General features: G+C 39.0%; 129 protein-coding genes, 1 tRNA gene, 7 pseudogenes, 1 riboswitch and 1 other annotated feature (1 of these 139 only partly in view). Of the genes and pseudogenes, 114 read left to right on the plus strand and 23 right to left on the minus strand.

Annotation, left to right across the window (positions count from 1 at the left end; genetic code table 11):
- Positions 1-105: 105 nt before the first annotated feature.
- The 11 genes and pseudogenes from HT669_RS02085 to HT669_RS02135 all read left to right on the plus strand — a co-directional run.
- A pseudogene (locus HT669_RS02085) lies at positions 106-213 on the plus strand (IS5/IS1182 family transposase); the annotation flags it as partial.
- 36 nt (positions 214-249) lie between these two features.
- Positions 250-399, plus strand: coding sequence for a 50S ribosomal protein L33 (gene rpmG, locus HT669_RS02090; protein ID WP_001809104.1), 150 nt, complete (start codon positions 250-252; stop codon positions 397-399).
- Positions 400-438: 39 nt separating this feature from the next.
- A complete protein-coding gene (secG, locus tag HT669_RS02095; protein WP_000282517.1) occupies positions 439-672 on the plus strand; it encodes a preprotein translocase subunit SecG in 234 nt (77 codons plus the stop codon).
- A gap of 261 nt (positions 673-933) precedes the next feature.
- A complete protein-coding gene (gene rnr, locus HT669_RS02100) occupies positions 934-3,288 on the plus strand; it encodes a ribonuclease R (protein ID WP_055356930.1) in 2,355 nt (784 codons plus the stop codon).
- Positions 3,251-3,718, plus strand: coding sequence for an SsrA-binding protein SmpB (gene smpB / locus HT669_RS02105; protein WP_001051744.1), 468 nt, complete (start codon positions 3,251-3,253; stop codon positions 3,716-3,718). The genes rnr and smpB overlap by 38 nt, the downstream gene beginning before the upstream one ends.
- 110 nt (positions 3,719-3,828) lie before the next feature.
- On the plus strand, positions 3,829-4,593 hold the full coding sequence (gene tehB / locus HT669_RS02110; protein WP_007285037.1) for an SAM-dependent methyltransferase TehB: 765 nt from the start codon (positions 3,829-3,831) through the stop codon (positions 4,591-4,593).
- Positions 4,594-4,665: 72 nt separating this feature from the next.
- A complete protein-coding gene (locus HT669_RS02115) occupies positions 4,666-5,619 on the plus strand; it encodes a competence protein CoiA family protein (protein ID WP_000495916.1) in 954 nt (317 codons plus the stop codon).
- 18 nt (positions 5,620-5,637) lie between these two features.
- Positions 5,638-7,440 (plus strand): oligoendopeptidase F, encoded by a 1,803-nt coding sequence (gene pepF / locus HT669_RS02120; RefSeq protein ID WP_000244148.1) that lies wholly within the window; start codon positions 5,638-5,640, stop codon positions 7,438-7,440.
- A gap of 1 nt (position 7,441) precedes the next feature.
- Positions 7,442-8,155 (plus strand): O-methyltransferase, encoded by a 714-nt coding sequence (locus HT669_RS02125; RefSeq protein ID WP_007285038.1) that lies wholly within the window; start codon positions 7,442-7,444, stop codon positions 8,153-8,155.
- A 66-nt stretch (positions 8,156-8,221) separates the two neighbouring features.
- Complete coding sequence (gene prsA, locus HT669_RS02130) at positions 8,222-9,163, plus strand: peptidylprolyl isomerase PrsA (RefSeq protein WP_000727950.1); 942 nt, start codon at positions 8,222-8,224, stop codon at positions 9,161-9,163.
- Positions 9,164-9,469: 306 nt separating this feature from the next.
- Positions 9,470-9,565: pseudogene (locus HT669_RS02135) on the plus strand (IS630 family transposase); the annotation flags it as partial.
- Positions 9,566-9,908: 343 nt separating this feature from the next.
- Here HT669_RS02135 and HT669_RS02140 read toward each other — a convergent pair.
- From HT669_RS02140 to HT669_RS02155, 4 genes are all read right to left on the minus strand, one after another.
- On the minus strand, positions 9,909-10,529 hold the full coding sequence (locus HT669_RS02140) for a histidine phosphatase family protein (protein ID WP_023932732.1): 621 nt from the start codon (positions 10,527-10,529) through the stop codon (positions 9,909-9,911).
- Positions 10,529-11,011: an aminoacyl-tRNA deacylase gene (locus tag HT669_RS02145; RefSeq protein WP_101514854.1), complete on the minus strand. Its 483-nt coding sequence runs from the start codon at positions 11,009-11,011 to the stop codon at positions 10,529-10,531. Before HT669_RS02145 ends, HT669_RS02140 begins: the two co-directional genes overlap by 1 nt.
- On the minus strand, positions 11,011-11,853 hold the full coding sequence (locus tag HT669_RS02150; RefSeq protein WP_172933614.1) for a DUF368 domain-containing protein: 843 nt from the start codon (positions 11,851-11,853) through the stop codon (positions 11,011-11,013). Before HT669_RS02150 ends, HT669_RS02145 begins: the two co-directional genes overlap by 1 nt.
- Before the next feature lie 94 nt (positions 11,854-11,947).
- Entirely contained in the window at positions 11,948-12,748 is an 801-nt protein-coding gene (locus tag HT669_RS02155; RefSeq protein ID WP_001231218.1) for a glycoside hydrolase family 25 protein, read from the minus strand.
- A gap of 144 nt (positions 12,749-12,892) precedes the next feature.
- On the opposite strand from HT669_RS02155, the gene glmU reads away from it, so the two are divergent.
- From glmU to HT669_RS02235, 16 genes and pseudogenes are all read left to right on the plus strand, one after another.
- Positions 12,893-14,272 (plus strand): bifunctional UDP-N-acetylglucosamine diphosphorylase/glucosamine-1-phosphate N-acetyltransferase GlmU, encoded by a 1,380-nt coding sequence (gene glmU / locus HT669_RS02160; protein WP_055356932.1) that lies wholly within the window; start codon positions 12,893-12,895, stop codon positions 14,270-14,272.
- Positions 14,273-14,281: 9 nt separating this feature from the next.
- Positions 14,282-14,827, plus strand: coding sequence for an NUDIX hydrolase (locus tag HT669_RS02165; protein WP_100104014.1), 546 nt, complete (start codon positions 14,282-14,284; stop codon positions 14,825-14,827).
- Positions 14,828-14,838: 11 nt separating this feature from the next.
- Positions 14,839-15,153 carry a cell wall synthase accessory phosphoprotein MacP gene (gene macP / locus HT669_RS02170; RefSeq protein WP_000517865.1) on the plus strand — a complete coding sequence of 105 codons (315 nt, stop codon included), beginning with the start codon at positions 14,839-14,841 and terminating at the stop codon, positions 15,151-15,153.
- A gap of 16 nt (positions 15,154-15,169) precedes the next feature.
- Entirely contained in the window at positions 15,170-15,862 is a 693-nt protein-coding gene (locus HT669_RS02175) for a 5'-methylthioadenosine/adenosylhomocysteine nucleosidase (RefSeq protein WP_101514853.1), read from the plus strand.
- A 76-nt stretch (positions 15,863-15,938) separates the two neighbouring features.
- The gene (gene rocS, locus HT669_RS02180; protein WP_000021242.1) at positions 15,939-16,430 is read left to right on the plus strand and encodes a chromosome segregation protein RocS; all 492 of its coding nucleotides are present in this window, start codon (positions 15,939-15,941) and stop codon (positions 16,428-16,430) included.
- A gap of 97 nt (positions 16,431-16,527) precedes the next feature.
- The gene (locus HT669_RS02185; protein WP_000440254.1) at positions 16,528-17,118 is read left to right on the plus strand and encodes a 3'-5' exonuclease; all 591 of its coding nucleotides are present in this window, start codon (positions 16,528-16,530) and stop codon (positions 17,116-17,118) included.
- An 8-nt stretch (positions 17,119-17,126) separates the two neighbouring features.
- Entirely contained in the window at positions 17,127-18,890 is a 1,764-nt protein-coding gene (locus tag HT669_RS02190; RefSeq protein WP_023941518.1) for a glycerophosphodiester phosphodiesterase, read from the plus strand.
- Between the two features lie 445 nt (positions 18,891-19,335).
- Positions 19,336-19,437 (plus strand): annotated as a pseudogene (locus HT669_RS11350) (YSIRK-type signal peptide-containing protein); the annotation flags it as partial.
- A gap of 1,893 nt (positions 19,438-21,330) precedes the next feature.
- A pseudogene (locus HT669_RS02200) lies at positions 21,331-21,528 on the plus strand (hypothetical protein); the annotation flags it as partial.
- Between the two features lie 27 nt (positions 21,529-21,555).
- Positions 21,556-21,972, plus strand: coding sequence for a transmembrane domain-containing protein (locus tag HT669_RS02205; protein ID WP_025170644.1), 417 nt, complete (start codon positions 21,556-21,558; stop codon positions 21,970-21,972).
- A 230-nt stretch (positions 21,973-22,202) separates the two neighbouring features.
- Positions 22,203-22,910 (plus strand): thiol-disulfide oxidoreductase-associated membrane protein CcdA2, encoded by a 708-nt coding sequence (gene ccdA2 / locus HT669_RS02210; RefSeq protein WP_014017248.1) that lies wholly within the window; start codon positions 22,203-22,205, stop codon positions 22,908-22,910.
- A gap of 11 nt (positions 22,911-22,921) precedes the next feature.
- Positions 22,922-23,479: a thiol-disulfide oxidoreductase-associated lipoprotein SdbB gene (gene sdbB, locus HT669_RS02215; RefSeq protein WP_000757366.1), complete on the plus strand. Its 558-nt coding sequence runs from the start codon at positions 22,922-22,924 to the stop codon at positions 23,477-23,479.
- Between the two features lie 123 nt (positions 23,480-23,602).
- Positions 23,603-24,994 carry an amino acid permease gene (locus HT669_RS02220; RefSeq protein WP_001020307.1) on the plus strand — a complete coding sequence of 464 codons (1,392 nt, stop codon included), beginning with the start codon at positions 23,603-23,605 and terminating at the stop codon, positions 24,992-24,994.
- Positions 24,995-25,136: 142 nt separating this feature from the next.
- Positions 25,137-26,054 carry a zinc-binding lipoprotein AdcAII gene (gene adcAII, locus HT669_RS02225; protein ID WP_000744536.1) on the plus strand — a complete coding sequence of 306 codons (918 nt, stop codon included), beginning with the start codon at positions 25,137-25,139 and terminating at the stop codon, positions 26,052-26,054.
- Between the two features lie 7 nt (positions 26,055-26,061).
- The gene (locus HT669_RS02230) at positions 26,062-29,154 is read left to right on the plus strand and encodes a pneumococcal-type histidine triad protein (protein WP_023938123.1); all 3,093 of its coding nucleotides are present in this window, start codon (positions 26,062-26,064) and stop codon (positions 29,152-29,154) included.
- A 316-nt stretch (positions 29,155-29,470) separates the two neighbouring features.
- The gene (locus HT669_RS02235; protein WP_023938121.1) at positions 29,471-32,359 is read left to right on the plus strand and encodes a pneumococcal-type histidine triad protein; all 2,889 of its coding nucleotides are present in this window, start codon (positions 29,471-29,473) and stop codon (positions 32,357-32,359) included.
- Between the two features lie 35 nt (positions 32,360-32,394).
- Here HT669_RS02235 and pepT read toward each other — a convergent pair whose 3' ends face one another.
- Positions 32,395-33,618, minus strand: a complete 1,224-nt coding sequence (gene pepT, locus HT669_RS02240) for a peptidase T (protein ID WP_172933615.1) — start codon at positions 33,616-33,618, stop codon at positions 32,395-32,397.
- A 153-nt stretch (positions 33,619-33,771) separates the two neighbouring features.
- Here pepT and hemH point away from each other — a divergent pair, with 153 nt between their 5' ends.
- Positions 33,772-34,866, plus strand: coding sequence for a ferrochelatase (gene hemH, locus HT669_RS02245; protein WP_023938119.1), 1,095 nt, complete (start codon positions 33,772-33,774; stop codon positions 34,864-34,866).
- A 40-nt stretch (positions 34,867-34,906) separates the two neighbouring features.
- On the opposite strand, the gene mscL is transcribed toward hemH, so the two are convergent.
- Together mscL and HT669_RS02255 are read right to left on the minus strand one after the other, a co-directional pair.
- On the minus strand, positions 34,907-35,284 hold the full coding sequence (gene mscL, locus HT669_RS02250) for a large conductance mechanosensitive channel protein MscL (RefSeq protein WP_000916792.1): 378 nt from the start codon (positions 35,282-35,284) through the stop codon (positions 34,907-34,909).
- Between the two features lie 81 nt (positions 35,285-35,365).
- Positions 35,366-35,797, minus strand: coding sequence for a GtrA family protein (locus HT669_RS02255; RefSeq protein ID WP_000743002.1), 432 nt, complete (start codon positions 35,795-35,797; stop codon positions 35,366-35,368).
- A 28-nt stretch (positions 35,798-35,825) separates the two neighbouring features.
- Positions 35,826-35,922, plus strand: a riboswitch (PreQ1 riboswitch).
- Here HT669_RS02255 and HT669_RS02260 point away from each other — a divergent pair.
- The 4 genes from HT669_RS02260 to dapA all read left to right on the plus strand — a co-directional run bounded on the left by HT669_RS02260 (position 35,920) and on the right by dapA (position 39,012).
- Positions 35,920-36,429 (plus strand): QueT transporter family protein, encoded by a 510-nt coding sequence (locus tag HT669_RS02260; RefSeq protein WP_000737071.1) that lies wholly within the window; start codon positions 35,920-35,922, stop codon positions 36,427-36,429. (Overlaps the previous riboswitch by 3 nt.)
- A 100-nt stretch (positions 36,430-36,529) precedes the next feature.
- A tRNA-Thr gene (locus HT669_RS02265) sits at positions 36,530-36,602 on the plus strand.
- A gap of 342 nt (positions 36,603-36,944) precedes the next feature.
- Positions 36,945-38,021: an aspartate-semialdehyde dehydrogenase gene (locus tag HT669_RS02270; protein WP_000542464.1), complete on the plus strand. Its 1,077-nt coding sequence runs from the start codon at positions 36,945-36,947 to the stop codon at positions 38,019-38,021.
- Positions 38,022-38,076: 55 nt separating this feature from the next.
- A complete protein-coding gene (dapA, locus tag HT669_RS02275; RefSeq protein WP_023935945.1) occupies positions 38,077-39,012 on the plus strand; it encodes a 4-hydroxy-tetrahydrodipicolinate synthase in 936 nt (311 codons plus the stop codon).
- A 45-nt stretch (positions 39,013-39,057) separates the two neighbouring features.
- Here dapA and mnmE read toward each other — a convergent pair whose 3' ends face one another.
- A complete protein-coding gene (mnmE, locus tag HT669_RS02280; protein ID WP_023938116.1) occupies positions 39,058-40,431 on the minus strand; it encodes a tRNA uridine-5-carboxymethylaminomethyl(34) synthesis GTPase MnmE in 1,374 nt (457 codons plus the stop codon).
- Between the two features lie 137 nt (positions 40,432-40,568).
- Entirely contained in the window at positions 40,569-40,751 is a 183-nt protein-coding gene (locus HT669_RS02285; RefSeq protein ID WP_001117401.1) for a 4-oxalocrotonate tautomerase, read from the minus strand.
- Between the two features lie 122 nt (positions 40,752-40,873).
- On the opposite strand from HT669_RS02285, the gene HT669_RS02290 reads away from it, so the two are divergent.
- The 46 genes and pseudogenes from HT669_RS02290 (at position 40,874) to radC (ending at position 87,362) form a co-directional block, all read left to right on the plus strand.
- Positions 40,874-41,464, plus strand: a complete 591-nt coding sequence (locus tag HT669_RS02290; RefSeq protein ID WP_000068143.1) for a thymidine kinase — start codon at positions 40,874-40,876, stop codon at positions 41,462-41,464.
- Positions 41,461-42,540: a peptide chain release factor 1 gene (prfA, locus tag HT669_RS02295; protein ID WP_172922175.1), complete on the plus strand. Its 1,080-nt coding sequence runs from the start codon at positions 41,461-41,463 to the stop codon at positions 42,538-42,540. Before HT669_RS02290 ends, prfA begins: the two co-directional genes overlap by 4 nt.
- Positions 42,540-43,376, plus strand: a complete 837-nt coding sequence (gene prmC, locus HT669_RS02300) for a peptide chain release factor N(5)-glutamine methyltransferase (protein ID WP_000599420.1) — start codon at positions 42,540-42,542, stop codon at positions 43,374-43,376. Before prfA ends, prmC begins: the two co-directional genes overlap by 1 nt.
- Positions 43,360-43,962, plus strand: coding sequence for an L-threonylcarbamoyladenylate synthase (locus tag HT669_RS02305; protein ID WP_000969285.1), 603 nt, complete (start codon positions 43,360-43,362; stop codon positions 43,960-43,962). Before prmC ends, HT669_RS02305 begins: the two co-directional genes overlap by 17 nt.
- Position 43,963: 1 nt before the next feature.
- Positions 43,964-44,395, plus strand: coding sequence for a GNAT family N-acetyltransferase (locus HT669_RS02310; RefSeq protein ID WP_000942969.1), 432 nt, complete (start codon positions 43,964-43,966; stop codon positions 44,393-44,395).
- 62 nt (positions 44,396-44,457) lie between these two features.
- A complete protein-coding gene (gene glyA / locus HT669_RS02315; protein WP_023938113.1) occupies positions 44,458-45,714 on the plus strand; it encodes a serine hydroxymethyltransferase in 1,257 nt (418 codons plus the stop codon).
- Between the two features lie 7 nt (positions 45,715-45,721).
- Entirely contained in the window at positions 45,722-46,696 is a 975-nt protein-coding gene (locus HT669_RS02320; RefSeq protein WP_031222414.1) for a nucleoid-associated protein, read from the plus strand.
- Positions 46,696-47,310, plus strand: coding sequence for a cell wall hydrolase Pmp23 (gene pmp23 / locus HT669_RS02325; protein ID WP_000476369.1), 615 nt, complete (start codon positions 46,696-46,698; stop codon positions 47,308-47,310). Before HT669_RS02320 ends, pmp23 begins: the two co-directional genes overlap by 1 nt.
- Before the next feature lie 73 nt (positions 47,311-47,383).
- On the plus strand, positions 47,384-48,358 hold the full coding sequence (locus HT669_RS02330) for a DUF1002 domain-containing protein (protein WP_172933616.1): 975 nt from the start codon (positions 47,384-47,386) through the stop codon (positions 48,356-48,358).
- Positions 48,359-48,431: 73 nt separating this feature from the next.
- Positions 48,432-49,787 carry a 23S rRNA (uracil(1939)-C(5))-methyltransferase RlmD gene (gene rlmD, locus HT669_RS02335; RefSeq protein ID WP_000914557.1) on the plus strand — a complete coding sequence of 452 codons (1,356 nt, stop codon included), beginning with the start codon at positions 48,432-48,434 and terminating at the stop codon, positions 49,785-49,787.
- 529 nt (positions 49,788-50,316) lie between these two features.
- Entirely contained in the window at positions 50,317-51,039 is a 723-nt protein-coding gene (locus HT669_RS02340) for a MurR/RpiR family transcriptional regulator (RefSeq protein ID WP_000493321.1), read from the plus strand.
- Between the two features lie 8 nt (positions 51,040-51,047).
- Entirely contained in the window at positions 51,048-51,800 is a 753-nt protein-coding gene (locus tag HT669_RS02345) for a MurR/RpiR family transcriptional regulator (protein ID WP_023932686.1), read from the plus strand.
- Between the two features lie 148 nt (positions 51,801-51,948).
- On the plus strand, positions 51,949-53,379 hold the full coding sequence (locus HT669_RS02350) for a 6-phospho-beta-glucosidase (protein WP_001062961.1): 1,431 nt from the start codon (positions 51,949-51,951) through the stop codon (positions 53,377-53,379).
- Positions 53,380-53,391: 12 nt separating this feature from the next.
- Positions 53,392-53,694: a PTS sugar transporter subunit IIB gene (locus tag HT669_RS02355; RefSeq protein ID WP_001020606.1), complete on the plus strand. Its 303-nt coding sequence runs from the start codon at positions 53,392-53,394 to the stop codon at positions 53,692-53,694.
- A 10-nt stretch (positions 53,695-53,704) separates the two neighbouring features.
- Positions 53,705-55,018 carry a PTS sugar transporter subunit IIC gene (locus tag HT669_RS02360; RefSeq protein ID WP_031222412.1) on the plus strand — a complete coding sequence of 438 codons (1,314 nt, stop codon included), beginning with the start codon at positions 53,705-53,707 and terminating at the stop codon, positions 55,016-55,018.
- Positions 55,019-55,031: 13 nt separating this feature from the next.
- A complete protein-coding gene (locus HT669_RS02365; RefSeq protein ID WP_000343789.1) occupies positions 55,032-55,352 on the plus strand; it encodes a PTS lactose/cellobiose transporter subunit IIA in 321 nt (106 codons plus the stop codon).
- Positions 55,353-55,360: 8 nt separating this feature from the next.
- Positions 55,361-56,778 (plus strand): annotated as a pseudogene (gtfA, locus tag HT669_RS02370) (sucrose phosphorylase).
- Positions 56,779-57,039: 261 nt separating this feature from the next.
- Positions 57,040-57,784: pseudogene (locus HT669_RS02375) on the plus strand (CPBP family intramembrane glutamic endopeptidase).
- A 468-nt stretch (positions 57,785-58,252) separates the two neighbouring features.
- A complete protein-coding gene (locus HT669_RS02380) occupies positions 58,253-58,819 on the plus strand; it encodes a hypothetical protein (RefSeq protein ID WP_000234981.1) in 567 nt (188 codons plus the stop codon).
- 320 nt (positions 58,820-59,139) lie between these two features.
- On the plus strand, positions 59,140-59,328 hold the full coding sequence (locus tag HT669_RS02385) for a hypothetical protein (RefSeq protein ID WP_000179767.1): 189 nt from the start codon (positions 59,140-59,142) through the stop codon (positions 59,326-59,328).
- A gap of 62 nt (positions 59,329-59,390) precedes the next feature.
- Positions 59,391-60,155 carry an ATP-grasp domain-containing protein gene (locus HT669_RS02390; protein WP_000262013.1) on the plus strand — a complete coding sequence of 255 codons (765 nt, stop codon included), beginning with the start codon at positions 59,391-59,393 and terminating at the stop codon, positions 60,153-60,155.
- A gap of 130 nt (positions 60,156-60,285) precedes the next feature.
- Positions 60,286-60,654: a hypothetical protein gene (locus HT669_RS02395; protein WP_000447545.1), complete on the plus strand. Its 369-nt coding sequence runs from the start codon at positions 60,286-60,288 to the stop codon at positions 60,652-60,654.
- Positions 60,655-60,723: 69 nt separating this feature from the next.
- Positions 60,724-60,969, plus strand: a complete 246-nt coding sequence (locus HT669_RS02400) for a hypothetical protein (RefSeq protein ID WP_000536918.1) — start codon at positions 60,724-60,726, stop codon at positions 60,967-60,969.
- Positions 60,970-61,209: 240 nt separating this feature from the next.
- A complete protein-coding gene (locus HT669_RS02405; protein ID WP_001127479.1) occupies positions 61,210-61,554 on the plus strand; it encodes a hypothetical protein in 345 nt (114 codons plus the stop codon).
- A gap of 75 nt (positions 61,555-61,629) precedes the next feature.
- The gene (locus HT669_RS02410) at positions 61,630-62,913 is read left to right on the plus strand and encodes a cellulose synthase (protein ID WP_172933617.1); all 1,284 of its coding nucleotides are present in this window, start codon (positions 61,630-61,632) and stop codon (positions 62,911-62,913) included.
- 495 nt (positions 62,914-63,408) lie between these two features.
- Positions 63,409-63,723 (plus strand): annotated as a pseudogene (locus HT669_RS02415) (transposase family protein); the annotation flags it as partial.
- Between the two features lie 143 nt (positions 63,724-63,866).
- Positions 63,867-65,090, plus strand: coding sequence for an FtsW/RodA/SpoVE family cell cycle protein (locus HT669_RS02420; protein WP_000703356.1), 1,224 nt, complete (start codon positions 63,867-63,869; stop codon positions 65,088-65,090).
- A gap of 24 nt (positions 65,091-65,114) precedes the next feature.
- Positions 65,115-67,811, plus strand: coding sequence for a phosphoenolpyruvate carboxylase (gene ppc, locus HT669_RS02425; RefSeq protein WP_023938109.1), 2,697 nt, complete (start codon positions 65,115-65,117; stop codon positions 67,809-67,811).
- 69 nt (positions 67,812-67,880) lie between these two features.
- Positions 67,881-68,098: a binding site (T-box leader), on the plus strand.
- Positions 68,099-68,321: 223 nt separating this feature from the next.
- Entirely contained in the window at positions 68,322-69,326 is a 1,005-nt protein-coding gene (gene trpX, locus HT669_RS02430; RefSeq protein WP_101514597.1) for a tryptophan ABC transporter substrate-binding protein, read from the plus strand.
- A gap of 68 nt (positions 69,327-69,394) precedes the next feature.
- Positions 69,395-70,261: an ABC transporter permease gene (locus HT669_RS02435; protein WP_000637229.1), complete on the plus strand. Its 867-nt coding sequence runs from the start codon at positions 69,395-69,397 to the stop codon at positions 70,259-70,261.
- Complete coding sequence (locus HT669_RS02440) at positions 70,258-71,016, plus strand: ABC transporter ATP-binding protein (RefSeq protein WP_000125403.1); 759 nt, start codon at positions 70,258-70,260, stop codon at positions 71,014-71,016. Before HT669_RS02435 ends, HT669_RS02440 begins: the two co-directional genes overlap by 4 nt.
- 89 nt (positions 71,017-71,105) lie before the next feature.
- The gene (gene dnaG / locus HT669_RS02445) at positions 71,106-72,866 is read left to right on the plus strand and encodes a DNA primase (RefSeq protein ID WP_166727867.1); all 1,761 of its coding nucleotides are present in this window, start codon (positions 71,106-71,108) and stop codon (positions 72,864-72,866) included.
- A 2-nt stretch (positions 72,867-72,868) separates the two neighbouring features.
- A complete protein-coding gene (rpoD, locus tag HT669_RS02450; protein WP_000201907.1) occupies positions 72,869-73,978 on the plus strand; it encodes an RNA polymerase sigma factor RpoD in 1,110 nt (369 codons plus the stop codon).
- Between the two features lie 13 nt (positions 73,979-73,991).
- Positions 73,992-74,321 (plus strand): metal-sulfur cluster assembly factor, encoded by a 330-nt coding sequence (locus tag HT669_RS02455; RefSeq protein ID WP_000331925.1) that lies wholly within the window; start codon positions 73,992-73,994, stop codon positions 74,319-74,321.
- Between the two features lie 115 nt (positions 74,322-74,436).
- Positions 74,437-75,480 (plus strand): alpha-galactosylglucosyldiacylglycerol synthase, encoded by a 1,044-nt coding sequence (gene cpoA, locus HT669_RS02460; RefSeq protein WP_166727866.1) that lies wholly within the window; start codon positions 74,437-74,439, stop codon positions 75,478-75,480.
- A gap of 15 nt (positions 75,481-75,495) precedes the next feature.
- On the plus strand, positions 75,496-76,821 hold the full coding sequence (locus tag HT669_RS02465; protein WP_050207536.1) for a glycosyltransferase family 4 protein: 1,326 nt from the start codon (positions 75,496-75,498) through the stop codon (positions 76,819-76,821).
- 29 nt (positions 76,822-76,850) lie between these two features.
- Complete coding sequence (locus HT669_RS02470; protein WP_166727871.1) at positions 76,851-77,027, plus strand: PspC domain-containing protein; 177 nt, start codon at positions 76,851-76,853, stop codon at positions 77,025-77,027.
- Positions 77,028-77,085: 58 nt separating this feature from the next.
- Positions 77,086-77,220 carry a DUF4044 domain-containing protein gene (locus HT669_RS02475; RefSeq protein ID WP_000863859.1) on the plus strand — a complete coding sequence of 45 codons (135 nt, stop codon included), beginning with the start codon at positions 77,086-77,088 and terminating at the stop codon, positions 77,218-77,220.
- A 63-nt stretch (positions 77,221-77,283) separates the two neighbouring features.
- Entirely contained in the window at positions 77,284-78,594 is a 1,311-nt protein-coding gene (gene obgE / locus HT669_RS02480) for a GTPase ObgE (protein WP_050207537.1), read from the plus strand.
- 9 nt (positions 78,595-78,603) lie between these two features.
- Entirely contained in the window at positions 78,604-78,762 is a 159-nt protein-coding gene (locus HT669_RS02485) for a hypothetical protein (RefSeq protein ID WP_001808548.1), read from the plus strand.
- A 1,096-nt stretch (positions 78,763-79,858) separates the two neighbouring features.
- A complete protein-coding gene (locus HT669_RS02490) occupies positions 79,859-81,118 on the plus strand; it encodes a UDP-N-acetylglucosamine 1-carboxyvinyltransferase (RefSeq protein ID WP_023940713.1) in 1,260 nt (419 codons plus the stop codon).
- Positions 81,119-81,133: 15 nt separating this feature from the next.
- Complete coding sequence (locus HT669_RS02495; RefSeq protein WP_001028719.1) at positions 81,134-81,685, plus strand: GNAT family N-acetyltransferase; 552 nt, start codon at positions 81,134-81,136, stop codon at positions 81,683-81,685.
- Positions 81,678-82,955 carry a CBS-HotDog domain-containing transcription factor SpxR gene (gene spxR, locus HT669_RS02500; protein WP_000033819.1) on the plus strand — a complete coding sequence of 426 codons (1,278 nt, stop codon included), beginning with the start codon at positions 81,678-81,680 and terminating at the stop codon, positions 82,953-82,955. The genes HT669_RS02495 and spxR overlap by 8 nt, the downstream gene beginning before the upstream one ends.
- Positions 82,956-82,970: 15 nt before the next feature.
- On the plus strand, positions 82,971-83,831 hold the full coding sequence (locus HT669_RS02505; protein WP_000631540.1) for a methionyl aminopeptidase: 861 nt from the start codon (positions 82,971-82,973) through the stop codon (positions 83,829-83,831).
- 516 nt (positions 83,832-84,347) lie between these two features.
- Positions 84,348-86,639: a DNA helicase PcrA gene (gene pcrA / locus HT669_RS02510; RefSeq protein WP_050222845.1), complete on the plus strand. Its 2,292-nt coding sequence runs from the start codon at positions 84,348-84,350 to the stop codon at positions 86,637-86,639.
- 42 nt (positions 86,640-86,681) lie between these two features.
- A complete protein-coding gene (gene radC, locus HT669_RS02515; RefSeq protein WP_000286927.1) occupies positions 86,682-87,362 on the plus strand; it encodes a DNA repair protein RadC in 681 nt (226 codons plus the stop codon).
- Here radC and HT669_RS02520 read toward each other — a convergent pair.
- The 10 genes from HT669_RS02520 to HT669_RS02565 all read right to left on the minus strand — a co-directional run bounded on the left by HT669_RS02520 (position 87,359) and on the right by HT669_RS02565 (position 95,427).
- Complete coding sequence (locus HT669_RS02520) at positions 87,359-88,048, minus strand: gamma-glutamyl-gamma-aminobutyrate hydrolase family protein (protein ID WP_000743339.1); 690 nt, start codon at positions 88,046-88,048, stop codon at positions 87,359-87,361. The two genes, radC and HT669_RS02520, sit on opposite strands and share 4 nt — an antisense overlap.
- Positions 88,049-88,065: 17 nt before the next feature.
- Positions 88,066-88,707, minus strand: a complete 642-nt coding sequence (locus tag HT669_RS02525; RefSeq protein ID WP_000653403.1) for a redox-sensing transcriptional repressor Rex — start codon at positions 88,705-88,707, stop codon at positions 88,066-88,068.
- Positions 88,708-88,789: 82 nt separating this feature from the next.
- The gene (locus tag HT669_RS02530; RefSeq protein WP_000462493.1) at positions 88,790-89,005 is read right to left on the minus strand and encodes a DUF4649 family protein; all 216 of its coding nucleotides are present in this window, start codon (positions 89,003-89,005) and stop codon (positions 88,790-88,792) included.
- Between the two features lie 7 nt (positions 89,006-89,012).
- Positions 89,013-89,360 (minus strand): DUF1831 domain-containing protein, encoded by a 348-nt coding sequence (locus HT669_RS02535; protein ID WP_000863540.1) that lies wholly within the window; start codon positions 89,358-89,360, stop codon positions 89,013-89,015.
- Between the two features lie 4 nt (positions 89,361-89,364).
- Complete coding sequence (locus HT669_RS02540) at positions 89,365-90,480, minus strand: cysteine desulfurase family protein (RefSeq protein ID WP_050222844.1); 1,116 nt, start codon at positions 90,478-90,480, stop codon at positions 89,365-89,367.
- A gap of 9 nt (positions 90,481-90,489) precedes the next feature.
- The gene (locus tag HT669_RS02545; RefSeq protein WP_001283810.1) at positions 90,490-91,449 is read right to left on the minus strand and encodes a ribose-phosphate diphosphokinase; all 960 of its coding nucleotides are present in this window, start codon (positions 91,447-91,449) and stop codon (positions 90,490-90,492) included.
- A gap of 112 nt (positions 91,450-91,561) precedes the next feature.
- Entirely contained in the window at positions 91,562-92,131 is a 570-nt protein-coding gene (locus HT669_RS02550) for a CYTH domain-containing protein (protein ID WP_000681273.1), read from the minus strand.
- A 132-nt stretch (positions 92,132-92,263) separates the two neighbouring features.
- Entirely contained in the window at positions 92,264-93,409 is a 1,146-nt protein-coding gene (locus HT669_RS02555) for a site-specific integrase (protein ID WP_050222843.1), read from the minus strand.
- Positions 93,410-93,751: 342 nt separating this feature from the next.
- Positions 93,752-94,642, minus strand: coding sequence for an Abi family protein (locus HT669_RS02560; protein ID WP_000089905.1), 891 nt, complete (start codon positions 94,640-94,642; stop codon positions 93,752-93,754).
- Positions 94,639-95,427 (minus strand): S24 family peptidase, encoded by a 789-nt coding sequence (locus HT669_RS02565; RefSeq protein ID WP_172922644.1) that lies wholly within the window; start codon positions 95,425-95,427, stop codon positions 94,639-94,641. The genes HT669_RS02560 and HT669_RS02565 overlap by 4 nt, the downstream gene beginning before the upstream one ends.
- A gap of 359 nt (positions 95,428-95,786) precedes the next feature.
- Here HT669_RS02565 and HT669_RS02570 point away from each other — a divergent pair, with 359 nt between their 5' ends.
- The 6 genes from HT669_RS02570 to HT669_RS02595 all read left to right on the plus strand — a co-directional run bounded on the left by HT669_RS02570 (position 95,787) and on the right by HT669_RS02595 (position 97,043).
- Entirely contained in the window at positions 95,787-95,945 is a 159-nt protein-coding gene (locus HT669_RS02570; RefSeq protein WP_153300024.1) for a hypothetical protein, read from the plus strand.
- Between the two features lie 15 nt (positions 95,946-95,960).
- A complete protein-coding gene (locus HT669_RS02575; protein ID WP_050207544.1) occupies positions 95,961-96,152 on the plus strand; it encodes a helix-turn-helix transcriptional regulator in 192 nt (63 codons plus the stop codon).
- Between the two features lie 122 nt (positions 96,153-96,274).
- Positions 96,275-96,460: a helix-turn-helix transcriptional regulator gene (locus HT669_RS02580; protein WP_050207545.1), complete on the plus strand. Its 186-nt coding sequence runs from the start codon at positions 96,275-96,277 to the stop codon at positions 96,458-96,460.
- 11 nt (positions 96,461-96,471) lie between these two features.
- Positions 96,472-96,669, plus strand: coding sequence for a hypothetical protein (locus tag HT669_RS02585; RefSeq protein ID WP_001057655.1), 198 nt, complete (start codon positions 96,472-96,474; stop codon positions 96,667-96,669).
- A gap of 9 nt (positions 96,670-96,678) precedes the next feature.
- On the plus strand, positions 96,679-96,870 hold the full coding sequence (locus HT669_RS02590; protein ID WP_000451679.1) for a hypothetical protein: 192 nt from the start codon (positions 96,679-96,681) through the stop codon (positions 96,868-96,870).
- Between the two features lie 32 nt (positions 96,871-96,902).
- Positions 96,903-97,043: a hypothetical protein gene (locus HT669_RS02595; RefSeq protein ID WP_000993373.1), complete on the plus strand. Its 141-nt coding sequence runs from the start codon at positions 96,903-96,905 to the stop codon at positions 97,041-97,043.
- 25 nt (positions 97,044-97,068) lie between these two features.
- On the opposite strand, the gene HT669_RS02600 is transcribed toward HT669_RS02595, so the two are convergent.
- Positions 97,069-97,599, minus strand: coding sequence for a hypothetical protein (locus HT669_RS02600; RefSeq protein ID WP_001135683.1), 531 nt, complete (start codon positions 97,597-97,599; stop codon positions 97,069-97,071).
- A 65-nt stretch (positions 97,600-97,664) separates the two neighbouring features.
- Here HT669_RS02600 and HT669_RS02605 point away from each other — a divergent pair, with 65 nt between their 5' ends.
- The 3 genes from HT669_RS02605 to HT669_RS02615 are packed head-to-tail and all read left to right on the plus strand — an operon-like array spanning position 97,665 to position 98,878.
- Positions 97,665-97,817, plus strand: coding sequence for a hypothetical protein (locus HT669_RS02605; protein WP_001284486.1), 153 nt, complete (start codon positions 97,665-97,667; stop codon positions 97,815-97,817).
- Positions 97,818-97,856: 39 nt separating this feature from the next.
- Positions 97,857-98,117, plus strand: coding sequence for a hypothetical protein (locus HT669_RS02610; RefSeq protein WP_023940072.1), 261 nt, complete (start codon positions 97,857-97,859; stop codon positions 98,115-98,117).
- A 47-nt stretch (positions 98,118-98,164) separates the two neighbouring features.
- Complete coding sequence (locus HT669_RS02615; protein WP_050207546.1) at positions 98,165-98,878, plus strand: ORF6C domain-containing protein; 714 nt, start codon at positions 98,165-98,167, stop codon at positions 98,876-98,878.
- A gap of 131 nt (positions 98,879-99,009) precedes the next feature.
- On the opposite strand, the gene HT669_RS02620 is transcribed toward HT669_RS02615, so the two are convergent.
- Complete coding sequence (locus HT669_RS02620) at positions 99,010-99,234, minus strand: hypothetical protein (RefSeq protein WP_000040988.1); 225 nt, start codon at positions 99,232-99,234, stop codon at positions 99,010-99,012.
- Between the two features lie 116 nt (positions 99,235-99,350).
- On the opposite strand from HT669_RS02620, the gene HT669_RS02625 reads away from it, so the two are divergent.
- From HT669_RS02625 to HT669_RS02710, 19 genes are all read left to right on the plus strand, one after another.
- Positions 99,351-99,494, plus strand: a complete 144-nt coding sequence (locus HT669_RS02625; RefSeq protein ID WP_000389586.1) for a hypothetical protein — start codon at positions 99,351-99,353, stop codon at positions 99,492-99,494.
- Between the two features lie 103 nt (positions 99,495-99,597).
- Positions 99,598-99,888 carry a hypothetical protein gene (locus tag HT669_RS02630; RefSeq protein WP_000398534.1) on the plus strand — a complete coding sequence of 97 codons (291 nt, stop codon included), beginning with the start codon at positions 99,598-99,600 and terminating at the stop codon, positions 99,886-99,888.
- Positions 99,889-99,900: 12 nt separating this feature from the next.
- Entirely contained in the window at positions 99,901-100,203 is a 303-nt protein-coding gene (locus tag HT669_RS02635) for a hypothetical protein (RefSeq protein ID WP_050207547.1), read from the plus strand.
- A 12-nt stretch (positions 100,204-100,215) separates the two neighbouring features.
- A complete protein-coding gene (locus tag HT669_RS02640) occupies positions 100,216-100,512 on the plus strand; it encodes a hypothetical protein (protein ID WP_050207548.1) in 297 nt (98 codons plus the stop codon).
- On the plus strand, positions 100,505-101,314 hold the full coding sequence (locus HT669_RS02645; RefSeq protein WP_001289773.1) for a phage replisome organizer N-terminal domain-containing protein: 810 nt from the start codon (positions 100,505-100,507) through the stop codon (positions 101,312-101,314). The genes HT669_RS02640 and HT669_RS02645 overlap by 8 nt, the downstream gene beginning before the upstream one ends.
- Positions 101,302-101,460, plus strand: coding sequence for a hypothetical protein (locus tag HT669_RS02650; protein WP_000511763.1), 159 nt, complete (start codon positions 101,302-101,304; stop codon positions 101,458-101,460). The genes HT669_RS02645 and HT669_RS02650 overlap by 13 nt, the downstream gene beginning before the upstream one ends.
- The gene (locus HT669_RS02655) at positions 101,454-102,224 is read left to right on the plus strand and encodes an ATP-binding protein (RefSeq protein ID WP_172930238.1); all 771 of its coding nucleotides are present in this window, start codon (positions 101,454-101,456) and stop codon (positions 102,222-102,224) included. The genes HT669_RS02650 and HT669_RS02655 overlap by 7 nt, the downstream gene beginning before the upstream one ends.
- 14 nt (positions 102,225-102,238) lie before the next feature.
- Positions 102,239-102,433, plus strand: coding sequence for a hypothetical protein (locus HT669_RS02660; RefSeq protein ID WP_000470308.1), 195 nt, complete (start codon positions 102,239-102,241; stop codon positions 102,431-102,433).
- Positions 102,433-102,657, plus strand: coding sequence for a hypothetical protein (locus HT669_RS11470; protein ID WP_101514645.1), 225 nt, complete (start codon positions 102,433-102,435; stop codon positions 102,655-102,657). Before HT669_RS02660 ends, HT669_RS11470 begins: the two co-directional genes overlap by 1 nt.
- A 90-nt stretch (positions 102,658-102,747) precedes the next feature.
- The gene (gene ssb, locus HT669_RS02665; protein WP_172922643.1) at positions 102,748-103,143 is read left to right on the plus strand and encodes a single-stranded DNA-binding protein; all 396 of its coding nucleotides are present in this window, start codon (positions 102,748-102,750) and stop codon (positions 103,141-103,143) included.
- Positions 103,144-103,158: 15 nt separating this feature from the next.
- Entirely contained in the window at positions 103,159-103,326 is a 168-nt protein-coding gene (locus tag HT669_RS02670) for a hypothetical protein (protein ID WP_000233205.1), read from the plus strand.
- Positions 103,313-103,504, plus strand: a complete 192-nt coding sequence (locus HT669_RS02675; protein WP_172922642.1) for a hypothetical protein — start codon at positions 103,313-103,315, stop codon at positions 103,502-103,504. Before HT669_RS02670 ends, HT669_RS02675 begins: the two co-directional genes overlap by 14 nt.
- Positions 103,494-103,826: a hypothetical protein gene (locus tag HT669_RS02680; protein ID WP_172922641.1), complete on the plus strand. Its 333-nt coding sequence runs from the start codon at positions 103,494-103,496 to the stop codon at positions 103,824-103,826. Before HT669_RS02675 ends, HT669_RS02680 begins: the two co-directional genes overlap by 11 nt.
- Entirely contained in the window at positions 103,798-104,124 is a 327-nt protein-coding gene (locus HT669_RS02685) for a hypothetical protein (protein ID WP_172922645.1), read from the plus strand. The genes HT669_RS02680 and HT669_RS02685 overlap by 29 nt, the downstream gene beginning before the upstream one ends.
- Entirely contained in the window at positions 104,117-104,680 is a 564-nt protein-coding gene (locus HT669_RS02690) for a DUF1642 domain-containing protein (RefSeq protein WP_172922640.1), read from the plus strand. The genes HT669_RS02685 and HT669_RS02690 overlap by 8 nt, the downstream gene beginning before the upstream one ends.
- Positions 104,681-105,016 (plus strand): hypothetical protein, encoded by a 336-nt coding sequence (locus tag HT669_RS02695; RefSeq protein ID WP_172922639.1) that lies wholly within the window; start codon positions 104,681-104,683, stop codon positions 105,014-105,016.
- Positions 105,017-105,028: 12 nt separating this feature from the next.
- Positions 105,029-105,304 carry a hypothetical protein gene (locus HT669_RS02700; RefSeq protein ID WP_050242942.1) on the plus strand — a complete coding sequence of 92 codons (276 nt, stop codon included), beginning with the start codon at positions 105,029-105,031 and terminating at the stop codon, positions 105,302-105,304.
- Positions 105,301-105,561, plus strand: coding sequence for a DUF1372 family protein (locus HT669_RS02705; RefSeq protein WP_172922638.1), 261 nt, complete (start codon positions 105,301-105,303; stop codon positions 105,559-105,561). The genes HT669_RS02700 and HT669_RS02705 overlap by 4 nt, the downstream gene beginning before the upstream one ends.
- The gene (locus HT669_RS02710; protein WP_172922637.1) at positions 105,558-105,950 is read left to right on the plus strand and encodes a YopX family protein; all 393 of its coding nucleotides are present in this window, start codon (positions 105,558-105,560) and stop codon (positions 105,948-105,950) included. The genes HT669_RS02705 and HT669_RS02710 overlap by 4 nt, the downstream gene beginning before the upstream one ends.
- 20 nt (positions 105,951-105,970) lie before the next feature.
- Here HT669_RS02710 and HT669_RS02715 read toward each other — a convergent pair whose 3' ends face one another.
- Positions 105,971-106,324: a type II toxin-antitoxin system PemK/MazF family toxin gene (locus HT669_RS02715; protein WP_112445311.1), complete on the minus strand. Its 354-nt coding sequence runs from the start codon at positions 106,322-106,324 to the stop codon at positions 105,971-105,973.
- A complete protein-coding gene (locus HT669_RS02720) occupies positions 106,308-106,523 on the minus strand; it encodes an AbrB family transcriptional regulator (RefSeq protein ID WP_049524334.1) in 216 nt (71 codons plus the stop codon). Before HT669_RS02720 ends, HT669_RS02715 begins: the two co-directional genes overlap by 17 nt.
- Positions 106,524-106,652: 129 nt before the next feature.
- Between HT669_RS02720 and HT669_RS02725 the strand changes: the two genes are divergently transcribed.
- From HT669_RS02725 to HT669_RS02760, 8 genes are all read left to right on the plus strand, one after another.
- A complete protein-coding gene (locus HT669_RS02725) occupies positions 106,653-107,081 on the plus strand; it encodes an ArpU family phage packaging/lysis transcriptional regulator (protein ID WP_172922636.1) in 429 nt (142 codons plus the stop codon).
- Positions 107,082-107,369: 288 nt separating this feature from the next.
- Positions 107,370-107,936 carry a site-specific integrase gene (locus tag HT669_RS02730; RefSeq protein ID WP_172922635.1) on the plus strand — a complete coding sequence of 189 codons (567 nt, stop codon included), beginning with the start codon at positions 107,370-107,372 and terminating at the stop codon, positions 107,934-107,936.
- 234 nt (positions 107,937-108,170) lie between these two features.
- On the plus strand, positions 108,171-108,515 hold the full coding sequence (locus HT669_RS02735) for an HNH endonuclease signature motif containing protein (RefSeq protein WP_119942458.1): 345 nt from the start codon (positions 108,171-108,173) through the stop codon (positions 108,513-108,515).
- 191 nt (positions 108,516-108,706) lie between these two features.
- A complete protein-coding gene (locus HT669_RS02740) occupies positions 108,707-110,011 on the plus strand; it encodes a hypothetical protein (RefSeq protein WP_172922634.1) in 1,305 nt (434 codons plus the stop codon).
- On the plus strand, positions 109,965-111,200 hold the full coding sequence (locus HT669_RS10970; RefSeq protein WP_240148712.1) for a hypothetical protein: 1,236 nt from the start codon (positions 109,965-109,967) through the stop codon (positions 111,198-111,200). The genes HT669_RS02740 and HT669_RS10970 overlap by 47 nt, the downstream gene beginning before the upstream one ends.
- A complete protein-coding gene (locus tag HT669_RS02750) occupies positions 111,187-111,414 on the plus strand; it encodes a hypothetical protein (RefSeq protein WP_112445646.1) in 228 nt (75 codons plus the stop codon). The genes HT669_RS10970 and HT669_RS02750 overlap by 14 nt, the downstream gene beginning before the upstream one ends.
- Positions 111,415-111,463: 49 nt before the next feature.
- A complete protein-coding gene (locus HT669_RS02755) occupies positions 111,464-111,694 on the plus strand; it encodes a hypothetical protein (protein WP_050216382.1) in 231 nt (76 codons plus the stop codon).
- Between the two features lie 50 nt (positions 111,695-111,744).
- On the plus strand, positions 111,745-112,506 hold the 5' portion of the coding sequence (locus HT669_RS02760; protein ID WP_172922633.1) for a terminase large subunit. 651 nt of this gene lie beyond the right edge of the window; 762 of the gene's 1,413 nt are visible here — the first part of the coding sequence; its start codon is at positions 111,745-111,747; its stop codon lies off the right edge, out of view.

Genomic DNA, 112,506 nt, shown 5'->3' on the forward strand with positions numbered 1-112,506 from the left:
GTATAGTAGATTGAAACTAGAATAGTACACCTCTACTTCTAAAACATTGTTAGAAATCGATTTGACTGTCTTGATCGATTTGTCCTGTTCTTATTTCATTTCACTATAAAAACGTTTAAAATATCTTCAACAACCTATCGAAATCATCGTAAACACTTCGGATTACGAATGAATTTGATTGCTGGTATTATCAATCATGAACTAGGATTCTAGTTTTGCAGGAAGTCTAATCAAAGTAAAGGAAATCTAGTGCGAGTAAAAATTAATCTCAAATGCTCCTCTTGTGGCAGTATCAATTACCTAACCAGTAAAAATTCAAAAACCCATCCAGACAAGATTGAGGTTTTAAAGTATTGTCCCAAGGAAAGAAAAGTAACCCTACATCTTGAATCTAAGTAGATTTTATGGTAAAATAATAGGGATTGTAAGGAGTTTGATATGTATAACCTATTATTAACCATTTTATTAGTATTATCTGTTGTGATTGTGATTGCGATTTTCATGCAACCAACTAAAAACCAATCCAGCAATGTATTTGATGCCAGCTCAGGTGATTTGTTTGAACGCAGTAAAGCACGCGGTTTCGAAGCTGTGATGCAGCGTTTGACAGGGATTTTAGTCTTTTTCTGGCTAGCCATTGCCTTAGCATTGACGGTATTATCAAGTAGATAAGAAAATAATGGGCAGGACTAGGTCTTTGCCTCTTTTTGTTTTTATATTCTTCAAAAATCTCTTCAAACCACGTCAGCTTTCATCTGCAATCTCAAAACAGTATTTTGAGCTGACTTCGTCAGTTCTATTCACAACCTCAAAACGGTGTTTTGAGCAACCTGCGGCTAGCTTTTTAGTTTGCTCTTTGATTTTTATTGAGTATGAAAGGATGTTTGAGAAGGTTTTACAGTAAAAGAAAATTAAAAAATCTAGAAAGAAAATATGAAAGATAGAATAAAAGAATATTTACAAGATAAGGGAAAGGTGACTGTTAATGATTTGGCTCAGGCTTTGGGAAAAGATAGTTCCAAGGATTTTCGTGAGTTGATTAAAACCTTGTCCCTAATGGAAAGAAAGCATCAGATACGCTTTGAAGAAGATGGTAGTCTGACATTAGAAATTAAGAAAAAACATGAGATTACCCTCAAGGGGATTTTTCATGCCCATAAAAATGGCTTTGGCTTTGTTAGTCTGGAAGGCGAGGAGGACGACCTTTTTGTAGGAAAAAACGATGTCAACTATGCTATTGATGGTGATACCGTTGAGGTAGTGATTAAGAAAGTCGCTGACCGCAATAAGGGAACAGCAGCAGAAGCAAAAATTATTGATATCTTAGAACACAGTTTGACAACTGTTGTAGGTCAAATCGTTCTGGATCAGGAAAAACCTAAGTATGCAGGCTATATCCGTTCGAAAAATCAGAAAATCAGCCAACTCATCTATGTTAAGAAACCAGCCCTTAAACTGGAGGGAACAGAAGTTCTCAAGGTCTTTATCGATAAATACCCAAGCAAGAAACATGATTTCTTTGTCGCGAGTGTTCTCGATGTGGTGGGACACTCAACAGATGTCGGAATTGATGTTCTTGAGGTCTTGGAATCAATGGACATTGTATCCGAGTTTCCAGAAGCTGTTGTCAAGGAAGCAGAAAGTGTGCCTGATGCTCCGTCTAAAAAGGATACGGAAGGTCGTCTGGATCTAAGAGATGAGATTATCTTTACCATCGATGGTGCTGACGCCAAGGACTTGGACGATGCGGTGCATATCAAGGCCTTGAAAAATGGAAATCTGGAGCTTGGTGTTCACATCGCAGATGTTTCCTACTATGTGACCGAGGGGTCTGCCCTTGATAAGGAAGCTCTTAACCGCGCAACTTCTGTCTATGTGACTGACCGTGTGGTTCCAATGCTTCCAGAACGACTATCAAATGGCATCTGTTCTCTCAATCCCCAAGTTGACCGTCTGACCCAGTCTGCTATTATGGAGATTGATAAACATGGTCGTGTAGTCAACTACACCATCACACAAACGGTTATCAAGACAAGCTATCGGATGACCTATAGCGATGTCAATGATATCCTAGCAAGCGACGAGGAAAAGAGACAAGAGTATCAGAAAATTGTTCCTAGTATCGAACTTATGGCCAAACTTCACGAAAGGCTAGAAAACATGCGTGTGAAACGTGGAGCCCTCAATTTCGATACCAATGAAGCCAAGATTTTAGTGGATAAACAAGGTAAGCCTGTTGATATCGTTCTTCGTCAGCGTGGTGTTGCCGAGCGGATGATTGAGTCTTTTATGTTGATGGCCAATGAAACAGTTGCCGAGCATTTCAGCAAGCTGGACCTACCTTTTATCTATCGAATTCACGAGGAGCCTAAGGCTGAAAAGGTTCAGAAGTTTATTGATTATGCTTCGAGTTTCGGTATTCGAATCTATGGGACTGCTAGTGAAATGAGTCAAGAGGCACTTCAAGATATTATGCGAGCAGTTGAGGGGGAACCTTATGCAGATGTATTGTCCATGATGCTTCTTCGCTCCATGCAGCAGGCTCGTTATTCGGAGTATAATCACGGGCATTATGGACTTGCGGCTGACTATTATACTCACTTTACTAGTCCGATTCGTCGTTATCCAGACCTTCTTGTTCACCGTATGATTCGTGATTACGGCCGTTCTAAGGAAATAGCAGAGCATTTTGAGCAAGTGATTCCAGAGATTGCGACCCAGTCTTCCAACCGTGAACGTCGTGCCATTGAGGCTGAGCGTGAAGTCGAAGCCATGAAAAAGGCTGAGTATATGGAAGAATACGTGGGCGAAGAGTACGATGCGGTTGTGTCCAGCATTGTCAAGTTTGGTCTCTTTGTTGAATTGCCAAACACAGTTGAAGGCTTGATTCACATCACAAATCTACCTGAATTTTATCATTTCAATGAGCGTGATTTGACTCTTCGTGGGGAGAAATCAGGAACAACTTTCCGTGTAGGTCAGCAAATCCGTATCCGAGTTGAAAGAGCCGACAAGATGACGGGTGAAATTGACTTCTCTTACATCCCAAGTGAGTTTGATGTGATTGAAAAAGGCTTAAAACAGTCTAATCGTAGTGACAGAGGGCGTGGTTCAAATCGTCGTTCAGATAAGAAGGAAGATAAGAGAAAATCAGGACGCTCAAATGATAAGCGCAAGCATTCACAAAAAGACAAGAAGAAAAAAGGAAAGAAACCTTTTTACAAGGAAGTAGCTAAGAAAGGAGCCAAGCATGGCAAAGGGCGAGGGAAAGGTCGTCGCACAAAATAAAAAGGCGCGCCACGACTATACAATCATAGATACGCTAGAGGCAGGGATGGTTCTGACTGGAACTGAAATCAAGAGTGTACGAGCTGCTCGAATCAATCTCAAGGATGGCTTTGCCCAAGTAAAAAATGGAGAGGTCTGGTTGAGCAATGTCCATATCGCTCCTTACGAAGAGGGCAATATCTGGAACCAAGAACCAGAACGTCGTCGTAAACTCCTGCTCCATAAAAAGCAAATCCAAAAGTTGGAACAAGAGACTAAAGGGACAGGAATGACCCTGGTTCCTCTTAAAGTCTATATCAAAGACGGTTATGCCAAGCTTCTTTTAGGTTTAGCTAAAGGGAAGCATGACTACGATAAGAGAGAGTCTATCAAACGTCGTGAGCAAAACCGCGACATCGCGCGCGTGATGAAAGCTGTTAATCAGCGATAAAAAGAGGAATTGAAAATGGAAAAATTAGTTGCCTATAAACGCATGCCTTTGTAGACTAAAGAAACCATGCCTGAAGCTGTTCAGCAAAAGCACAATACAAAAGTTGGGACTTGGGGAAAATTACTGTCTTGAAGGGAGCTCTCAAGTTTATTGAATTGACAGAAGAAGGGGAAGTTCTAGCTGAACACCTCTTTGAAGCAGGGGCAGATAATCCCATGGCACAACCACAAGTCTGGCACCGAGTGGAAGCTGCCACAGATGATGTGGAATGGTACTTGGAATTTTATTGTAAACCTGAGGATTATTTCCCTAAGAAATACAATACCAATCCTTTTCATTCAGAGGTTCTAGAGGCCATGCAGACAGTAAAACCAGGGAAAGCTTTGGATTTGGGTTGTGGTCAGGGGCGCAATTCTCTTTTTCTAGCCCAGCAAGGTTTTGATGTGACGGCTGTAGATCAAAATGACCTGACCCTTGAAATCTTGCAAAGTATTGTGGAGCAAGAAGATCTGGACATGACTGTTGGTCTTTACGATATCAATTCAGCTAGCATTGGGCAAGAATATGATTTTATCGTATCAACTGTTGTTCTCATGTTTCTACAAGCAGACTGCATTCCAGCTATTATTCAAAATATGCAGGATAAAACCAGTGTTGGTGGCTATAATCTTATCGTTTGTGCTATGGACACGGAGGATTATCCTTGCTCAGTGAACTTCCCATTCACCTTTAAAGAAGGGGAATTGGCAGACTATTACAAGGATTGGGAATTGGTTAAGTACAATGAAAATCCAGGCCATTTGCACCGTCGCGATGAAAATGGCAATCGTATTCAACTACGCTTTGCGACCATGCTAGCCAAGAAAATCAAATAAAAATGAATGAAGATTAGGAATTTTCCTGATCTTTTTTCTTTTTTACGAATAATATAGAAAAGGAGGGAAATCATGTTTGTTGCGAGAGATGCTAGGGGAAAATTGGTAAATGTGTTAGAGGATAAGCTTGAGAAGCAAGCATACACCTGCCCAGCTTGTGGAGGTCAGCTTCGTTTGCGTCAAGGACCAAGTGTACGGACCCATTTTGCCCATAAATCCTTAAAAGACTGTGATTATTCCTCTGAAAATGAAAGTTCAGAACATCTGGCCAATAAGGAATCACTTTATCACTGGTTGAAAAAAGATTCAGAGGTTCAATTAGAATACCTGCTTCCAGAACTTAAACAGATTGCGGATGTGTTTGTAAATGGCAATCTAGCTTTAGAGGTTCAATGTAGTCCCTTGCCACAAAAAGTTCTTAAAGAGCGCAGTGAGGGTTATCGTAGCCAGGGTTACCAAGTACTGTGGCTACTGGGAGAAAAACTTTGGCTCAAGGAGCGTTTGACTCGTCTGCAACAAGGTTTTCTCTATTTTAGTCAAAACATGGGCTTTTATGTTTGGGAAGTAGACAAGGGAAAGCAGATTTTAAGGCTTAAATATCTCATACACCAGGATCTTCGAGGTAAACTCCATTATCAAATCAAGGAATTTCCCTGTGGTCAAGGTAGTCTACTGGAGATATTACGTTTTCCCTATAAGAAACAAAAAATATCTCATTTTACAGTTTCTGAGGATAAGGACATCTGTTGTTATATCCGGCAACAACTGTACTATCAAAATCCCATTTGGATGAAAGAACAAGCAGAAGCCTATCAAAAGGGAGAAAATGTCCTGACTTATGGGCTGAAAGAATGGTATCCACAAATTCGACCACTAGTAGGTGATTTTTGCCAAATTGAGAAGGATTTGACCAGCTATTATCAGTATTTTCAAATCTATTACCAAGAAAATCCTCAAAATGATTGGCAAAAGCTTTATCCACCAGCCTTTTATCAGCAATATTTCTTGAAAAATATGGTAGAATAGAAAGGATGGAGGAATCTAATGGTATTACAAAGAAACGAAATAAATGAAAAAGATACATGGGATCTATCAACGATCTACCCAACTGACCAGGCTTGGGAAGAAGCCTTAAAAGATTTAACAGAACAGCTGGAGACAGTAGCCCAGTATGAAGGCCATCTCTTGGATAGTGCGGATAGCCTACTCGAAATTACTGAATTTTCTCTTGAAATGGAACGCCAGATGGAGAAGCTTTACGTTTATGCTCATATGAAGAATGATCAGGATACACGTGAAGCTAAGTATCAAGAGTACTATGCCAAAGCAATGACACTCTATAGTCAGCTAGACCAAGCCTTTTCATTCTATGATCCTGAATTTATGGAAATTAGTGAAAAGCAGTATGCTGACTTTTTAGAGTCTCAACCAAAATTGCAGGTTTATCAACACTATTTTGACAAGCTTTTGCAAGGAAAGGATCATGTTCTTTCACAACGCGAAGAAGAATTATTAGCTGGAGCTGGAGAAATCTTTGGTTCAGCAAGCGAAACCTTCGCTATTTTGGACAATGCGGATATTGTGTTCCCTTATGTCCTCGACGATGATGGTAAGGAAGTTCAGCTATCTCATGGGACCTACACACGTTTGATGGAGTCTAAAAATCGTGAGATTCGCCGTGGGGCCTATCAAGCCCTTTATGCGACTTACGAACAATTCCAACACACCTATGCTAAAACCTTGCAAACCAATGTTAAGGTGCAAAACTATCGTGCTAAAGTTCGCAACTACAAGAGCGCTCGTCATGCAGCCCTAGCGGCTAATTTTGTTCCAGAAAATGTTTATGACAATTTGGTAGCAGCAGTTCGCAAGCATTTGCCACTCTTGCATCGTTACCTTGAACTTCGTTCAAAAATCTTGGGAATTTCAGATCTCAAGATGTACGATGTCTACACACCACTTTCATCTGTTGAATATAGTTTTACCTACCAAGAAGCCTTGAGAAAAGCAGAAGATGCCTTGGCAGTCTTGGGTGAGGATTACTTGAGCCGTGTTAAACGTGCCTTCAGCGAGCGTTGGATTGATGTTTACGAAAACCAAGGAAAGCGTTCAGGTGCCTATTCTGGTGGTTCTTACGATACCAATGCCTTTATGCTTCTTAACTGGCAGGACAATCTGGACAATCTCTTTACTCTTGTTCATGAAACAGGTCACAGTATGCATTCAAGCTATACTCGTGAAACGCAACCTTATGTTTACGGAGATTATTCGATCTTCTTGGCTGAGATTGCCTCAACGACCAATGAAAATATCTTGACGGAGAAATTATTGGAAGAAGTGGAAGACGATGCAACGCGCTTTGCTATTCTCAATAACTTCCTAGACGGTTTCCGTGGGACAGTTTTCCGCCAAACTCAATTTGCTGAGTTTGAACACGCGATTCACCAAGCGGATCAAAATGGTGAAGTCTTGACAAGCGATTTCTTAAATAAACTCTATGCTGACTTGAACCAAGAGTATTATGGTTTGAGTAAGGAAGACAATCCGGAAATCCAATACGAGTGGGCTCGGATTCCACACTTCTACTATAACTACTATGTATACCAATATTCAACAGGCTTTGCGGCGGCCTCAGCCTTGGCTGAAAAAATTGTCCATGGTAGTCAAGAAGACCGTGACCGCTATATCGACTACCTCAAGGCAGGTAAATCTGACTATCCACTTAATGTCATGAGAAAAGCTGGCGTTGATATGGAGAAGGAAGACTATCTCAACGATGCCTTTGCAGTCTTTGAACGTCGTTTGAATGAGTTTGAAGCCCTTGTTGAAAAATTGGGATTGGCGTAAGATGGTTGAATCGTATAGTAAAAATGCCAACCATAACATGCGTCGCCCTGTCGTCAAGGAAGAAATTGTAGACTTGATGCGTCAGCGTCAAAAGCAAGTCACAGGTTCCTTGAAAGAATTGGAAGACTTTGCCCGCAAGGAAAATATTCCCATTATTCCCCATGAAACGGTTGTTTATTTCAGGTTTCTCATGGAAACCATGCAACCTAAAAACATTCTGGAAATTGGGACGGCTATCGGTTTTTCAGCTCTCTTGATGGCAGAGCATGCGCCAAATGCTAAGATTACAACCATTGACCGTAATCCAGAAATGATTGGTTTTGCCAAGGAAAATTTTGCCCAGTTTGACAGTCGCAAGCAAATCACTCTCCTAGAGGGAGATGCGGTAGACGTCTTATCTACACTGACAGAGTCTTATGATTTCGTCTTTATGGATTCTGCCAAGTCTAAATACATCGTCTTTCTGCCAGAAATCCTCAAACATTTGGAAGTTGGAGGTGTGGTTGTCTTGGATGATATTTTTCAAGGTGGTGATGTTGCCAAGGACATTATGGAAGTTCGTCGTGGCCAGCGAACCATTTATCGAGGACTTCAAAGACTATTTGATGCAACCTTAGACAATCCAGGACTCACCGCAACATTAGTACCTCTGGGGGACGGCATTCTCATGCTTCGTAAAAATGTAGCAGATGTTCAATTGCCTGACAGCGAATGATTTTCAGAAAAATTTAAGAAAATATAGTAAAATAGATAGAGTAACACTTATCTCAAAGGAGTAGACATGAAGAAAAAACTATTGGCAGGTGCCATTACACTATTATCAGTAGCAACTTTAGCAGCTTGTTCGAAAGGTTCAGAAGGGGCAGACCTTATCAGCATGAAAGGGGATGTCATCACAGAACATCAATTTTATGAGCAAGTGAAAAGCAACCCTTCAGCCCAACAAGTCTTGTTAAATATGACCATCCAAAAAGTTTTTGAAAAACAATATGGCTCAGAGCTTGATGATAAAGAGGTTGATGATACTATTGCCGAAGAAGAAAAACAATATGGTGAAAACTACCAACGTGTCTTGTCACAAGCAGGTATGACTCTTGAAACACGTAAAGCTCAAATTCGTACAAGTAAATTAGTTGAGTTGGCAGTTAAGAAGGCAGCAGAAGCTGAATTGACAGATGATGCTTACAAGAAGGCCTTTGACGAATACACTCCAGATGTAACGGCTCAAATCATCCGTTTGGACAATGAAGACAAGGCCAAAGAAGTTCTCGAAAAAGCCAAGGCAGAAGGTGCTGATTTTGCTCAATTAGCCAAAGATAACTCAACTGATGAAAAAACAAAAGAAAATGGTGGAGAAATTACCTTTGATTCTGCTTCAACGGAAGTACCTGAGCAAGTCAAGAAAGCCGCTTTCGCTTTAGATGTAAACGGCGTTTCTGATGTGATTACAGCAACTGGCACACAAGCCTACAGTAGCCAATATTACATTGTAAAACTCATTAAGAAAACAGAAAAATCATCTAATATTGATGACTACAAAGAAAAATTAAAAACTGTTATCTTGACTCAAAAACAAAATGATTCAACATTTGTTCAAAGCATTATCGGAAAAGAATTGCAAGCAGTCAATATCAAGGTTAAGGACCAAGCCTTCCAAAATATCTTTACCCAATATATCGGTGGTGGAGATTCAAGCTCAAGCAGTAGTACATCAAACGAATAGTCCAAATCAATAAGTCAGGGAAAAAACTCGACTTCAGGAAAAAATGAAGTAAATCTTCCCACAATAAAACGCATAGTACAAGGTTTTCAATACCTGATATTATGCGTTTTTTGATTTTAAAGACTTTTTGACTAGCCCCATTTTTTAACTTAATACTCAGTGAAAAGCAAAGATTAAACTAGGAAGCTAGCTGTAGGCTGCTCAAAGAACAGCTTTGAGGTTGCAGATAAGTCTTATGAGGTCACCAACATATATAATGTGAAGCTGACGTGGTTTGAATAGATTTTAGAAGAGTATGAGTTGGAAGTTTTAATGGATAATGCAAGATTCCATAGAATGGGTAAGCTAGAGTTCTTATGTGAAGAGTTTGGGCATAAACTTTTACCTCTTCCTCCCTACTCATCTTATACTCAATGAAAATCAAAGAGCAAACTAGGAAACTAGTCGCAGGTTGTACTTGAGTACGGCAAGGCGACGTTGACGCGGTTTGAAGAGATTTTCGAAGAGTATTAGTATAGAAAAGTGAATCTGAACTAGTACATCACTGCTTCTAAAACATTCTTATAAATTGATTTAAATTCTCAAATCAATTTATTCAGTTCATATTTCATTTTGCTCTACAATTCTATTGAGAAGACATGTGTTCATATCAAAAAGGTATTGGCAAGTTGCAATACCTTTTTACGAGTCTCTTTTGTCTTATTTTTGTTTCAACTGACTATATCTCCAGAAGACTAGGCTATAATTATGATTGATAAGAAGTATCATTCCAAGTATCAAGAGTGAATGTTTCAAAATCATGGGTTTCTAGAATGGTCAGGCTGGCATTTGCTAGACCGCCATCTTTACGAAGAAGTGGTTCTTTATAACCTAGAAGAGTACGAATACTGGCAGTAAGATTAGCGCCATGCCCGACAATCAGAATACGCTCAGCTGGACTATCTTTTAATGATTTGATAAATTGGATTGTCCGTTGCGTGGTGCTATAGAGGGATTCGGCTCCAAACATTTGAGTGTCAAATTGAGCAAGATTAGTACGGAAAGCCTGGATTTGTTGCGGGTAAATAGCTTCCAAGGTTGCAATTTTCAAACCTTCTAATTTACCTAGCTGCCATTCACGGAGATTCGGAACACTTTCTAAAGGACAGGGTGTCTTGAGTTGACTTTGGATAATCTCGGCAGATTTGACAGCTCGAGGTAAATCACTTGAATAAATCTGATCAAAAGGAATTTCCTTGAGATATTGGCCAAGTCGTTTTAGGGTTTCAATGGATTCAGGAAGAAGAGGAGAATCACCGCTAGCACCTTGAAAACGACCTTCTTGGTTCCAGACCGTACGACCGTGGCGGACAAAGTAGAGTTTCATTACTTGCTGTCCTCCAAAATATCTACAAAGTCAGCCTTTACAAAGTTAGCCAAGTCTTGTGGCGCGACGATAATGCTATGACCAACTTCCCCAGCAGAAACAATCATTTGATTCAAGTCGAGAGCGATTTTATCGATAAAAATGGGGTAATTATGTTTTTGACGAATACCAACAGGATTATTGGCTCCATGAATATAACCTGTTGTTTTTTCCAAGTCCTTTTGTGGAATCATGTTCACTTTTTTATTGCCAGAAATTTTGGCTAGTTTCTTTTCCGACAGGTGTTGAGTGATAGGGACAATTCCAATAATCGGTCCTGTCTTGTCTCCTAAAAGAGCCAAGGTTTTGAAAATCTGATCTCGTTCATAACCTTGAGGCAGCTCTCCTTCCAGGGCATTGATTTGAATCCCCTGATGTGGGATGCCTGCTTTCGACAGGATTTGTTCCACCAATGTTTTTTTGATTTTTACTTTTTTTGCCATTATTTATACTTATCCTCCAATTGGCTCATCCAAATACCAAGCCAGATTCCCAGCGCAAAGAAGAAGACGATGATGACATACCCAACAAGAGAAAGGCCAGTGTATTGGATACTTTCAGCGTTTCCTGCATTTGGAATTAAGATCAAAAGGGTACTTGATAGGACGATACCGATGATGAAATGATAGACGCGTGAGTGGTAGTTGTTTAAGGCATAATCCATCAATTTTGAAAAAACGATGAGAGTTGCACCTGCACCAATTCCAATCGGAAAGAAGGTTCCCAAGAGATCAAAAGTTTTAAAACCAGTCAACATAGGAGCATAGAGTCCCAAAATCAAAAGTAAATTTGATGGGCTGAGGCCAGGAACCAAGACGCCAAGGGCCAATAGTGCGCCTGCTAGGACGAAGTTAAGAAAGCTGGCGCTTAAGGTTCCAACGACAAAATTTAAGGCATAGAGTCCTAATCCAGAAATGATAAAGGTTGTCCATAACCAAGCTAAATCAATCTTGTCTCGGTCAGATTCTCGAGTTGATTCTTTGAGGAGGCTAGGAACTGTACCGATAATAGCTCCCGCAAAGCTCCATAATACAAAGACCTGATAATTTTCAAGCAGGTATTCAATCGGGTAGGAAAATAAGCCGATTCCCAGAAGCATACCGATGGCAACTGGAATAAAGTACAAAACATTTTCTTTAAGGTCTTTAAAGGGATGGGCCAGAAAGCCAATCATTCGTTCATAGATTCCTAAGATTGCTGCTAGAACCCCTCCGGAAATTCCCGGTAGGATAAATCCAAGAGCAATTACAATCCCTTTAATAACGCGTGCTAACCATGAGAGCATATAGTTCCTCCAACTATTTCTATTTCAAAAAATCCTTACTATATTGTATCACAATCAGACACAAAAAGAAAAAGCAAATGATAAACAAATGCTTTTAAGGTTTTAAAAAAAGCTTTCGAAAGGTTTCTTCTTTATTTTTTAAGGGAGAGATAACGTTGATATCTAAATCGTGGTCAAAGCCGGCAATTTTTCCTTTAGATGTGTATTGGTGAATATCATAATCTAAATCAGTTTTAGGACTGCTCTCCAAAAATCCTGAGTCTGAGCCGTAGGACGGAATCCAAACAGAGGTAAACTTGCCTGTATCAATACTGTGTTCTTCCATGAAGTAGACACCAACGTAGATGCCGATGTTTTTAGCACCTAGTGATGCTAGTTTTGCTCGAAAGTTTTCGACACCTTCGTTCATATTAGACATGGTTTTGTCTTCCACGTCAAGCCAATAGTAACTAGGGCTGTAAGGAGAGGCAGCATTGTAGAAAACTTCGGCAGCCTTTTCCATTTCTTGGACACTTTTTCCAGCGACATAAGCGTAGACAGCAACTGGGACATTCCGCTTTTGAAGTTCAGTGATATGACTCTTATAGGCCTTATCTATTCCATTGATAAAGGAAGCATCATTTTCTTTTGTCGTTTGAGCACCACTGTGAACACGAACAATAGCGCCTGAAATATTTTGTGAGAGGGCATCGTAGTTGATTTCCTCAGGACGCTGCCAGCCAGAGAGGTCAATAATCGGTTTGTCTAAGTGTTTCAAAGCCTGTGCTTCAATCTGTGCTATATTGGATTTTGTTTTAAAGGATTGGTTGTCATTAAGTGGGCGATTGATGATTAAAATGAACATCATAATCCCAAAAAAACCAAATAAAATAAGTGGATGAATTTGTTTTCTCATATCTCATAATTTTACCTTAAAAATGAAAAAAAATCAAAAAAAATGGGTTAAGGAAAGGACTTTGGAGCATTTTTTCATTCAAGGGCGCGGAATGATTTGAAATATGGTATAATAAAAGGGAATTTCTACAGAAAAGAGAAGATTATGTCAAATTTTGCCATTATTTTAGCAGCGGGTAAAGGGACTCGCATGAAATCTGATTTGCCAAAAGTGTTGCACAATGTTGCGGGTATTTCTATGCTGGAACATGTTTTCCGTAGTGTGGGAGCTATCCAACCTGAAAAGACAGTAACAGTTGTAGGACACAAGGCAGAATTGGTTGAGGAGGTCTTGGCTGGACAGACAGAATTTGTGACTCAATCTGAACAGTTAGGGACAGGCCATGCAGTTATGATGACAGAGCCAATCTTAGAAGGTTTGTCCGGTCACACCTTGGTCATTGCAGGAGATACTCCTTTAATCACTGGTGAAAGTTTGAAAAACTTGATTGATTTCCACATCAATCATAAAAATGTGGCCACTATCTTGACTGCTGAAACGGATAATCCTTTTGGCTATGGACGAATTGTTCGTAATGACAATGCTGAGGTTCTTCGTATTGTTGAGCAAAAGGATGCCACAGATTTTGAAAAACAAATCAAGGAAATCAACACTGGAACATACGTTTTTGACAACGAACGTTTGTTTGAGGCTTTGAAAAATATCAATACCAACAATGCTCAAGGAGAATACTATATCACAGATGTCATTGGCATTTTCCGTGAAGCCGGTGAAAAAGTTGGTGCTTATACTTTGAAAGATTTTGATGAAAGTCTTGGTGTAAATGACCGTGTGGCTCTTGCGACTGCTGAGTCAGTCATGCGTCGTCGTATCAATCATAAACACATGGTCAACGGTGTTAGCTTTGTCAATCCAGAGGCAACTTATATTGATATTGATGTTGAGATTGCGCCTGAAGTTCAAATCGAAGCCAATGTTACCTTGAAGGGGCAAACGAAAATTGGTGCTGAGACTGTTTTGACAAATGGTACTTATGTAGTGAATAGCACTATCGGAGCAAGAGCGATTATTACCAATTCTATGATTGAGGAAAGTAGTGTTGCAGACGGTGTGACAGTCGGTCCTTATGCCCACATTCGTCCAGGTTCAAGTCTGGGTGCCCAAGTTCATATTGGAAACTTTGTTGAGGTTAAAGGGTCTTCTATCGGTGAGAATAGCAAGGCTGGTCATTTGACTTATATCGGAAACTGTGAAGTGGGTAGCAAGGTTAATTTTGGTGCAGGAACCATTACAGTCAACTATGACGGCAAAAACAAATACAAGACAGTCATTGGCAACAATGTCTTTGTTGGTTCAAATTCAACCATTATTGCGCCAGTAGAACTTGGTGACAATTCCCTCGTTGGGGCTGGTTCAACTATTACTAAAGATGTGCCAGCGGATGCGATTGCTATTGGTCGCGGTCGTCAGGTCAATAAAGACGAATATGCAACACGTCTTCCTCATCATCCTAAGAATCAGTAGGAGCCTATCATGGAATTTGAAGAAAAAACGCTTAGCCGAAAAGAAATCTATCAAGGACCAATATTTAAACTGGTCCAAGATCAGGTTGAATTACCAGAAGGTAAGGGAACTGCCCAACGGGATTTGATTTTCCACAATGGAGCTGTCTGTGTTTTAGCGGTAACGGATGAACAAAAACTCATCTTGGTCAAGCAGTACCGCAAAGCCATTGAGGCAGTCTCTTACGAAATTCCAGCAGGAAAATTGGAAGTAGGAGAAAATACAGACCCTGTGGCAGCAGCTCTGCGTGAATTAGAGGAAGAAACAGCTTATACAGGGAAGTTAGAACTCTTGTACGATTTTTACTCAGCCATTGGCTTTTGTAATGAAAAGTTAAAACTATACATAGCCAGCGATTTGACAAGGGTAGAAAATCCGCGTCCCCAAGATGACGATGAGACCTTGGAAGTCCTTGAAGTGAACTTAGAAGAAGCCAAGGAATTGATCCAATCAGGTCATATCTGTGATGCCAAGACAATTATGGCTGTTCAATATTGGGAATTGCACAAAAAATAGAGGAGGTCAATATGGGTAAACCTTTATTAACGGATGAAATGATTGAAAGGGCTAATAGAGGCGAAAAAATTTCAGGTCCTCCTTTGCTAGATGATAATGAGGAGACAAAAATTTTACCAACCTCTTCTTCCCGTTTTGGTTATGCCAATCCTAAGGATCATGGTTTTAGCCAGGAAACCTTGAAGATTCAGGTCGAACCGTCTATTCATAAAAGCCGTCGCATTGAAAACACCAAGAGAAATGTCTTCAATTCTAAACTGAATAAAATCTTATTTGCAGTCATCTTTCTCTTGATTTTGCTTGTCTTAGCAATGAAACTGTTGTAATAGAAAAGGAATTGAAATGAAAATAGGAATTATTGCAGCTATGCCAGAAGAACTGGCTTATTTAGTCCAGCATTTAGACAATGCCCAAGAGCAAGTTGTTTTGGGGAATACCTATCATACAGGAAGCATTGCCTCGCATGAAGTCGTTCTTGTAGAAAGTGGAATTGGTAAGGTCATGTCTGCTATGAGTGTGGCGATTTTGGCTGATCATTTTCAAGTGGATGCTTTGATTAACACGGGATCTGCTGGAGCAGTAGCAGAGGGTATCGCTGTTGGGGATGTCGTGATTGCTGACAAATTAGCCTATCATGATGTGGATGTCACAGCTTTTGGCTATGCTTATGGACAAATGGCGCAACAACCGCTTTATTTCGAATCAGATAAAACCTTTGTTGCCAAAATCCAAGAGAGTTTATCTCAATTGGACCAGAACTGGTATCTTGGTTTGATTGCTACAGGAGATAGTTTTGTTGCAGGAAATGATAAGATAGAAGCGATTAAGTCTCATTTCCCAGAAGTTTTAGCAGTTGAGATGGAAGGAGCAGCTATTGCTCAGGCATCGCATGCCCTTAATCTCCCAGTTTTAGTTATCCGAGCTATGAGTGACAATGCCAACAATGAAGCAAACATCTCTTTTGATGAGTTTATTATCGAAGCTGGACGTCGCTCTGCCCAAGTCTTATTAGCCTTTTTGAAGGCCTTAAATTAAGCGAAAATTTGACAGTTTTTCTAGCTTATGATAAGATTTAAGTAAAGAAAAGCTAGAAAACGTTTCAGAGGATATTATGAGTATTGAAATGACCGTCAGTGAGATTGCAGAGGTCTTAGGATTATCTCGCCAAGCAATCAATAACCGTGTCAAAGAATTACCAGAAGAAGACACAGATAAAAATGACAAAGGGGTAACAGTCGTTACCAGAAGTGGCTTGATTAAGCTAGAAGAAATCTATAAAAAAACGATTTTTGAAGATGAGCCTGTCAGTGAAGATGTCAAGCAACGTGAACTGATGGAGATTCTGGTTGATGAGAAGAATGCAGAAATTCTTCGTCTTTATGAACAATTAAAAGCCAAGGATCGTCAGTTATCAGAAAAAGACGAGCAGATGCGTATCAAAGACCGTCAGATTGCTGAGAAAGACAAACAACTGGATCAGCAGCAACAATTGACCCTTCAAGCTATGAAGGATCAAGAAAATCTTAAGCTAGAGCTGGACCAAGCAAAAGAAGAAGTCCAATCCACTAAGAAAGGCTTTTTTGCTCGTTTATTTGGAGGATAATCAAGGAGCTGTTTAGGTTACATGCTAACCTGATGGCTTCTTTTGTTTGTGAATAGTATAGTTGATTAGAATAGAGACAGTAGAGGAGAGGTACAGAATGGAACGATTAGAAGATTACATTGCTTTTGATTTAGAATTTAATCAGCACGAAGGACAAACACACTTGATTCAAGTATCGGCAGTGCGTTTTAGAGATGGTCGGGAAATCGATGCTTATGATTCCTATGTTCATACCAGTGTCCCTCTAAAAAGCTTTATCAATGGTTTGACCGGGATTACAGCTGAGACCTTAAAAGATGCTCCTCCAGTTGAGAAAGTCTTAGAAGAATTCCAAGAGTTTGTGGGTTCTTTGCTGATGATAGGCTACAATGCTGCTAAAAGTGATTTACCTATTTTAGCAGAGCATGGTTTAGACTATAGCCAACAGTACAAGGTGGATTTGTATGATGAAGCTTTTGAACGTCGGAGTTCAGATTTACATGGTATTGCCAATCTCAAATTGCAAACTGTTGCCTCATTTCTTGGATTTCAAGGTCAGTCTCATAATAGTTTAGAGGATGCTCGGATGACGGCGCGTGTTTACGAATCCTTCTTAGAGTCGGATCAAGCTAGGGAATTGTTAGAGACAGAAAGTAGCTTATCAAACAATCCTTTTGGTGGCTTGGACTTGTCTCAATTATTTGACTAGGAGTGCCTATGAAACCTGAAAAACCTAAAAAATTGGGTCTTAAACAGATTTACCTCAATCTTGATAAAATCCTCTTTCTATTTTTCTTGATTTTTATGATAGTGGAGTATTTGTGGGTACCATTCAATTCATGGTTGGCTAGCTTCTTATTAGATCAGACAGGTTATCTTTTTATTTCCTATAACAATGTCTTAGCCATCCTTACTCATTCTCCATTGATTAGTCTAGCTTTTTTAGCCTTGATTGTAATTAATCTTCTGGTTGCTTATTTTCAAATAGGACTCCTCTTTATTGGTGCTCGTCATCTCCTCTATCATGAAAAGCGAAGGCTAATTGAGTATATCCGCAAGGTTTTCCATGAAAGTTTTGGATTTATGAAAAAGCTAACTTGCGCTAAAGCCTTGTTTATCTTTTTCTATATAGCTATGCTTTTTCCTTTTATACGGAAAATGCTGAAGATTTATTATCTTAATAAAATCGTCATTCCAGAGTTTATCCAAGCTTATTTAGAAGATAAATATTGGATGTGGTGGTTGAGCATCCTACTTCTATCTCTTATCTTTCTCTATGTCTCTGTCAGATTGATGTTTGCCCTTCCGAAGATTGTATATGATCAGCTGACTGTTCGAGAATCAGTGATGTTTAGCTTGGAGAAAACCAAGAAGAGAGTTACTTTTTATGCTTGGAATTTATTTTACATCTTGCTCAAAGCACATTTATTATTTTATCTTCCTTTGATTCCTTTATTATTGGCTCAAACTTTGGTAGATGATATCACTCAGAGAGAGTCTCTGATTCTTGGTATTTTGAATTTTGTCATGATTAAAAATCTCTATTATATGGCTCTGACTTATTTTTTGGTTAAATTTGTTTCATTTTTGACAGGAAAGGAGCTGGATATGCTTCCTAGGAGAGAAAAAGATCACATCGTGCGATGGGGTGTCATGACTTGTGCCAGTCTTTTCTTTGCCTTAGAAGGTTATATTTATCTGGAGGCTCCCATGGTTCATCTACCTCAACTTATTTCTCACCGAGGGGTTTCCAATGCAAATGGGATTCAAAATACAGTAGAGTCCTTGGAAACTACAGCACAACTCAAACCAGACTTGGTGGAGACGGACGTGCAGGAAACAAAAGATGGGCAGTTTGTCATGATGCATGATGCTAACTTGAAAAATCTAGCAGGTATCAATAAAAGTCCTCAAGACTTAAACTTGGAGGAGCTTAAAGGGATTGATATTTTTGAAAATGGCTACCAGACTAAAATTTCAAGCTTTGAAGATTATCTCAGTCGAGCCAACGAACTTGGTCAAAAATTACTAATTGAAATTAAAACCAGTAAAAAAGATAGTCCAGACATGATGAACCACTTTTTAGCCCGTTATGCTGCAAAGCTCAAGATTTATGGACATCAAATCCAGTCTTTAGACTACCATGTTGTCGAAAAAGTAAGACAGTATGATGCCGAACTGCCAGTTTATTTCATCATGCCCTACAATTCTGTCTTTCCTAAAACAAGAGCGACAGGATATACTATGGAGTACTCAACCTTGGATGAATATTTTGTAAGCAAACTATGGACAACGGATCAGAAACTTTATGTCTGGACTGTCAATGATTCAGAAGCTATCAGCAAATCTCTTCACTTAGGAGTAGATGGAGTGATTACAGATGATTTGGAAAAAGTTCAGCGGGAAATAGAAGTAGCCCAAGAAGATCCAGAATATACGGATTTGCTCTTGAAAAAAGCATTGGAATTCTTTGAATTTTAGTAATAAAAAAGAGGAACAACTATTCCTTCCGTGATAGGTAAGTATTTTTCGGAGAGCCTGTTTTTTTATTTGCTGAGTCTAGGATAGTTCTTGCTGGCGATAGATAGCAAGACGAACAGCTTCTTTTGAATGTCATATAAATTTAAAATTTCTGAAAATAACGAAAAATATACTAAATTTTCAAATAAGGAGCCTCTAAATCCTTTAAAATAAGCAACATGCATATATATATAATCATCGATTTTCTAAAACAAAGTGAGGTTGAAGGAAGGGAACTAAGTTGATATAATGAAGTATTAGTAAACACTGGGCTTTTTGTCATTTGTTTAAGATGAAAAAAGGTCATGTTTTCCTGTTTTTATTGCGAGTTGATGCCTGCATGACCATGGCTAGAGGAGCAAAGACAGGGTAGAAAGAAAGGTAAAAAACCATGAAACAGTTTAAAATGAATGAGCGCCAACGCTTTTCTATATGCAAGTTTTCAATTGGAGCAGTCTCAGTCTTGCTAGGGTCTGTCTTTTTTATAGCTAATCCAGCGACAGAAGTCCAGGCGGCGGAAGTAAATACAGAAGTGGTCAGTCAGGATGGAAATGGCAACACTGGGAATCCATCTGTCTTACCGCCATCAGATACAAGCAATCAAAATCTTAACGTAGAACAAGAAGGGGATAAACCAAAAACTCAAGAGACAGATAAAGAAGAGCAAGACAGCCAAGCTAAAGATGGTGAAGGAAAAGCTGAGTCAACAGTAGAGAATAAAGGTGATGAAAAAGTTGATGGTGTAGTTAAACCTGTATCTGGTGAATTATCTACTGTGTCCGAGGTAGAAAAAGATAAAAAAGAAGTACAACCAGAGTTGGAAGAAAAATCCTCAATTATCAAAGAAGAAGCTAATAGAGAAGATAAGATAGATCAATCTCAAGAAGAAGATGGGGATCAGTTATATGATAAATTGATAGATGCATCTAAAAGATTGAAAGAATCCAATCCTGAGTCGGCAGCAGCTTTTAAAAACTTAGCAGATACTATCAACGAAAAGTTAGGACTTTCAGACGACGGAAAGATTTCTGGAGAACTTGTCGAAAAAGCTCACAAGTTACTAGATGGTAATCAAGTGATGATGTCAAAAAATGATAGTGAGGAAAATTCTGAGGAAAGAGGAGTTCATGTAAGAAAAAGACGGAATATAGCAGGATTAACAATTGGGAGATGGAATGCAGTACGTAAACAAATAGAAGTTTCTAATATACTAGTAGTACCAGGTGGAGATAGAGTATTTGGTAATATTTTGAAAATTAGTGCTAAATCAAATCATGAGAAAATTACTAGCATATCTGTAACTGGTCATGAAAACATGGGGTTAAAGGTCGAATCTTCTGTCAATGGGAGTGAAGCATCTTTGACTTTCGACGGAATTACTCCGCGCAGGGGTCAGTATTTATTGAATGTAACAGTAACTACTTCAAGCGGTAGTCAGACGACACAATTTGGATACTATCTCCCTTTTCAGAAGCCGACTATTAATACACCAAATGATAGTACAGATGCAAGTGTCCCGAGCTTAGCAGGTAAAGCTAATGAAAAACCTAATATTGATGTGACAATTCCTTATGTTCCTAAATTACCTAATGGCGCAAAGATGAAAGTATATTTGGTAACCGGAGGTTCGGATATTTCTAATTATGGAGGGAGTACGGATGGATTAGCTTATCCGGAAGGTTATAATATACTTGCCTCTAAAGATATATCTCCTAATAATGATGGGGATGGTTCTGCACGCCAAATTACTATTACCCAGTCTGATTATAAGTCTGGAGTTAATAAGATAGGAACAGATAAATTTAGAGCACTCACTGTTATCGAAGTAAATAATAACGTAAACGATGGTAATCCACGAGAACGTGGTTCCTGGTTTAGTGATGAAAGAAGAGCGACAGCACCAGTAGCTAAAGAAGCAACACCTGAAAAACCAACAGTTGCCTCTAGCGAAGCGAATGCCAATGTAACGGTAACACCAAGTGCGAATGCAGACCATGTAGAAATTAGCATTGGAAGCGACAAAGTTGTAGCTACGAAATCAGGGTCAAGCTGGAGCCTAACACCAACAAAATCAGGTGTCAGCATTGATGGAGTAAGTGGTGTTGTTACAATTTCCCATAATGCGGCTAGTGCAGGAACTCAAGTAAGTGCGACAGCTAAACATGGTAATAGTGAAGTTAGTGCTTCTTCAACACCAGTCAGCTTGCCATCAAAACGATATTATCCAATTCCCGATTCGTATAACGTAACATCGCAACCATCTACTCCTACTCAGCCAGACCAAGGAGCTACTGAGACTCCAACAGCTCCATCTGAGCCAGCTCCACAACCGTCTCAACCAACTGCTTCGGGTCAACCTGCAAGTCCTGCTCCAGCTCCGACTCAAGCACCTAGAGCGGCAGCAAGTCCTTCAGTTAGCTCAACGAGCACGCAAGCTCCAGCTCAAGAGCAAGTTGACAAGTCTGAACTTCGTGCCTTGACTCAAGAGTTAGACCAACGCTTGAAAGCTTTGGCAACAGTATCTAATCCGAAAATCGATGCAGCCAAGGCGGTCCTCCTAGATGCTCAAAAAGCTCTGGAAGATAGTGCCTTGACAGAGCAAGGTCTACGTACTGCAGTAGAGTCTGTGAAGGCTGCCTTGGACTCTCTCAAAGATGTGAAAGCAAATGCTAGCGACAGCAAGCCTGCACAGGACAAGAAAGATGCCAAACAAGGAACGGAAGATAGTAAGGATTCAGATAAGATGACTGAAACAAACTCAGTTCCAGCAGGAGTGATTGTAGTCGGTCTACTCGCCCTTCTAGGTGTGATTGCCTTCTGGTTGGTTCGCCGTAAGAAAGAGTCAGAAATCCAGCAATTAAGCACGGAATTGACAAAAGTTCTTGGACAGCTAGATGCAGAAAAAGTAGATAAAAAAGTCCTTGCTAAAGCCCAAAACCTTCTCCAAGAAACCCTTGATTTCGTGAAAGAGGAAAATGGCTCAGCAGAGACAGAAGCTAAACTAGTAGAGGAGCTTAAAGTAATCCTTGCCAAACTCAAGTAAAACTTGATTTATGAAATGTCAGATCTAAAAGACATTTTCGTTCACAAAAGCAGCGACGAGTAACCCTTGTCGTTGCTTTTTGGCTATTTTGGGGGATAAGATCCGCCTTGACTAGCAAAAGAAAAGATTGGTCCAGTAGTGCCCGATACGATTTTGCGTAGCAGAAAGCATACAAATGAAATTGAATATAGTAAAATAGGATTAGAAATCTTAAGAAAGTTGGTTCTTTATTGGAAACGATAGTATTTTCAATTTCCGTTTTTTTAGCAGGGGTCTTGTCCTTCTTTTCTCCCTGTATTTTTCCTCTTCTGCCAGTCTATGCTGGGATTTTATTGGATGATCAGGAAAGCGCAAAAAGCTTTTCTTTATTTGGGAGAAAGGTTCTCTGGTCAGGCTTGATTCGAACACTTTGCTTTATCGCAGGTATTTCACTCATTTTCTTTATTCTAGGCTTTGGTGCTGGTTACTTTGGTCATATTCTCTATGCAAATTGGTTTCGATATGTTATGGGAACAATTATTATCATTTTGGGACTTCACCAGATGGAAATTTTTCATTTTAAGAAATTAGAGGTTCAAAAAAGCTTTACTTTTAAGAAATCAGAAGCCAATCGTTATTGGTCAGCCTTTTTACTCGGTATTACCTTTAGCTTTGGTTGGACGCCTTGTATTGGTCCAGTTTTAAGTTCTGTTTTAGCGCTTGCGGCTTCTGGAGGCAATGGAGCTTGGCAAGGTGCTATCTATACTCTTATTTACACTCTGGGGATGGCTCTTCCTTTCTTGGTCTTGGCTCTAGCTTCAGGTCTAGTCATGCCTTATTTTAGTAAAATCAAACGTCATATGATGCTAATGAAGAAAATTGGTGGTTTCCTCATTATTTTAATGGGAATTTTGTTACTATTAGGACAAGTAAATGTTCTAGCTGGAATTTTTGAATAAAGGAGAAAATGATGAAAAAAGTAATGTTTGCTGGCTTAAGTCTCTTGTCATTAGTTGTATTGATAGCCTGTGGTGAGGAAGAAACTAAAAAAACTCAAGCCCCACAACAGCCAAAACAAGAAACGCCTGTACAGCAAATTGCTGTTGGGAAAGATGCTCCAGACTTCACCTTGCAATCCATGGATGGTAAAGAAGTCAAGTTATCTGATTTTAAGGGTAAAAAGGTTTACTTGAAGTTTTGGGCTTCCTGGTGTGGTCCATGTAAGAAAAGTATGCCTGAGTTGATGGAATTAGCTGCAAAACCAGATCGCGATTTTGAAATTCTTACTGTCATTGCACCAGGAATTCAAGGTGAAAAAACTGTTAATCAATTCCCACAATGGTTCCAAGAACAAGGATATAAAGATATCCCAGTTCTTTATGATACTAAAGCAACAACCTTCCAAGCTTATCAAATTCGAAGCATTCCTACAGAATACCTAATTGATAGTCAAGGAAAGATTGGAAAGATTCAATTTGGTGCTATCAGTAATGCGGATGCAGAAGCAGCATTTAAAGAAATGAACTAGAATCGATAAAAATCTGATTACAAGATGTAGTCAGATTTTTTTTTAGAAAAATATTTTATAAATAGTCACAAATCTCCTATATTTATGGTAAAATAGAATCATCATTTTATTTGGAGAAGAAATATGAATATATTTAGAACAAAGAATGTAAGTTTGGATAAAACGGAGATGCACAGGCATTTGAAGTTATGGGATTTGATTTTGCTGGGTATCGGAGCCATGGTAGGGACAGGCATCTTTACAATTACAGGTACTGCAGCTGCCACACTTGCTGGTCCAGCCCTAGTGATTTCAATCGTCATTTCTGCCTTGTGTGTGGGATTATCAGCCCTCTTTTTTGCAGAATTTGCTTCACGAGTACCTGCTACAGGTGGTGCCTACAGTTATCTCTATGCTATTTTAGGAGAATTCCCAGCCTGGTTGGCTGGTTGGTTAACCATGATGGAGTTCATGACAGCCATATCAGGCGTAGCTTCGGGTTGGGCAGCTTATTTTAAAGGCTTGCTCTCTCAATACGGGATAGCCCTTCCTCAGCCTTTAAATGGTACCTTTAATCCTCAAGCAGGGACATTTGTTGATTTATTGCCTATTCTTGTCTTGGTCTTGGTGACCTCGCTTGTTTTACTCAATGCTAAAGCAGCCTTACGCTTTAATTCTATTCTAGTTATTTTGAAATTCTCGGCTTTAGCTCTCTTTGTTTTAGTAGGAATTTGGCATATCAAACTTGATAATTGGAGTAATTTTGCTCCTTATGGTTTTGGACAAATCTATGGTGCTAGTACTGGTATTATGGCTGGTGCCTCCTTGATGTTCTTCGGTTTTTTGGGATTTGAATCCATCTCTATGGCTGTAGATGAGGTCAAGACTCCTCAAAAAAATATTCCTAGAGGGATTGTCTTATCGCTTTCTATCGTAACCATTCTCTATGCCTTGGTGACGCTTGTTTTGACTGGTGTGGTTCACTATAGTCATTTAAATGTCAATGATGCCGTTGCCTTTGCCCTTCGTAGCGTTGGGATCAGTTGGGCAGCCAACTATGTGTCATTAGTGGCTATCTTGACCTTGATTACAGTTTGTATCTCGATGACCTATGCCCTATCGCGTATGATTTACAGTTTAGCGCGCGATGGCTTAATGCCTGCCGCCTTTAAAGAACTAACGAAGACTAGCAAGGTACCAAAGAATGCTACTATTTTAACAGGTCTAGCTTCAGCAGTAGCAGCAGGAATCTTCCCGCTAGCTAGTATTGCAGCCTTCTTAAACATTTGTACCTTGGCCTACTTAATCATGCTGGCTTACGGCCTGATTCGCTTACGGAAAGAAAAAGGGATGCCAAAAGCTGGGGAATTTAAAACACCCTTGGTACCCCTGTTACCGATTTTATCAATCATCATTTGTTTATCCTTTATGTTACAGTATAATATGGAAACTTGGATTGCTTTCCTAGTTGCCTTGTTAGTAGGAAGTATTATTTACTTCACTTATGGCTATAAGCATTCTACCATAGAAGAATAAAGTAAAAGTCTGTTGAGTTGTTGAAACTCAGCAGATTTTTATATGTGAAAGAAATTTCAAATTTTTTCTAAAAATATCTTGACAGATTAAGTTTTTAGGAGTAGAATGTTTACTAGTTAATTAAACAGTTAAGGAGTTGTTCATGAAGAAACAAAATTTATTTTTAGTCTTGTTAAGTGTCTTTCTTTTATTGCTAGGAGCCTGTAGTCAAAAGGAAAGTCAGACAGGAAAGGGGATGAAAATTGTGACCAGTTTTTATCCTATCTATGCTATGGTTAAGGAAGTATCTGGTGACTTGAATGATGTTCGGATGATTCAGTCAAGTAGTGGGATTCACTCCTTTGAACCTTCGGCAAATGATATCGCAGCCATCTATGATGCAGATGTCTTTGTTTACCATTCACATACGCTCGAATCTTGGGCAGGAAGTTTAGATCCCAATCTAAAAAAATCCAAAGTGAAGGTTTTAGAGGCTTCAGAGGGAATGACTTTAGACCGCGTCCCAGGGCTAGAAGATGTAGAAGCAGGGGATGGAGTTGATGAAAAAACGCTCTATGACCCTCACACTTGGCTAGATCCTGAAAAAGCTGGCGAAGAAGCTCAGATTATCGCTGATAAGCTTTCGGAGGCGGATAGTGAGCATAAAGAAACTTACCAAAAAAATGCGCAAGCCTTTATCAAAAAAGCTCAAGAATTGACTAAGAAATTCCAGCCTAAATTTGAAAAAGCGACTCAGAAAACATTTGTAACACAACATACAGCCTTTTCTTATTTAGCTAAGCGATTTGGACTCAATCAACTTGGTATTGCAGGTATCTCTCCGGAACAAGAACCAAGTCCAAGACAACTAACAGAAATTCAGGAATTTGTTAAAACCTATAAGGTTAAAACGATTTTTACAGAAAGTAACGCTTCTTCAAAAGTAGCTGAAACTCTTGTCAAATCAACAGGTGTAGGTCTTAAAACTCTGAATCCTTTAGAGGCAGACCCACAAAATGACAAGACCTATTTAGAAAATCTTGAAGAAAATATAAGTGTTCTAGCAGAAGAATTAAAGTGAGGAAAAAATGAAAATCAATAAAAAATATCTAGCAGGTTCAGTGGCAGTTCTTGCCCTAAGTGTTTGTTCCTATGAACTTGGTCGTTACCAAGCTGGTCAGGCTAAGAAAGAGTCTAATCGAGTTGCTTATATAGATGGTAATCAGGCTGGTCAAAAGGCAGAGAACTTAACACCAGATGAAGTCAGTAAGAGAGAGGGAATCAATGCTGAACAAATTGTTATCAAGATTACGGATCAAGGTTATGTGACTTCTCATGGAGACCATTATCATTACTATAATGGCAAGGTTCCTTATGATGCCATCATCAGTGAAGAGCTCCTCATGAAAGATTCGAATTATCAGTTGAAGGATTCAGACATTGTCAATGAAATCAAGGGTGGTTATGTCATTAAGGTAAACGGTAAATACTATGTTTACCTTAAAGATGCGGCCCATGCGGATAATATTCGGACAAAAGAAGAGATTAAACGTCAGAAGCAGGAACATAGTAGTAATCACGGTGGCGGTTCAAACAATCAGGCGGTAGTTGCAGCCAGAGCCCAAGGACGTTATACAACGGATGATGGTTATATCTTTAATGCCTCTGATATCATTGAAGATACAGGCGATGCCTATATTGTTCCTCATGGCAATCACTTCCACTATATTCCTAAGAGTGATTTGTCTGCCAGTGAATTAGCTGCTGCCCAAGCCTTCTTATCTGGAAAAGGCGGTCAATTAAGTACGGTTGAATATCGTTCTAGCAGGGGAGAAACAAGATCTAGTGTGAGAACGAGTCCATCTGAAACTCCTCAAAATCTTACAACAACTCCTGAGAGTCAAAATGAGGATTTAGCTAGTCTCCTTCAAGAATTGTACGCTTTGCCACTTAGCCAACGTCATGTGGAGTCTGATGGATTAGTATTTGACCCAGCACAGATTACAAAACGTACTGCAAATGGTGTGGCAGTACCTCACGGAGATCATTTCCATTTCATTCCTTATTCGCAAATGTCTGCCTTGGAAGAAAAATTGGCTCGAAATCTACCAATTGGAGGTCAGCCAGTTCAAAAGCATTCTGATAATACGAAACCAAGCAGTCCTGCGAAACCAAGTTCAGCCATTAAAGCAAACTTTAATCTCAATACGCAGGCACCGAATAGAGCAACTGGAGGAGCCTATACAACGGATGATGGGTATGTCTTTAGTCCAACAGATGTGATTGAAGATACAGGTGACGCTTTTGTTGTACCGCATGGAAATCATTTTCACTATATTCCTAAGAGTGATTTGTCTGCAGGAGAATTGGCTGCAGCCCAAGCCTATTGGAATGGGAAGCAGGGGTCTCGTCCTTCTTCAAGTTCTAGTCATAATGCAAATCCAGCTCAACCAAGCTTGTCAGAGAACCACAATTTGACTGTCACTCCAACTTATCATCAAAATCAAGGGGAAGACATTCCAAGCCTTTTACGTGAATTGTATGCTAAACCCTTATCAGAACGCCATGTAGAATCGGATGGACTAGTATTTGACCCGGCACAAATAACAAATCGTACAGCTAATGGTGTTGCTGTACCGCACGGAGACCATTATCACTTTATCCCTTATTCACAAATGTCACCTTTGGAAGAAAAATTGGCTCGTATGATAGCTATTAAGGGACAAAATGGTGCAGTCTTGCCGGGAATGAATTATTTGAAACCAGCACCAAAACCGCAAGCTCAACCATCAACTGAGAAAAAACAAACTGATTTTACAGTAGAACAGGTTGTTAGAAAAGTTGGGGAAGGATATGTTGTGGAAATTGCTGGTGTCAGTCACTATGTTTTTGCTAAAGACTTGGCTAAGGATAAGATTGATGCTATTGAAAATCTCTTGTCTAAGAAAACTCAAGAGACACATGCTCTAGTTGCTAAAAAAGAAAATGTCGCTTCTCGTGACCAAGAATTTTATGATAAAGCCTACAATCTGTTAACCCAGGCTCATAAAGCCTTGTCTGAAAATAAAGGTCGCGTTTCTGATTTCCAAACTTTAGACAAATTAGCAGAGCGCTTGAATGATGAATCTTCTAATAAAGTAAAATTGGTAGATGATTTATTGGCATTCCTAGCACCAATTACCCATCCAGAGCGACTTGGCAAACCAAATGCTCAAATTGCCTATACAGACGATGAAATTAAATTAGCGAAATTAGCAGGTAAATATACAACAGAGGATGGCTATATCTTTGATGAGCATGATATTGAAAGTGATGAAGGAAATGCCTACGTCACTCCACACTTGAACCATAGCCACTGGATTAAAAAAGACAGCTTATCTGAAGCTGAAAGAGCAGCAGCTCAGGCTTATGCTAAAGAAAAAGGCTTACAAGCTCCAAATTCTACTGAAGCAACAGAAGCAAAACCAGAGGCAACAGGGACAGAAGCTATCTATAACCGCGTAAAAGCTGAGAAAAAGGTACCATTAGAAAAAATACCGAATCATTTACAGTATACTGTAGCTGTACAAAATGGTCACTTTATAATTCCTCACTTTGATCACTATCATAACCTTAAGTTTGCATGGTTTGATGAAGGACTTTACTCAGCTCCTGAAGGCTATACCTTAGAAGATTTATTTGCGACAGTGAAATACTACGTTGAACATCCTGACCAACGTCCTCATTCAGATAATGGTTGGGGTAATGCTAGCGACCATGTTCGTAAAAATAAGGCAGACCAAAACGGTAAACCTGATGAAGATAAGGAACATGATGAAGTAAGTGAGCCAACTCATTCTGAATCTGATGAAAAAGAGAATCACGCTGGTTTAAATCCTTCAGCAGATAATCTTTATAGACCAAGCACTGATGCGGAAGAGACAGAGGAAGAAGCTGAAGATACTACAGATGAGGATGAAGTTCCACAAGTAGAGCGTTCTGTTATTGACGTTAAGATAGCAGAGGCGGAGACCTTGCTAGAAAAAGTAACAGATTCTCGTACTCGCCAAAATGCTATGGAGACATTGTCTGGTCTAAACAGCAGTCTTCTTTTCGGAACGAAAGACAGTAACACTATTTCAGCAGAATTAGATAGGCTCTTGGCTTTGTTAAAAGAGAGTCAACCGACTCCTATACAGTAGTAAAAAGAATGAAGCATATTTTATGGAGAAGTAACCTTTCGTGTTGCTTCTCTTTTTTAGAAGAAAGTAACAGAAACTTGACAGAAGTATAATAGATTGAATCTAGAATAGTACACCTTGACTTCTAAAATATTGTTAGAAATTGATTTGACTGTCCTGATCAATTTGTCCTATTCTTATTTCATTTCTCTATAATTTTAAATAGTAAACTATTTACTGGTTAATTAAATGGTTAAATAAGCGGTTTAGAAAAATTGTTTAACCGAGAAAAAAGAAGTTAAGAAAAAGTTTCATCATTTATTGAAATGAGGGATTTATGAAATTCAGTAAAAAATATATAGCAGCTGGATCAGCTGTTATCGTATCCTTGAGTCTATGTGCCTATGGACAAAACCAGCATCGTTCGCAGGAAAATAAGGACAATAATCGTGTCTCTTATGTGGATGGCAGCCAGTCAAGTCAGAAAAGTGAAAACTTGACACCAGACCAGGTTAGCCAGAAAGAAGGAATTCAGGCTGAGCAAATTGTAATCAAAATTACAGGTCAGGGCTATGTAACGTCACACGGTGACTACTATCATTACTATAATGGGAAAGTTCCTTATGATGCCCTCTTTAGTGAAGAACTCTTGATGAAGGATCCAAACTATCAACTTAAAGACGCTGATATTGTCAATGAAGTCAAGGATGGTTGTATCATCAAGGTCGATGGAAAATATTATGTCTACCTGAAAGATGTAGCTCATGCTGATAATGTTCGAACCAAAGATGAAATCAATCGTCAAAAACAAGAACATGTCAAAGATAAGGAGAAGGTCAGCTCTGATGTTGCTGTAGCAAGGTCTCAGGGACGATATACGACAAATGATGGCTATGTCTTTAATCCAGCTGATATTATCGAAGATACGGGTAATGCTTATATCGTTCCTCATGGAGGTCACTATCACTACATTCCCAAAAGCGATTTATCTGCTAGTGAATTAGCAGCAGCTAAAGCACATCTGGCTGGAAAAAATATGCAACCGAGTCAGTTAAGCTATTCTTCAACAGCTAGTGACAATAATACGCAATCTGTAGCAAAAGGATCAACTAGCAAGCCAGCAAATAAATCTGAAAATCTCCAGAGTCTTTTGAAGGAACTCTATGATTCACCTAGCGCCCAACGTTACAGTGAATCAGATGGCCTGGTCTTTGACCCTGCTAAGATTATCAGTCTTACACCAAATGGAGTTGCGATTCCGCATGGCGACCATTACCACTTTATTCCTTACAGCAAGCTTTCTGCCTTAGAAGAAAAGATTGCCAGAATGGTGTCTATCAGTGGAACTGGTTCTACAGTTTCTACAAATGCAAAACCTAATGAAGTAGTGTCTAGTCTAGGCAGTCTTTCAAGCAATCCTTCTTCTTTAACGACAAGTAAGGAGCTCTCTTCAGTATCTGATGGTTATATTTTTAATCCAAAAGATATCATTGAAGAAACGGCTATAGCTTATATTGTAAGACATGGTGATCATTTCCATTACATTCCAAAATCAAATCAAATTGGGCAACCGACTCTTCCAAACAATAGTCTAGCAACACCTTCTCCATCTCTTCCAATCAATCCAGGAACTTCACATGAGAAACATGAAGAAGATGGATACGGATTTGATGCTAATCGTATTATCGCTGAAGATGAATCAGGTTTTGTCATGAGTCATGGAGACCACAATCACTACATCAAGGTTCAAACTAAGGGCTATGAAGTAGCCTTGAAAAACAAAATTCCAGCCCTGCAATCCAACTATCAACCTGGAACTTTTGATGAGAAGGCAGTCTTGGCAAAAGTAGATCAACTTCTTGCTGAAAGTCGAAACGTCTATAAAGACGATCCAATCAAACAAAGACAGATTGAGTTAGTTTTAGGTCAGTTTACTGAAAATATGAAGAAACTAGCAACTAACTCTACAGCAGGTTATCTAAAAACACTTGACCTCTTTGATAAGCAATATATCCATATTGATGAAAGTGTCAAACCTGTTGAAACAAGTGCTTTAGATAAGAAATATCAGGCCTTGATTGATAAAATCAATACGCTAGATACAGATACTTATGGACTTCCTAAGAAAGACCTTCTCGTTCGACTCCAAGAGGCTAAGTTGGCTAAAGATGAGGCTGCTTTAGCAGCGGTTGAATCACAACTTCAAGCTCTTCAAGACTTTAATGACCGTACTGGCGATACAACAGTGGAATACATCAAGTACTTCTATGAGCATGTAAACGATGGTCGTTTAAGTGATGAGCTTCGTAATAAAGTAGCTAATTTGACTTTTACTTTATATCAATCTCAATCCTTCCGTAAGGCTGTGGACTTGAATAAACTGTTCCCAAGCATTTACCAAACAAAACAAGAAGTAGAAGAGGCTTTGAAAAATCAGCCAGCTACTGCAAAAGTAAATGAAACAGTTTTAGATAAAGAAAAAGTTGATAACCAATCTGCTAAGCAAGCGATTTATGAATTTTTGAAAGATCTTTATCCTGATCTTAAAAAAGAAGAATATGTCAATCATGTCAGCAAGGAAGAAGTAGAAAGTCTTTTGAACAAGGCAAATCAACTCTTGGAACAAATCCATGAAGAAGGAATCAGACAATCCTTGGCAGAAGAAGTAGAAAATCTAAAAGCTGCCACAAACAAGGCTGATGCAGACTTGGATGAAGTAAACAGTCAGGTAAAAGATGTTTTGACTCGTATCGCTAGCGCCCTTCAACAAGAAAAGGAAAATGCTGAGCAAGATTCTCAGACACTTGTACTCTATCAAAAACTCTACGATATTCTCATGTCGCTTCACTCTTATTTAGAAAGTAATAATGGTTCTGATGAGGACTTTGATAAAGTGGATGCATTACTAGATCAACTTTCTGCTAAGAGTAAAGACAAAGCAGCTTTACTTGAATTGACAAAAGCTATTCTAGTTTTGAATCACCAAATCCAGTCAAAAGCTAGCGCAAGTGAAGAAACAAGTCCAGCAAGAAATGCTGAAGCAAATGGTGATAACACCAGTGCTGAGAACCAACCAAACGCAACTACAGAATCTAACAGCGAAACTGCTAGCGACGAAAACAAAGCAAGCAACACAAGAGATTCTAAACCTGCTGAATTAACTTCAGAAAAGGGATCAACTGAATCTACAACAAGCACTGGTAATCAAGAAAAAGCAGTAGAATAAACAGAAAGGCGAAGTAGCTGAGCCACCTCGTCTTTTTAGCCTTTATAAGCTACGATGCCAATGATGGTATCAACTGCACGTTCCATAGTCTGAAGGCTAACGTATTCAAAACGTCCGTGCATATTTTCGCCACCTGCAAAGATATTCGGAGTTGGGATTCCCATAAAGGAAATCTTAGAGCCGTCTGTTCCACCCCGGATTGGTTCGATAATAGGCGTGATACCTAGATCTTCCATAACGGCTTTAGCAACGGTAATTGGAGTCATATCTTTTTCAATGACTTCTTTCATATTGTAGTACTGGTCTGTCAAGTTGAGAGTGACACGGTTGCTACCAAGTTCTTGATTCATCTTATCAGCGATAGATTGCATGGATGCTTTACGCGCTTCAAAGGCATCTTTTTCAAAATCACGAATGATGTAGCTTGCACGCGCCTCCTCAACACTACCTGTCACATCCATTAGATGGTAAAAACCTTGGTAACCTTCAGCTAACTCAGGTCGGTCATTTTCTGGAAGTTGATTATGAAAATCAATTGCTAGCTGAAGGGCATTGACCATCTGCCCTTTGGCAGTACCAGGGTGGACATTACGGCCTTGGAAATGCAATTCAGCACCAGCGGCTGAGAAAGTCTCGTACTGAAGTTCACCTAGTGGACCACCATCAACAGTGTAGGCAAAATCCACATCAAAATCTTCTGCATCAAATTTATTAGCACCAACACCGATTTCCTCATCTGGACCAAAACCAACACGAATCTCACAGTGTTTGATTTCAGGATGAGCAGTCAGATATTCAATAGCTGTCATAATCTCAGCAATACCAGACTTGTCATCAGCACCTAGCAAGGTTGTTCCATCAGTTGTAATGAGCGTTTGGCCTGGATATTTCTCAAGACTCTTGAAGTCGGCTGGATCCAGTTTAAAACCAGAATTTCCAAGTTCAATCACACCACCATCGTAGTTTTCAATTACCTGTGGATTGACTCCTTCAGCATTAAAATCAGCAGTATCCATGTGGGAGATGAAGCCAATCTTACGTGTTAAAGATGGATCATTGGCTGGCAAGGTTCCAATAGCAAAACCATTCGGTAGATAGTAAACATTTTGCAGTCCAACACGTTTCATTTCAGGAATTAGGACATTTGTTGCGAAGTCAACCTGACTCTGTGTACTTGGAGTAGTAGTAGAGTGTTCATCAGAGCGCGTGTTGACCTTAACGTAGGTTAAGAAGCGGTCCAAGAGATTTGGATAAGTCATAAAAAACTCCTTTTGAATTTATTTTTTCCATTGTATCATAGAAAGAAGAGAAAAACAAAAGACAGAAGTTAGGGCAATCTGCTATGTTAGCGTTTACTTATCAGTGGATTCATGATAAAATAAACTTGATAAAAACATCACAAGGAAGCGATTATGAAAAAAGCAATTTTAATGATGACCTTCGGTTCGCCAGAAGAGATTACCTTTGAAGGTGTAGCTGATTTTTTCACAAATATTCGTCGTGGAGTGAGACCTCAAGACCACGAGATTCAGACTCTCTATGATAATTATGTACGAATTGGAGGCACGCCTCTGCAAAAAATTACCCGTCAAGAGGTTGCCTTGGTAGAAGCTAGGCTGGGGAATGAATACAGTGTCTACTTTGCTAATAAGTTTTCCAGTCCCTTTATTCCAGATGTGATCGGTCAAATGGAAGCAGACGGAATTGAACAGTGTATTTGTTTGATTTTGGAGCCTCATTATTCTTTCTACTCTGTCATGGGCTATGAAAAATTTTTAGAAAGCAAACAAATTCAATTTTTGGTCATTAAGGACTGGTATCAGGGAGAAGCACTTTTAAACTATTGGGCAGATGAAATTGCTAAAATTTTAAAAGAAGAAGTAAAGCAGGATAGCTTTAAAGTCATCTTTTCAGCCCATAGTGTGCCCATTTTTGCCTTGGATTTTGGAGATCCTTATATCGATCAAATTTTCGAAAATAGCAAGTTAGTTGCTGAAAAACTAGGTTTGAGTTCCGATCAATATACAAATACCTGGCAAAGTGAGAGTGATATTGGGATTCCATGGATTAAGCCAGATGTTTTGGAGTATCTCAGAGAACAGACAGAACATCCAGACCATTATATTTTTGTTCCAATCAGCTTTATCAGTGAGCACATTGAAGTCTTGTTTGATAATGATGTGGAATGTTATGACTTGTGTCAGGAATTTGGGGTAAACTACCATCGTCCACCAATGCCAAATACAGATTCTCGCTTGATTGATGCCTTGGTCAATACAGTTAGAGCCAATGAACATCAAGAGTTTAAGGAATTTCTCCCAGAAGAAGAGACCTTTGATGAGTTAGTTCCTTCAGACGAGACGAAAAACATTTTGGCTGAATCTCAAGATTTACAAATGCCGGAATTTGTGAAAAAACTGATTGAGAAAAAAGGGCGGGAGAATGTTAAGATGCCTTATCTTATCAAGAAGATGCTAGAAAAAGCAGGCAAGTTGCCCAAAGAGTAAAGAAAAAGGATTTAGCTTTGTGCTAGATCCTTTTAATCGATTATTTTTTCTCAAGAAGGGCTTTGATTTCTTGAAGGACTTCCAATTCGGTTGGTTTTTTTTCGTCAGTTTTTTCTTCCTTTATACCAGTCAGTTTCTGTGCTTTTTCAATACCCTTGATAATAAAGAAGAGGGCGGTACCCACAAAGATAAAATTGATAATAGCACTTAAAAAGTTACCATAGCCGACTCCATGCCAAGAAAGTTGAGCGATACGTTCGACTTTAGCAGCTTTCAAAGCGGGATTTAAAATAAGAGGAGTGATAATGTCGTTTACAAGTGAAGTAACGATAGCACCAAAAGCAGAGGCAATGACAACACCGACAGCAAGGTCAATAACATTTCCTCGAAGCAAGAACGATTTTAGATTTTTTAACATACTGTTTTCCTTTCAATGTTTCGTGTTTCATTGTATCCTAAATCATTATAGAAGGCAATTAAAAGGCTCATAAATGGAGCATTATTTTCTAAAAATATAGATCTTGCTCAAGATATAATTGATGATAATAATGAGTATTTGTGCAATTATTGTTTCAATTGCATTTACCTTATCAGGATTTTCGTTTACAAATTGCCCTATGATATGAGGGAATTGAGTTACAAAGAGAAAAGTTAAAAACAAGTCTAACAGAAAAGTAGAAAGGCGGGCAAGAAAAAATTTCACTAAACGGATAAGCCGATTCTTCCTTGCTTGCTTAAATACAAGCCTATCATTTGTGATAAAGGCAAATAGGATACCAAATATATTTGCCAAGGCCGTAGCAAGAAGTTCCTGATGAGTTAGTTGATAAATGACCAATCGCGAGAGAATCGAAACTAGAGTTGTTGCAAGGCCAAAAAAGAGATAGGCTAAGATTTCATTGTTAAAAAATTTTTGAATAGGTTTTTTCATGCTTTAAGTATAGCATAAAGCAGGCTATTGTGCTATACTAGTAAGGTTGAATAAAGCAACCCTTGGTGCTTAGCTTCTTTCACCAAGCATATTACACGCGGATAACCGCCAAAGGAGAAAAAATGAAAAAATTAACTATTCGTGATGTTGCAGATATTGCAATCGTTGCTGCTATTTATGTCGTTTTGACTGTCACACCGCCCCTAAATGCCATCAGCTATGGTGCTTATCAGTTTCGTATTTCAGAAATGATGAACTTTATGGCTTTTTACAATCCCAAGTACATCATCGGAGTTACTATCGGTTGTATGATTGCTAATTTCTTTAGCTTCGGACTACTAGATGTCTTTGTTGGTGGCGGATCAACCTTGGTATTCCTCAGTTTAGGTGTTTGGCTTTTTGCAAAATATAGCAAGGATTACCTCTTTAACGGATTGATTCGAAAAGATCATTTCTTCTTTTCAATCCTCTTTTCAATTTCCATGTTTACCATCGCTGCAGAGTTAAATATTGTAGCAGAATTACCATTTTTCCTTACTTGGTTTACAACAGGAATTGGTGAATTTGCCTCATTGATTATTGGAGCGATTATCATTGGTAAAATTGGTCGTCGAATCGATTTAAGCAAATAGAACAGGACAAGCTAGGTAGCCTTTACCTGGCTTTTTCTTATGGAAAATTTCTAAGAAAACTTGACAAGTTTTTCTGATTATAGTATACTTACTTAAGTAAGCTGATTTAGCTCAGTTGGCAGAGCGCATCCATGGTAAGGATGAGGTCGCCGGTTCAATCCCGGCAATTAGCATGATATGTATAGGGAAACTCTTGAATACGAGAGTTTTTTGTTATACTCGATCGAAAAAATTTCTTATTGACAAAATCAAGTATCTCTAGTAATATAGAATATGCGATGAGTCGATAGGTAGTCTTCGGACTACTATTGAGCATAAGGAGGTCATAACGCAGGAGCGGACCTTGATGAGTTGTGTGAACCTGCTCATCACATGAAGATGCCTCTTAGTCCCTAGTCTAACGACTGGGGATTTTTATTTTCCAAAAAATGATGAAAAAGCTTTGCAATTCATGGAAAAAGTAGTATAATACTTCTATTATAGAAATTTTTAGAAAATTCCGAAAGAGGTTATTTATGGGATATACAGTTGCTGTAGTCGGCGCGACAGGTGCTGTCGGTGCTCAGATGATAAAAATGTTGGAAGAATCAACACTTCCAATCGATAAAATTCGTTTACTTGCTTCTGCACGTTCAGCAGGCAAGACTTTGAAATTTAAAGATCAAGATATTACGATTGAAGAAACGACTGAAACAGCTTTTGAAGGAGTTGATATTGCTCTCTTTTCAGCAGGTGGTTCTACATCAGCTAAGTATGCACCATACGCAGTGAAAGCTGGAGCGGTAGTAGTAGATAATACATCTTACTTCCGTCAAAATCCAGACGTTCCTTTGGTTGTTCCAGAGGTCAATGCTCACGCACTTGATGCCCACAATGGGATCATTGCCTGCCCTAACTGTTCAACAATTCAAATGATGGTGGCTCTTGAGCCAGTTCGCCAAAAATGGGGCTTGGACCGTATCATTGTTTCAACTTACCAAGCAGTTTCAGGTGCTGGTATGGGAGCAATTCTTGAGACACAACGTGAACTTCGTGAAGTCTTGAATGATGGTGTAACCCCACGTGATTTGCATGCCGAAATCTTGCCTTCAGGTGGTGACAAGAAACATTATCCTATCGCCTTCAATGCTCTTCCACAAATTGATGTCTTCACTGACAATGATTACACTTATGAAGAGATGAAGATGACTAAGGAAACTAAGAAAATCATGGAAGATGATAGTATTGCCGTTTCAGCAACATGTGTTCGTATTCCAGTCTTATCAGCTCACTCTGAGTCTGTTTATATCGAAACAAAAGAAGTGGCTCCAATCGAAGAAGTCAAAGCAGCTATCGCAGCCTTCCCGGGTGCTGTTCTTGAAGATGATGTAGCTCATCAAATTTATCCTCAAGCTATCAATGCAGTTGGTTCGCGTGATACCTTTGTTGGTCGTATCCGTAAAGACTTGGATGCTGAAAAAGGAATCCACATGTGGGTTGTTTCAGACAACCTGCTCAAAGGTGCTGCTTGGAACTCAGTTCAGATTGCTGAAACTCTTCATGAACGTGGCTTGGTTCGTCCAACAGCTGAATTGAAATTTGAATTAAAATAGTCATATCGTTTAGGAGTTCAGATGAACTCCTTCTTTGAAATAGAGAGGTGTTTTCATGTCTTATCAAGATTTAAAAGAGTGTAAAATCATCACAGCCTTTATTACCCCCTTCCATCAGGATGGTTCCATCAACTTTGATGCTATTCCAGCCTTGATTGAGCATTTGTTGGCTCATCATACGGATGGAATTCTTCTCGCAGGGACCACTGCTGAGAGTCCAACCTTGACTCACGATGAAGAGTTGGAGTTGTTTGCGGCTGTACAAAAGATTGTCAATGGACGCGTTCCTTTGATTGCGGGTGTTGGTACCAATGATACGCGTGACTCTATCGAGTTTGTCAAAGAAGTCGCGGAATTCGGCGGTTTTGCTGCTGGGCTTGCTATTGTACCTTACTACAATAAACCTTCTCAAGAAGGAATGTATCAGCACTTTAAGGCCATTGCAGATGCTTCTGACCTGCCTATTATTATCTATAACATTCCAGGTCGTGTGGTTGTCGAATTGACTCCAGAAACCATGCTTCGTTTGGCTGATCATCCAAATATTATTGGTGTCAAAGAATGTACCAGCTTGGCCAATATGGCTTACTTAATTGAGCACAAGCCTGAAGAATTCTTGATTTATACAGGTGAGGATGGAGATGCTTTCCATGCCATGAACCTTGGTGCGGATGGGGTTATTTCTGTTGCATCCCATACAAATGGGGATGAAATGCACGAGATGTTTACTGCTATTGCAGAAAGTGATATGAAGAAAGCTGCAGCTATTCAGCGTAAATTCATTCCTAAAGTCAATGCCCTCTTCTCTTATCCAAGTCCTGCTCCAGTTAAGGCAGTTTTGAACTATATGGGATTTGAAGCTGGCCCAACTCGATTACCTCTAGTTCCAGCACCAGAAGAAGATGCCAAACGCATTATCAAAGTCGTCGTAGATGGCGACTACGAAGCGACCAAGGCAACTGTAACAGGTGTCTTAAGACCAGATTACTAATAAGACAATAAAATCCATGACCGAATGAAGGATCATGGATTTTTCTTATTTTCCTAAACAGAATTGGCTAAAAAGTTGGGTAATGAGTTCATCAGGAGCCGCATCTCCAGTGATTTCTCCGAGGATTTCCCAAGTACGGGTCAAGTCAACTTGAAGCAAGTCAACAGGCATCCCCAGTTCAAGACCTTCATTAACAGCTTGCAAACTTTCAACGGCCTTCTCAATCAAGGAAATGTGACGGGCATTTGACAAGTAAGTAGCATCTTGCTCAACCAAACCAGCATTTTCAAAGAAGAGGTTGTTGATTCGCTCTTCAATCTTATCGATATTTTGATTTTTAAGGACTGAAATGCGAATGACATCTTCTGGAAGTTCAGAGGTTTCAATAACTTCTGGCAGGTCAGTTTTGTTAAGGAGAATAATTCGGTTGGTTTCTTGGCTGATTTCTAGGAGTTGGCGGTCTTGGGCGGTTAGTGGTTCACTAGCATTTAACACTAGTAGTACTAGGTCAGCTTCCTTGAGGGCTTTTTTCGAACGCTCGACACCGATTTGTTCAACGATATCATCCGTTTCACGAATACCAGCTGTGTCAATCAATTTTAGGGGAACACCGTTGATGTTGACGTATTCTTCAATGACATCACGTGTCGTACCAGCAATATCGGTTACGATTGCCTTATCTTCACGTAAGAGGTTGTTGAGAAGGCTTGATTTCCCAACGTTGGGGCGTCCGATGATGGCAGTGGAAATTCCTTCACGAAGGATTTTACCGCGACGGGCTGTTCTAAGGAGATTGGTTAGTAATTGTTCAAACTCCATTGTCTTTTCTCGGACCACAGCAGTAGTCGCTTCTTCAACATCGTCATACTCAGGATAGTCGATATTGACCTCGACTTGGGCAAGTGTGTTAAGGATTTCTTGACGGATATTGTTAATAAGGTCAGAAAGTGAGCCGTCTAATTGTTTAACTGCAATGTTCATAGCCTTGTCTGTCTTAGCACGGATGATGTCCATAACGGCTTCAGCCTGAGTCAAGTCAACACGTCCATTTAGGAAGGCACGTTTGGTAAATTCACCAGGTTCTGCCAACCGAGCTCCTTCACGGATAGCTAGCTGGAGAATCTCATTGGTCACCGCAATCCCACCGTGAGTGTTAATCTCGATAATATCTTCACGAGTGAAGGTTTTTGGAGACTTCATGGCTCCAACCATAACCTCGTCCATGACCTTACCATTTTGAGGGTCAACGATGTGACCGTAGTTAAGTGTATGGCTAGCAACCTGACTCAAGTATTTTCCTTTAAAAATCTTTTGCGCAATAGCAAAACTTTCTGTTCCGCTCAAGCGGACAATACCAATAGCCCCTTCACCTAGTGGAGTAGAGATAGCAGCGATGGTATCAAATTCTCGTGTAATCATAATGTTTCCTTTAATCAATAACTCTTTTCTTGGAAATTTTTCCAAGTCTCTTTTCAAATTGTAACAAATTTGAACTATTTCTTCAATGGATGCTACTTGGAGATTGAAAAAGCCTAAGCAATTCTGCTTAAGCTAGCTTATTTAGTACGCATTTCCCCTTGTGGGAAGTAAGTTCCTTCTGGCATGTCGTTGATGATGACATGGACAGCAGATTGAGGGGCTCCAGTGTTGCGGACAACTGCTTCCGTTACTTCCTTAGCAAGAGCTTTCTTTTGCTCGAGCGTGCGTCCTTCAAATAAATCGATGCGTACAAATGGCATAATAGCTTCCTCCACTAGTTTTGATTTCTTCCATTTTACCACATTTTGCCGTTTAAAGCTTCAGAAAATTATGATATACTAGAATGTAGCAAAAATTTAGAAATGGACGTGAAGCAAGAAACATGGCACAGTTGTATTATCGTTATGGGACCATGAACTCTGGTAAAACGATTGAGATTCTCAAAGTGGCCTATAACTACGAGGAGCAAGGAAAAGGTGTTGTCATTATGACCTCGGCTCTGGATACGCGTGACGGTGTTGGCTATGTGTCGAGTCGAATTGGCATGAAACGCCCTGCCCTTGCGATTGAGGAAACAACGGATATCTTTGGCTATATCCGAGACCTACCAGAAAAACCTTATTGTGTTTTGGTCGATGAAGCCCAGTTTCTTAAACGCCACCATGTTTACGACCTAGCTCGTGTTGTGGACGAGTTAGACATACCCGTCATGGCTTTTGGCTTGAAAAATGACTTTCGCAATGAATTGTTCGAAGGTTCCAAATATCTCTTGCTTTTAGCAGACAAGATTGACGAAATCAAGACCATCTGTCAGTATTGCAAGAAAAAGGCGACCATGGTGTTGCGAACACAGGATGGACTGCCCGTTTACGATGGAGAACAGATCCAGATTGGTGGTAATGAAACCTATATCTCGGTTTGCCGTAAACATTATTTTGCCCCTGAAATCAATAAGGAGAATGAAGAAAAATGAACATCTATGATCAACTACAAGCTGTAGAAGACCGTTATGAAGAACTAGGAGAATTGCTGAGTGACCCTGATGTCGTTTCAGACACCAAGCGTTTTATGGAGCTTTCAAAAGAAGAAGCTTCCAATCGTGACACCGTAATAGCCTACCGTGAGTATAAACAAGTCCTTCAAAATATCGTCGATGCCGAAGAGATGATTAAGGAATCAGGCGGAGATGCGGACTTGGAAGAAATGGCCAAGCAAGAACTCAAAGATGCCAAGGCTGAAAAAGAAGAATATGAAGAAAAACTGAAAATTTTGCTCCTTCCAAAGGATCCAAACGATGACAAGAATATCATCCTTGAAATCCGTGGAGCAGCTGGTGGAGACGAAGCGGCACTTTTCGCTGGAGATTTGCTAACTATGTACCAAAAGTATGCGGAAGCCCAAGGTTGGCACTTTGAAGTCATGGAAGCCTCTATGAACGGTGTCGGTGGTTTTAAAGAAGTGGTTGCTATGGTTTCTGGTCAGTCGGTTTACTCTAAACTCAAGTACGAATCAGGTGCCCACCGTGTGCAACGTGTCCCTGTGACAGAAAGCCAAGGCCGTGTTCATACTTCGACAGCGACAGTTCTTGTTATGCCAGAAGTTGAAGAGGTTGAATACGACATTGATCCAAAAGACCTTCGTGTCGACATCTATCACGCCTCTGGTGCTGGTGGACAGAACGTCAACAAGGTTGCGACAGCCGTTCGTATCGTTCACTTGCCAACCAATATTAAAGTTGAGATGCAGGAAGAACGTACCCAGCAGAAGAACCGTGAGAAAGCCATGAAAATCATCCGTGCGCGTGTTGCTGACCACTTTGCACAAATTGCTCAGGATGAACAAGACGCTGAGCGTAAATCAACAATCGGTACTGGTGACCGTTCAGAACGTATTCGTACTTATAACTTCCCACAAAACCGTGTCACAGACCACCGTATCGGCTTGACTCTCCAAAAACTAGATACTATTTTGTCTGGTAAATTGGATGAGGTTGTGGATGCTTTGGTGCTCTATGACCAAACACAAAAATTAGAAGAATTAAATAAATAATGATATTAGCTCAATTATTTTCAGATTTTGAAGAAGAGTTGATAAGACAAGGAGAGGAAGCTGAAAGCCTCTCTTTTGTCTATCGTGGCCTGAAAAATCTTCCTTTCACAGATTTTGTTTTTGCCCTCCAGAAAGAGGTAACAGAGGAAGAAAAACAATTTGTAAAAGGAATTTTTCAACAGTTAGTAGATCATAAACCAGCACAGTATATCATCGGACAGGCAGATTTTTATGGAATGCAGTTAAAAGTTGATGAGCGGGTTTTGATTCCCCGTCCAGAGACAGAGGAATTAGTCGAGCTTATCCTGGCTGAAAATTCTGAAGAAAATCTTAAGGTCCTAGATATCGGGACAGGTAGTGGAGCTATTGCTCTCGCTCTAGCAAAAAATAGACCAGATTGGTCAGTGACAGCAGCAGATATTTCCCAAGATGCTTTAGATTTAGCTAACGAAAATGCTAAAAATCAAAATCTTCAAATATTTTTAAAAAAATCTGACTGTTTTACAGAAATTTCTGAAAAATATGATATAATTGTTTCCAATCCACCCTATATCTCTCGTGAAGATGAGTCAGAGGTTGGCTTGAATGTTTTGCATTCGGAGCCTCATCTAGCTCTCTTTGCAGACGAGGATGGCCTAGCTATTTACCGTAGAATTGCGGAAGATGCAAAAGACTATCTCAAAGATGGTGGTAAGATTTACCTTGAAATTGGATACAAGCAAGGTCAAAGTGTTCCTGAACTTTTTAGGAAGCATCTTCCTGAAAAACGTGTAAGAACGCTTAAGGATCAATTTGGTCAAGATAGGATGGTTGTGGTTGATGATGGACAGGATTAGGCAAGAGTTGGAAAAGGGTGGAGCTGTTGTTCTGCCTACAGAGACTGTTTATGGTCTTTTTGCCAAGGCTCTAGACGAAAAAGCAGTTAATCATGTATACCAGATTAAACGTCGTCCCAGAGACAAGGCACTCAATCTCAATATTGCCTCTTTAGAGGATATCTTGCACTTTTCAAAGAATCAGCCAACTTATCTTCAAAAACTTGTAGAGACCTTTTTACCAGGTCCCTTGACCATTATTCTCGAAGCTAATGACCGAGTTCCCTATTGGGTCAATTCGGGTCTCGCAACGGTGGGATTTCGGATGCCTAGTCATCCCATCACGCTTGATTTGATTAGAGAGACGGGACCCTTGATTGGGCCGTCTGCCAATATTTCAGGTCAGTCAAGTGGTGTAACCTTTGAACAAATTCTGAAGGATTTTGACCAAGAGGTTTTGGGTCTAGAAGACGATGCTTTTCTAACTGGACAGGATTCGACTATTTTGGACTTGTCTGGAGACAAGGTGAAAATCTTACGCCAAGGGGCCATTAAGCGAGAAGATATTCTTGCTCAGTTGCCAGAGATTTCTTTTGAGGAGGAATGAGATGCTAAGAGATTTAAGAGAAACTGATGTGAACGCTATATGTGAGATCAACCAAGAGGCTTTGGGTTATTCTTTTAGTCCAGAGGACACGGCTAGTCAATTTGCTAGACTATCTCAGGATTCCCATCATTTCCTACTTGGCTATGAGAATGAAGCTAGTCATGCCTTGCTTGGATATGTCCACGCTGAGGTCTATGAATCACTTTATTCTAAAGCAGGATTTAATATTTTAGCTTTAGCAGTTTCACCTCAAGCGCAAGGTCAAGGTATTGGTAAAAGCTTATTACAAGGGTTGGAAGAAGAAGCAAAAAGACGTGGTTATGGGTTTATCCGCTTAAACTCTGCCGATCATCGTCTGGGTGCTCATGCATTTTATGAAAAAGTTGGTTATACTTGTGATAAAATGCAGAAACGGTTTATTCGCATCTTTTAGTTTGATTTTCTAATAAGAAAATTAAACTAATGGACTAGTCACACAATAAAAGGAGAAGACCTATGATTTTTGACAAAGATGATTTTAAAGCATACGATGCTGATCTCTGGAATGCTATTGCCAAAGAAGAAGAACGCCAACAGAATAATATCGAGTTGATTGCTTCGGAAAACGTAGTTTCCAAGGCTGTTATGGCAGCTCAAGGGTCTATCTTGACAAACAAATATGCCGAGGGTTACCCAGGCCGCCGTTATTATGGTGGAACGGATGTGGTAGACGTGGTAGAGACTCTTGCTATTGAACGCGCAAAAGAAATTTTCGGTGCAAAATTTGCTAATGTCCAACCTCACTCAGGAAGCCAAGCCAACTGTGCGGCTTACATGGCCTTGATTGAGCCAGGTGATACCGTTATGGGGATGGATTTAGCAGCAGGTGGACACTTGACCCACGGAGCTCCAGTTAGCTTCTCAGGTCAAACCTACAACTTTGTTTCTTATAGTGTAGATCCTGAAACGGAATTATTGGACTTTGATGCTATATTGAAGCAAGCCCAAGAAGTAAAACCAAAATTGATCGTAGCAGGTGCTTCAGCCTATTCTCAAATTATCGACTTTTCAAAATTCCGTGAAATTGCAGATGCCGTTGGTGCTAAGCTCATGGTAGATATGGCTCATATCGCTGGTTTGGTTGCGGCTGGCCTTCATCCAAGCCCAGTACCATACGCTCATATCACTACAACAACGACCCACAAAACCCTTCGTGGACCTCGTGGTGGTTTGATTTTGACCAATGACGAAGAACTTGCTAAAAAAATCAATTCAGCTATTTTCCCAGGTATTCAGGGCGGTCCTTTAGAGCATGTTGTGGCGGCTAAGGCAGTTTCCTTCAAAGAAGTTTTGGATCCAGCCTTCAAGGAATATGCTGCCAATGTAATTAAGAACAGCAAGGCTATGGCAGATGTCTTCTTGCAAGACCCTGATTTCCGTATTATTTCAGGTGGAACTGAAAACCATCTCTTCCTTGTTGATGTGACTAAGGTTGTAGAAAACGGAAAAGTTGCTCAAAACTTGCTGGATGAAGTCAATATTACCCTAAATAAAAATTCAATCCCTTACGAAACCTTGTCACCATTCAAGACAAGTGGGATTCGTATCGGAGCAGCAGCCATTACTGCACGTGGATTTGGTGAAGAAGAAAGTCGCAAAGTGGCTGAACTCATCATTAAAACCCTTAAAAATGCAGAAAATGAGGCTGTATTAGAAGAAGTGAGAAGTGCAGTCAAAGAATTGACAGATGCCTTCCCATTATACGAGGACTAAAACTTTTATGGACATTTATATTAAGAAAGCCATTATTCACCAGTTCAGTCCGGATGATACCGAGCTGTTCCTAGCGGATAAGCTTCTCAATATTACTCCAAAAATCGAAGAATACCTGCGTAAAAAAATTGAACGTGTGTATTCAGATGAAGCCAAGACTGGGATTTTCGAGGAAGAAAATCCCTTCTTCAATCACATCACAGACGATTTATTGGAGACATCAGTAACACTGGCTAATCTCTGGAAAGAGGAGTTTAGCATTTCTGAAAATCTCAAGACCAATGACTTGATTTTTGTGCAATTGTCTAAAGAAGGTGTGGAACATTTCGCTTTCTTGAGAATTGCCCTGCGTGAGACCTTGACTCACCTCGGAGGAGAAGTTGATAATCCAATCAAGCTGACTCAGAATAACCTGCCTGGATTTGGAACAGGGGCTGATGAGGCCTTGGTGGTTAATCTTCAGAGTCGCAAGTACCATCTGATTGAAAAACGAATCAAGTATAACGGGGCTTTCTTGAACTATTTTTCAGATAATCTTCTTGCTGTCGCTCCTAAGATTTCTCCTAAGAAATCTATCAAGGAATTGGAAAAAACAGCACAGCGCATTGCTGAGACTTTTAACACAGATGATTTTCAATTTCAATCCAAGGTCAAATCAGCGATTTTCAACAACCTAGAAGAAAGCAATGAATTGTCACCAGAGAAACTGGCCAATGACCTTTTTGACAACAATCTGACGGCTCGTTTGAGCTTTATTGACCAAGTCAAAGAAGCCGTACCAGAACCTGTTCAATTTGATGAAATTGATGCCAGTCGCCAATTAAAGAAATTTGAAAATCAAAAACTTTCCTTGTCAAATGGAATTGAGCTCATCGTTCCCAATAACGTCTATCAAGACGCCGAGTCTGTTGAGTTTATCCAAAACGACAATGGAACCTACTCTATCTTAATCAAAAATATCGAGGATATCCAAAGTAAATAATGTTTAAACGAATTCGAAGAGTGCTTGTACTAGCAGTCTTCCTTTTTGCTGGATATAAAGCTTACCGCATTCACCAAGATGTTAAGCAAGTTATGACCTATCAACCCATGGTGCGAGAAATCTTGAGTGAAAAAGACACCCCAGCAAACGAAGAGCTTGTGCTCGCTATGATTTATACCGAAACAAAAGGAAAAGAAGGCGACGTCATGCAGTCTAGTGAGTCTGCCAGTGGTTCCACCAACACCATAAATGATAACGCCTCTAGCATTCGGCAAGGCGTTCAAACTCTGACAGACAATCTCTATCTGGCCCAGAAGCAGGGTGTTGATGTCTGGACGGCTGTTCAAGCCTATAATTTTGGACCAGCCTATATCGATTTTATCGCCCAAAATGGCAAGGAAAATACCTTGGCTCTGGCCAAACAGTACTCTCGTGAGACTGTTGCTCCCTTGCTTGGTAATACCACTGGAAAGACTTATAGTTATATTCACCCTATTTCCATTTTTCACGGTGCTGAACTTTATGTAAATGGAGGAAACTATTACTATTCTAGGCAGGTTCATCTTAACCTTTACATCATCAAATGTTTCACTCTCTTTTCAACATCTGGCTAATCCAGGTGTTTTTGTTATAAGTTTTCTTTAAGATAGATATATTACTCTAAAAAGGTAAAGGAGGGAATTCCCTATGAGAAAGAAACTCTTTCTGACCAGTGCTGCGGTCTTGTGGGCAGTAACAGCTATGAATAGCGCCCATGCAGCAACAGATGTTCAAAAAGTTATCGATGAAACCTATGTTCAACCTGAATATGTCCTAGGTTCATCATTGTCTGAAGATCAAAAAAATCAAACCCTTAAAAAACTAGGCTACAATGCCTCAACAGACACCAAAGAACTCAAGACCATGACACCTGATGTCTATTCTAAGATTATGAATGTGGCCAATGACTCTAGCTTACAATTGTATTCATCAGCCAAGATTCAAAAACTAGGTGACAAGTCGCCACTTGAGGTCAAGATTGAAACACTAGAGAACATCACTAAGGTGACTCAGGATATGTACCGAAATGCAGCAGTAACCTTGGGTGTGGAACATGCTAAAATCACTGTAGCAGCCCCTATTCCAGTTACAGGTGAGAGTGCTTTAGCAGGGATTTATTATTCGCTAGAAGCTAATGGAGCCAAGGTGCCACAAGCCAACAAAGATTTGGCTCAAGAAGAGCTAAAGGCTTTGTCCGATATCAATGCTGAAAACAAGGACAAAACAGGCTATGATGCTAATAAATTAAACGTTGCCTTAGCAGATATTAAGTCAGGACTCGCCAAAGCTAAAGAAAGTAAGGGAAATCTGACAGAGGAAGATGTCCGTAAAATTGTTGAAGATACCTTGAAAAATTACAAACTTGATCAGGTTATAACAGGAAACCAAATCAATATCATCATCAATTTTGCTTTGAATCTCTCAAAAAGTGATATTCTTAGCAATACAGACTTCACTAAAACTCTAAATGACCTTAAACAAAGTATTGTTTCACAAGCTGGCGACAGTTTTAAAAATATCAACCTTAACTTTGATGCTGATAAGGCGCTAGAGGACGGTGGGAACTTCTTAAGTTCCCTCTGGCAAGCCATTGTCAACTTCTTCAAGAGTTTTGGTTCTTAAGAAATTTCATGGTATAATAGATGGTAACCCTAACGTTGCCGTCTTTTTTGTCGGCCAATAGAAAGAGAAAATAATGTTAAAGAAAAATGATATTGTAGAAGTTGAGATTGTTGACTTGACCCATGAAGGGGCAGGAGTTGCCAAGGTGGATGGTTTGGTATTTTTTGTTGAGAATGCTTTACCGAGTGAAAAAATCCTTATGCGTGTCCTCAAGGTTAATAAAAAGATTGGTTTTGGGAAAGTTGAAGAATACCTTGTCCAATCACCACACCGTAATCAAGATTTAGATTTGGCTTACCTGCGTTCAGGAATCGCGGATTTAGGTCATCTTGCCTATCCAGAACAGCTCAAGTTTAAAACCAAGCAAGTCAAAGACAGTCTATATAAGATTGCTGGAATTGATGATATAGAGGTTGCTGAAACTTTAGGTATGGAAAATCCAGTCAAGTACCGTAACAAAGCACAGGTCCCTGTTCGTCGAGTGAATGGTGTTTTGGAAACAGGATTTTTCCGTAAGAATTCCCACGACCTCATGCCTTTGGAAGATTTCTTTATACAAGATTCTGTGATTGATGAGGTAGTAGTAGGTCTACGTGACTTGCTACGTCGTTATGATTTGAAACCTTATGATGAAAAGGAACAATCTGGCTTGATTCGAAATCTTGTGGTGCGTCGTGGGCACTATTCAGGGCAAATCATGGTCATTTTGGTGACAACTCGTCCCAAAGTTTTTCGTGTTGACCAATTGATTGAACAAGTCATCAAGCAGTTTCCAGAGATTGTGTCTGTTATGCAAAATATCAATGACCAGAACACTAATGCTATTTTTGGTAAGGAATGGCGTACGCTTTATGGACAAGATTTTATCACTGACCAGATGTTGGGAAATGACTACCAAATCGCTGGCCCTGCCTTTTATCAAGTCAATACTGAAATGGCTGAAAAACTTTATCAAACAGCTATTGACTTTGCTGAATTAAAAGAAGATGATGTGGTCATTGATGCCTATTCTGGTATCGGGACGATTGGTATTTCTGTTGCGAAACACGTCAAGGAAGTCTATGGTGTTGAAGTAATTCCAGAAGCGGTTGAGAATAGTAAGAAGAATGCTCAACTGAACAATATTTCAAATGCCAACTATGTCTGTGACACAGCTGAAAACGCCATGAAGAATTGGCTTAAAGATGGAATTCAACCAAGCCTTATCCTAGTTGATCCACCAAGAAAAGGACTCACCGAGAGTTTTATCAAAGCTAGTACCCAAACAGGAGCTAACCGCATCGCCTATATCTCATGTAATGTCGCAACCATGGCGCGTGATATCAAACTCTACCAAGAATTGGGATATGAATTGAAGAAAGTCCAGCCGGTTGATCTTTTTCCGCAGACGCACCACGTGGAGTGTGTTGCTCTGCTCGTAAAAACCTAGAAACCTTTGAATGAAAGGGATAACGAAAAGCCTTGATTGCAAGGCTTTTTGTATTGGCGTGGGGAAGTATCAGAGTGAGAAAATTTTTGGAATGAATAGAAGTGATAGCTAGAAATTATCAGTTTCTATTTCCATTTACCCTGTGGGTACGTGTTTGTTTCCATTGACAAGGAGATTGTGGGAATAGAAACGTCCACACCTTACATATCTCCAGAATGGGCGATTGAAATTGATACAATTTAATAGAGATAAGCTCTTGTTATGTTTCTTTTAAGTCAATTAACTAACAATACTCAAAGTATGCTCAAAAATATGATATAATCTAGGACATAAGGCAATACTGTTTTAAAGTATTTTCTCTTAACCATGTCTCGTTAGACAAATCTGATTCGTCTGGTTTTCTAATAGATTTTAATGCTGACTTGGTTTTATAGCCATTATGCTCTCCATTATTTTAGTGTGGAACACTTTGGTTATTAGTTTTTTGTTACATTGTAAGCAAATCAATAGAGATAGAAAAAGGAATTATATGTTTAGTTATGAGGTTGTAGCAAGTTTTAACGACTTAGAAAATGCTATTTATACAACTATTTTAGAAAATGAAAATATATCCTCTATGACAATCAAGGAATTGGCCCAACTTGCACATGTATCAGTTGGAACCGTACAACGATTTTGCAAGCATCTAGGATTTGATGGATATAGCCATTTTAAGATTGCTTATAAAGAATATTTAAAAAATGAGCAAATTATTTTAAACAATCAAAACAATCATTCTTTGAAGCTATTCATTGATTATACTGAGCAAGATACTTTTTTGCAGCTGATTATGGAGGCTGTGGCAATCTTAAAGAAAGTTGAACAGATTGTTTTTGTCGGAATTGGTTCCTCTGGAACTTTAGGTCGATATGGAGCGCGCTATTTTTCAAATATTGGCAAATTTAGTATGTGTATTGAAGATCCTTGGCAACCAGTGCTACAAAACAGTATGGAAAAAACTTGTGTCATTGCCTTATCCGAATCTGGTGAGACTTCTCAAACATTGAAAATTGTACAAAAATTAAAGGAAAAAGGTTGTCCAGTTATTGCCATCACAAATACATTGGAATCAACATTGTCAAGGCTATCTGATTGCTCCATAACCTATCATGTTCCTCAATTATTTTTAAATGGGTTTAATATTACGACGCAGGTACCTGTTATTCTTATTATTGAAATGTTAATGAAACAACTATATACTACAAAAGCATAAGGGTGTCTATGAATTTATTTGATTATCATAAAGTAAAAGGGCTAAATAATAGTGAATTAAGCGTGTATAATTTTATATTGCAACATAGAGATAAAGTTGCTACGATGACTATCAGAGAGCTATCGACATCTATAAATCTATCGACAACAACCATCATTCGTTTTGCGAAAAAGATGGGATTTGATAGCTACAATGATTTAAAATATGCTTTGTCAAGGTCGGAAGATAAGGAAAATAAACATCGTCACTACTTTCCTATTGATATTCCAGCAATACAATTTTTACAGACTAGTGTCCAAGATGAAGCTTTAAAAAAACAACTATCAGAGATAGCAGACTTGATCGTTCAAGCCAAACAAGTTATCTTTTTAGGGGTGGGTACTAGTCTAAGTTTGGCAGAATATGGCTCATATCTTTTTTCTGGAATCGGTATTCTTAGCTTTGCTATTACTAACCCATTTTATTCTCTGAAATTGCATCATTCTAATTTGGAGGATGTTTTGGTTATTGCTCTAAGTGTCAGCGGTGAGACAGAAGAAGTTCTAACTCTGGTACAGGGATTCAAAGAAAGAAATGCTAAGATTGTTAGTCTGACAAATACAGATATTTCCACTTTATCACAGCTATCGGATATAAATTTATCCTACTTTATGCCAGTTGCCTACGCAGATTCCTCGCTACGTTCCACTAATTTGACCACTCAGATTCCAGTTGTCTATTTTTTAGAATCCTTACGTTACCAAGTTTATTTAAAAAAATAGGAGTGAAAACTCTTGTTTTTTTTATGTAACAAATATTGTTCGACTGTACATTTATTTTCTATCTCAATATCTATTGTCAGCAGATACAGTATGTTATAAAATAGACTTGTTCATAGCGCTAGTACAAAATACAGAAAGGATTGGTAAAGTGGCAAAAATACCAGAAGGCTTTTTATGGGGTGGGGCAGTTGCTGCTCACCAAATTGAAGGAGGATATGATAAAGGTGGAAAAGGCATTTCGATAGCCGATGTGATGACGGTTGGAAGTGCTACCCACTCTCGACAGATTACTGATGGCGTCTTACCTGACGAATATTATCCGAATCATGATGCAATAGATTTTTACAGAACCTATAAGGACGATATACAATTATTCGCTGAGATGGGATTTAAGTGTTTTCGAACTTCGATTGCCTGGACTCGTATCTTCCCAAATGGAGATGAAGAAGAACCTAACGAAGAAGGGTTGAAATTTTATGATGATTTATTTGATCAGCTGCTAGCTCGTCAAATTGAACCGGTCATCACACTCAGTCACTTTGAAATGCCCTATCATCTAGTTACTAAGTATGGTGCTTGGCGTAATCGCAAGTTGATTGATTTCTTTGTTCGTTTTGCGGAAGTCGTCATGGAACGATATAAGGACAAAGTTAAGTATTGGATGACCTTTAACGAGATCAATAATCAAGGTGCAATTAATGTTCCTTGGTGCTCATGGACTAATTCTGGTGTCATTTATCAAGAAGATGAAAATCCAGTTGAGGTACTACAGCAGGTTATCCATTATCAGTCAGTGGCTTCTGCAAAAGTTGTACAATTGGGTCGGAAAATCAATAAAAATTTCAAAATTGGTTGTATGCTGGCAATGGTACCATTTTATCCGAATACATGTGATACAAAAGATATACTTGCTAGCCAGAAGGCAATGGAGCATCGTTTATTTCACTATGGAGATCTTCATGTTTTTGGAGAGCGTCCTTACTATATCGAGGCCTTTTGTCGAAAAAATAATATCAAACTGGATATTTTACCAGAAGATCTAGAAACTCTAAAAGAAGGTTGTGTAGATTATATTGGCTTGAGTTACTATATGAGTGATACAGTGACTGCTACAGCATCTGAGGAAACAGAAGAACTTTTCAAAGATGTTTATACTAAGAAAAATCCCTATATTGAATCAAGCGATTGGGGTTGGCAGATTGATCCTGAGGGATTACGCTATAGCTTAAATCTTTTATACGATCGCTATCATTGTCCGCTTTTTATAGTTGAAAATGGATTCGGTGCTTATGATAAGGTAGAGCCTGATGGAATCCATGATTCTTACCGCATTGATTACCTCAAACAACACATTGAACAAATGATGTTAGCGATTGAAGAAGATGGCGTAAATGTCATTGGTTATACCCCTTGGGGCTGTATCGATATTGTTAGTGCTGGTACAGGTGAAATGGAGAAGCGTTATGGCTTTATCTATGTCGATAAGAATAATAATGGCGAAGGAACTTTGCAACGAATGAAGAAAGATTCCTTTACATGGTATCAAAAAGTGATTACATCAAATGGAAACGAATTATAAGGAGTAATTAAAATGAATATTGGATTGTTTTGTGCAGCAGGTATGTCAACAAGTATTTTGGTTGAGCGAATGAAAGAAGCGGCTCAGAAAAAAGGGAAAGATGCAACAATTGCAGCTTATTCCATCAGTGAATTGGAACAAAGAGTTGGAGATATTGATGTGGCTCTATTAGGCCCACAGGTTGGTTTCCAACTTGAAAAAGCAAAAGAAATTTGTGCTTCTCACAATGTTCCTGTAGAAGTGATTGCAATGGCTGATTATGGCACTGCAAACGGTATGGCAGTTCTTAAACAAGCTTACATGATGAAAAAATAAGGAGAAGATGATGAAGGATAAACTGATTAAAAAGTTTGTTGATGGGATGATGGCCTTTGTCAATACCAAAGGTGTAACAGCGATAAAAGATGGTATTGTTTTCTCTATGCCATTGTTGATTGTTGGCTCCATCTTTCTTATCTTGGCCAATCTTCCAGTTCCAGCTCTAGCAACGATGTTAGAAACTAGTGGTATTACCCCTGTTCTCAATCAAGCAATTGGTGCAACCTTTAATATCAGTGCGATTGTAACAGTCATTGGGATTGCGTATACCTATGCTAAGCTAGAAAAACAGGAGCCGCTTGGGGCAGGTGTCATTGCCCTAGCAGTTTTCTTGCTAATCCAGCCCTCCAGTTTGATTTCTAAAAATGGGGATGTAGTTGGTAACATTATTCTGAAGGATTGGACTTCCGGGAAAGGGATGATTGGTGCCATTATCGTTGGTTTGATTGTAGGAGCAAGCTATTCTTGGTTTTTGAAGAAAAATATCAAAATCAAAATGCCAGATGGCGTACCAACTGGTGTAGCCAACGCATTTTCAGCCTTGATTCCTGCTACTGTTATCATCACAGCGGCAACGATCTTTGTCGGACTTGTTGAACAATTGTTTAAGGTCACAACGATTGAAATGATTTATAATCTTATTCAAACACCAATGCAAGGCTTGACTGACTCATTGTTTGGTGCGGTGCTTATGTGTTTCCTTGTACCATTCTTATGGATGTTTGGGGTGCACGGCTCAACTGTAGTTGGTGGCATCATGAGTGGCTTGCTACAGGCGAATGCTTTGGAAAACCAAGCCATTTTAGATAAGGGCCTTGAATTAAATCTAGCCAATGGTGGTCATATTGTGACGATTCAATTTTTTGATCAATTTATCAATGTTACAGGTGCCGGGATTACGATTGGTTTGGTAGTTTACATGGTTGCATTTGCAAAATCAAAACAACTAAAAATTCTTGGACGTCTTGAAATGGTTCCAGCCATCTTTAATATCAATGAGCCGGTGCTCTTTGGTTTGCCGATTGTAATGAACCCAGTTTTAGCAACTCCCTTTATATTAACGCCTATTTTATCTTGTATCATCCAGTATTCAGCGATTTATTTTGGACTGACACCTATGTATGGTGCCGTTCAAGTTCCGTGGACTTGTCCTCCAATTATTTCAGGATTTATCATCGGTGGTTGGAAAACAGCCTTGTTGCAAACACTTATTTTGGTTATGTCTTTCTTTGTTTATTATCCATTTATTAAACAGATGGATAAACAAGCTTTACAAGCTGTAATGCAAGAAACAAGCGATTTAGAAGACGAAGATTGGTAAGAGAGGTATTAAAATGGACGAAAAAGTACTCGAAGTGTGTTTTCAAATTATCACCTATGTAGGAACAGCAAAATCTATGTACATCGATGCTATTCAATTGGCTAAGCAGGGTGAATTCGAGCAGGCTAAAGATAGAATTAAACAAGGCGAAGAAGCATTTGTACAGGGACACAATGCTCACCACTCACTTTTGACAAAAGAAATGAATGGGGCATTAAGCCAAACAGGTCTACTTCTGATGCACGCTGAGGATCAGTTAATGAGTGCAGAAGGTTTTAGAACGATTGCTGAGGAATTTATAGCAGTCTATAAACGCTTTGAGGAAGGTAAATAGAGCAAGTTATGAAAGTAAAAAATCAAGCAATGTTAATTACCTATTCAGACAGTCTTGGAAAAAATCTGAAAGACTTGAAGTAGGTCTTAGAAGGCCCTTTGAAAGATGTGGTCGGTGGGGTCCATATTCTTCCCTTCTTTCCATCGTCAGGCGACCGCGGGTTTGCACCCATGGACTATACCAAGGTTGATGAGGCTTTTAGAGATTGGAGCGATATTGAGGCACTCAGTCAAGACTACTACCTCATGTTTGATTTCATGATTAACCATATCTCAGCCAAGTCGCCTTTTTCCTTGATTTCCTAGAAAAGAAAGATGAGTCTGCCTATGCGGATTTGTTTATCCGCTACAAAAATTTTTGGCCAAACAGTGGGCCGACTCAGGAAGATGTAGACCTGATTTACAAACGGAAGCCACGTGCTCCCTATCGCATTGCCAAGTTTGCTGATGGTAGTAAGGAAAAAGTTTGGTGTACCTTTGATGAGCAACAGATCGACCTCGATGTGACAACAGAAACAACTCGTCGCTTTATTCAGGAAAATCTGGAACAGCTGGCGGACCACGGAGCTTCCATTATTCGCTTGGACGCCTTTGCCTACGCCAATAAGAAAATCGGCACCAACTGTTTCTTTGTTGAGCCAGATATTTGGGAAATGCTTCATTTTCCGCGTCAGCTATTGGCACCAAAAGGAGTGGAAATTCTTCCAGAAATTCATGAACATTACACCATTCAGCAAAAAATCGCTGAGCAAGACTACTATGTCTATGACTTTGCCCTTCCGATGCTGGTTCTTCATGCTCTTTATTCAGGTAATGTCAACCGTCTTGTTCACTGGATGGAAATCTGCCCTCGCAAGCAATTTACAACCTTGGACACGGAGTGGTCGATGTCAAGGACTTGCTGACAGATGAGGAAACAGAGGTGACAAGAGAAGCCCTCTATGCCCAAGGAGCAAATGTCAAAACAGAGGACTACAACAATTTGGATATTTATAAGATAAATTGTACCTACTATTCAGTTTTAGGAAATGATGGCCAAGCCTATCTCTTGGCACGTGTGCTTCAATGTTTTGCACAAGGTATTCCGCAGATTTACTACGTTGGCTTGTTGGCAGGAGAAAATGATATCGAATTGCTCGAATCAACCAAAGAAGGCCGCAACATCAACCGTCACTATTATGATTTGGAAGAAATTGAGCGAGAAGTTCAACGCCCAGTTGTCCTTGTTCAATCTGCTCAAATTCCGTAATAGCAGCGCAGCATTTGATGGAGAGTTTACTGTTGACATGGAAGACGCTAATACTATCCACATCAGTTGGACCAATACCGATGCCAATACAGTGGCAGAATTAAGAGCTAATCTGAAAGATAAATCATTTGAAATTACAGAGAAAATAGATAGTGAAAGAACATCGATTTATCTATAATAGAATACAAAAGAGTGGTGGAAACGTTTGATTTCCTCACTCTTTTTGTTAGCTAGTTAGTAACAAAATAGTACTTAAACGTAAACTATGAATTATATTCTGTTGTGACGATAATTGTTCGAGAATATTTGTAATAAAAAAACAGGAACAGTCAATTAAACTGCTCCTATTTTTGTGATAGAATATAGGTAGTTATAACCGAGAGCAACTAAGAAGCAGTAAAAATATTATTCATAAAATAATCAAGATTAGGAAGATAAAATGACAGAAATTGATAAAAGGAATTTAAAAAATTATCTTTATTGTACATTTGGAATTACTTATATAGCTTGGGGGATTCTTGCCATCTTTACGCAATCTCATATTTTTGGATTAGAAACTTTTATAGGGAGAACTTTACATATAATAGGTGCACTCGGACCAGCTATTGCAAGTGGGTTTTATTTGAAAAGTAATAATATAAAATTTAAACATTTTTTATTTAATAAGAGAGAAAATAGTAGTATCTATTTCATTATTCATATGTTAGCAATTTTGATACTATTTTCTGTATCTTCCTTAGAATTAAATGGAGTATCAATTTATCTAATGCCATTATTCTTTATACAACTAATTTTTTTTTGGTGGTGGACATGAAGAATTAGGGTGGAGAGGAATATTACAACCGTTACTTGATAAAAAATATACATATTGGCAATCTAATTTGATTGTACGATCAATTTGGGAAATTTGGCATCTGCCTTTATGGTTTATAGTTGGAGAAAGTCATCAAGGATTTCCTTTTATTTTGTTTTTTATATATACATTATTTTTAAGTTTTGTTTTAGGTCTTCTTTACCGTCAAACGAAATCTGTGGGATACTGTATATTATTTCATGCGTTCGCAAATTTGTTAAATCTCTATTTTGTGTTAAAAATTAATGTTATTTTTATTGTCATTTTTATTGGTTATTTTATTTATACTATATTGGCGAGTAATAGAATTAGTAAGGAAACAACATTTTAAAATTTAGATCAGTATATCCATTATTGAAGGTAACAATCGGTCTATCTAGATAATCGATGTTAAAGAATTTTCTGTTGTAATTTCAAGTGGAATGATGAATGTCGTTTCTTTTGCAACTGGCGAAAATCTTTCCGTTCCACAGTATCATTTTAAAATGATTTTCATTGCCTTTTGTTTATTAGTATAAAAGAAGAATATTAACACATGTTGAGTGTGTGAGTTTGTTAGTGAAACGCAGTTAATCCTCAAAAGGTTCCCCAAACCTTTTGAGTCCGCCAATGGGATAGCTGTCGTAGAGTAATAAGTTTACGACGAAACGATAGGGTAACAGCGAACCGCTGAGTATGTAGCCTTGAAATGATGTTTTAAGAAGGTGGAAAAAAGAATTTGCTATATCCTAACGGTTACTAACTAATCAGTATTATGTTCTGAAAAATCAATCTACAGACAATTTAGAAGAGGTTATATATGGTTATATTAGAGTTATCTCAAAATAATTATTCTAAAGATTTAGTCGCATTTGATTCCATAGAAGATGGGAAAACTTTTGTAGCACAAATCCCTGGATATACTTTAGAAACAGAAGATGGATTTGAAGTAGAGTTTTTTAATCCTACAAACCTACCAGACTATATGGAAATTATCTATAACGGAAACATTGTACCTTTTTCTAAATTTATGTTTGACTCTAAGGAAAATGTAGACATTATTTGGAAAAAGATCTCGAATCTATCCGAACCAAACGAAAAAGTAATTGAAGGCTATTCCAAAATCGATGCATATGTCGTTAACAACGATGAAGTTAAAACCTATGTGGAAGCAAGAGAAGCAAACTATCGGCAGGCAAAAGACTTTCTAGAAGGCAGTGGATATGAAGTAGATAGAAGCTTTTTCGGAAGTGAAGACGGTGAAGCGATTCTCTACAGAAAAAAAGGTGCAGAAAATTGGCATTTCTTGTGTCACTTAGACCCAATGTTTGTAGAGATTGAAGATGTAGAAGGATATGTTAAAGAAGAAGTGGGAGAGATTCAATAGTCGATCAAAGTTCCTTGTGAGTATGTACCTTTGCTAGTAAAAATGTCAAAACATTGTAACGAAGGGGGTAAGAAAATCATTGAGTGTAAGCCTTTGTCTTGTTTAGAGGAAAAGTATTAGAGTAGCCGCTCATAATTTATACTAGATTTGATAACTTATTTGAGACAGATTTTATTTCTATAAATACTGTGAAAATTTTTTAATACCAAAGATTTAAAGTTACTGTGTTAAAAATCCTCTCCACTTTTAAACTAATGTATTATAAAAGCCAGTTGACACAAGTGTTACACTTTTGATAGAATTAACTAGAGGTGAAGAAAATGGCAACTGATAAAAATAGAATAATGATTAGCTTGGATGATAAAAATCTAGATAAACTTGAAAATTTAGTAGAAGATGCTAGAGATAGAAGAGGAATACGACTAACAAAGTCCCAGGTTATAGAATTACTCCTTAATACTGTTGATTATTTCGATGATATTATGGGAGCTATTTACTCAAAAAAATAACAGCAAAAATGCTATTATTTTTTTACAAACAGGTGCAACACTAGTGAAGTAGGAGTGATGAAATGGTTGTTTATATTAGACAAAGCAAACTACCAAGTGAAGTTTCAATTAATAAATACAATGCTCAAGTAGGTGCCTACTTACAAGGAGAAGAAATTATTTTATATCAATCTTTTTCTGAAATAGAACAGTTAACAAGTAAAGATATAGTTGTAGATTATATAATGGAGACCAGAGCATTACTAAAAATGATGGGGTTAAATGTTCCGGTTTATGACTATCCTATTGAGCTTAAAGACTTTTATGGTCGAAAGATTTATGAAGGTGTTTTAGGAGAGATTGTAAATATACCTGATAATTGGGGAAAATTTATTAAGCCTAAAGCTGGTTCAAAAGTCTTTACTGGAAGAGTTGTTAACGGAACCCGTGATTTGATAGGTATTGGTCTACCTTTTGACTATCCTATATGGATTAGTGAGGTTGTAGAATTCATAGCAGAATGGCGTTGTTTTGTTTTAGATGGTCGCGTATTAGATGTTCGACCCTATACAGGTGATTATCATGCACAATTTGATCCTAGTGTAATTGATAAAGCCATATCATGTTGGAAAGATGCGCCAATAGCTTATGGACTAGATATCGGTGTTACTAGTGATGGCAGAACACTTGTTGTTGAAGTAAATGATGGTTATGCATTGGGAAATTATGGCCTATCTCCTTTAAACTCAATCAATTTTCATAAAGCTAGATGGAAAGAAATGGTAAAACCTTATTTTGAAAAAAACGATGTCTTTACTATGCCTGAAAATGAAAATATAAGTTTCTAAAAAGAACAGAATTAAATCTGTGTATCTGCAACGAGTAAGTTGCAGTTTTTTGTTTTGAATAATGATATAATAGATTAAGAAAATAATGAAAACGCTATATATTTGAAAGTTGATTAGGAAAGCAGGAAGTATGGAAACAATTGATATGATTATTAAATCATCAACTGAGTTTTATAACGATTTGAAAACTGATGAACATGATAGATATCGTTCATGGGAGCATTGTTATTCACATTTTATGACAGCTCGAAAAGAGAATAATGTGAATCTTGATTACCTGAGTTTACAACTTGCATTTTATTTAGCAAGTTGGGGGATGTATCGAGGTTCTTCATTCTTATTACAAAAGGATTATAGAGTACATATACCTGTAGTAAGAGAAATCTTAAGCAATGAATATGATTCTCTAGCAGGAATAGAATGTAAAGATTTTAAAAATGAAACTAACCAAAAATTGCTAAAGGAAATTAATGAATTTATTGCAACTTATTATGATTAAATTAGGCGTGAAGTGAGAGGTTCAGCACTAAAAAACAACTTATCAGATACATTAATCACAAAGATACTGATGGGGACACTCGGTTGTGTTCCGGCATATGATAGATATTTTGTTTCTGGAATAAGATCACAAAAGATTGCAAGTGGAACCTATAACATTAAATCTATTTTACAACTAGTAGATTTTTATGAAAAAAACATAGAACAGTTAGATTCAGTTCAAAAGAATTTTAATGTTGCTGATATGCTGTATCCTCAAATGAAAATATTTGATATGGGATTTTGGCAGATTGGTTTTGACCTAGATAGTAAATAACTATTACGTCTATATATGGAATTGATAAATGGATTTACTTTAAAAGATAGAAACTCTTAATCTGAAGAGATTATTTATTGCTTAATATAAATTTTTCATTGAAAAGATTTTAGATTATTAACTTTCAGAGAATGATGTACCACAAATTAATTTTATTATGGAAAACAACTAGAAGCAGCCCATCAAGATATTTTAAATTAGATAATATTGCATTTGCAATTATAACAAAGGAGTACTAACATGCCGAAATATACCGACGAAGATATTAGAAAATTAAATAAAATCACATTAAAAATTGCTGGTGATTATTTAGGTATAAGTTCACAAGCAGTTGCGATAGGTCTTAGAAATAATCTTCTTCCAATTGGTTTTGCTATTCATAACGAAGAAAGAGACAGACGTTTCACTGAGAGTTGGTCATATCATATTATCGCTGAAAGAATGATTTCATACAATCATGGTAAGCTATCAGAGATCCGTGTTGAAAATATTGAAACTAGTTTAGATAAAATTATAGAGGAATTTAACGGATTAAAACAAGATTTACTTTTTATATTAAGCGAAAATGCAGAAGTGAAGAATTAGAAGTTTTTGAATTTGCGTTTTCGCTTGGTAAATATAAAAACGGTGATGTAAAATATAAGGGTAAAGGTGTTTCAAATGAAGATGATAAAGACCTTTTCTAGAGAAGAACTCTATGAAGAAATCTGGGAGATAAGTGCAAAACAAGTTTCATTGAAATATGATTTAAGCTATTCTGACTTACTCAAGAAATGTAAAGAATTTGAAATCCCAATTCCAAAGGGGAGTTATTGGTATCGTAAGAATACTGGACAAGACTTAAGTGAATTTATCGTTCCATTACCACAAAATGACGTAAATGAAGTTAATATTGATAGAAAAAGTTTAAAGAACAGTAGAATTAAAGCTGCTAAACATAAAGAAGATAGTATGGAAGATAAAAACGGAGATACTGTTAAACTTGATACAACTAGTATAAGAAGTTCATTATCATTTATAGACGACGATAAAATAGAGCGTATTATTGAAGCAGTTTCAAACCTAAACCAGGCTCCAAATAAGAGATTACATAAATCCGTAGCTAATCTAAGAGATAAAATTACAGAGTGGAATAAGAGGGAAAAAGCTGCTTCTTATCCTTACTTTGATTCTAGGCACAGATATAATGATTTAAAAGAACCTAAATTTGTAAAAAATATTTCACTAAATTCTCTTCCACGCTTATATCGCTTTTTAGATACACTAGTTACTGTTATTGAAAGAATCGGTGATAATGTAACTTCAAATTGGGATATTCAAATTGATAAGGATATTGTTCGTTTTGAAGTTATAGAATCAACAGACAAAGTAAGTCATGAATTAACAAAAGAAGAAGTTAAAGAATTAGCGAAGTACAATGATAGCGTTAAGTTTAATAGATATGCTTTTAAACCAAGAATAAAGAAGTATGACTATATTCCAAATGAAAACTTTCGATTTAAGATAATAGATGGTAAATACATTAAAGATACTAAAGAATTCACACTTGAACAATCAATCCCAGAAATAATTGTTTTAATTTACCAAGAGTATTATAAAGTTAAGAACTTACGCCTTGAACGTGAAGAGAAAGCAAGACTATACGAAGAGGAACAAGAGCGAAAAAGAAAATTACAAAATAGAATCGAAGAAGAGAAGAAGCGGACAATGTCTCTTCTGAATATGCTAGAAGATTTTAAAACAGCAAATGATTTAAGATTGATGGCTGATAAACTGGAGATAGCGGGGAAACTTAGTAAGGATGAAATTGATTGGATTAGATCCAAAGCTGACTGGATAGACCCAATAGTTTCTTCAACAGATGAATTACTAGGAATTAGAAATCATGAAAATTCTAGAGAACAAAAGGAACAATATCTAAGTGAGAAAAGGTACTACTGGTAACTTTGTGTTTTTATTTTTACAGATTGTAGTGTTATAGGAGTATATGATTAACTATTTTAGTAATAAATAGTTTTACATATTTATTTTAAATAGCCATTTGATACAAGATAGTATATACTTTCATTCTGAAGTTTAATTTTAAACAACAACTCAGTCACTTTCATTCTATAATATAGAAGTTTGCTAGCACCACACGTGGAGTGTGTAAGCTTGTTGGAGAAACGAAGTTAATCCTCAAAAGGTTCCCCAAACCTTTTGAGTTCCGCATACGCATCACGTGGAGTGTGTAGGATTGCTTGTACGAGCTGAGTCATCAGCGAAGTAGAAGTAGATTCTCCGCCAATGGGATAGCTGTCGTAGAGTAAGGAGTTTACGACGAAACGATAAGGTAAGTCCGAAACGCTCAGTGTGTAGCTTTGTTGCTAAAAGCGTAGAAACCTTTGAACGAAAGGAATAATAGACTTTCTGCGAAACAAAATATAATACAATAAAACTATGAATTCTGAAGCAAGTCAGCAATTAAGCGATAGCCGTTTCAAGAGCCTTGTAGGTGTTCAGCGCACGACTTTTGAAGAGATGTTAGCTGTGTTAAAAACAGCTTATCAACGTAAACGCGCAAAAGGTGGACGAAAACCCAAATTAAGCCTAGACGATCTCCTCATGGTAACTATTCAATACATGCGAGAATAGTGCACTTATGAACAAATTGCGGCTGATTTTGGCATTCACGAAAGCAACATAATTAGTCGGAGTCAATGGATTGAAGCAACTCTTATTCAAAATGGTTTTACGATTTCAAATTCTGCCTTAATTCTGTAAAAACAGTAAAATTCGAAGGATTGTAAGGTAAGAGTTTTTTTCTTTCTGAAAAAATGGTATAATAGCAATCAAAACTAGAAAATAAAACGGAATTTGGAACAGATTTGTCTGTATCCTAGTAGAGTGGTGATACTATGAAGATTAGTAAGAGGCACTTATTAAATTATTCCATCTTGATTCCTTACTTGCTTTTATCTATTTTGGGCTTGATTGTGGTCTATTCGACCACCAGCGCTATTTTAATTGAAGAAGGCAAGAGCGCCTTGCAATTGGTTCGAAACCAAGGAATCTTTTGGATTGTTAGTTTGATACTGATTGCCTTAATTTATAAATTGAGACTAGATTTTTTGAGAAATGAGCGACTAATCATTTTAGTTATATTGATAGAAATGCTTTTATTGTTCTTAGCTCGTTTTATTGGTATTTCCGTAAACGGGGCATACGGTTGGATTTCGGTTGCAGGAGTAACTATTCAGCCAGCTGAGTACTTAAAAATCATTATTATTTGGTATTTGGCTCACCGATTCTCCAAACAGCAAGAAGAAATAGCTATTTATGATTTTCAAGTTTTGACTCAAAATCAATGGCTTCCCCGTGCTTTTAATGATTGGCGATTCGTTCTCCTAGTTCTGATTGGAAGTTTGGGAATTTTCCCTGATTTAGGAAATGCGACTATTTTAGTCTTGGTTTCCTTGATTATGTATACAGTTAGTGGAATCGCTTATCGCTGGTTTTCAACCATTCTGGCCCTCGTATCTGCCGCTTCTGTCTTTTTCTTGACCACTATCAGCCTAATCGGTGTTGAGACCTTTTCAAAAATTCCAGTATTTGGCTATGTAGCCAAGCGCTTTAGTGCCTTTTTTAATCCTTTTGCCGATCGTGCGGATGCGGGTCACCAGTTATCTAATTCTTATTTTGCCATGGTCAATGGCGGTTGGTTTGGTCTAGGTCTTGGGAATTCGATTGAAAAACGAGGTTATTTACCAGAAGCTCATACAGACTTTGTCTTTTCTATCGTGATTGAAGAATTTGGCTTTGTTGGTGCCAGTCTTATTTTAGCTCTCTTGTTTTTCATGATTTTGCGGATTATCTTGGTCGGTATCCGAGCGGAGAATCCTTTCAATGCCATGGTTGCACTCGGTGTCGGAGGGATGATGTTGGTTCAGGTATTTGTCAATATCGGAGGGATTTCGGGCTTGATTCCATCTACAGGAGTAACCTTCCCCTTCTTATCCCAGGGGGGGAATAGTCTTCTAGTCTTGTCAGTGGCAGTGGCCTTTGTTTTAAATATTGATGCCAGTGAAAAACGCGCTAAGTTGTACCGAGAATTGGAAAATCAACCAATGAACCTTCTGTGAAGTAGAATAAAGAAAGGATAGTCTATGTCTCTTCAAAAATTAGAAAATTATAGTAATAAAAGTGTTGTGCAAGAAGAAGTATTGATTCTAACAGAATTGCTGGAAGATATTACTAAAAATATGCTTGCCCCAGAGACCTTTGAAAAAATCATGCAGTTGAAAGAATTATCAACGCAGGAAGATTATCAAGGTCTAAACCGTCTAGTGACTAGCTTATCAAATGATGAAATGGTCTATATTTCACGCTATTTTTCAATCTTACCTCTTTTGATTAATATTTCAGAGGATGTGGATTTAGCTTATGAAATCAATCATCAAAATAATATTGATCAGGACTATTTAGGTAAATTATCTACAACGATCAAAATGGTTGCTGAAAAAGAAAATGCCGTTGAGATCCTAGAACACTTGAATGTTGTCCCTGTTTTGACAGCCCATCCAACACAAGTGCAACGCAAAAGTATGTTGGATTTAACAAATCATATCCATAGTCTTTTGCGTAAATACCGTGATGTTAAGTTGGGGTTGATCAATAAAGAAAAATGGCACAATGATTTGCGTCGTTACATCGAAATTATCATGCAGACAGACATGATTCGTGAGAAAAAATTAAAAGTGACTAACGAAATCACGAATGCTATGGAATATTACAACAGCTCCTTTTTGAAAGCTGTACCTCACTTGACGACGGAGTATAAGCGCTTAGCGCAAGCGCATGGATTGAATTTAAAACAGGCTAAACCGATCACCATGGGTATGTGGATAGGTGGTGACCGTGATGGAAATCCCTTTGTTACATCAGAGACCTTGAAACAGTCTGCACTCACTCAGTGTGAAGTCATCATGAACTACTATGATGAAAAGATTTACCAACTTTATCGTGAATTTTCTCTTTCAACTAGCATTGTCAATGTCAGCAAGCAAGTCAGAGAAATGGCTCGTCAATCCAAGGATAACTCGATTTACCGCGAAAAAGAGCTTTACCGTCGTGCCTTGTTTGATATTCAGTCAAAAATCCAAGCAACAAAAACCTATCTGATTGAGGATAAGGAAGTTGGGACTCGTTATGAAACCGCCAATGATTTCTACAAGGATTTGATTGCCATTCGAGATTCTCTACTAGAAAATAAGGGCGAGTCCTTGATTTCAGGTGATTTTGTTGAATTACTGCAGGCAGTAGAGATATTTGGTTTTTACCTAGCATCAATTGATATGCGACAAGACTCTAGCGTCTATGAAGCCTGTGTGGCAGAACTCTTGAAATCAGCAGGAATTCATTCTCGCTATAGTGAGTTGAGTGAAGAAGAAAAATGTGACCTTCTCTTGAAAGAATTAGAAGAAGATCCCCGAATTCTTTCTGCGACTCACGCAGAAAAATCAGAATTATTAGCAAAAGAACTAGCTATTTTTAAGACGGCTCGTGTTTTGAAAGATAAGTTGGGAGATGATGTCATCCGCCAGACCATCATTTCGCACGCTACTAGCCTTTCTGATATGCTAGAATTAGCTATTCTATTAAAAGAAGTAGGACTGGTGGATACGGAAAGGGCGCGTGTTCAGATTGTTCCCCTTTTTGAAACAATTGAAGACTTGGATCATTCAGAGGAAACAATGAGACAATATCTTTCTCTTCCTCTTGCCAAAAAATGGATTGCCTCACGAAATAACTACCAAGAAATCATGCTTGGCTACTCTGACAGTAATAAAGATGGCGGTTACTTGTCATCATGTTGGACCCTTTACAAGGCTCAACAACAATTGACTGCTATTGGAGATGAATTTGGCGTTAAGGTTACCTTCTTCCATGGTCGTGGTGGGACTGTCGGTCGTGGTGGTGGGCCAACCTATGAAGCCATCACATCTCAACCGCTCAAGTCTATCAAGGATCGTATCCGCTTGACGGAGCAGGGTGAGGTAATTGGCAATAAATACGGTAACAAAGACGCCGCTTACTATAATCTTGAAATGCTAGTATCGGCAGCTATTAACCGTATGATTACTCAGAAGAAGAGCGATACCAATACCTCAAATCGTTATGAAGCCATTATGGATCAAGTAGTGGACCGTAGTTACGATATCTACCGTGATTTGGTCTTTGGGAATGACCATTTCTATGATTATTTCTTCGAGTCAAGTCCAATCAAGGCTATTTCAAGTTTTAATATTGGTTCTCGTCCAGCAGCTCGTAAGACGATTACTGAAATCGGTGGTTTGCGTGCCATCCCTTGGGTATTCTCATGGTCACAGAGTCGTGTTATGTTCCCTGGATGGTACGGGGTTGGTTCAAGCTTCAAGGAATTTATCGATAAAAATCCAGAGAATATTGCTATCTTACGAGATATGTACCAAAATTGGCCTTTCTTCCAATCGCTTCTTTCAAATGTTGATATGGTTTTGTCAAAATCAAATATGAATATTGCTTTTGAATATGCTAAACTTTGTGAAGACGAGCAAGTTAAGGCCATCTATGAGACTATTTTAAATGAATGGCAAGTTACTAAGAACGTTATCTTGGCTATTGAAGGACATGACGAACTCTTAGCTGACAATCCATATCTAAAAGCTAGTCTGGATTACCGTATGCCTTACTTTAATATTCTCAACTATATTCAGTTAGAGTTGATTAAACGCCAACGTCGTGGAGAATTGTCCAGTGATCAAGAACGATTGATTCATATCACCATCAACGGAATTGCAACAGGATTGCGTAATTCAGGTTGATAATTTTCAAGAGTGAGTATCAAAAAAATGCTAAAAGAGTCTTGACAAGTAGTTTAAAAATGATATAATTTAACCATTCAGAAAAGTAATCATTCAAACTTTTTAGAGAGTCTGTGATAGCTGAAAACAGATAAGTGGTAATGATGAAAATTGGGCTGAATGCTATTTAGAATTTGAAATCATAAAAATTCGGTGAGCACACCTTACAGTGCATCTCGTTATTGCGAGACAGAGCGATAGGGAAATTCCCTATAATTGAGGTGGTACCGCGCATCGACGTCCTCACACAAGTTTTTTGTGTGAGGATTTTTTTGATGGAGGTTAGTATGGAAAGAAAACGATGGCGTCACTTGTTTATACTCAATGAAAATCAAAGCACAAACTAGGAAGCTAGCCNNGACGAAGTCAGTAACCATAGCTACGGCAAGGTGAAGCTGACGTGGTTTGAAGAGATTTTCGAATAGTATTAGATAAGTGAAGTTTTTAAAGGAATTAAAAAGGAGAAATAGAATGAAAAATAAACGTTTAATTGGAATTATCGCTGCATTAGCAGTCTTAGTAGCAGGAAGCTTGATTTACTCTTCAATGAATAAATCAGAAGCTCAGAATAATAAGGATGAGAAGAAAATAACCAAGATTGGTGTGCTTCAGTTTGTGAGCCATCCATCTCTTGATTTGATTTATAAAGGAATCCAAGATGGGCTTGCAGAAGAAGGTTATAAAGATGACCAAGTTAAAATCGATTTTATGAACTCAGAAGGTGACCAAAGTAAGGTTGCGACAATGAGTAAACAATTGGTTGCAAATGGGAATGATCTTGTGGTTGGTATCGCAACACCAGCTGCTCAAGGTTTGGCTAGTGCCACAAAAGACCTACCGGTTATCATGGCTGCTATTACAGACCCAATTGGTGCTAACTTGGTTAAAGATTTGAAAAGACCAGGTGGCAACGTTACAGGGGTATCTGACCACAATCCAGCTCAACAACAAGTTGAACTCATCAAGACCCTGACACCGAATGTGAAAACAATCGGAGCTCTTTACTCAAGTAGCGAAGACAATTCAAAAACACAGGTCGAAGAATTTAAGGCTTATGCTGAAAAAGCAGGTCTGACAGTGGAAACATTTGCAGTTCCTTCAACAAATGAAATTGCCTCAACTGTCACTGTTATGACTAGCAAGGTAGATGCTATTTGGGTTCCAATTGATAACACCATTGCATCAGGATTTCCAACGGTTGTCTCTAGCAATCAAAGTTCTAAGAAACCAATTTATCCAAGTGCGGCAGCTATGGTAGAAGTAGGTGGTTTGGCATCCGTTGTAGTTGACCAACATGACCTTGGTGTGGCAACTGGAAAAATGATTGCGCAAGTTCTGAAAGGTGCAAAACCAGCTGATACCCCAGTCAATGTCTTTTCAACTGGTAAGTCAGTGATCAATAAAAAAATAGCTCAAGAACTAGGTATTACGATTCCTGAGTCTGTTCTCAAAGAAGCAGGACAAGTCATCGAATAAATAAGGTAGGGAGGAGGAGACTCTTCCCATTTTTTAAAAAGATGAATATAGAAAGGATTAAATAAAATATGATTGTTTCCATTATTTCTCAAGGATTTGTCTGGGCTATTCTAGGTCTGGGAATCTTTATGACATTTAGGATTTTAAACTTTCCAGATATGACAACAGAAGGTTCCTTCCCTCTTGGGGGAGCTGTTGCTGTCACTCTGATAACCAAAGGCGTGAACCCTTTTTTAGCGACACTGCTTGCTGTAGGAGCAGGTTGTTTGGCTGGTATGGCAGCAGGACTTCTTTATACAAAAGGGAAGATCCCAACTTTGCTCTCAGGGATTTTGGTGATGACTTCCTGTCACTCTATCATGCTCTTGATTATGGGACGTGCCAATTTAGGCTTACTTGGAACCAAGCAAATCCAGGATGTTTTGCCTTTTGATTCAGATTTGAACCAACTCTTGACAGGTCTTATCTTTGTCAGTTTTGTTATTGCTCTCATGCTCTTTTTCTTGGATACCAAACTCGGACAAGCCTATATTGCTACAGGTGACAATCCTGATATGGCTAGAAGTTTCGGGATTCATACTGGACGCATGGAGCTCATGGGCTTGGTCTTATCAAATGGTGTGATTGCCCTTGCAGGAGCTCTCATTGCCCAGCAAGAAGGGTATGCTGATGTATCTCGAGGGATCGGGGTTATCGTTGTGGGGCTTGCAAGTTTGATTATTGGGGAAGTTATTTTCAAGAGTTTGAGTTTGGCAGAACGTCTGGTTACCATCGTTGTAGGTTCTATCGCTTATCAATTCTTAGTGTGGGCGGTTATTGCGCTTGGCTTTAATACAAGTTACCTTCGTTTGTACAGCGCCGTGATTTTAGCAGTCTGCCTCATGATTCCAACATTTAAGCAAACCATCTTGAAAGGAGCCAAGTTAAGCAAATGACAGCAATTGTAGAATTAAAAAATGCAACCAAAATCGTTAAAAATGGCTTTGATGAAGAGAAGATTATTTTAAATGATGTTTCCTTAGAAATTTTTGAACAGGATTTCATCACGATTTTAGGTGGAAATGGTGCTGGGAAATCAACTCTCTTTAACACTATTGCAGGAACCTTGTCCTTAACCAGTGGAACCATCCGTATTTTAGGTGAGGATGTTAGCAAGTTTTCACCAGAAAAGCGGGCTAAGTATCTGTCTCGAGTCTTCCAAGATCCAAAGATGGGGACAGCTCCTCGTATGACAGTGGCAGAGAATCTCTTGATTGCCAAGTTTCGTGGTGAAAAGCGTGGATTGTTACCACGACGCTTGACTATTTATAAGGATGAATTTCAGGCGACCATTGAAAAAGTAGGAAATGGTCTTGAGAAACACTTGAATACACCGATTGAGTTCTTATCAGGTGGGCAAAGACAGGCTTTGAGTCTCTTGATGGCAACCTTGAAGCGTCCTGAATTACTCTTGTTAGACGAGCATACTGCAGCCCTTGATCCAAAGACTAGTGTTGCTTTGATGGAATTGACAGATGAATTTGTTAAGAATGACCAGCTGACAGCGCTTATGATTACTCATCATATGGAAGATGCTCTTAAGTATGGCAATCGATTAATTGTCATGAAAGAAGGACGAATTATCCAAGATTTGAACCAAGAAGAAAAAGCAAAAATGAAAATCTCTGATTATTATCAACTCTTTGAATAAAGTAGGGAAAACGAGTGAAATGGTTTACTTTTTTTCTGAAATAAAGTATACTATATAAAGTAAACTATGATAACATGGAGGTATTGTGTATGGTTGACAAACAAGTCATTGAAGAAATCAAAAACAATGCCAACATTGTGGAAGTCATAGGAGATGTGATTTCTTTACAAAAGGCAGGACGGAACTATCTAGGGCTCTGTCCTTTTCATGGTGAAAAAACACCTTCTTTCAACGTTGTAGAGGACAAGCAGTTTTACCACTGTTTTGGTTGTGGTCGCTCAGGTGATGTCTTTAAGTTCATCGAGGAGTACCAAGGGGTTCCCTTTATGGAGGCTGTGCAGATTTTAGGTCAGCGTGTTGGGATTGAGGTGGAAAAACCGCTTTATAGTGAACAGAAACCAGCCTCGCCTCACCAAGCTCTTTATGATATGCATGAAGATGCGGCTAAATTTTATCATGCTATTCTCATGACAACGACTATAGGGGAGGAGGCCAGAAACTATCTTTATCAGCGTGGTTTGACAGATGAAGTGCTCAAGCATTTTCGGATTGGTTTAGCACCTCCAGAACGAAACTATCTCTATCAACGTTTGTCTGGTCAGTATCGTGATGAGGATTTCCTAGATTCAGGACTGTTTTACCTCTCAGATGCAAATCAATTTGTAGATACCTTTCACAATCGGATTATGTTTCCCCTGACAAATGACCAAGGAAAGGTTATTGCCTTCTCAGGTCGTATCTGGCAGAAAACGGATTCACAAACTTCTAAGTATAAAAATAGCCGATCGACTGCAATTTTTAACAAAAGTTACGAATTATATCATATGGATAGGGCAAAAAAATCTTCTGGAAAAGCCAGTGAGATTTATCTGATGGAAGGATTCATGGATGTGATTGCAGCCTATCGGGCTGGAATCGAAAATGCTGTGGCGTCCATGGGAACAGCCTTGAGTCGTGAGCATGTTGAGCATCTGAAAAGGTTAACCAAGAAGTTGGTTCTTGTTTACGATGGCGATAAGGCTGGGCAAGCCGCGACTTTGAAAGCGCTGGACGAAATTGGTGATATACCTGTTCAAATCGTCAGCATGCCTGATAACTTGGATCCAGATGAGTATCTACAAAAAAATGGACCAGAAGACTTGGCCTATCTATTAACAAAAACTCGTATTAGTCCGATTGAGTTTTACATTCACCAGTACAAGCCTGAAAACAGTGAAAATCTGCAGGCCCAGATTGAGTTTATTGAAAAAATAGCTCCCTTGATTGTTCAAGAAAAGTCTATCACTGCTCAAAACAGCTATATTCATATTTTAGCTGACAGTCTGGCATCCTTTGATTATGCCCAGATTGAGCAGATTGTTAATGAAAGCCGTCAGGCACAAAGGCAGAATCGCATGGAAGGGGTTTCCAGACCGACGCAAATCACTATGCCTGTCACCAAGCAGTTATCGGCTATTATGAGGGCAGAAGCTCATCTACTTTATCGAATGATGGACTCCCCTCTTGTTTTAAACGATTACCGTTTGCGAGAAGACTTTTCATTTAACACACCTGAATTTCAGGTCTTATATGACTTGCTTGGCCAGTATGGCAATCTTCCTCCAGAAGTTCTAGCAGAACAGACAGAGGAAGTTGAAAGAGCTTGGTACCAAGTCTTAGCTCAGGATTTGCCTGCTGAGATGTCACCGCAGGAACTTAGTGAAGTAGAAATGACTCGAAACAAGGCTCTCTTGAATCAGGACAATATGAGAATCAAAAAGAAGGTGCAGGAAGCTAGCCATGTAGGAGATACAGACACAGCCCTAGAAGAATTGGAACGTTTAATTTCCCAAAAGAGAAGAATGGAGTAATAATGGCAACAAAACAAAAAGAAGTAACAACATTTGACGTACAAGTAGCAGAATTTATCCGTAATCATAAGCAAAAAGGGACAGCAACAGATGATGAAATCAATGCTAGTCTTGTCGTTCCTTTTACCTTGGACGCTGATGGGATTGAAGATCTCTTGCAACGGATTCAAGATGCAGGAATTTCTATCACAGATAACGAAGGAAATCCAAGTGCGCGTGTTCTTAGCACTGAAGAAGAGCCAGAACTCAGCGATGAGGACTTGATTGGTTCAACTTCGGCTAAGGTTAATGACCCTGTCCGTATGTACTTGAAAGAAATCGGGGTCGTTCCTCTCTTGACCAATGAAGAGGAAAAAGAATTGGCACTAGCTGTTGAAGCTGGTGATATTGAAGCCAAACAACGTCTTGCGGAAGCCAACCTTCGTTTGGTTGTTTCTATTGCCAAACGCTATGTCGGCCGTGGTATGCAGTTCCTTGACTTGATTCAAGAAGGAAATATGGGCTTGATGAAGGCGGTTGACAAGTTTGACTATTCTAAAGGATTCAAGTTCTCAACTTACGCAACTTGGTGGATTCGTCAAGCAATCACTCGTGCTATTGCGGATCAAGCTCGTACTATTCGTATCCCAGTTCACATGGTTGAAACGATTAACAAGCTTGTTCGTGAACAGCGTAATCTCCTTCAAGAATTGGGACAGGATCCAACGCCAGAACAAATCGCTGAACGTATGGATATGACACCTGATAAGGTTCGTGAAATCTTGAAGATTGCTCAAGAACCGGTATCCCTTGAAACACCGATCGGTGAAGAGGATGATAGCCACCTTGGGGATTTTATCGAAGATGAAGTGATTGAAAATCCAGTGGACTATACAACTCGTATCGTCTTGCGTGAGCAGTTGGATGAGGTCTTGGATACTCTTACAGACCGTGAAGAAAATGTTCTGCGTCTACGTTTTGGACTAGATGATGGAAAAATGCGCACCCTTGAAGATGTGGGTAAAGTCTTTAATGTCACTCGTGAGCGTATCCGTCAGATTGAAGCCAAGGCTTTGAGAAAACTACGCCAACCAAGTCGTAGCAAACCGCTTCGTGATTTTATTGAAGACTAAGAGTGAGGAAAATATGGCTTATACAGAAGAGCAAATTGAAAATATCAAAACACGAATTTTATCAGCCTTGGAAGAAGTTATCGACCCTGAGTTGGGAATCGATATTGTCAATCTTGGTTTGATTTATGAGATTCGTTTTGACGGCGACACAGGGCAAACAGAGATTGATATGACTTTGACAACTATGGGATGTCCTCTAGCAGACCTTTTGACGGATCAGATTTATGATGCTATGACAGAGGTGCCAGAAGTAACGGATACTGAGGTCAAATTAGTCTGGTATCCGGCCTGGACAGTTGAAAAAATGAGTCGCTATGCACGCATTGCCCTAGGCATTAAGTAAACATATAAAAGCATGTGAGAGACCGTTGGAAAAGTGAGGAAATTTCCCCCTCTTTTCCTCTAGTCTCTCCTTTCTTTTGCTGATTTTATTCAAAGAAAATGATATAATAGTAGTTATGGAAAAAAAGAAATTACGCATCAATATGTTGAGTTCAAGTGAGAAAGTAGCAGGACAAGGAGTTTCAGGTGCTTACCGTGAATTAGTTCGTCTTCTTCACCGTGATGCCAAGGACCAATTGATTGTTACAGAAAATCTTCCAATAGAGGCAGATGTGACTCACTTTCATACAATTGATTTCCCCTATTATTTATCAACATTCCAAAAGAAACGCTCAGGGAGAAAGATTGGCTATGTGCATTTCTTGCCTGATACACTTGAGGGAAGTTTGAAAATTCCATTTTTCTTAAAGGGAATTGTGAAACGCTATGTATTTTCTTTTTACAACCGGATGGAGCACTTGGTGGTGGTCAATCCGATGTTTATCGAGGATTTGGTGGCAGCTGGTATTCCACGTGAAAAAGTGACTTATATTCCTAACTTTGTAAACAAGGAAAAATGGCATCCACTTCCACAAGAAGAGGTAGTCAGACTGCGAACAGAGCTAGGTCTTAGTGACAATCAGTTTATCGTAGTAGGTGCTGGTCAAGTTCAGAAACGCAAAGGGATTGATGATTTTATCCGTCTGGCTGAGGAATTGCCACAGATTACCTTTATCTGGGCTGGCGGTTTCTCTTTTGGTGGCATGACAGATGGTTATGAACGCTACAAGAAAATCATGGAAAATCCACCTGAAAATTTGATGTTTCCAGGCATTGTATCGCCAGAGCGGATGCGCGAATTGTATGCTCTAGCGGATCTTTTCTTGTTGCCTAGTTACAATGAGCTCTTTCCTATGACTATTTTAGAAGCTGCGAGTTGTGAGGCTCCTATTATGTTGCGTGATTTAGATCTCTATAAGGTGATTTTGGAGGGAAATTATCGGGCGACAGCGGGTAGAGAAGAGATGAAAGAGGCTATTTTGGAATATCAAGCAAATCCTGCTGCCTTAAAAGATCTCAAAGAAAAGGCTAAGAATATTTCCAGAGAGTATTCTGAAGAGCATCTGTTACAAATCTGGTTGAACTTTTATGAGAAACAAGCCGCTTTAGGGAGAAAGTAAAAAGTGAGGTAATCTATGCGAATTGGTTTATTTACAGATACCTATTTTCCTCAGGTTTCTGGTGTTGCAACCAGTATTCGAACCTTGAAAACAGAACTTGAAAAGCAGGGACATGCTGTTTTTATCTTTACGACGACAGATAAGGATGTCAATCGCTACGAAGATTGGCAAATTATCCGCATCCCAAGTGTTCCCTTCTTTGCTTTTAAGGACCGCCGCTTTGCCTATCGAGGTTTTAGCAAGGCACTGGAAATTGCCAAACAGTACCAGTTAGATATTATCCATACCCAGACAGAATTTTCTCTTGGCTTGTTGGGGATTTGGATTGCGCGTGAATTGAAGATTCCAGTTATCCATACCTATCATACCCAGTACGAAGACTATGTGCATTATATTGCTAAGGGAATGCTGATTCGTCCGAGTATGGTCAAGTACTTGGTTAGAGGTTTCTTGCATGATGTAGATGGGGTTATTTGCCCGAGTGAGATTGTCCGTGACTTGTTATCTGACTATAAGGTCAAGGTTGAAAAGCGGGTCATTCCAACAGGGATTGAATTAGCTAAGTTTGAGCGTCCAGAAATCAAGCAGGAAAATTTGAAAGAACTGCGTAGTAAACTAGGAATTCAAGATGATGAAAAGATGTTGCTGAGTCTTTCGAGAATTTCCTATGAAAAAAATATTCAAGCAGTTTTAGCAGCCTTTGCAGAAGTTCTGAAAGAAGAAGACAAGGTTAAACTGGTGGTAGCTGGGGATGGTCCTTATCTGGATGATCTCAAAGAGCAAGCTCAGAAACTAGAGATTCAAGACTCTGTTGTCTTTACAGGGATGATTGCTCCTAGTGAGACGGCTCTTTATTATAAGGCGGCAGATTTCTTCATCTCGGCATCGACAAGTGAAACGCAGGGTTTGACCTACTTGGAAAGCTTAGCTAGTGGAACGCCTGTTATTGCTCACGGAAATCCGTATCTGGACAATCTTATTAGTGATAAAATGTTTGGTACCTTGTATTACGGCGAGTATGATTTGGCTGGAGCCATTTTAGAAGCCCTGATTGCAACGCCAGATATGAATGAGCATACCTTATCAGAAAAATTGTATGAGATTTCAGCTGAGAATTTTGGAAAACGGGTGCATGAATTTTATCTTGATGCTATTATTTCAAATAATTTCCAGAAAGATTTAGCCAAAGATGATACGGTCAGTCAGCGTATCTTTAAGACAGTTTTGTATCTTCCACAACAGGTGGTTGCTGTACCCGTAAAAGGCTCTAGACGCATGCTGAAGGCTTCAAAAACACAGTTAATCAGCATCAGAGATTATTGGAAAGACCATGAAGAATAGAAAGAGGAATAGCTATGAAAAAACAATTGATGAGAAGTGGTAGTGATCAAAAAATTGCTGGAGTATGTGCTGGGGTCGCAAATTATTTTGATATTGATCCAACTATCGTTCGCGTAATATGGGGTGTTCTTGCTTGCTGTTACGGAGCGGGAATTGTAGCTTATATCATTTTATGTATTATTGCACCAGTAGCAAGTGACTATTGAAAACTAGCTCAATTCATGCTAAGATAATAGAAAATAGAATGTAACGAAGGAGATAAAAATGGCATTTGGAGATAATGGAAATCGTAAAAAAACGATGTTTGAGAAAATAACCTTGTTTATCGTGATTATCATGCTAGTAGCAAGTTTATTGGGAATTTTCGCAACTGCAATTGGTGCCCTCAGTAATCTATAAAATAGATTCAAGAAAATTTAGTGACTGGGATTTCCCAGCCCTTTTTTAAAGTGAGAAGAAAAAATGAGTATGTTTTTAGATACAGCCAAGATTAAGGTCAAGGCTGGTAATGGTGGTGATGGCATGGTTGCCTTTCGCCGTGAAAAATATGTCCCTAATGGCGGTCCTTGGGGTGGTGACGGTGGTCGTGGAGGCAATGTCGTCTTCGTTGTAGACGAAGGACTACGTACCTTGATGGATTTCCGTTATAACCGTCATTTCAAGGCTGATTCTGGTGAAAAAGGAATGACTAAAGGGATGCATGGTCGTGGTGCAGAGGACCTCAGAGTTCGAGTGCCGCAAGGTACGACTGTCCGTGATGCAGAGACTGGCAAAGTTTTAACAGATTTGATTGAACATGGGCAAGAATTTATTGTAGCCCACGGTGGTCGTGGTGGACGTGGAAACATCCGCTTTGCGACACCAAAAAATCCTGCACCGGAAATCTCTGAAAATGGAGAACCAGGTCAGGAACGTGAGTTACAATTGGAACTAAAAATCTTGGCAGATGTCGGTTTAGTAGGTTTCCCATCTGTAGGGAAATCAACTCTTTTAAGTGTTATCACATCTGCTAAACCAAAAATCGGCGCCTACCACTTTACGACCATTGTGCCAAATCTAGGTATGGTTCGCACCCAATCAGGTGAATCCTTTGCAGTAGCTGATTTACCAGGTTTGATTGAAGGCGCTAGTCAAGGTGTTGGTTTGGGAACTCAGTTCCTCCGTCACATTGAGCGTACACGTGTTATCCTTCACATCATTGATATGTCAGCTAGCGAAGGTCGTGATCCTTATGAGGACTACCTAGCGATCAATAAAGAGCTGGAGTCGTATAATCTTCGTCTCATGGAGCGTCCACAGATTATCGTAGCCAACAAAATGGACATGCCTGAGAGTCAAGAAAATCTTAAAGAATTTAAGAAAAAATTGGCTGAAAACTACGATGAATTTGAAGAGTTACCAGCTATTTTCCCAATTTCTGGATTGACCAAGCAAGGTTTGGCAACGCTTTTGGATGCGACAGCTGAATTGTTAGACAAGACACCAGAATTCTTGCTCTATGACGAGTCAGATATGGAAGAAGAAGCTTACTACGGCTTTGACGAGGAAGAGAAAGCCTTTGAAATTAGTCGTGATGACGATGCGACATGGGTACTTTCTGGTGAAAAACTCATAAAACTCTTCAATATGACCAACTTTGATCGTGACGAATCAGTCATGAAATTTGCCCGCCAGCTTCGTGGTATGGGGGTTGATGAAGCCCTTCGTGCGCGTGGTGCTAAGGATGGGGACTTGGTTCGCATTGGTAAATTTGAGTTTGAATTTGTAGACTAGGAGATTGGTATGGGAGATAAACCGATATCTTTCCGAGATGCGGATGGCAATTTTGTTTCCGCCGCAGACGTTTGGAATGAAAAGAAATTGGAAGAACTATTTAATCGTCTCAATCCAAATCGTGCTCTGAGATTGGCACGAACTAAAAAGGAAAATCCATCTCAGTAAAGAAGCTAAACAATTCCGTGCCTCATCAGACACGGAATTTTGTGGTACGACTGGATATATAGCAAACTGAATTTGGAATAGCACAGCATATCTTCTAAAATATTGTTATCAATTGATTTGGATTTCAAAATTAAATTGTTTAATTCTTATTTCACTTTGTTATAGTATATCTGATGTCAAAGTTCTCGGCGAGTCAAATAGCGATTCCCAAGCCTGACTATCGTGAGGTAGCGGATTAAAACGGTCTGGGGATAGATCGTTTTAAGTCTGACGCTGGAAATAAGAATCGTCAGGGGAAGGGATAGCGAAATCGTGGCTCTACGAACAGGAACGTGATAGTAAGGCGTATATAGTAGATAAGGGGGCTCAAAACTCTAAATTCTAAAAAGGTAGTCGTAACCTATATACATAAAGCACGAGAGTAATTGAATTCGGACTAAGATTTTCTATTTTCACTGTAACCTTTTAACGTCCTCATATCTTGTATACACGAGGAAAGATGTATGACTTATCCCGTGAGGTCTATCACTATAAAGAGAAAACGACAGATAGAAGTGATCCTGAGTCACGGTTATCTTTAAAATAGATTGTCTGATAGGATGCTAGCCTGAAAACGTCTTGTTCATGAAATATAGGACGGTATGTATAAAACGCTTCTGTGAACTGAGAGAAGGGGGAGAAGTTCTTTCTAAAGTTTAGTTGAACAGCCGTATTCCGATACTTAGATAAGGGAGCTAGTCTTAGCTCCTACTCGATTTCAGGGGACAAAAAAGGGGTAATAGCGCTTCGAGAAAGATTATACTCAAAATCTCTTCAAACCACGTCAGCGTCGCCTTGCCGTATATATATGTTACTGACTTCGTCAGTTCTATCTGCAGCCTCAAAACAGTGTTTTGAGCTGCCTTCGTCAGTCTTATCTACNNGCCTGCGGCTAGCTTCCTAATCTGCTCTTTGGTTTTCATTGAGTATCAGTGACTAACTCATCAACTCTGATTTATCCAATAAAATTGAAAAGGATGGAAAAAAGGTTGCATTTATGATATAATTTATTTTAAAGACCTTATTAGAAATCTTGAGAGAGTATTGAAAACTTAGAATGAGAAAAATTGTTATCAATGGTGGATTACCACTACAAGGTGAAATCACTATTAGTGGTGCTAAAAATAGTGTTGTGGCCTTAATTCCGGCTATTATCTTGGCTGATGATGTGGTGACTTTGGATTGCGTTCCAGATATTTCGGATGTAGCCAGTCTTGTCGAAATTATGGAATTGATGGGAGCTACTGTTAAGCGTTATGACGATGTCTTGGAGATTGATCCAAGAGGTGTTCAAAATATTCCAATGCCTTATGGGAAAATCAATAGTCTTCGTGCATCTTATTATTTTTATGGAAGTCTTTTAGGTCGCTTTGGTGAAGCCACAGTTGGCTTGCCTGGAGGATGTGACCTTGGTCCTCGTCCGATTGACCTACACCTTAAGGCTTTTGAAGCTATGGGTGCCACTGTTAGCTACGAGGGAGATAACATGAAGTTATCTGCTAAAGATACAGGACTTCATGGTACAAGTATTTACATGGATACGGTTAGTGTAGGAGCAACGATTAATACGATGATTGCTGCGGTTAAAGCAAATGGTCGTACTATTATTGAAAATGCAGCCCGTGAACCTGAAATTATTGATGTAGCTACCCTCTTGAATAATATGGGTGCCCATATCCGTGGGGCAGGAACCAATATCATCATTATTGATGGTGTCGAAAGATTACATGGGACACGTCATCAGGTGATTCCAGACCGCATTGAAGCTGGAACATATATTTCCTTAGCTGCTGCAGTTGGTAAAGGAATTCGTATCAATAATGTTCTTTACGAACACCTAGAAGGATTTATTGCTAAGTTGGAAGAAATGGGAGTGAGAATGACTGTATCTGAAGACAGCATTTTTGTCGAGGAACAGTCTAATTTGAAAGCAATCAATATTAAGACGGCTCCTTACCCAAGCTTTGCAACTGATTTGCAACAACCGATTACCCCACTTTTACTAAGAGCGAATGGTCGTGGTACAATTGTCGATACGATTTACGAAAAACGTGTAAATCATGTTTTTGAACTAGTAAAGATGGATGCGAACATTTCGACAACAAATGGTCATATTTTGTACACGGGTGGACGTAGTTTACGTGGAGCCAGTGTTAAAGCAACTGACCTGAGAGCAGGTGCAGCTTTAGTTATTGCTGGTTTGATGGCCGAGGGACAAACTGAAATTATCAATGTCGAGTTTATCTTACGTGGTTATTCTGATATTATCGAAAAATTACGTAATCTAGGAGCGGATATTAGACTTGTTGAGTATTAAACCGTAGAGGTGTTTATGAATATTTGGACCAAATTAGCAATGTTTTCTTTTTTTGAAACGGATCGCTTGTATTTGCGTCCTTTCTTTTTTAGTGATAATCAGGACTTCCACGAGGTAGCTTCAAATCCAGAAAATCTTCAATTTATTTTCCCAACGCAGGCAAGTCTGGAAGAAAGTCAGTATGCACTTGCCAATTACTTTATGAAGTCCCCTTTGGGAGTGTGGGCAATTTGTGACCAGAAAAATCAACAAATGATTGGTTCTATTAAATTTGAGAAGTTAGATGAAATCAAAAAAGAAGCTGAGCTTGGCTATTTTTTGAGAAAAGATGCTTGGTCGCAAGGATTTATGACAGAGGTTGTTAGAAAAATTTGTCAGCTTTCTTTTGAAGAATTTGATTTAAAACAATTATCTATTATTACCCATCTCGAAAATGAAGCAAGTCAACGGGTTGCCCTTAAGTCTGGATTTCGATTGATTCGTCAGTTTAAAGGAAGTGATCGTTACACAAGAAAAATGCGGGATTATCTTGAATTTCGGTATGTAAAAGGAGAGTTCAATGAGTAAGCATCAGGAAATTCTAAGCTATTTGGAGGAATTACCAGTAGGTAAAAGAGTCAGTGTTCGTAGTATTTCCAATCATCTAGGAGTTAGTGATGGAACAGCCTATCGGGCTATTAAAGAAGCTGAAAACCGTGGAATTGTGGAGACCCGTCCTAGAAGTGGAACAATTCGTGTTAAATCCCAGAAAGTTGCTATAGAGAGATTAGCGTTTGCTGAAATTGCAGAGGTGACTTCTTCTGAGGTTCTGGCTGGGAAAGAAGGTTTAGAGAGAGAATTTAGTAAGTTCTCTATCGGTGCCATGACTGAACAAAACATCCTATCCTACCTTCATGATGGGGGACTCTTGATTGTCGGAGACCGGACCCGTATCCAATTACTAGCGCTGGAAAATGAAAATGCCGTTTTGGTTACAGGTGGTTTTCATGTTCATGATGATGTGCTTAAACTGGCAAATCAAAAAGGGATTCCTGTTCTAAGAAGCAAGCATGACACTTTCACTGTTGCGACTATGATCAATAAAGCCTTGTCAAATGTCCGAATCAAGACTGATATTTTGACAGTTGAGAAGCTTTATCGTCCAAGTCATGAGTATGGTTTTCTGAGAGAGACAGACACCGTTAAAGATTATTTGTACTTGGTACGCAAGAATCGTAGCAGTCGTTTTCCTGTTATCAATCAACATCAGGTTGTTGTTGGCATTGTAACCATGAGAGATGCTGGTGATAAGTCACCAAGTACCACAATTGACAAGGTCATGTCTCGTAGTTTATTTTTAGTTGGATTATCGACAAATATTGCCAATGTGAGTCAACGGATGATTGCTGAAGACTTTGAAATGGTACCGGTTGTTCGGAATAATCAAACCTTGCTTGGAGTTGTGACACGACGAGATGTCATGGAGAAGATGAGTCGTTCCCAAGTTTCTGCTCTACCAACTTTTTCTGAGCAGATTGGTCAAAAACTCGCTTATCACCATGATGAAGTCGTCATTACAGTGGAACCCTTTATGCTTGAGAAAAACGGTGTTTTGGCTAATGGTGTATTAGCGGAGATACTGACTCACATGACCCAAGATTTAGTTGTGAATAGTGGTCGCAATCTCATTATCGAGCAGATGCTCATCTACTTTTTGCAGGCTGTTCAGATAGATGATACACTGCGCATTCAAGCACGCATTATCCACCATACTAGACGGTCAGCTATTATTGATTACGATATTTATCATGGTCATCAGATTGTTTCAAAAGCAAATGTAACCGTTAAAATTAATTAGAAACTAGGAGAAAAAATGATAACATTAAAATCAGCTCGTGAAATCGAAGCTATGGATAAGGCCGGTGATTTTTTAGCAAGTATCCATATTGGCTTGCGTGATTTGATTAAGCCTGGCGTAGATATGTGGGAAGTTGAAGAATACGTTCGCCGTCGTTGTAAGGAAGAAAATTTCCTTCCGCTTCAGATTGGAGTTGACGGTGCCATGATGGACTATCCTTATGCTACCTGTTGCTCTCTTAATGATGAAGTAGCTCATGCTTTCCCTCGTCACTATATCTTGAAAGATGGTGATTTGCTCAAGGTTGACATGGTTTTGGGAGGTCCAATTGCTAAGTCTGATTTGAATGTCTCAAAATTAAACTTCAACAATGTTGAGCAAATGAAGAAATACACTCAGAGCTATTCTGGTGGTTTAGCAGACTCTTGTTGGGCTTATGCTGTAGGTACACCGTCCGAAGAAGTGAAAAACTTGATGGATGTAACTAAAGAAGCAATGTATAAGGGGATTGAGCAAGCTGTTATTGGGAACCGTATTGGTGATATTGGTGCAGCCATTCAAGAATACGCTGAAAGTCGTGGTTACGGTGTAGTGCGTGATTTGGTTGGTCATGGTGTTGGCCCAACCATGCACGAAGAACCAATGGTTCCTAACTATGGTATTGCTGGTCGTGGACTTCGTCTCCGTGAAGGAATGGTCTTGACTATTGAACCAATGATTAATACAGGTGACTGGGAAATCGATACAGATATGAAAACCGGTTGGGCGCATAAGACCATTGACGGTGGATTGTCATGTCAGTATGAACACCAATTTGTCATTACGAAAGATGGACCTGTTATCTTGACTAGCCAAGGTGAAGAAGGGACTTATTAATAAAAATTGAAAAGACTACTGGAAGTTTATTTTGATAAAAAATCCAGTAGATCTTTTCATAATAAAACGCATTGTATCAAGTGTTAGGGGCTGATATCATGCGTTTTTCTGACTTTAAGATTTTTTCCAACTCTGTTTGTAACCACATCATAACAGAGGGTCTAGGATTCAGGGCTCTCCTCCTATATACTATTAGTAAAGCAAAACTAGGGGAGAATATTTTAGTGTCGCAATCTATTGTTCCTGTAGAGGTTTTACGATATCGTTGTTTTGGTTTTAAAAAGAGAAATGGAATTCTGTTTAACGTTCGTATTGCCAATCTTAAATTTACCTTTTTTATATTGATGTATTGAGCTAGTTCATGAAAAAATTAAGTGAAAAAGTCGAGTGTTTTAGAAACCTACAGTGTAGTATTCTAGTTTCAATCCGCTATATTTTGCTACTCCCCGTAAAGTTTCTATTTTCCCTGATTTCTGATATAATAGAAATATTGACTTCAAGAGTAAGGAAGAGAAGATGAACGCATTATTAAATGGAATGAATGACCGTCAGGCTGAGGCGGTGCAAACGACAGAAGGTCCCTTGTTGATTATGGCGGGGGCTGGCTCTGGAAAGACCCGAGTTTTGACCCACCGTATCGCTTATTTAATCGATGAAAAGCTGGTCAATCCTTGGAATATCTTGGCTATTACCTTCACTAACAAGGCTGCGCGTGAGATGAAAGAGCGTGCTTATAGCCTTAATCCAGCTACTCAGGACTGTCTGATTGCGACCTTTCACTCCATGTGTGTGCGTATTCTGCGTCGCGATGCGGACCATATTGGTTACAATCGCAATTTTACTATTGTAGATCCAGGGGAGCAGAGAACTCTCATGAAACGCATTCTCAAGCAGTTGAACTTGGATCCTAAAAAATGGAATGAACGAACTATTTTGGGAACCATTTCCAATGCTAAGAATGATCTGATTGATGATGTAGCTTATGCTGCCCAAGCTGGCGATATGTATACGCAAATCGTGTCCCAGTGTTATACAGCTTATCAGAAAGAACTGCGTCAGTCGGAGTCGGTTGACTTTGATGATTTGATTATGCTGACCCTGCGTCTCTTTGATCAAAATCCTGATGTCTTGACCTACTATCAGCAGAAGTTTCAGTACATCCATGTTGATGAGTACCAAGATACCAACCACGCTCAGTATCAATTGGTCAAACTCTTGGCTTCACGCTTTAAAAATATCTGTGTGGTTGGGGATGCGGATCAGTCCATCTACGGTTGGCGTGGTGCTGATATGCAGAATATTTTGGATTTCGAGAAAGATTATCCCCAAGCCAAGGTTGTTTTGTTAGAAGAAAATTATCGCTCTACGAAGACTATTCTTCAAGCGGCCAACGAGGTCATTAAAAACAACAAAAACCGCCGTCCTAAGAATCTCTGGACCCAAAATGCTGATGGGGAACAAATCGTTTACTATCGTGCCAATGATGAACTAGATGAGGCTGTATTTGTAGCCAAAACCATCGATGAACTTGGTCGGAGTCAAAACTTCCTTCACAAGGATTTTGCAGTTCTCTATCGGACTAATGCGCAGTCCCGTACTATTGAGGAAGCCCTGCTCAAGTCAAACATTCCTTATACCATGGTTGGTGGAACCAAGTTCTACAGCCGTAAGGAAATCCGCGATATTATCGCTTATCTTAATCTTATTGCTAATTTGAGTGACAATATCAGTTTTGAGCGTATTATCAACGAACCAAAACGTGGAATTGGGCCAGGTACTGTTGAGAAAATTCGTGACTTTGCAAATATGCAAAACATGTCTATGCTAGATGCTTCAGCCAATATCATGTTGTCTGGTATCAAGGGTAAAGTAGCCCAATCTATCTGGGATTTTGCCAATATGATTCTGGATTTGCGGGAGCAACTGGACCAGTTAAGCATTACTGAGTTGGTTGAGGCCGTCCTAGAAAAAACAGGTTACGTCGATATTCTAAATGCTCAAGCGACTTTAGAAAGCAAGGCTCGGGTTGAAAATATTGAAGAGTTCCTTTCTGTGACGAAAAACTTTGATGACACCTCTGATGGGCCAGAAGAAGAAACTGGTTTGGATAAACTAAGTCGTTTCTTAAATGACTTGGCCTTGATTGCGGACACAGATTCAGGTAGTCAGGAGACATCAGAAGTGACCTTGATGACCCTGCATGCTGCCAAAGGTCTCGAGTTTCCAGTTGTCTTTTTGATTGGGATGGAAGAAAATGTCTTTCCACTTAGTCGTGCGGCTGAAGATCCAGATGAATTAGAAGAAGAGCGCCGTCTAGCCTATGTAGGTATCACGCGTGCAGAGAAAATCCTCTATCTAACAAATGCCAACTCGCGCCTGCTTTTTGGTCGTACCAACTACAACCGTCCCACTCGTTTTATTAACGAAATCAGCTCGGACTTACTTGAGTATCAAGGTCTGGCTCGTCCAGCAAATACAAGCTTTAAGGCATCTTATAGCAGTGGTGGGGTTGCCTTCGGTCAAGGTATGAGTCTTGCCCAGGCTCTTCAAGACCGTAAACGCAGTGCTGCCCCAAAATCTATCCAGTCAAGCGGTCTCCCATTTGGTCAATTTACAGCTGGAGCAAAATCAGCTTCTAGCGAGGCAAATTGGTCCATTGGTGACATTGCCCTCCACAAGAAGTGGGGAGAGGGAACTGTTGTGGAAGTTTCAGGTAGCGGTGCTACGCAGGAATTGAAAATCAATTTCCCAGAAGTAGGTTTGAAAAAACTTTTGGCTAGTGTGGCCCCAATTGAGAAAAAAATCTAATTTTTCATCCTTCTCACGAATAATAAAGTGAGGAGGATTTTTATGTACAGTATTTCATTCCAAGAAGATTCACTATTACCAAGAGAAAGACTGGCCAAGGAAGGAGTTGAAGCGCTCAGTAATCAAGAGTTGCTAGCTATTTTACTCAGGACAGGAACACGTCAAGCTAGCGTTTTTGAAATTGCCCAGAAAGTCTTGAGCAATCTTTCAAGCCTAACGGATTTGAAAAAAATGACCCTGCAGGAATTGCAGAGTCTGTCTGGTATCGGCCGTGTTAAGGCCATAGAATTACAAGCTATGATTGAACTGGGCCATCGTATTCACAAACACGAGACTCTTGAGATGGAAAGTATTCTCAGCAGTCAAAAGTTGGCCAAGAAGATGCAACAGGAATTGGGGGACAAAAAACAAGAGCACCTGGTGGCGCTCTATCTCAATACTCAAAATCAAATCATTCATCAACAGACCATTTTTATCGGTTCTGCAACTCGTAGTATCGCTGAGCCGCGAGAGATTCTTCACTATGCTATCAAGCATATGGCGACTTCACTCATCTTGGTCCACAATCACCCTTCGGGAGCGGTAGCGCCTAGCCGAAATGATGATCATGTCACTAAAATTGTTAAAGAAGCCTGCGACCTGATGGGGATTGTCCTCTTGGACCATTTGATTGTCTCACAATCTAGTTACTTTAGTTACCGTGAAAAGACAGATTTAATCTAAAGTTCATTAACAACATAGTCAAAGAGGTTTTTATCTTTGGGGCGATTTTCAAATAGAAATTCTGGGTGCCATTGGACACCGAGAAAGGCAACATCATCCGTACTCATGACAGCTTCAATAATACCATCTTTAGGATCATGAGCCGCAATCTTTAAATTTGGTGCTAAATCCTTGATACTCTGGTGATGGAAGGAGTTGATATGGGAGATTTCTCCATAGATTTCTCGGAGAACAGTATCAGGTTCTGTCACCAAGCGTTGAGTTGTGTACTCGGCAGAACAATTCTGCCAATGATCTTCGATATCTTGGTACAGAGTTCCGCCCATGGCAACGTTAAAAAGCTGAGTCCCACGACAGACGGAGAAAATAGGCTTTTTCTGTTTGATAGCTTCCTTGATGAGGGCTAGTTCGAATATATCTCTTTGAAGGTGGTAGTCATCGCTATCAATGGTTTTTGGTTCACCATAGAATTTTGGATCAACATTTTGCCCACCTGTCAAGATGAGCTTGTCAATCATACTGATATAGTGGCAGGCCATTTCTTGATCACCAATCGGTAGGATGATGGGAATCCCTCCAGCGTCTTTAACGCCTTCCACAAAGCCTTTTGCTGCGTAGCTCATCATGATGTCATCATCTGGATGAGTTTTTTCGTTTCCTGTTATCCCAATAACTGGTTTTTTCATAAAATGATTTTCGCTTTCTAATCCTCTTTTCGCATGAAGTAGAGGAGGGTTTGGAGTTCACTTGTCAAATCGACATACTGAACGACCACATCTTTTGGTAAATGCAGATGGACTGGTGAAAAACTAAGAATTCCTTTCACACCAGCATCTACCAAGAGATTAGCAACCTCTTGTGACTTAACACTGGGAACGGTCAGGATAGCAGTCTTGACATCGGCATCCTTGATTTTATCCTTGATTTGAGAAATTCCGTAAATGGGAATCCCGTCAGGAGTTTGGGTACCGACTTCAGGATGGTCATCCAGGTCAAATGCCATGATAATCTTCATCTTGTTACGCTCATGAAAGCGGTAGTGGAGAAGGGCATGGCCCATATTTCCAATACCAACCAGCATGACATTGGTAATAGAGTTATCATTGAGCAAATCGGCAAAAAATGTCATCAGTTTTTTGACATCATAGCCAAAACCACGACGACCAAGTTCACCAAAATAGGAAAAATCACGACGTACGGTCGCTGAATCAATACCGATAGCCTCTGCAATTTGTTTAGAGTTGGCACGTTCAATCTTTTCTGCATGAAATCTCTTAAAAATTCGATAGTAGAGAGAGAGTCTTTTCGCTGTAGCTTTTGGAATAGCAAACTGTTTATCTTTCACAAAATCACAACCTTTCTATTCTTCTATTTTATAGAAACATTGTGAAAAAATCAACAAAAACAAGAAAAAACTAAGAAAAATCTTAGTTTTGATGTAAAAAATCTGTATGTGATAGAAAACGGTAGAGGTCTCCGACCAGACCCTGATAAATTTTCTGGCTATTAAAAGTCAGAGAAGTTACATAAAGTGTATCTGGCAGGGTCACACATCCTGACAAAGCCAGCATGAGAGCTTCATAATCCTCATACTTGAGTGTACGCTCTACATGATAGCTGTCCTTATAGGTCAATTCAAACATATGGGACCTATCTTTCTGATTTTGTAAAGACACCACGTTCTACCAAGCTATCCATGAGGAAGTAGAATTTTTCCTGATGAATGTGGTGGTCTTCTGATTTGAAAATATCAACTAGACGAAGACCAAACTTGTCAGTGATATTGATTTTAGCCCCTGTAAGTTCCTTGTTAATGATGATTTTGAGTTGGAAGCCTTCACCGCTGTTTGGCACTTTTTCCAAAAGGCGAGTCAATTCATAGTTACCAACCTTAGTCTCAAAAAAGGTGTTATCTTTGAGGGTGAATTTTTTAACAGAAGGGCTAAGAGTGTAGTCGTAACGACAATTTTTTAACTGAATGGTTTTTTCAAATGCCATATGGCTAACCTCCGATAATTTCTTTTAAGGTTTTTGCGAGGGTTTGTAGGTCTTCAACAGTATTTTGTGGCGACAAACTGATACGAACGGATTCCTTCAAGCGTTCTGAATTTGCCCCGTACATGGCTTCAAGAACATGGCTGGATTGGACAATGCCTGCCGTACAGGCTGAGCCAGTAGAGATAGAAATTCCAGCCAAATCTAGCCGAAGGAGTAAAAGGTCATTTTTCTGATCAGGAAATCCAATATTGAGAACATAAGGGAGATGATGTTGTCCTCTATTCACGTAATACTGAATTCCTTCTAGCTCTGCAAGAAAGGCAGTTTCTAGATTTTGTACATGTTGGAAATGTTCTTCCTGTTTTTCTAGGTCTTCTTTTAGGGCTGCAACCATACCCACGATGGCAGCTAGATTTTCAGTTCCGGCTCGTTTTTTCTGTTCTTGGTCTCCGCCATGAAGATAGGAATCAAAATCCATGCTAGATGCGTAGAGAAAACCGATTCCCTTAGGACCATGGAACTTGTGGGCAGAAGCAGTGAGAAAATCAATGCCCAATTCTTCTGGGTGTATAGGGATTTTACCAATAGCCTGAACTGCATCGACATGATAGGCGGCTGGGTGTTGCTTGAGTATTTGGCCAATTTCAGCAATGGGCAGTAGGTTTCCAGTCTCATTATTGGCAAACATGGTAGAAACCAAAATCGTATCGTCACGTAAGGCCTCTTGAATTTGCTGGGCGGTGATTTCTTGATTTTCTGGCTGGATAATGGTTGCTTCAAACCCAAAGTGTTGAACCAAGTAATCAATTGTTTCAAGGACAGCATGGTGCTCAATAGCAGTTGTGATAATATGTTTTCCTTGTTCTTGGTGACGAAGGCAGTAACCAATGATAGCAGTATTGTTGCCTTCTGTCCCACCAGAAGTGAAAAAGATATGTTGAGGTTTTGTCCCCAGTAACTGAGCTAGCTCCTGACGGGCTTCTCGCAATAGTTTGCCAGCTTGACGACCATGAGCATGAATACTAGAAGGATTTCCATAGGTTTCTTGCATAACCTCGGTCATAGCTGAAATAGCAACTGCTGACATAGGAGTCGTTGCAGCATTGTCCAAATAAATCAAAGAATCACCTTATTTCTTTTTGTTGTAGGCAAAGAGTGGGCTGACTGGTTTTCTTTCGTGGATACGGACGATAGCATCACCAATTAACTCACTAGCAGTGATGTAGCATACGTTTTTAGGAGTTTTTTCTTTTGTTGCTACTGAATCAGTCACAAGAATTTCTTTAATATTAGTATTGTCAAGAAGTTCAGCAGCTCCTTCGACGAAGAGGCCGTGGCTAGAAACAGCATAAATTTCTGTAGCTCCTTCACGTTCAACGATTTTAGCAGCTTCAGAGAAGGTACGTCCTGTATTTAAAATATCATCAATCAAGATAGCTTTCTTACCTTCAACATCACCAATGATATAACCTTCGTTGCGAGTTGCATCGTCTTGAGGATAGTCGATAATGGCGATAGGAGCGTCAAGATATTCAGCCAAGCTACGCGCACGTTTGACACCTGAATTTTTAGGGCTAACGACAACAACATCTGAACCGAGTAGTCCCTTATCGCAGTAATGTTTTGCAAATAGGGGGACAGTGAAAAGATTATCCACTGGAATATCAAAGAAACCTTGAACCTGAACGGCATGCAAATCAAGAGTCAGGATACGATCAACCCCAGCCTTAACCAGCATATTGGCAACTAGTTTTGCTGTAAGTGGCTCACGAGGACAAGCAATGCGGTCTTGACGTGCATAGCCAAAATATGGAAGGACAACGTTGATACTGTGGGCACTTGCACGCACACAAGCGTCGACCATGATCAACAATTCCATTAGGTGGTTGTTGACAGGGAAACTTGTTGATTGGATGATGTAAACATCATAACCACGGACACTTTCTTCGATATTCACTTGGATTTCTCCGTCTGAAAATTGACGTGACGATAGTTTTCCAAGTGGGACACCAACAGCTTCAGCAATTTTCTGTGCAATCTCTTGGTTAGAGTTGAGTGCGAAAAGTTTCATGTTTTTTCTATCTGACATTATAGACCGTCCTCTGTAAACTTTTTAAATCCTAGTGATATTTATCTTACATATATGAACTAGAACCTGTGTATTTTTATCTTTTCTATTTTACCAAAAAATGGAGATTATTTCAGCTATTTTTCATGCTTTTGACAAATCGAACCAATTTTGAAGGAGCTTTTTGATAGGAAATCTGATTTTCCTCTAAAAATTGCTGGAAATCCTGTTTGCCTTGCTCATGATTTTCCACTTCAAGCTCTAATTCATAATCTGTCATATCAAAGTACTGACTTTCATCCAGTGCCATGAGGCCAATAGCTGTTTGCATTTCATAGCGAAGCGTTGTTAGACAACCAAGAACCTGCCATTCACTAGTTTGGATACCATGTTTCGCCAATTCATCCAATACTATCCCTTGAGGAAATTCTTTCTTGCTCAGATAGTTTTCAGCATCTTTTAGTTGCAATTTTTGGTTGTATTCCATGTTTCCAACACTCTGCGGGACTTTGAGTGTCAATTCTGCCCAGTCTTCAAAAGTTCGAATGCGCATAGCAACTTTCTTTTCTCGCAGCTCAAAATCAGGTGTGTCGATGTAGTAATTTTTTTGAAGAACAGGAGTGACACCTGTGAACTGGTCTTTTAGACGATCATACTCATCTTTTTTCAATAGTGTTTTCAATTCAATTTCTAAATGTTTCATTTTTCTTACCTTTTCTTTATCGTTGAAAGCGGATTATGGTATAAACTGCTCACGTCTTCCTAGTCCCTTGAAATCAGTGGGTTTTCAGTAGGTCAACTAAAAGTGAATACGAGATTGAATACGGCATGACTTTTAGCTGGAGCGGATGAAATCCATGAGTTGATCGACGACTTCAAAACGTTGATTATCATTGATGTGGGTATACATATCAAGGGTGGCTTGGACATTGTTATGACCTAATCTGTCTGAAATGATTTTGGCTGTAACACCTGCTTCAAATAGGAGAGAAGCGTGTGTGTGCCTGAAACCGTGAGGAGTGATTTTTTTGACATCTTTATGTTCACAAAAGAATCTTCTAAGTCTCTCTTTAACAGCTGAAGGAGAAATCCATCCTCCGCCATTGTTCGTAAAAATATAATTCGAATCATGTTTATAAGGCACACCAGCCTGGAAATATTCTTTTATTTGTTGACGTTTCCAGAGTTTTAATACATTCAGAGTCTCATCATCTAAGGTGATAACCCTCTTACTCCTTTTGGTTTTAGGATCCTGAACAGTTTGCTTGTCACCAATTACGACAGCCGTACGAGAAATATCCAATCGTTTATTTTCAAAATCAACATCTGACCAGATGAGTCCGATAGCTTCTCCAGTCCTCAAACCAGTAAAAGCTAGTAAGTGATAAAAGGTATACTCTACAGGCTTACAATCTACTCTGCAAACTTTAAGAAACTCCGTTAGCTCCTGTTTTGTATAGTAGTTTTCTTTGGTCTTCAATGGCCTGTTTTTAGGCTTGATAATCTTATCTAATGGATTTGACTTAATGATGTCAATAGAAGTGGCATACTTGAAAATACGGCTGATTACAGAGTAGTAATTAGCATAGAGGATATAGCGATTACTTAACTGGATAGCAACCTTTTGACAATAAGCTACACTAATCTGCTGGATTTTCATATCTGTAAAATACAAGTCAATCATAACATCAAGTTTTTTCTTAACGTTCTGATAGGTTGTTGGTTTTACAGTGCTCTTATAGCTATCAAGCCACAAATCAGCAACTTCAGCGAAAGTAGGGTTCTGAAAATCTTCATTGCTTGAAAAACCATTTTCTTCAACGTCTAAGAGAAGGTCACGTTCGGCAACCTTTGCCTCTTTAATGGTTTTAAAACCACGGCGTGTTGTTCGTTTTTCTTTTCCAGTTGCAGGGTCTATGCCCAGATATGTTTGAAAGAGATATCTAGTCTCTCCTTTTTTTGTGATGTATTTTTTTATCATAAAAAGTCCTTTCTTTTCGATTGCTTGCCCGCATAGTTGAAAAGGTGTAGAACTTATGATAAACTATAGTTGTATTTTTTATCATCCTTTCCATTGCTTGCTTGATGGAAAGTTAAATCCTCACACTCAAAGTTTGACGATGGAGAGTGTGGGGATTTTTTTGAGTTGTTTCCAAAATGGAAACACTTACTGCCTTTGTAGAATATATTTTCTAAAAACAGTAAAAGCCGGCTAGGAACTAGTCGACTTTTTCTATGGTATGGATTCCCTTGTAAATGCACGCATTTATTATAGGGCGCTGAACTAAATCAGTCTTACACTATATCCATAGTATCAAATTATTTATAAGATGTCAACGATTTTTTTGAATACAACCATCATTTTTGTTAATTCCACATTTTTAGCATAAGCTGATTGATTCCTCTGGCAGCGCACTATAAAATTGTCTATAGCTTGTTTTTGGTAGTCTAGTACTGCAGGAGAGCAATAAGCTTTAGCCAATACTAGAAGTGAAATTAAATCGTTTACTTTCTTATAGTTTTTGTATTTGATTACATCGACTTGTTTTGCAAAAGTAGTAATAACAGCGTTAACGTTTGATAATTTATCATCCTTTTCAAACACATTAAGTAGTAAAACGCTATTATGGGCACAGGCATTTCTTATATGTCTAGCTCCATCACCTAATTCTGAAGCTTTTTTTAATGATTTACATCCGTGTTTTTGGTAGTAGAATGTTACGAATTTGATGAGACAACCATAGTCCATATGTTCTAGCAATGCCCAATATGGATAATCATGTTTTCTTTTATTAAACATAGCGTTTTGATAACGTGACTCTCTGAATTTCTTCTTTGTAAACTCGTAATATTTATTGTATTGCGAGTTTTTGAACTCAGTCAGAATGCTATATCCATCTTCTTGCGGATTATTGTTTATTTGGCGAGAAAGTTCAACCTTAATAAAATGTTCCACATCGATTGCTATGTTTAAAAGTATAGCTCTGATTTTCATATCAAGAGATGCAAGATCCTGTAAATACGAGAAATCTAAATCCACATATTTACCATCTTTCTTTTTAAAGTTTTTCCTAAAGGCAGCTAGTTTGTAGTAGTAGTTATTCTTATCCAAGAAAGTTATTGCTTGACCTATAGAAATGTTGTTGAAGGTAACATCTTTAGAAGCTAGGTGATTGATAAGTTTTCTATTATTCCATTTTGGTTGACGACTCAATAGGTAGCACCTCCTCTATACACCCCGACAACTGCATAGATCTTGATGTGTGTGTCTTCGGCTGGTGGGAAGTCTAGGATGATGTCTTCGTACTTGTCATTGAGTGATACGAGGCGTAAGCGTCCGTTTTCGGTATAGATCTTCTTAAAGTAAGAACGGTCTCCGTATGCGATAACTGCTAGGTCTCCGTTGTAGGTAGTCAGTCCTTTGTCTACTAAATAGAGAATGTCTCCGTCTTGGTAGTCAGGCTGCATGGAGTCTCCGCTGACCTTGGTAGCAATATCGTGACGTGGTGGTTGCTCGTCAACCTCTATAGTCTCTCTGTCTGTATCGTCGTACCCAAATCCGTAGTTAAATCCAGAAGCTGCTGCCGTCTCAGATACAACCTCAACTTGATACAAGCTGATAACTTCCGATACTTCGTTTATCTTCGTTTCTTCTTCGTTTTTCTGCTCTTTCAGAAGCTCCTCAGAAGTCCGTAGGACGATTTTTTTATTATCTGGGGTTAATTGTACCACCTTGTCCGTTATCTGCTGTGTGAGCGAATCTGGGGACGCTGTGGGGGTGTCTCCTTTACTAATAGATGGAAAGAAGTCATCAATACTTACACCCAAAATATCGCATAGAGAAAATAGCATATCTTGATTAGCTTTACGCTCCCCTTTTTCATATCTACTAATGGTTTGTTTTGTTGTATTTAGCTTTTGAGCAAGTTCATCTTGAGTAAAACCAGCTGATTTTCTGAATAGCTTTATCTGATTTCCTATGTATTTTTTTAAGTCCATATTTTTTACTCCTGTGATGTTATATGTAGATTATATAAAAAAGTCACCGAAAACGCAACTTTTTTTATTTTTTCATTAAAAAAGTGTTGACTTGTCACCAAAATGGTGATATAATTAAATCATGGTTGAGGTAATCAACCAAATAAAAAAGGAGGTGCAGCCAATGAGGCGACAGGAACAAAGACCTAAAAAAAGAGAATTCGGCTTAAAAATCCAAATTCTCTGGTTCAAATTCGAACTTCACTACTCAATAGAGTGGTAGAAGTTTACAAGGGGCTGACCTAAAGCCCCTCCCCTTTAAAGGGGTACTGTCATTGTATCATATAGGCTGTATCTCCTGCAAGAAAAAGGAGAAAAATATGGATTGGAAAAAATTCTTGTTTGGTAACTTTGATTACGAAAAGATGAATCAAGACAATCATGCAAAAACTTCCTTGGAAATTCGAGGTGGACTTATTCCGAGTATATTGTTCTGGTCTGGTATTATCGTACTAATTTTATATTTAATTTTCAGATAGGGAGGTGATTATGGTTTGCAAATTCTTTTGTATGAATTACGTAAATCCAAAGGATTGACGCAAAAAAATTTGGCAGATAAACTTGGGATATCCGAAACGGCATATCGTCAGAAAGAAAAGGGGCAACGTCCTTTTACTCAAGATGAAATGTTTTTCTTGCATAGTTTTTTTAATAAACCATTGCAAGAAATTTTTTCACCAAGATAGTCACCAAAATGGAAACATCAAAAAGGTCAAACTTTTTTCAAAATCGATAGAATAATTCTATCAAAACTGTTGACAAGTACCAACAGTTTTGAAAAGACCTATTAGTAGAAAGGAAAAAGTCAATGTATGGAGCGAAAATGAGGGAGCTGAGAATGGTTCAAAAGCTGGGCTTGCGTGAGCTTGCCAAGCGAACCTTGATAGACTACACGACCTTGTCACGGATCGAGAACGACTTGAAAGCAGTGACGCTGTCGCAGGCGGTGGTCATTGCCAAGGCGCTAGGGTGTAGGGTAGAAGATATGTTGTAGGAGGAAATACTATGAACAACGCAGCGCAAAAAGTAACACGGATTGACAGAGATGCCTGGGAGATCGCTACGGAGCTGGCGAACGAATACGGCGTATCTATTTGTCACATCATCAGCGAGAGCGTCCGCTACTGTGCAGAGAATGCCGAATTTAAGGAGATGGACGTTGTCGTTAAACGATTGGTAGTCGGCAGTAAGGTGCTGGAGTAGGAGGGGAAGATGGAAGTTTTTCTTTATGTGGTCATTGTATCAGCTATTACTTCATTTTTGGTGACGGTAATGCTATTGCGAGGATATTCGAATAGATTGACCGAAATGCTTGAGAATTTTTTTGACAATGAATTGCAAGCACGAAAAGAGATACAAAAACTTACTTTAGATACAATGGATAGAATTGCTAACAAAAAATAGAACAAAAAAATTCACTAATAGGAGGGGAAGAGATGAATGCAAATGTAAATGTATTTTATGAATTAACTTGTAAAGACTTGAACGAAGCGATTGACGCAAAAAATAAAATCATCGCCAATACACTTGACGATGAAACTGTTGAGATAAAAATTGAATTCTTACGTGATGTTTGAACTGTAAAATCGCTCGGAGATGGTTCTATCGTAGATCGCGTAATAGAGCCATGGTCGATTGTCTGATAGCTGTAGCTGGAGAATCGCTTTTATTGCTCTCGTTTACAGTGTAGAACATTGCAGATGCCAATGTAGCATCAAGTACAAACTTGTCTATATATTTGTGTTTCTTGCTATCGGAGTAAGTAATTGTCAGTGTAATTCGACCTTTATAATCTGGGTCTATTGATGATGTAAATTTTTGTCCTGGGGCAATCATATTTCCGATAAGTGAGTTGAAGCGGTGTACAGAATTCAATGGATCCAATTCGCCATCTATCTGAATATTATCTATATATGCTGGAGTTTGGCCAAAGTTTTTAAAAACAAAGGTACGTTGTTGATTTTTAACTGCATAGACATCTACATAAACATTAATATAAGGCTTTGCCATATCCTCTGTAGCTTTCTTTGTTTGCCAGAGTGAAATGGTATTAAAAACAAAACCGATAACTGCAATTATTACTGTGATATAGAGTGTCCAAATCTGGACATTATCATTGGTGATTTGTGGCATTAGATCACTTCCTTTCTGCTTTTATTATAGCAAAAAGGAGAGAAAAATAGAAAGGAGAGGAAGAGATGGCAAATAAGGGATTTAAAAATAGTTACATCGATAGAAAAAAATTAAGTAGTAGTCTTAAAACACTGATGACTCAACAAGCTATTGAAAGAGCAGAGCTTGCTGAGTCTCAGCGTAAGGAACTTGAAGAATTTCTCAAGGATCTGCTTTAATTATAGCAAAATGGGGAGAACAATAGGAAGGAAAGAGATATGAGCAGCCTATCAAAAAATTTACTACCAATTCAAAATTTAGAAATTAAGATAGATAGCGACTCTAGTATTCCACGAGTTATTTTGAACGGGATTGATTTTCGAGCAGAAGATATTGGTCTTCAAGGTATCAAGATAATTTGGGAGACAAAGAAAGATGAAGTGCCAGAGACACTTATTCAGGTTGATTATATAAATAACCGTGAAGCGCCTCATATAGTATCTGTCAAACAGTCGTTTAAAAATACTTTACTTAAATAGCTCTGGCGAGTTTTATTTTCATTATACCAAATTTAGAAAGGAACTTTATGAACGAAATTTTTAATTTTCACGGGCAGGAAGTCCGTACTTTGACAATTGATGACGAGCCTTGGTTTGTCGGGAAGGATGTAGCGGATATCTTAGGATATGCTAAACCTCTGGACGCAATTTCTCGGCACGTTGATGAAGATGACTCCGTGAAATACGGACTCACCGATAATCTAGGACGAACACAAAATACTATTATCATCAACGAATCTGGTCTCTACTCTCTTATCTTATCCAGCAAGTTGCCTCAAGCTAAGGAGTTCAAGCGCTGGGTGACATCAGAGGTCTTGCCAGCTATTCGTAAGCAGGGCGGATTTATTCGCGAGGATTTGGACGAGGATGCTTTTATCGCTCTCTTTACTGGACAGAAGAAATTGCGTGAGCAACAGACTAGCATGTTGGAAGATATCGACTACCTCAAGAGTGAGCAACCGATTCATCCAAGCTATGCTCAGTCGCTCCTGAAGAAGCGTAAGGCTAGGGTTGTGGCTTGCCTGGGTGGCATTGATAGCCCAGCTTATGCGGATAAGATTTTTGCTCAGTCGGTATTTAGACAAGCTGAGATTGACTTTAAAGACCACTTCAACATTAGTCGCTATGACTTGCTACCCAAGAAGCATGCGGATGCCGCTCTAGCTTACTGGATGACGTGGGAGCCAAGCACCAATACCAAGATGAAAATCATGGAACTGAACGCATTTAGTCAAGCGTAGGGAGGGAAAGAAAATGAGACCAAGACGATATCCGTATAGTGGGAAAAGAAAAAAGCAATCTGATAGACAGATCGCTAAGTTAAAAAGAGATATTGATGTAAATCGTACAAATATATCATCTTTAAAATTCGTTATAGAAACTTTAAGTAACCATCAGAATTATCGATAACTTGATAACCTTGAGCAGTTGCTTCTTCGATAATTTCAGTTTTAGACATTTCAAAATCAGATAACTGAATTACTGCGCTAGGTTTATCAGTAGTCGACTCTGAAAAATTAGATAATAGAATATTATCGAGATTTTCCCAGGTTAGTTTCTTAACAACGTGGTTTGGCTTATGGCTAAGCTTACTCATTTTTTGAACCTCCTTTCTGTTAAATTTTTGACTAAAACGGGAGAGATATTAGTCAAGAGTATTATAGCAATTTAGGAGGATATTACATCAGTCTTGAGGCTGATGTAGGAGGTTGAATGGAAGATAAAATCATCGAACTTGCTGATTACTTCATCAGTGAATCTACAACGTACAGAGAAGCTAAAATAGCGTGTGAGAAGCTATTTAGACAAGTCAGCCATGAGATAGAACTCAGAGCGCTGGAAAGTAAAACAGTTTGACAACAACGCAAAAAAGCACCTGACGAAGTCAGGCGCATACTAAAACAATTTAAACCATTATATCACAAAAATGCTTGCCCGCATAGTTGAGAGGATGTAGAAAATGGAAGGTATAACGTTACAATTACGATTAGACGGCGAAAGTGCTGAATTGTTCACAAATCAATTATTGGCTTTTGCTGAAAAGCAGGTCAAGGAGCAATTAGAGAATGATCGCATGCCAATCAATCAACAGGCTTTGATGAAGAAGTTCGGCTTTACTCATGGCTATATTAAAAAGTTAGAACGTAAAGGATTAAGATTTCGTAAGCAAGGGAAAGATATTATGTATGATATCAATGATGTTTATGAAATTTTGGAATTAGAAAAAGAAGTACGAAAATTAAGAGCATAAGGAGATTAAAAAATGTTTGAACCACCGATTTTAGACCAGTTGATGGGTGTTGGAGCTTTGCTGATTGGATTTGCAGGAGCTTGCCGTCATATCAAATTGCAAGAACAACGAGAGGAAGAAGAGAGACGAGAAGAGCAAGAATTTGCGTCTATGATTATCCAAGGATACGAACGTGGTAGAGAGGACAAATGGCAAGAAATTCGCAAGAATATCCGTCGTCCATTTCCTGGCTTTACCTACGACAACGAACCGCCTGAAGGTTTACGTCCGGAGCCATTAGCTTTGCCAGAGCCTAAAATGCACAGCTTGAAGTGAGGAGGTCAGGAAATGGAAGAATTGATTGAATGGCTGGATAACCTGACTATGATTGTTAAAGAACTGAAAGTAAGGAAATCAACTTCAAGACATTTTATCACTATATGGGAAAACGATTATAAAAATCTATTACTAGTCAAAGAATACCTAACAGACTATAAAAAACTAGCTAAGGACTATCGTGATGTGGAGCTTAAAAATAAGCTGCTAAAGATTGAAAAAATGGAGCTGGAAGGCAGGTACATCTATGAGGATATGCGAATGAAGTATCGCGCTAACCGTAGGAAGTGGGGTGCTAGGTATGTCTGAAATTAAGTGGATAAAAATCACAACCGATATTTTTGACGATGAAAAGATTTGCCTGATTGATGCCTTGCCTGATCCTGATGCCATCTTAGTGATATGGTTCAAGATTTTGACACTTGCTGGAAAACATAACAGTAATGGTTTGTTGATGATGACTGATAAGGTTCACTATACAGATGAAATGTTAGCTACTATTTTTCGTAGACCATTGAATACAGTAAGAATGGCTATTGGAGTTTTTGAACAGTTTGGGATGATTGAGATTATCGATGGTATTATTAGCTTGCCAAATTGGGAAAAACATCAAAACGTTGACGGAATGGAGAAAATAAAGGAACAGACACGCAACCGTGTAGCCAAATACCGTAAAAAACAGAAAAATCTTGCTCTTGGTAACGTTACAGGTAACGTTACAGTAACGGACGGTAACGCACTAGAAGAAGATAAAGATAAGAATAAGAATAGATTAGATAAAGATAAGAATAAGAAAAGAATAACTACTACTACTAGTAGTGGTGGTCAAGAAAATATCTTAGAACTTTTTCAATCTGAATTTCGTAGGCTCTTATCTGGATTTGAAATTGAAGAAATCAACCATCTCCTAAATGAGAATGATGTGGATTTGGTGAAAGAAGCATTGAAGACTGCTATTAACTCAGGAAAGCCGAACATCAAATATATTGGTGGGATTTTAAGAAATTGGCAGATGAACAATGTTACCACTGTTGAACAGGTTCGTCAATCAGAGAAAAAGAATAAGGATAAGAAAGAAGAACAGGAGGCCAAGGACGAATGGGGATACTAGAACTAATTGAACAATTCGAGATTGACTATTATCCGTTAAGCTACGAGAAGAAAACTCTTTTAGCAGACCAACCAATTCATCAAGTGGTTGCATGCTTGTCTGAAATGGCTAGCTGGCATGAATGTGGAGGTCGTCTGTCATGGTAGACAATGTGTTTGAGGAGATTGCCTTATCTTATCACAGGAATACAGAACAACAAGATGAGTTTTGCGAAAAGCATAACATTCCTTTGATAAAGATATTGCGGACTGAGAGTGTTGTATGCCGCATGTGTGAATCTGAGCGGATCCATGAGGAGAATCAAGCAAGAGTGAATGAACTGGCCGACGCTGAGAATGAGCGAGAGAGGAAATACTATCTTGAGAAGTTTTCTCTTTATGATGAGGTTTTGAAAAATGCGACTTTGGACAACTTTGAGACACCCACTGAAAAAGAAGCGGAAAAGCTAGCTTTTGCAAAGAGGATTTGTCGTGAGTGGTCTGAGGGGGCTAGGAACAACATCGTGTTACAAGGAGAAGCTGGAACTGGTAAGAGCCATTTGGCCTTTGCGATGGTTAAGGCTCTATCTGAGTACACGAAAGATATTGCGATTTTTATCAATGTGACGGACTTGTTGATGAAGATTAAAGCTGATTTTAGTCAGGAAGAGTTTCTGGTCAATAAAATTGCCAGTGCTAAGTTCTTGGTTTTGGATGATTTGGGCATGGAAAAGGATAGTGAGTGGTCGTTTACTATCCTCTACAATATCCTGAATAAGCGTTCAAATACAATTATTACCACCAATTTGACTTCTGCTGATATTCAGAAAAGATATGGCAGACCCTTTATGTCCAGACTGATGAAGGGTGTAGATAAAGACCATTTGATGGTTTTCAATGACTTGACAAACAAGCGGAAGCACTATTTTTAGAATGGAGGTGGCTGATGTTTATTTTAAAGCATGGAACAAGAGAGGATAAGCCCTTTCTGAGATCCGCAGTTATCGGAGTGACTGGCTTGGACATTTCATGTTCTGAGGAGAAGAAAGCCATGCGGTTTGTTTCTCGGGGGGCAGCCCTACAGGTAGGAAAGGCTTTGAGGGGTTCCTTTGGGAACTTTTACCCTGTTGAGGTGGAGTGATGTTAGAGCTTTACTTCGTCTACAACGGGCACTGCAAGTTTTACCTTGGGACGTTTGACAATGTCGATGATCTCATTGAGCAAATGGAAGATTATCAGTGGGCTTTCTCGGCTATCACTCAGCCAAGGTTTCAGAAGCACATTGGTCAGCGGACGACACGGTTTGACTATGGTGCGAAGGATTGTTACTATTTAGCAACTTTTTTCAGGAGGAGAAGAAAATGATTGAATTTATTAAAGAATTTGGAATAACTTTTCTGTGCTTTTTTATCGGTTACTCAGTTGTGGAATGTGCGACAGGAAAGGAAAAGAAAGATGATTAATAATGTTACGTTAGTGGGGCGCTTGACGAAAGACCCTGAATTAAAACATACACCGTCGAATGTGGCGGTTGCTACCTTTACTCTGGCGGTCAATCGGAATTTCAAGGGAGCCAACGGCGAGCGAGAGGCAGACTTTATCAACTGTATGATGTGGCGTAAGCAGGCGGAGCTATTCGCAGAATGGTGCAAGAAGGGCAATCTGGTCGGTGTGACGGGTCGCATCCAGACAAGGAACTATGAGAATCAGGAGGGGAGCAGGGTCTATCTGACTGAGGTGGTCGCAGATGGTTTTGAGCGACTTGAAAAGCGTGATGATACTGCTAACCGTTCGAATATTGAGGAACAAATGCCAGGATACGCCCTTGAGGAAGATGATTTTCCGTTTTAGTGGGAGGTAAGAAATATGGTTGGAGTAACCTATCAGGAAATTCATCTCTTTGTTGAGTTTTTGAAAAAGCAGTATGGGCAAGGGCGTCCAGACTATATTGAAGCCCTGAACGACTTAGACGGTATGGCGGAAGTCTCCTATAGAGAAGCTATTGAAAGATTTTTAGACGATGAATTACGATAAACAGGTAGTAATCGAAGGACTGAAACGTACAATTGAGCAAAATGAAGAGAAGATAATCGAGTATTCGAAACTGTGCGATGCACGCAAGAGACGGATTAGAGCGCTGGAGCGCGATTTGTTGAAGAAAAAGAATAAAGAATTGAGGAAAAAAGTGGAGGAGTTGGAAGATGAAATATAAAGTGACAGAATACCATTCAGATTTTCAAGAAGAACAGACTGGCACTTGCGAATTGTGTTTTGGTACAGCGTGGGTTGAAAATGGTTCAATAACGGTTGAAGATGAAAATGGAACTGAAACAGAAATTTATTTAACTGTTTGGGATTGGGGCGATTACGACACAATCTACATTGATAATGTGGTTAATTTCTCAGCTTGGTTGCAAGAAAGGGAAGTTGACCCAATCGTTGAAGAAACCGAACCTTGGTCGTGGTTGCATGAATTGGTAGAAAAATATAATGAGGAGTTGGAAGATGATGGAAGATTTAAAGAAAAAAGTTAATGCAGTATACAACTGGACGGTAGAAGACGGGAAGCCGCAACCTCCCAAGCAAGATTTACCACAAGCGGTGAAAGACCGGGCGGACTATTTTTGGGAAATGGCAGAAGATGGTATGACGTTTATGGGAGCGATGGAATGCATCTTCGCTGATGAAAAGCCTACAGACTATGATTTGGGAGCTACTAAGGATTGGTTGCCAAAATCTAAGGAGTTTGATGATTGGGTTGGCTATTCGCCAAGCATGGCTCAGATAGTTATTGCAGTTTATTTGATTTATGGAGGAAGCGAAGATGAATAAGCAGGAATTGATTAATGTCCCACGGATTTTGTTCCCTATCGGAACAGAGATTTTAATAAAAGGGAAGATAGTTGGCTTAAAGGTGCTTGCTGACAGGTTTGTTGAGAATATTGTTAAACTCGATTACGGCGAACAAATTATTGCTCCAAACGATGCGATTTATGTCAAGGACGAACCGCAACCAGTCAAAGTTCCGCAGTTTGTGGCTGAATTTATCACAGAACAGAAAAAACTGGGGCATACACTGTCCTACTCAATAGACGCAAGCATGTCTGACATAGTAGCAGAATGGTACTGGGATAATTCCGAACTCTTCGCACTCGCTTGGATTTTCGACTACGAGATCGAGGAAGAGAAGCGGTATCGGGTAAAGATGAAAGGTATCGTAAACGCACTGAGCTTTTTGAGCTATCACAAAAATGCTGATATATGGACGGTCACAGATAAAAATAATTCAGACGGACACAGAGCACACCACACCCGCAAAGAACTAGAAGAAGCTGGCTTCGGCTGGGTATTCGATTGTGAAGGTATTGAAGTTGAGGAGGTGGAGTAAATGGAAAATATAATGTTTTGGGGAATGTTTATAGCTTGCTTACTAATTTCGGCTATGACATTTTATATTATGTACTCTCAAGCGATGGTCAATAGAGATTTGGTAAGAAAATACTATGACTTAAAACAAGAACTTTTGAGAACTTTTGGTTGGGATGAATATGACTGGGCAAATAATTTTAGGGATTATGCTTGTAAAGTTGAAGGACTTATAAAGTTTAAAAAAGAAATTGAACAACTTGAAATTATTAAAAAAGCATTAGAAGTCAAAAGTTTGGAAGAATTGCAGAAGAAGAAAGAACAGATTGAAAGTGTAATCAAAACGTTAGAAAAATGAGGAGGTGGAGTGATGAATATAAAAGATTTGGAAAAAGCAGGAGAAATCAGGCAACAGATTAAAGAACTTGAAAAGTTTATCAATCACAAAAAAACGCCCCTTGAAGAAGCTTTAATATTGAGACAAGATCCGAAATTTAGGTTATCAATTAAAAATTGTACATTTTATTCTGATACAACGTTGTTTATTACATCTGAAGTTTTATCAGATGCGATTAAGGTTGTTTTGACGCGAACAATCGAGGATTTAAAAGAGCAGTTGATAGAGTTAGGAGTTGAAGTAGATTGAAACGATTCATAGCTATCTGGATTCTTCTATCTGCCGAACTAAACATCTGGCAGATGGACAGGATTGCAGAACTAGAAAAGAAGAAGCCAATGGTTATCTATAAGGCGGATAATGCAGGAGCAGAGATATTCGGTAAAGTCCTTGAGAAAGGACGACAGGGGAAGCTATACACGCTTACCATTCGTGACTACGGGGTGTTTGTAGTTACGAAGGACGTGTATGAGAAAGTGAAAGTTGGGGATGAGGTGATGTTATGATACCAAAATTTAGAGCGTGGGATAGACTGCGAAAAGAAATGAATTACAAAGTCATGGTAGGCAATTGTGACACAGATGATGAAAACTGGACTTGTCCTGTCATTTGGATTGAAGATAGAAAAAAGTGGTTACATTTTGATGATTATGACTCTATCATGCAATCAACAGGACTCAAGGATAAGAACGGCAAAGAGGTCTTTGTCGGAGATATTATCAAATGCACAAGAGGATGTCCACATGAAGTGTATTTAGAAAAAGAATATGGTGGTACATTCATAGGTGGAATGCCAGCTGTATACCTAAAAGACTTGGGAGAAGGATATGCGTGGACTGAGCATGAAGAAGTCATCGGCAACATCTACGAAAACCCTGAATTTTTGGAGGAATAAAAAAGCCCAATCCATAAGGACTAGGCTTCGAAGATGAAATTGTAGAGTTGGACAACCTTCTGAAAACTGGTTGTATCCATGGTTGTGATTTTTTGAGCCCTGCGCTCTCTAAAGTCAAAAGTATAGAGTTGGAGTGGATTGACAGAGCCATCTACCTTATTGGAACGCACAGGAACGAGCAGACCTTGTTCTTCTAGTCTGCTTTGACCGTGTGTAATAGGGCATACAGCAACAAATCCCGTCCGCTCCGAATATTCTCTACGAGAGACGACAATAGCAGGACGGCGTTTCTGAATCTCACGTCCAACAGACGGGTCGAAGTCAATCCAGATGATGTCCTGTTTTTCTGGGATGTAATCATATTTCGCTGTCAAGGAATCTTACCCCCTCGAAGTCATCTTCCATGCGTAGGTCTGCATCGCCACTAAATGGGTCTGGAATTTTTGGAGCCAGGACAATGACATTATCTACACCCTTGTAGACAAACATTTCCTGACCTTCTGGAACGTTGAGTGTTTTGGGAATGGTCACAGTGACAGAGTTCCCAACCTTACGAGTTTTAACAGTATTCATTTGTTTCTCCTTTATTTTGTATACATACAGTATACACCTAAAAAGGGAGCAAGGCAAGAAAAAAGCCAGCACAGCTGACTCCTCGTGTTATAGTTTCGCATAACTATTATATCATGAGGAGGAGTTCGTGTGCAAATAGAATTATTGGATATCATCGATGAAAAGAAGACAAGAAAGGAAGCTATCAAAGTCCTTAAAAAATACAGTCGTCTGAGACGGATTGCTGGAGAAGAATACGCTCCAAAAATAACAATATCCTACTCGCTTGAACCAAAATCATCAAGTGGTCAGACAAGTAAGCAGGTAGAAAGCATGGTCGTGCGTAGAGTGTCAGCTCAGCAGGATTTAGAACTAATCGCTAAAGCAATCAACAATCTTTCTGATATGGAATACACACGTATCCTAATCGAACGATATTGCAGGAAGAAAAGGAGGGAAGACTACAGCATCTACTCAGAACTAGGCTACTCATCCAGTGAGTATTATCGGATATTAAACAAAGCTCTATTAGAGTTTGCAGAGTCCTATCAAGCTAGCAACCTTTTAGTCTACAAGTGATTTCTGGGAAAATCTTGGGAAAAATCTGGGAAAATCTTGGGAGAATTGGAACGAAAAAAGGTGCTAAAATAGTATTATCCAATGATTGGCAACGAACAGTCATGAGGACTCCTAAAAATGCAGAGGCTTTGGCCTCTTAGACAGTAAGGACAGGTTAGCAGGTTGTTTGGGTCTCCTTGAAACTTTTACCAAACGTGCGTTTTACTGCTAGACCAGCTGGTTCAATTCCAGCTACTGTCATATTCAACGCCACGACCAGTGGCTTTTTATGTAGGAAAGGAGAGGTACATGAATAAAGTAGAACCAATTCGTGATTTAGACGATATAGAACGAATCAAAGATTACTTGAAAAACAAAAGTGATAGAAACTATGTTTTATTCATGTTTGGAATCTACTCTGGTTTAAGAGTGAGCGACATAGTACCTCTTCAAGTCAAGCAAGTAATTGCTGATAGGATTGAACTAAAAGAGAAGAAGACTGGTAAGATAAGGTATTTTCCAATCAGCCCCCCTCTCAGAAAAGAAATCAATCGATACATTAAAGATAATCAGTTAGCAGAGTACGACTATCTCTTTCCAAGTAAAAAGAAAAAGAGAACAGATGGTGTTCGTATCACACACATTGGAAGAGTAGCAGTCTATCAAATACTTCAAGATGCAGCTAAATATGTAGGTTTGAATCATATAGGAACTCATTCGATGAGGAAGACATTTGGATATCATCATTACAAAAAGAATAGTAATGTAGCTATCCTACAAAAGATATTCAATCATTCCACACCAGACATCACACTAGGATATATCGGTTATAGTCAAGACGAACTTGACCAGAGTATACTATCATTTGATTACTAAATAGCCTATCTATTTTACATAATGAGAAAATGTAAATTAGTTTTTAGAAAAATATGGTAGAAGCCTTGATACTCTTGACTTTGAAGTTGTTTAATTTTATTTAACAGAATATAAGATATGTTAAATACAAGAGGGGGTGGGTGCACTAAAAACACCCCTACTTTGAAAGATACCGAGGGGGTATATTTGAGAATACCAACCCCCTCCCTTAAAAAGAAAGGACCCCCTCCCCAGATGAATACCACCCCCATCCGAGCAGACCGTAGTGGACCCCATAGAGTAGCCTTTGAGAAGAACAAGAAGATTATCTTAAAGACAAGAAACACTTGTGGGATATGTGGCCAGCCTGTAGACAAAGACCTGAGATATCCTCATCCATTAAGTCCAGTCATTGATCACATCGTTCCAGTAAATAAGAACGGACATCCATCAGACATTGCTAACTTGCAATTGGCGCACTGGCAATGCAATAGACAGAAGTCTGACAAGCTATATGCTGATGAGAAGACAAACGGAACAAAGGTCATTGGTAATAGGAACTTGCCACAAAGCACAGATTGGTTTAAATATAAGAGTTAATATTAAAACCATCAGTAATCATTTACAAAAATAAATAGACCTTGTTTAAAAAAATAATTAGATAGAAAATGAAAAAAGGACGAGTGTTCCTGCCAAGGTGGGGGGGATGACCCCCTCCCCCTCGGTGCTTCAGGGCTTCACACCGTCACTGTACATTTTTTCTCGCGGGAAATGAAAGGTAGTTGTATAAAATGACATTGAAAGGTATGGGCTATCTCAGGAAGAAGCTAGCCAATTACAAAATGGGTGTAGATACTAGATACAAACAGTATGCTATGCAACACAACGATATAGATGTTGGTATTACGATACCCCCTCAAATCAGGCAACAATATCGGGCGGTCTTAGGTTGGGCTGCTAAAGGTGTTGATAGCCTAGCAGACCGTTTGGTCTTTCGTGAGTTTGCTAATGATGAGTTTGGGGCAAATGAAATCTTTGCTCAGAACAATCCAGATGTATTCTTTGATAGCGCGATCCTTTCAGCATTGATTGGGTCGTGTTGTTTTGTCTACATCTCGCAAGGAGATGACGATGACGCTCCTAGGTTGCAGGTTATCGAGGCAAGCAATGCGACTGGTGTTCTGGATCCTATCACTGGCTTGCTAACTGAGGGATATGCAGTCTTGAAACGGGATGACAATGGTTATGCCGTGCTTGAGGCTTATTTTACTAGTGATGTGACTTGGTTCTATCCGAAAGATGGTAAGCAGTTTGCAATCGGAAATCCAACTGGGGTTCCTTTGCTGGTGCCAGTCATTCATAGACCTGATGCGGTTCGGCCGTTTGGTCGGTCACGAATTACTCGGGCTGGGATGTACTATCAGAGATATGCTAAACGAACGCTTGAGCGGTCAGATGTGACTGCTGAGTTCTATTCATTCCCTCAGAAGTATGTATTGGGATTGAGTCAAGATGCTGAGGCAATTGACACATGGAAAGCGACTGTATCTAGCTTACTTACATTTACGAAAGATGATGAAGGGGACAAGCCGAATGTGGGACAATTCACCACGTCTAGCATGTCTCCTTTTACTGAGCAGTTACGGACTGCAGCGGCTGGATTTGCTGGAGAAATGGGCTTGACCTTGGATGACCTTGGCTTTGTGTCTGACAATCCGTCATCTGTTGAAGCTATCAAAGCTAGTCATGAGAACTTGCGGTTAGCTGGTCGGAAGGCTCAGCGCTCTCTAGGTTCTGGTCTGCTGAATGTGGCTTATGTCGCAACTTGTTTACGTGATGAGTTTCCGTATCTGAGAAAGCAGTTCAATAAAACGGTTGTGAAGTGGGAGCCTTTGTTTGAGGCGGACGCTAACATGCTGACCTTGATTGGTGATGGTGTTATCAAACTGAATCAAGCGGTGCCTGGTTATATGGATGCTGAAACCATCCGTGACTTGACTGGAATTAAGGGGTCAGACAAGCCTGCTCCAGTAGTGAAGGAGGGTGCAGATGGTGGAGGATATCGTTCCGAGCCTGCTCAAGAAAATCAAGTCTGAGTTTGAAGGTGCTAGGTTGGACAGCGAGGTCTTGAAAGACTTACTGTCTAAACTGCATCATAGTAAGGCAAGTTATTTGGACGCTAATCAATATGCTATTGAAATTGGGGAGATACTTTCTAAGGCTCTGGGAGCCTCTCTAACGAACGAAACACTACCAGACGGTAAAATGTATTACAATATCGCTCAACGTGTGCTGACGGACGTTCTGGGGCGAAATTACGAGCTTGTGAGTGATTATACTGAACAAGTTCAGAAGAATTTGAACTCTGAGGCTAAAATTGGGTTAGCTGCTCAGGTTCCTGAACTCAATCAAGACCGAATTGATGGTCTGGTTAATCGTTTAGCAAGTGAGGAAAGTTTTGATGATGTAAAATGGTTGCTTGATGATCCGATTGTAAATTTTAGTCAGAGCATTGTGGATGATAGCATTCGAAAAAATGTGGAGTTTCATCATAAAGTGGGGCTGAGTCCGAAAATTGTTCGAAGAGTTGTCGGTCATCCGTGCAAATGGTGCAAGAGTTTAGAGGGTTCATACAATTATCCAGAAGTTCCCAAGGATATATATAGACGGCATGGCAATTGTAGATGTACTGTTGACTATCATCCTGGTAATGGGAAGAAACAGAATGTTCATACTAAACGTTGGGCAGAATCTCAAAAAAGTGCTAAAATAGAAGTATTAAAAGGTGTAGGCTTACCTGTTCAATCTGGTGCAAGAAATTATTTTCGTGATGAATCTAATGATGATATTTTGCCAAAAGATTTTATTAAAGCAGAAAAGCACGCTTATCTTACGTATGACAAAATAAAAAATAGTAATCAAGAATTAGAGAAGCGAAAAATTTACTCGAACATTGGAAAGTTTAAGGAAATGAAAGACTTTACCAAGGAAGATGTTGATATTGCTTTTAATCATGTTTTTAATGATATCCATATTTTAAAAGACGGGGAAAGCTTATTTCATCCAGAAGTCAATATGGCAGAGTCGTGGGAGCGTCTGATTACTGGTAAGGATATCCAATCACATGATTTGATATTATTGAAACACGAGCGATTGGAGCATGATTATATGTATGTCAGAGGGAATATGGATTATGATACTGCTCATGCTAAAACAGATGAAACATATAATTATGGTAATGCTTTGACTCGATATTTGGAAAGGAAGAATAATGTTAAAATTTAATTTGATTGAAGTTGTGAACGGTTTTTACCATTACGAGGTCTTTCCTGAGGGTGATGTGAGTAGAAGGGAGATTTTTGAATTTAACCCTTCTACCCGTGAGATAAAGCGAAATGATCCCCCGAAATATGGTTTTGATTATGTGTCAAAATGCATCATAAATCTAAAAAATGAAGACGGCAGTTTGAAAGAATCAGGGCAAGTTGCTTGGTATTAAGCACCTAGAGAAATCTAAGTGCTTTTATTATGCTTAGAAAGGAGTAACAATGGGAAACACGATTGATTTTTCAGAGAAAAAGTCTAGTCTGGAGCGCGGTGCTTCCGTGAAAGAAATTTTGGAGGAAAATCTTGAGGCTAGTCATGACTACACTTCGGTATTGGTAGTTTCTTTGGATAAAGATGGTGAGATAAATCTTGGCTATAGCTGGGATAGTAGTTTGCAGGCATTGGGAATGCTAGATGTTGCTAAAAACTATATTTTGAACGTAATCAATTAAATCATCCCAGCGATAGGGTTATCATGCGGTACGATTGAAAGGAGCAGTGGATGGCTAGAAAGAAACTTGGCAATCAGAATCCTACTCAATCGGTAATTTTAAAGTACGTCAAGAAAAATTCTAAGGCGAAAGAAGCGGTAGAAATCTACGAACGGACGGGTCTTTCTTGCTATGCTTGGCAAATCAACTTACTGACATCCATCATGGCGGTTGACAAGAATGGTTTGTGGGTGCATCAAAAATTCGGCTACTCTATTCCTCGTCGTAATGGGAAGTCCGAACTCTTGTATCTTTTTGAACTTTGGGGCCTGCATAATGGACTAAACATCCTACACACGGCTCATAGAATATCCACCTCTCATTCCTCTTTTGAAAAGGTTAAACGTTACCTTGAAAAAATGGGATATGTGGACGGTGAGCACTTTAGCTCTATACGAGCCAAGGGACAAGAGCGGATTGAACTGTTTGACGGCGGTGGGATTGTACAATTTCGTACCAGAACATCCAATGGTGGTTTGGGGGAAGGTTTTGACCTTCTTGTAATCGATGAGGCTCAGGAATATACGACTGAGCAGGAATCGGCTTTGAAATATACGGTAACGGATAGTAGCAATCCAATCACAATCATGTGTGGGACACCTCCTACACCTGTTTCAAATGGGACGGTATTCACCAATTACCGTAAGAATTGCCTTTTTGGGAAAGGAAAATACTCAGGTTGGGCGGAGTGGTCGGTTTCTGAGGAAAAAGAAATCGATGATGTCGATGCCTGGTATAACTCCAATCCCTCTATGGGTTACCATTTGAATGAG

The organism is Streptococcus sp. 2100, assembly GCF_013276335.1.
Classification (GTDB): Bacteria; Bacillota; Bacilli; order Lactobacillales; family Streptococcaceae; genus Streptococcus; species Streptococcus pseudopneumoniae.

What these genes read in the sequence shown, in the direction of transcription:
- HT669_RS02155 (WP_001231218.1), bottom strand. Translation starts at nt 12,748, where the DNA reads ATGAGAAAACAAATTCATCCACTTATTTTATTTGGTTTTTTTGGGATT.
- HT669_RS02140 (WP_023932732.1), bottom strand. Translation starts at nt 10,529, where the DNA reads ATGAAACTCTACTTTGTCCGCCACGGTCGTACGGTCTGGAACCAAGAA.
- smpB (WP_001051744.1), top strand. Translation starts at nt 3,251, where the DNA reads ATGGCAAAGGGCGAGGGAAAGGTCGTCGCACAAAATAAAAAGGCGCGC.
- HT669_RS02165 (WP_100104014.1), top strand. Translation starts at nt 14,282, where the DNA reads ATGGAATTTGAAGAAAAAACGCTTAGCCGAAAAGAAATCTATCAAGGA.
- HT669_RS02590 (WP_000451679.1), top strand. Translation starts at nt 96,679, where the DNA reads ATGGAAGTTTTTCTTTATGTGGTCATTGTATCAGCTATTACTTCATTT.
- rnr (WP_055356930.1), top strand. Translation starts at nt 934, where the DNA reads ATGAAAGATAGAATAAAAGAATATTTACAAGATAAGGGAAAGGTGACT.
- HT669_RS02670 (WP_000233205.1), top strand. Translation starts at nt 103,159, where the DNA reads ATGGTTGGAGTAACCTATCAGGAAATTCATCTCTTTGTTGAGTTTTTG.
- prfA (WP_172922175.1), top strand. Translation starts at nt 41,461, where the DNA reads ATGAACATCTATGATCAACTACAAGCTGTAGAAGACCGTTATGAAGAA.
- HT669_RS02750 (WP_112445646.1), top strand. Translation starts at nt 111,187, where the DNA reads ATGTTAAAATTTAATTTGATTGAAGTTGTGAACGGTTTTTACCATTAC.
- HT669_RS02740 (WP_172922634.1), top strand. Translation starts at nt 108,707, where the DNA reads ATGACATTGAAAGGTATGGGCTATCTCAGGAAGAAGCTAGCCAATTAC.
- HT669_RS02605 (WP_001284486.1), top strand. Translation starts at nt 97,665, where the DNA reads ATGGCAAATAAGGGATTTAAAAATAGTTACATCGATAGAAAAAAATTA.
- glmU (WP_055356932.1), top strand. Translation starts at nt 12,893, where the DNA reads ATGTCAAATTTTGCCATTATTTTAGCAGCGGGTAAAGGGACTCGCATG.
- HT669_RS02355 (WP_001020606.1), top strand. Translation starts at nt 53,392, where the DNA reads ATGAATATTGGATTGTTTTGTGCAGCAGGTATGTCAACAAGTATTTTG.
- HT669_RS02555 (WP_050222843.1), bottom strand. Translation starts at nt 93,409, where the DNA reads ATGATAAAAAAATACATCACAAAAAAAGGAGAGACTAGATATCTCTTT.
- HT669_RS02145 (WP_101514854.1), bottom strand. Translation starts at nt 11,011, where the DNA reads ATGGCAAAAAAAGTAAAAATCAAAAAAACATTGGTGGAACAAATCCTG.
- HT669_RS02550 (WP_000681273.1), bottom strand. Translation starts at nt 92,131, where the DNA reads ATGAAACATTTAGAAATTGAATTGAAAACACTATTGAAAAAAGATGAG.
- mnmE (WP_023938116.1), bottom strand. Translation starts at nt 40,431, where the DNA reads ATGATTACACGAGAATTTGATACCATCGCTGCTATCTCTACTCCACTA.
- HT669_RS02235 (WP_023938121.1), top strand. Translation starts at nt 29,471, where the DNA reads ATGAAATTCAGTAAAAAATATATAGCAGCTGGATCAGCTGTTATCGTA.
- obgE (WP_050207537.1), top strand. Translation starts at nt 77,284, where the DNA reads ATGAGTATGTTTTTAGATACAGCCAAGATTAAGGTCAAGGCTGGTAAT.
- HT669_RS02260 (WP_000737071.1), top strand. Translation starts at nt 35,920, where the DNA reads ATGAAAAAATTAACTATTCGTGATGTTGCAGATATTGCAATCGTTGCT.
- HT669_RS02570 (WP_153300024.1), top strand. Translation starts at nt 95,787, where the DNA reads ATGGATTGGAAAAAATTCTTGTTTGGTAACTTTGATTACGAAAAGATG.
- HT669_RS02755 (WP_050216382.1), top strand. Translation starts at nt 111,464, where the DNA reads ATGGGAAACACGATTGATTTTTCAGAGAAAAAGTCTAGTCTGGAGCGC.
- HT669_RS02630 (WP_000398534.1), top strand. Translation starts at nt 99,598, where the DNA reads ATGGAAGGTATAACGTTACAATTACGATTAGACGGCGAAAGTGCTGAA.
- HT669_RS02305 (WP_000969285.1), top strand. Translation starts at nt 43,360, where the DNA reads ATGATGGACAGGATTAGGCAAGAGTTGGAAAAGGGTGGAGCTGTTGTT.
- HT669_RS02360 (WP_031222412.1), top strand. Translation starts at nt 53,705, where the DNA reads ATGAAGGATAAACTGATTAAAAAGTTTGTTGATGGGATGATGGCCTTT.
- HT669_RS02405 (WP_001127479.1), top strand. Translation starts at nt 61,210, where the DNA reads ATGCCGAAATATACCGACGAAGATATTAGAAAATTAAATAAAATCACA.
- HT669_RS02345 (WP_023932686.1), top strand. Translation starts at nt 51,048, where the DNA reads ATGAATTTATTTGATTATCATAAAGTAAAAGGGCTAAATAATAGTGAA.
- HT669_RS02690 (WP_172922640.1), top strand. Translation starts at nt 104,117, where the DNA reads ATGAATAAGCAGGAATTGATTAATGTCCCACGGATTTTGTTCCCTATC.
- radC (WP_000286927.1), top strand. Translation starts at nt 86,682, where the DNA reads ATGTACAGTATTTCATTCCAAGAAGATTCACTATTACCAAGAGAAAGA.
- HT669_RS11470 (WP_101514645.1), top strand. Translation starts at nt 102,433, where the DNA reads ATGTTAGAGCTTTACTTCGTCTACAACGGGCACTGCAAGTTTTACCTT.
- HT669_RS02175 (WP_101514853.1), top strand. Translation starts at nt 15,170, where the DNA reads ATGAAAATAGGAATTATTGCAGCTATGCCAGAAGAACTGGCTTATTTA.
- HT669_RS02565 (WP_172922644.1), bottom strand. Translation starts at nt 95,427, where the DNA reads ATGGACTTAAAAAAATACATAGGAAATCAGATAAAGCTATTCAGAAAA.
- HT669_RS02185 (WP_000440254.1), top strand. Translation starts at nt 16,528, where the DNA reads ATGGAACGATTAGAAGATTACATTGCTTTTGATTTAGAATTTAATCAG.
- HT669_RS02220 (WP_001020307.1), top strand. Translation starts at nt 23,603, where the DNA reads ATGAATATATTTAGAACAAAGAATGTAAGTTTGGATAAAACGGAGATG.
- ppc (WP_023938109.1), top strand. Translation starts at nt 65,115, where the DNA reads ATGTCTCTTCAAAAATTAGAAAATTATAGTAATAAAAGTGTTGTGCAA.
- HT669_RS02655 (WP_172930238.1), top strand. Translation starts at nt 101,454, where the DNA reads ATGGTAGACAATGTGTTTGAGGAGATTGCCTTATCTTATCACAGGAAT.
- HT669_RS02535 (WP_000863540.1), bottom strand. Translation starts at nt 89,360, where the DNA reads ATGGCATTTGAAAAAACCATTCAGTTAAAAAATTGTCGTTACGACTAC.
- HT669_RS02490 (WP_023940713.1), top strand. Translation starts at nt 79,859, where the DNA reads ATGAGAAAAATTGTTATCAATGGTGGATTACCACTACAAGGTGAAATC.
- cpoA (WP_166727866.1), top strand. Translation starts at nt 74,437, where the DNA reads ATGGAAAAAAAGAAATTACGCATCAATATGTTGAGTTCAAGTGAGAAA.
- HT669_RS02675 (WP_172922642.1), top strand. Translation starts at nt 103,313, where the DNA reads ATGAATTACGATAAACAGGTAGTAATCGAAGGACTGAAACGTACAATT.
- HT669_RS02640 (WP_050207548.1), top strand. Translation starts at nt 100,216, where the DNA reads ATGGAAGAATTGATTGAATGGCTGGATAACCTGACTATGATTGTTAAA.
- trpX (WP_101514597.1), top strand. Translation starts at nt 68,322, where the DNA reads ATGAAAAATAAACGTTTAATTGGAATTATCGCTGCATTAGCAGTCTTA.
- HT669_RS02700 (WP_050242942.1), top strand. Translation starts at nt 105,029, where the DNA reads ATGAATATAAAAGATTTGGAAAAAGCAGGAGAAATCAGGCAACAGATT.
- pepF (WP_000244148.1), top strand. Translation starts at nt 5,638, where the DNA reads ATGGTATTACAAAGAAACGAAATAAATGAAAAAGATACATGGGATCTA.
- HT669_RS02395 (WP_000447545.1), top strand. Translation starts at nt 60,286, where the DNA reads ATGGAAACAATTGATATGATTATTAAATCATCAACTGAGTTTTATAAC.
- HT669_RS02620 (WP_000040988.1), bottom strand. Translation starts at nt 99,234, where the DNA reads ATGAGTAAGCTTAGCCATAAGCCAAACCACGTTGTTAAGAAACTAACC.
- pepT (WP_172933615.1), bottom strand. Translation starts at nt 33,618, where the DNA reads ATGACTTATCCAAATCTCTTGGACCGCTTCTTAACCTACGTTAAGGTC.
- HT669_RS02505 (WP_000631540.1), top strand. Translation starts at nt 82,971, where the DNA reads ATGATAACATTAAAATCAGCTCGTGAAATCGAAGCTATGGATAAGGCC.
- HT669_RS02230 (WP_023938123.1), top strand. Translation starts at nt 26,062, where the DNA reads ATGAAAATCAATAAAAAATATCTAGCAGGTTCAGTGGCAGTTCTTGCC.
- HT669_RS02400 (WP_000536918.1), top strand. Translation starts at nt 60,724, where the DNA reads ATGGGGACACTCGGTTGTGTTCCGGCATATGATAGATATTTTGTTTCT.
- HT669_RS02710 (WP_172922637.1), top strand. Translation starts at nt 105,558, where the DNA reads ATGATACCAAAATTTAGAGCGTGGGATAGACTGCGAAAAGAAATGAAT.
- HT669_RS02600 (WP_001135683.1), bottom strand. Translation starts at nt 97,599, where the DNA reads ATGCCACAAATCACCAATGATAATGTCCAGATTTGGACACTCTATATC.
- mscL (WP_000916792.1), bottom strand. Translation starts at nt 35,284, where the DNA reads ATGTTAAAAAATCTAAAATCGTTCTTGCTTCGAGGAAATGTTATTGAC.
- HT669_RS02455 (WP_000331925.1), top strand. Translation starts at nt 73,992, where the DNA reads ATGGCTTATACAGAAGAGCAAATTGAAAATATCAAAACACGAATTTTA.
- HT669_RS02680 (WP_172922641.1), top strand. Translation starts at nt 103,494, where the DNA reads ATGAAATATAAAGTGACAGAATACCATTCAGATTTTCAAGAAGAACAG.
- HT669_RS02735 (WP_119942458.1), top strand. Translation starts at nt 108,171, where the DNA reads ATGAATACCACCCCCATCCGAGCAGACCGTAGTGGACCCCATAGAGTA.
- HT669_RS02470 (WP_166727871.1), top strand. Translation starts at nt 76,851, where the DNA reads ATGAGAAGTGGTAGTGATCAAAAAATTGCTGGAGTATGTGCTGGGGTC.
- HT669_RS02270 (WP_000542464.1), top strand. Translation starts at nt 36,945, where the DNA reads ATGGGATATACAGTTGCTGTAGTCGGCGCGACAGGTGCTGTCGGTGCT.
- HT669_RS02595 (WP_000993373.1), top strand. Translation starts at nt 96,903, where the DNA reads ATGAATGCAAATGTAAATGTATTTTATGAATTAACTTGTAAAGACTTG.
- HT669_RS02420 (WP_000703356.1), top strand. Translation starts at nt 63,867, where the DNA reads ATGAAGATTAGTAAGAGGCACTTATTAAATTATTCCATCTTGATTCCT.
- pmp23 (WP_000476369.1), top strand. Translation starts at nt 46,696, where the DNA reads ATGTTTAAACGAATTCGAAGAGTGCTTGTACTAGCAGTCTTCCTTTTT.
- HT669_RS02580 (WP_050207545.1), top strand. Translation starts at nt 96,275, where the DNA reads ATGTATGGAGCGAAAATGAGGGAGCTGAGAATGGTTCAAAAGCTGGGC.
- sdbB (WP_000757366.1), top strand. Translation starts at nt 22,922, where the DNA reads ATGAAAAAAGTAATGTTTGCTGGCTTAAGTCTCTTGTCATTAGTTGTA.
- HT669_RS02645 (WP_001289773.1), top strand. Translation starts at nt 100,505, where the DNA reads ATGTCTGAAATTAAGTGGATAAAAATCACAACCGATATTTTTGACGAT.
- HT669_RS02320 (WP_031222414.1), top strand. Translation starts at nt 45,722, where the DNA reads ATGGACATTTATATTAAGAAAGCCATTATTCACCAGTTCAGTCCGGAT.
- HT669_RS02365 (WP_000343789.1), top strand. Translation starts at nt 55,032, where the DNA reads ATGGACGAAAAAGTACTCGAAGTGTGTTTTCAAATTATCACCTATGTA.
- glyA (WP_023938113.1), top strand. Translation starts at nt 44,458, where the DNA reads ATGATTTTTGACAAAGATGATTTTAAAGCATACGATGCTGATCTCTGG.
- hemH (WP_023938119.1), top strand. Translation starts at nt 33,772, where the DNA reads ATGAAAAAAGCAATTTTAATGATGACCTTCGGTTCGCCAGAAGAGATT.
- HT669_RS02440 (WP_000125403.1), top strand. Translation starts at nt 70,258, where the DNA reads ATGACAGCAATTGTAGAATTAAAAAATGCAACCAAAATCGTTAAAAAT.
- HT669_RS02465 (WP_050207536.1), top strand. Translation starts at nt 75,496, where the DNA reads ATGCGAATTGGTTTATTTACAGATACCTATTTTCCTCAGGTTTCTGGT.
- HT669_RS02435 (WP_000637229.1), top strand. Translation starts at nt 69,395, where the DNA reads ATGATTGTTTCCATTATTTCTCAAGGATTTGTCTGGGCTATTCTAGGT.
- secG (WP_000282517.1), top strand. Translation starts at nt 439, where the DNA reads ATGTATAACCTATTATTAACCATTTTATTAGTATTATCTGTTGTGATT.
- HT669_RS02390 (WP_000262013.1), top strand. Translation starts at nt 59,391, where the DNA reads ATGGTTGTTTATATTAGACAAAGCAAACTACCAAGTGAAGTTTCAATT.
- HT669_RS02255 (WP_000743002.1), bottom strand. Translation starts at nt 35,797, where the DNA reads ATGAAAAAACCTATTCAAAAATTTTTTAACAATGAAATCTTAGCCTAT.
- adcAII (WP_000744536.1), top strand. Translation starts at nt 25,137, where the DNA reads ATGAAGAAACAAAATTTATTTTTAGTCTTGTTAAGTGTCTTTCTTTTA.
- HT669_RS02290 (WP_000068143.1), top strand. Translation starts at nt 40,874, where the DNA reads ATGGCACAGTTGTATTATCGTTATGGGACCATGAACTCTGGTAAAACG.
- HT669_RS02650 (WP_000511763.1), top strand. Translation starts at nt 101,302, where the DNA reads ATGGGGATACTAGAACTAATTGAACAATTCGAGATTGACTATTATCCG.
- HT669_RS02385 (WP_000179767.1), top strand. Translation starts at nt 59,140, where the DNA reads ATGGCAACTGATAAAAATAGAATAATGATTAGCTTGGATGATAAAAAT.
- spxR (WP_000033819.1), top strand. Translation starts at nt 81,678, where the DNA reads ATGAGTAAGCATCAGGAAATTCTAAGCTATTTGGAGGAATTACCAGTA.
- HT669_RS02495 (WP_001028719.1), top strand. Translation starts at nt 81,134, where the DNA reads ATGAATATTTGGACCAAATTAGCAATGTTTTCTTTTTTTGAAACGGAT.
- dnaG (WP_166727867.1), top strand. Translation starts at nt 71,106, where the DNA reads ATGGTTGACAAACAAGTCATTGAAGAAATCAAAAACAATGCCAACATT.
- pcrA (WP_050222845.1), top strand. Translation starts at nt 84,348, where the DNA reads ATGAACGCATTATTAAATGGAATGAATGACCGTCAGGCTGAGGCGGTG.
- macP (WP_000517865.1), top strand. Translation starts at nt 14,839, where the DNA reads ATGGGTAAACCTTTATTAACGGATGAAATGATTGAAAGGGCTAATAGA.
- HT669_RS02410 (WP_172933617.1), top strand. Translation starts at nt 61,630, where the DNA reads ATGAAGATGATAAAGACCTTTTCTAGAGAAGAACTCTATGAAGAAATC.
- HT669_RS02625 (WP_000389586.1), top strand. Translation starts at nt 99,351, where the DNA reads ATGGAAGATAAAATCATCGAACTTGCTGATTACTTCATCAGTGAATCT.
- rpoD (WP_000201907.1), top strand. Translation starts at nt 72,869, where the DNA reads ATGGCAACAAAACAAAAAGAAGTAACAACATTTGACGTACAAGTAGCA.
- HT669_RS02380 (WP_000234981.1), top strand. Translation starts at nt 58,253, where the DNA reads ATGGTTATATTAGAGTTATCTCAAAATAATTATTCTAAAGATTTAGTC.
- HT669_RS02615 (WP_050207546.1), top strand. Translation starts at nt 98,165, where the DNA reads ATGAACGAAATTTTTAATTTTCACGGGCAGGAAGTCCGTACTTTGACA.
- prmC (WP_000599420.1), top strand. Translation starts at nt 42,540, where the DNA reads ATGATATTAGCTCAATTATTTTCAGATTTTGAAGAAGAGTTGATAAGA.
- HT669_RS02610 (WP_023940072.1), top strand. Translation starts at nt 97,857, where the DNA reads ATGAGCAGCCTATCAAAAAATTTACTACCAATTCAAAATTTAGAAATT.
- HT669_RS02340 (WP_000493321.1), top strand. Translation starts at nt 50,317, where the DNA reads ATGTTTAGTTATGAGGTTGTAGCAAGTTTTAACGACTTAGAAAATGCT.
- HT669_RS02660 (WP_000470308.1), top strand. Translation starts at nt 102,239, where the DNA reads ATGTTTATTTTAAAGCATGGAACAAGAGAGGATAAGCCCTTTCTGAGA.
- HT669_RS02125 (WP_007285038.1), top strand. Translation starts at nt 7,442, where the DNA reads ATGGTTGAATCGTATAGTAAAAATGCCAACCATAACATGCGTCGCCCT.
- HT669_RS02585 (WP_001057655.1), top strand. Translation starts at nt 96,472, where the DNA reads ATGAACAACGCAGCGCAAAAAGTAACACGGATTGACAGAGATGCCTGG.
- prsA (WP_000727950.1), top strand. Translation starts at nt 8,222, where the DNA reads ATGAAGAAAAAACTATTGGCAGGTGCCATTACACTATTATCAGTAGCA.
- HT669_RS02485 (WP_001808548.1), top strand. Translation starts at nt 78,604, where the DNA reads ATGGGAGATAAACCGATATCTTTCCGAGATGCGGATGGCAATTTTGTT.
- HT669_RS02475 (WP_000863859.1), top strand. Translation starts at nt 77,086, where the DNA reads ATGGCATTTGGAGATAATGGAAATCGTAAAAAAACGATGTTTGAGAAA.
- dapA (WP_023935945.1), top strand. Translation starts at nt 38,077, where the DNA reads ATGTCTTATCAAGATTTAAAAGAGTGTAAAATCATCACAGCCTTTATT.
- HT669_RS02520 (WP_000743339.1), bottom strand. Translation starts at nt 88,048, where the DNA reads ATGAAAAAACCAGTTATTGGGATAACAGGAAACGAAAAAACTCATCCA.
- rlmD (WP_000914557.1), top strand. Translation starts at nt 48,432, where the DNA reads ATGTTAAAGAAAAATGATATTGTAGAAGTTGAGATTGTTGACTTGACC.
- HT669_RS10970 (WP_240148712.1), top strand. Translation starts at nt 109,965, where the DNA reads ATGGTGGAGGATATCGTTCCGAGCCTGCTCAAGAAAATCAAGTCTGAG.
- HT669_RS02730 (WP_172922635.1), top strand. Translation starts at nt 107,370, where the DNA reads ATGAATAAAGTAGAACCAATTCGTGATTTAGACGATATAGAACGAATC.
- HT669_RS02635 (WP_050207547.1), top strand. Translation starts at nt 99,901, where the DNA reads ATGTTTGAACCACCGATTTTAGACCAGTTGATGGGTGTTGGAGCTTTG.
- HT669_RS02695 (WP_172922639.1), top strand. Translation starts at nt 104,681, where the DNA reads ATGGAAAATATAATGTTTTGGGGAATGTTTATAGCTTGCTTACTAATT.
- HT669_RS02330 (WP_172933616.1), top strand. Translation starts at nt 47,384, where the DNA reads ATGAGAAAGAAACTCTTTCTGACCAGTGCTGCGGTCTTGTGGGCAGTA.
- HT669_RS02530 (WP_000462493.1), bottom strand. Translation starts at nt 89,005, where the DNA reads ATGTTTGAATTGACCTATAAGGACAGCTATCATGTAGAGCGTACACTC.
- HT669_RS02545 (WP_001283810.1), bottom strand. Translation starts at nt 91,449, where the DNA reads ATGTCAGATAGAAAAAACATGAAACTTTTCGCACTCAACTCTAACCAA.
- HT669_RS02310 (WP_000942969.1), top strand. Translation starts at nt 43,964, where the DNA reads ATGCTAAGAGATTTAAGAGAAACTGATGTGAACGCTATATGTGAGATC.
- ssb (WP_172922643.1), top strand. Translation starts at nt 102,748, where the DNA reads ATGATTAATAATGTTACGTTAGTGGGGCGCTTGACGAAAGACCCTGAA.
- HT669_RS02150 (WP_172933614.1), bottom strand. Translation starts at nt 11,853, where the DNA reads ATGCTCTCATGGTTAGCACGCGTTATTAAAGGGATTGTAATTGCTCTT.
- HT669_RS02720 (WP_049524334.1), bottom strand. Translation starts at nt 106,523, where the DNA reads ATGAATACTGTTAAAACTCGTAAGGTTGGGAACTCTGTCACTGTGACC.
- HT669_RS02285 (WP_001117401.1), bottom strand. Translation starts at nt 40,751, where the DNA reads ATGCCATTTGTACGCATCGATTTATTTGAAGGACGCACGCTCGAGCAA.
- rocS (WP_000021242.1), top strand. Translation starts at nt 15,939, where the DNA reads ATGAGTATTGAAATGACCGTCAGTGAGATTGCAGAGGTCTTAGGATTA.
- HT669_RS02685 (WP_172922645.1), top strand. Translation starts at nt 103,798, where the DNA reads ATGATGGAAGATTTAAAGAAAAAAGTTAATGCAGTATACAACTGGACG.
- HT669_RS02190 (WP_023941518.1), top strand. Translation starts at nt 17,127, where the DNA reads ATGAAACCTGAAAAACCTAAAAAATTGGGTCTTAAACAGATTTACCTC.
- HT669_RS02115 (WP_000495916.1), top strand. Translation starts at nt 4,666, where the DNA reads ATGTTTGTTGCGAGAGATGCTAGGGGAAAATTGGTAAATGTGTTAGAG.